This window comes from Flavobacterium sp. W22_SRS_FP1, from assembly GCF_052113685.1.
Classification (GTDB): Bacteria; Bacteroidota; Bacteroidia; order Flavobacteriales; family Flavobacteriaceae; genus Flavobacterium.
On record NZ_JBGQOE010000004.1, the window covers coordinates 57,672 to 173,014 of the forward strand.

Genomic DNA, 115,343 nt, shown 5'->3' on the forward strand with positions numbered 1-115,343 from the left:
GCTTTTGACCCTTCAAAAGAAGAGATTGATTTGTCCCAGTCCGACTTGGAAATAATTCCTTTTTTAAACAAAACCTTATTCCTTTCATAACTGGCTTTGGCTTCATTAAACTGTGCATCTGCCTGACTTAGCCCTGCTTTTGTACCTGCCAAGTTTGAAACAGAACGGTTGTATCCAGCGGTGTATAAATCTGGATTTATCTTAACCAACAAGTCTCCTTTCTTTACAACTTGTCCTTCTTTTACCGACAACAAAATAATTTCTCCTGACACTTCAGATGAAATTTTAACTTCTATTTCGGGTTGAATTTTTCCCGTAGCCGAAACCGTCTCCACAATTGTTGAAGCTGCAACAGTGGTAATCTCAACTTCCTTACCCTCATCTTTGTTTCCAATAACTCCAGTTTTTGAAAGGACTACTAATAATACGATTACTGCAACAGTTCCGCCTATTAACAGATAAATTGTTTTCTTTGACATGTTTAATTAATTTTTAATGATGGGGATTCCAAAATAGAATTCCAATATTTTAATTTTGAATATGTAATCATACTTCGATCTAAGGACTTCAGATTGCGCATTGGACAATAAAGTTTGCGATTGATTTAAATCAAAAGAATTCATCAAACCTACATCATACTTTTCTTTGGCATAATCATATGCCGCTTGTCTAGACTCGAGAGCTACCAATGAGGACTCATTAGCCTTCAATGCGCCTTTAGCATCCGTAAATGCCAAATAGACATTCCTTTCAAGGTCTAATTCTTGTTGCTCTAATGCTATTTTAGACTTCTCTAAGTTTACCTTAGAACGTTCTACATTATTTCTTGCAGAGAATCCGTTAAAAATTGGGATACTCAATTGCGCTCCAAAGGACTGTCCTTTATTATTGTTGAACTGGTCAAAGAATGGCGGTGCAGATTGCACTCCTACAATTGCTCCTTGATTATCTCTAAGTGCAATATCCGAATAGGAAATTCGACTATTGAAATTATAAAAACCTCGCAAAGTAGGTTGAAAACCTCCTTTTGCAATAGCCAGATTTTTTTCAGCCATTTCCAAATTGGTTTGAGCAATTTTAAGCTCAGTTCTATTTTCTTTGGCCATATCATAAATAGACAAAGGTGTTTGCGCCAATATATTGTTTTCGTCTTGTACTTGAGTACTATCCTCAATATCAAAACTCTCAAAATCTTTTAATTGTAACAATTGTGACAAACTTAATTTAGATATTAACAGCGCATTATCCGCAGCAATTAATTTTTGATTATCGTTTGCCACAGTCGCTTTTGCATCTAATAGATCGCCACTAGGGATTGACCCAGCATTAACTAATTCCTGCGAACGCAATAACTGCTTCTCATCAATCGCCAATTGATCTTTTTGTACTTTCAAATTTTCTTTATTGAAAAGCACTTGTAAAAAGGCATTGGCAACATTAAGAGCAATGTCTTCTTGCATTTTTTTCAATTGATATTGCGCTGCTATTACAGAAAGTCTAGCATTTCTCAGGGCATTTTGGTTTTGTAAACCTTTATAAATATCCACTCCTATACTTGCACCTGCTGATGTAAATTGAGTCGTCTGATTTTGTAAAAGTCCAGTAGTAATATCCTGATTTAAACCAACATTCCAAGAATGAGATCCTGAAGCATTAAGTGATGGCAAAAAATTACCTATTGCTCCTCTTTTATCAATTTGAGCAGTTTCAGTATCTAATGCCGTTTGTTTGATTGAAATATTATTATCCAATGCATATGTAACGCATTGCTCTAATGTCCATTTTTTCTCCTGTGCATTTGATGACAAATTAAAAGCGAAAAGTAAAACTAAGGGGATCCAACTATTTTTTTTCATGAGTTTTGAATGAAAGCGTAGCAAAGGTACCACACATATTTTATATTTTTTTTAAAACTTAAATTCTTTTTTAACACCATTCTATTACTTTGGTTCTTCTGTTTTCAAGCCTAGATTCCAAACTTTTATTTTATCCTTGGCATTAATTCCTTTTATTACTTCTACATAAATACCGTCACTAACGCCTAAGACAAGATTTTTCCTGACGAATTTCTGACTCGAGGTTTCCACTTCCAAATAAGGTTTTTGTGTCTTTTTATCAAATTGAATTAGCGATTCTTTTATTGCTAAAACTTTGTCTGCTCTTTCCAAAATAATAGCAGCATTTGCACTCAAACCAGCACGAATAAAAGTGTTTTCTTTATTTGGCAAAGAAGCTTTAATTTCAAATTGAATAGCTCCGTTTTCTTTCACTCCTTTTGGCGCTATATATTGTAAAACTGCTTCAAATTTTTTGTTTTCAATAGCACCAACTGTGATTTCAAGAGCCAACTTTTCTTTTATTTTACCAACTTCTGATTCGTCAATTTTACCCACAAAAATCATTCTTCCTACATCAGCAACACTGGCAATTGTGGTTCCTTCATTAAAATTATTACTTTCAATCACTTGATTCCCGACTTTTACAGGAACATCAAGCACCATTCCAGTAACGGTAGAACGAATTAAAGTATTGGCATAGTTTCCAAGACCTGAAGTTGTCCCCGTTTTAACGATATCAAAACTTTGTTTGGACGCTGCATAATTCTGATTCGCTTGTTTATAAGCTAATTGTGCTGCATCAAAATCATTGGCAGAAATAACGCCTTTATCAAAAAGAGTTTTTTGTCTTTTAAATAATTTCTCTTGATTATCTAAAGCGATTTTAGTTGTCTTAACCTGATTTTGGGAGCTATTTAAATTTGAAACATTGGCCACTACCTTGATCTTTGCAATTAAATCTCCTGCCTTAATATCATCACCAGCCTTAATGTAAACTGTTTCGATGATTCCAGAAATATTCGGTTTAATCAAGACTTCTTCATCCGGAACAATATTTCCAGTGGCAATCGTATTTTTAATAATTGTTTTTATTTCTGCCTTATCGGTTTTAAAAACTATTGGAGATTCTTGGTTTTTAGCATACAAATAATATAGCGCCCCAAAAAACACTACTGCTATAAAAATTAAAATTGATATCGTTGCTCCTTTTTTCATTTGATCTGTAATTTAATCGGTTATTATTTTCTGATTGATTGATAATTTATTCTGTTCTTAAAGCATCTACTGGCTTTACGTTTATCGCTGTTTGTGCAGGTATAAATCCCGCTAATAAGCCGGAACCTACTAATATTATTAACGCAAAGAATACTATTGACAAATCGACACTTGGATTTGCAAACATCATGTCTTCACTTGGCATAGAATCTAAAATCTTATTGACAACCCAAAGTACTCCTGTTGCTGCGGCGATTCCAAACATTCCAGCAATTATAGTTAAAAAAATGGCTTCGGATAATATTTGGGATCGTATTGCTCCGGGAGTTGCTCCCAAAGCTCTTCTAATGCCTATTTCTTTAGTACGTTCTTTCACAACGATAAGCATAATATTAGAAATTCCTATTACACCTGAAAGTAACACAAGGGTTCCTACAAAGAAAGCAATGAAGTTTAAAATAGAAAAAAGACCTTGTATTTTACTGAATTCTTCATACAAATCAAAATTTCCAATAGCCCTGTCATCTAATGGGTTGATCGAATGTCTGGCTTTCATAAATTCTAAAATTCCAGGCTTGAGTTGTGTAATTGATGTTTCATCACGAGCAGTTAGCGCCATCCAACCCACAGTATCACCATAATTAAAAGCTTGCTGAAAAGCAGTAAATGGAACAAAAATTTCTTTTTGAGCCGATTCAGCATTACCGTTATTTCTAGATTTTGAATTATAAACTCCTACAACCATAAAGTTGACACTGTTGACTTTGATATAAGTCCCTATAACTTCTTCTCCTTTTTCATACAATCCACTTATTACTCCTTGTCCAATAATAGCCACTTTCCGTTTCTCAACGATATCCTGATGATTCACAAATCGCCCTTTTATAATATCCATGGGTTGTTGTTTGATGAGTTCTGGATAATCTCCGTAAATAGTATATGCTGCTGTTTTTGTTCCTCTTACCACGTTATTCGCTCCTTCAAAACCACCTAATTGATTGCGCGGAGAAACATACAATAAATTAGGAAAACTTTCTTTTAAAGCAATTACATCAGCATTTTTAAAATCAAACCGCCTTATTGGCGGTAAACCTTTATAGGGTTTTGATGTAGATTGCGACCACATAAACATTGTGTTTGTTGCAATACCGTCAAATCCTTTTTTAACGCCATTTTCCAAACCCTTCCCAGCTCCAAGCAATATTACCAAAATAAATATTCCCCAAAAAACACCAAAAGCTGTTAGAATCGTTCTAAAGGTATTAGCCGTCAAGGCTTCTAAAATTTCATCCCAATTGTCTCTGTCAAACATAATTATTCGTCTCTAAGTGCTATAATTGGTTTTATTTGAGCGGCTCTATAAGCTGGAAAAAATCCAGCCAAAGCTCCTGCAAATACTAATATTACCAGTGTGGTCAATGCCACACCGAAATCAACTTCGGGGTTTAAAAAATAATCACTTTGTATTTGCGGCCCTACGAGTTCTAGAAGCGCCAAACTAGATATGAGTCCAACAAACCCTGAGATGGTTGTGATGAAAATTGATTCGTGCAAAATCATCCCAATAATCGAAAGAGGAGAAGCGCCAAGTGCTTTTCTTATTCCTATTTCTTTAGTGCGCTCTTTCACGATGATCAACATAATATTACTCACGCCCACAACACCAGCAATTATAGTACAAATTCCTACCCACCAAAAGAATAATCGGATGTACAAATTCAAATCATAGAACTGTTTGACATTTTTAATAGAACTATTAATATCAATCGCCCCATTATCACCGGGGGCCACAGTATTTTTACTTCTTAACAATTGTCCTAACTCTTCGGTAAATTGGTTTGACTGAGCCAAAGCCTCTTCATAAGTCTCTTTTTTGGAAAGAGTAAAATCCAAAACACTAATCTTATCTCCTACTCCAAAAGCTTGTTGCGTAGTCGTTAGAGGGATATAAACACGAGTTTCCTCTCGTTCTCCCGCAGGATCCGTGAAAACACCCACTACTTTAAAATTGATATTGTCGATGCTTAGTTGTTCTCCAATGGGACTTTTATCTTTAAACAAATCTAGTTTTACTTTCTGTCCAATAACCGTTACCTTTTCGCTATTGAGAACATCTCTTTCGTTGATAAATCTCCCCTCAATAACCGTTGCATTTTCTACCGCTAAATAATCGGGATAAACTCCTATATAACGATAATTCCCTGTCTCTTTTCCATAAACTAAAATACCACTCCAAAAAATATAGTTAGCCGATTTTATGTTTAATTGATTTTTAAATTTCTGAACTGACACATCATAATCACTATTCCTGAATTGAATTTGTCTTCCGGGATTTAATCCTTTGTACTCTTTTGTCGTAGTTCCTGACCACACGGAAATTAAACCATCGGCATCACGCTCAAATTGTTTTTGAATTCCGTTTTGAAGCCCTCGTCCTGCGCCTAAAAGAATCACCAAAATGAAAATTCCAGATGCCACGGAAATACCCGTAAGAAAAGTTCGCAGCTTATTCTTAGCAATAGCCTCAAAAATTTCCTGCCAGCGTTCTATATTAAACATATGCGGACGCTCTTACTTGTTCAACTAATTTATCATCTATGATTAAACCATCTTTCAAAACCACATTTCGTTTACACATAGCGGCGATATCAGGTTCGTGAGTAACAATCAAAATAGTTTTTCCTTCGTCATTAATTCCCTGAATGAGCTCCATGACTTCGTACGATGTTTTTGTGTCCAAAGCACCCGTCGGCTCATCAGCTAATAAAACTTTTGGATTAGAAGCTAATGCACGAGCTATAGCAACCCGCTGTTTTTGCCCGCCTGAAAGCTCGTTCGGTAAATGATGAGAATGCGAAGCCAAACCTACTTTTTCTAGAAAACTCATAGCAATTTCGCTACGTTCTTTTCTTTTGATACCCTGATAATACAACGGCATAGCCACATTATCCAGAGCGCTTTTATAATTAATCAAATTGAAAGATTGAAAAACAAAACCCAGAAATTGGTTTCGATATCGAGAAGCAATCGTTTCGTTAAGGTTTTTAATAGGAACTTTATCCAGAACATAATGACCAGCATCGGCTTCATCAAGAATACCAAGAATGTTGAGCAATGTTGATTTTCCAGAACCAGAAGATCCCATAATAGCAACCAATTCACCTTCCTTTATATTGAAATTTACCCCTTTAAGGACATGCAATTCCGAACCCCCAACTTTATACGATTTATGTAAGTCTTTAATCTCAATCATTATTTCCAACTTTAAATAAAAAATAAATTTACTAAAAAAGTCACAAAACTAACAACTGCTAGCCATTTAATACTTTTAAACAATAAGACCTGATTTAATATAAAATGTTACAGTTTTATGAGAAAATATATTTCTTTTAGTAATTTTACAATATCAAAATACGATAAAAATGCTAAAGTACATAGTGAATCTTGCCTTTCTTTGCTCTTTATTATTGAGCTGTAGTACTTCTCAAAAAATCAATACTTTACGACCAGAACCAGATGATGCTTCTCCGCTCATTTATGAAAACAGTCCTTCCTTTATCAATCTACCCATTAACATTAAACTGAAAGATATCGAGAACAAAACTAATTTGCTCTTGAATGGGCTGATTTACGACGACAATAACATCCAGGATGATGACATTGAAATTAAAATTTGGAAATTGGCACCGATAACAATCAAAAATGCCAATGCTACATCGAAAGAAAAAATAGAAACCGTTCTACCCTTGAAGGCAATAGTCAAATACAGAATCGGCACAAAAACTATGGGCGTTGAACTTTACGATACAAGAGAATTTAATTTAAGTGGCATAGTTACTCTGATCAGTGAGGTTTCCTTAACTAATTGGCAGTTAAAAACTAAGACCGAATTAAAATCATTAGAATGGAGTGACGCACCAACAATGTCCCTCATTGGAAAAAATGTTCCAATAACCTACCTTATAAACCCTGCAATAAAACTATTTAAGTCAAAAATAGAAAAAAAAATAGACGATGCAATTTCAAAATCTATGGACTTTAAACCTAATGTATTGGAAGCCTTAGAAGTAATTTGCAATCCTTTCCGAATGAATGACAATTACGAGAGTTGGCTTAGAATTATACCAATTGAAATATACTCCACCACCGCCAAATTAAAAAAAGACTCATTTGAATTACAAATGGGCATGAAATGCAATATGGAGACCTTAATAGGAGCGCGACCAGAATCCAAAATTGACATCAATAAGATAACCTTAAAGCCCGTAATAAAAGTTCAAAATCAAATAAAGGCAAATGTCGTTGCTGTTTCAAGTTATTACGATGCGTCTAGAATAATAACAAAAAACTTCAGAGGACAAGAATTTGGATCAGGAGGAAAAAAAATTACAGTTCAAAATGTCTCCATTTGGCACAAAGACGGTAAAATGGTAATTGCTTTGGAAGTATTAGGATCTGTGAACGGAGTACTCTATTTATCTGGTCTACCTAAATACGACGACGAAAAAAAAGAAATATATTTTGACGAACTAGAATATGTATTGGACACAAAAAACAAACTGATGCGAACAGCAAACTGGCTTGCACAAGCTATAATTTTAAGTAAAATTAAGCAAAACTGCCGTTACTCTATCCAGACAAATTTAAATGATGGCAAACGAACCATCATGAGCTTTCTGGATAATTACTCTCCACTACCAGGTATCTTTGTTAACGGGAAAATAGAAGAATTCAAATTTAAAAAAATTGAACTAACGAACAATGCCATTATTGCTTTAGTTACAGTAAACGGAGAAATCAATATTTCAATCAACGGGCTGAAATAGCTGCTCAAAAATTATTCTGCTTTCTTCTTTTTGTACAATCTATAAACGGCAAAACCAACACCGGCTACTAAAACATAAGGAATCATCATTAAATACACTATACCATCATTTACCGCTTGGGCTTGAATCTTATTGCCGTCACCACCCAAAGCAGCGCGACACATTGCACATTGTGCATTTGCCGAAATAGAAAGAGCAAATAAAGTTACGGCTACAAAACAAGTCTGTAATTTACTTTTACTAAACATAATATGGAGATATCATTAAAAATACGACAACACCAGTAACGGCAACATATAGCCAAATCGGAAAAGTAATTTTGGCAATTTTCTTATGTTTATCGAATACCTGAGCTAAAGCACGAACATATGTAACCAAAACTAAAGGAATAACAATTATAGACAAGATAATATGCGTAATAAGTATGAAGAAGTAAACATATTTAATGATTCCTCCACCTCCAAATTTAGTAGAGTCCGTGGTCATGTGATAGGCAATATACATCAGCAAGAAAGCAAGAGAAAGTGCAATTGCTGTCGTCATAAATCGCTGGTGGAGTTTGCGTTTTCCGTTTTTTATAGCTAGGACACCTGCAACTAAAACTACAGCCGTAAGCCCGTTTATTGCAGCGTAAATCGGAGGTAAAAAAGAAAGTGGTGTAACTTGTATACCAAAATCTTTTAATTTAACTGTAAAAAGCAGCGCAACCGCAATTGGGATCACAACCGAGACCACTATTATTAGACTATTGTACTTTTTTTCAAGAGAGTTGTTTTCCATTTTTATTCTTTTAATAATATTGCTATGTCTTGCTGTATATCCCTTACTCCTTTTTTCTCTAAACCATCATAATACAAGATCGGATTACCAAAGTCATCCTTCCTGCAACGAATATTTCCATTTTTGTCTACTAAAGCGAACAAGCCTGAATGCTCGAAACCTCCCTTTACATTACTATTCTCTCCTGCATAAAGGTTAAAGCCTTTGTTGGCCAAATTAAATATATACTCTCTATCGCCTGTTAGGAAATTCCAGTTAGAAGACTTGACACCTAACAACTCTGAATGCGCTTTCAAAACAGCTGGTGTATCGTGAGATGGGTCAATCGTGATCGAAACTATTCCGAAATTTGGATTGCCAAAAAACTTTTTCTCAATCAACAGCATACTTTGATTCATTTTTGGACAAATTGATGGACAAGTAGTAAAGAAAAATTCCAACACGTACACTTTTCCAAGGTAGGTCTCATTGCTGATTTTTATATTGTCCTGGTTAAGCAACTCAAATTTTGGTGCGGGCCCTATTTTTGTCAACATCTCGCCCTCTTTATTTCCTCCCGTCACTAGGTCCAAACGATCCCCTTGTACAATTTCATTATTTTGTATCCTTGAAATAATCTTGGGAACTGCATAAATTCCAAAAATGAGAATTATAAATGAAATACCGATGTAAGATTTATTTTTAAACATAAACTATAACTTTAAAGTTGCTTTGTGGCATTATTATTTTTCTTGAGTGCAGCACGGTATTCGTAAAGAATCACCTTAAAATCATCTAACATCTCATTACTCAATTCGGCGGGATGAAAAGTATCATAACCCTCTTTATAACCCTTCTTTTCTTTTCTACCTCTAAGATTTCGCTTTTTGTCAACAATATAGACATCAGAGGTGCCAGAGTTTTCATCCAATTTCCCAACTAGTTTTAACTGGCTGTAATATTCATTAATCTGTTCTGGGGTAGTAAAAACAAAATGCCATTGCGACACATCAGTAAATTCATCTAATGCATCCATAATACTCCTAATATCATTTTCTGTTCCTAAAGGGCAGACCATAACGAACTGCAAGTCCTTAAAAGTATGATACCGTTGATAAATTTTCTCGTTAAGATTGAATAAGTTCCCTCTATGTTTAACAACATCGGTGCCAGCAAAACCCAAAATGGTGATTTTATTGTCCAGACTAACCTTTTCATTATTCAAAGTTTCCCAATTCCCAAAATCAGGAATGCTTGGAGTGATAATGGGCAGTTTCGTAAAGCTATTAACACCGGATGCAAAAAAAAGATAAGCAACAATTGGCAATACAAAAAGAACAAAAAGAACAATATTTTTTTTCATTGTAGCGGTACTGAAATTTAAACTGCAAAAATAAAAAAAGGCACGCAATGCGTACCCTTTTTTTGAATTAATATTTTGTTAAAAATTCCATTTAATAGTGGAATTTTTAAAAACCCCATAAATATAATTACCCTCAGTTAGTAATATAAAAAGTAAATATAATATTAAAAATATAACAGGCAAAACAACTGCGGATCTAAGGCTACTTTTCTCGCCCTCCATATGCATAAAAGCGAATACAATATAGTACGCTTTATATATAGTTAGAGCATAAAATATCCAGTTTAGTAAATTCATTCCCATGAAATAATTTAAGTGTAATACTTCTGGTTTAAGAATTCCTAGAATAACCTCTATAATTGTAACAGCAGATAAAATTCCAAAAACCTTCCAAATTCTACTTGTATTTGATACATGTACGTGTGACATAATAATAATCTTTAAAAATTAAACTAGATAGAATACTGTAAAAACGAATACCCAAACTAAATCGACAAAGTGCCAGTACAAACCAACTTTCTCTACCATTTCATAACTCCCTCTTTTTTCGTAAGTCCCAATAAGTACATTAAAAAATATAATGATATTTATAATTACTCCTGAAAAAACGTGAAAACCGTGAAAACCAGTTATAAAGAAAAAGAAATCAGCAAATAATTTACTCCCATATTCGTTTCTTATCAGATTTGCACCTTCAACAACGTAGGTAGCCTGTCCTAACCTCAACAAGGATTCTTCTCTTGTCAGGATTGTTTTGTGCTTAATTTTAGTTAATTCATGATTGATTTTAGCATCTTTCATCGTTGCCTCATCTGCTTCATAAATAACCTCCGTTCTTATCAGTAGATCGGGATGCGCTTTAAAACCAGCCTGAACCTCTGCTACCGTGTAGGATGGTAAAGAAGGCTCACTCATAAACCACTTTCCTTTATTTCTTGTCAACTGCTCTCTTTCTGAATGAAAGTTCTCAGAAAAATCAGAAAGTGCTACACGATGTCCGTCTTTGTCAACAAACTGAAGTAAACTACCTCCTTTTGTCTCGATCGCACCGTATTCGCCTTTAATGAAATTATTCCATTCCCAAGCTTGTGAACCTACGAATATCATACCACCGATAATGGTCAAAAACATATAAATAACAACTTTGTCCTTTTTCATTTGATGACCTGCGTCAACGGCCAAAACCATCGTTACAGATGAAAAGATTAAAATAAAAGTCATTAACGCCACATAATACATTGGCGCAGAAACGCCGTGCATGAAGGGGAAGTGAGTAAACACTTCATCTGCCAAAGGCCACGTTTCGATAAATTTAAATCTAGAAAAACCATAGGCTGCTAAAAATCCAGAGAACGTTAAGGCATCCGATACGATAAAAAACCACATCATTAATTTACCATAACTCGCTCCCATTGGCTCATTGCCGCCTCCCCAAGTTTTTTCTTCACTATTTGCAGTAGTAACTGTCGATCCCATAAAAGTTATTCGTTAAAAAGTTCCCAAATTTACGTTTTTTTCTTATTTAAAGAAATATAAAAATACAAATAAATAAACCCACAAGAAATCAAGAAAGTGCCAGTACATCGCACCTAGTTCTATTCCAAGAGTTTGACTCGAATTGTATTTTTGTTTAAAATGATTATAAATTATAATTAGTAGTGAAATCAACCCACCTGCAAGGTGAATCAAGTGCACAACCGTCACGATGTATAGAAATGTAGTTGTAATTGAACTCTCAGCTCCTGTAAAATAATAGCCGTTCTCTACAATTTGGCCAAACCCTACAAACTGCAAAATTACAAATAATATTCCCATGGCTAAAGTAGCAAAAAGAAATGTAGTTGTCGCAGCTTTATTGTCTTTTTGAATGGCTTTTTTAGCCAAATGAAAAGTAACACTGCAACCTAAAATCACCAGAGTACTGTAATAGAATGCGGTAGGCAATTCAAAATCCTTTAACCAGTCCACCCTAGATTTGCTAACCACGAACGCACTTGTAAGTCCCGCAAACATCATAGTCATACTGACCATAGCAAACAACAATATCAATTTGTATGATCTCGCCGTCCTCGCCTTATGCTCGTCTTTTGTCATTGTAATATCCATAATTATCTCAAAAATTTATCAATTATATAAACGAATTGTAACAAAGTGATATACGAAACACTTACTAGCATCAAAGTCCTTGCTGCTTTTGCACTTCTCAATTTGTATAGTTGCACGGCATAGTAGAGCATCCAAAGACCCAGTAAAAAAACAACCGCCGCAGCAATAGGCGATATAAATAATTTACCCGTATAACCCAGAGACGGTAATAAGGAAGCTATAACTAGCCAAACGGTATATAAAATAACCTGTAACGCAGTACCTTTATCTTTTTTCCCTGTTGGAAGCATGAAAAAACCTGCTCTTTCATAATCTTCATATAAAAACCAACCGATAGCCCAAAAGTGGGGGAATTGCCAGAAAAACTGAATCAAAAATAAAGTCCCAGCCTCTATCCCAAAATCTCCAGTTGCAGCTACCCAGCCTAACATAAAAGGGATTGCCCCTGGAAAAGCACCAACAAAAACAGACAAAGATGTCACGGTCTTTAATGGGGTATAAACACTTGTATATAAAAATATAGAAACCGCACCAAACATTGCTGTTTTGGGATTAATCATATATAAAAGAGAAATTCCAATTATAGTCAACAGACTGGCTATCAGCAGCGCAGTAGTAGGAGACATTCTGCCGGCCGGAACGGGTCGGTTTTTAGTTCTGTTCATTAAAGCATCTAAGTCTTTCTCAATAACTTGATTAAAAGCATTAGAAGCCCCAACCATACAATAACCGCCGATGGCAAGCATTATCAAAACAGACCATTGAAAAGGGTGTTGATTGTTAAAGCCTAAAAAGTAACCCGCAATAGAAGAAAATAAAACACTGATCGCCAGTCCTGCCTTTGTGATTTCTTTAAAATCAAAAAAAACCGTTTTAAGGGAAGATGTATTTGACGTAGTATTCAATGCGGTTTTCATGAGGCTTTATAAAACTTCTGCAAAGGTACACATTACACGATGAAATTATATCGTAGAATTTAGATTTTTTTTTACTAATATCGGCTGATAAATACAGCATCGATAATGACAAAATCTAAGGTTAAATTTACATTTCTAAACCTTTGAATTTTAAACGAATATATTAATAATCAAAATACCAATTAAAAATATCAGTCCTCAATCCCACCGTAAACCAATTAGTACTTTTAATAAAAGTTGATGCAGTATTCATCGATGGGTCAAAACTTCTATAAATATAACTTCCGAAAATCTTTAGGTTTGTTGTGGGATTCACTAAATATCCGGCTTGGATATCTGCTATAAAAACAGCAGTTTTATTGCCTTGCCCTACTTTTACACCCGAATCAAAAGGCCTGCTTTCATCATAATCTTTATAGATATCTCCGCCGTAATTATAGTTGTCCTCTACAGTATCAAAATCAAGTCCACGGGTACCTACAGTTATTTTCGCATCGGCAAAATATCTTCCTTCGTGATAACGGGCAATTGCAATAAATTCTTTGAAATTTCCACCCCACTGATGCCCAATACTTTGGTTGTTATGGCCATAATTAGTGATCGGCACGCTGTGTGAATATACATATGGACGCACATGATTGTATTCAAACTGTACTAATAAGTTGTCAACATGAAAAGCATTATAACACTTAACGCCCAACTGATATCCATATTTGTTTTTCCAACTGTTATCGCCACTTTTTATATCTCCAAGAGAAAATTCATCCAGAAGGAACTGTCCGTAAAAATTGATCTGATTACTCCATTTATACTTATAGGATAAACCTAACAACGCATTTCCAGTTCTGGCTGACGAGGCAAACTCCACAGAACGATAAAAGATAATTGGGTTAACAAAACTCGCATCAAAACCCCTATCGTTAGTATTAGTCCAAATTACGGATTCGAACAAACCAATATTCAATTTATTTGACACATTCCAACTCAAATAATGGTTCGCCATAAACTTTGTAGCATAGGTTCTTTCAAGGGTAACCTCTGGACGCACATCCTTCAACCACATATAGGTATTCGTATATTTTATTTTCCAAAAATTGGTGTTTATTTTAAAATACGGGTAAGGACTAGCCCCATCACTTTCGAATAAAGAACGATACCCATCGCCTATAAAATTCCTCCCATAACCCAATTGCAAATCAATGTGCTTGCTTGGGGCAAAAGTTATATTGGCTTCTGCCAAAGGAAAATCATATGAATCAGTCTTGAAGTTTTTAGCGATACCGATACCAGGAATGATTGCCGGATTACCTCCTGCAGGTCTTATGGATTCAGCATACCGATTGAAGTAATCAGCAAAACGACCCTGACTTTCAAAAACCGTTGTTGTAAAATTAAGCTTGTCCCCTAATCCACCACGAAAATTAAGCGCACGCGTGTTCACATAAGTATAAGACGCATCACTATCCGACGCTTTACCTAATTGTAAATCCAAAATAGGGTTCAATGTTAACCAATACCCCTCTCCTTGAATTTCAACAGTATTTTCATTCCATAACTTTCTGGCCCACCAACCTGAGACGTTTTTCTTAAGTTTATCATTTACCGATTTAATGTCGTAATATTTTGCCACCTCCAGATATGTATATGGCTTTGAGGCTGTATGATTATTACTGCCTACTTTATTTAAAGCACCATCAAACTGTGCATAATAACTATGTGACAAAGGAATATTTAAATGACTTTCAAACTCAGGGTTGTTATATTTTTTATAGACAATACTATCAAGTTCGGTAAGCTTTTCTCTACTGTTTGGCAAAAGATCAGCACGCGCAAGTGTTTCTAAAGCCATTGTTTCTGAACTCTTCAACGGTATGGAAATTGTGATATTATATTTTGAATAAGTTGGCTTTCCGTTATAGGTGGGTGGAGTAATTTTGGCAAATTTACCAAAGACCCTTTTTGACTCCAGTATCAATTCCTCGTCGACAGCATTTACATAAATCACTTTAAAAACACCACTATTGTCCACCTCAAAAAGCACTTTTATGTTTCCCGAAAAATTATTTTTTATGAGACTTTCTGGCACTACAAAATTTTGAAAGACAAAGTCTTGCACTTCATTATAAAAGCAGTTTTCTAATGCCGTAGACTCTAAGTTTTCACATCTAGGAAAAACCGGGAATCTCTCGGGAGATAAATTAATGTTTCCACTTTGAGAATATGTAAAAAAAGAAGAAAATGATAAAAATAAAATTAACAAACCTTTTGCCATGTTGATTTTGATTGAAAGTTTAATATCCTGATTGCGTGCTTTCCCCGTGGGCAATTGCTTTTGCTCCAGATGTACCTATTCGTTTTACCCCTAATCGAACCATCTCAAAAGCCTCCTGATAAGTCCTTACACCACCAGCAGCTTTTACGGGAAGCGGCGATGCATTTTCTAGCATCAACATAATAGATAAAACTGTTGCTCCGTTAGGCAAGTTATTTTCAGTTTGATAAAACCCTGTTGAAGATTTTACAAAAACAGACACATAATCTTTCTCTTTAAAATTAGAAATTACCACGTTTTTCACTAAAGCAGAGAGCTGTATAATTTGTTTCTCATTTAACGCTGCAACTTCAATGATCCATTTAACTACTTTATTGTTTTCTAATCCTAATTGGGTACATTTTAGTATCTCCTCTTTTAACAAATCAACATTTCCTTCTTTGAACGCTTCATAGTTACAAACAAAATCCAAATCATCGGCACCGTGCTGAATCGCCTGAATCGCTTCATTAAGCTTGGCCTCCAGTCCTGACTTCCCTTCTGGAAAATCAATTACAGTTCCTATGTCGACGTTCGAATTAGCATCAGTAATCATCTTTCTAGCTATGGAGACCATATTAGGCCGAATCATAATAAGCTTGAAGTTTTCGTCAATGGCTTCTTGAATAAAATTTTTAGCAACAAGGATGTTTTGGCTTTCAGTAATTCCGGCCTGACTTGCTGTTTTTAAATAAGTCGAATCTAAATATTCTTTGATGTTCATTGTTTTATAAATTTCACGAAAATGATAATCAACGGTTCACAAAAATATATATTAAATGTGCATTAGTTTAATATGGATATTCCCTTTTAACCAATAAAAATTAGTAAAAAACCACAATTGTTAAAGGGCCAATTTAGTGATTAAATAAAACTAATCCAATCAGCCAATAAATTAAATATCAAATAAAAAAACACTTCATTGTTAAACCAAAAAATCCCGCCGAAGCGGGATTAAACTTTATTTTAATTATTATCTACACGTCTAATTCTATAATACATAACGATAGTGAAAATAGCTAAAGTTGCACCGAAAACATTTGCCGCAACGTCTAGAATATCTTCCCTTCTAGTTGTCGTATATAAACCTTGCAAAACTTCTATTGCGATTCCAAAAAAAACTGAGAGCGTGAATGCAATCATTAATGGCACAAAAATTCTTTTATTCTGCGAATGACTTATTAAAAATAAAAACCAGAGTGATGTAAAAACATAATGAAAAAAAGCATGAACATACTTATCAAGATTCACAATGTTGATTACCGGAAGACTATTGGACTGAACTAAACTTAGAGTAAAAACGATTCCTGTCCATAATAACGCCGCCCAAAAAAATAATTGTTTAAGCACCAATCAATTCTTTATACGCTTCACTTGAAAGTAACGAATCATAATCTGAAACATCTGAAACTTTAATTTTTATCATCCAACCAGCTCCATAAGGATCTGTATTTACCGCTTCTGGAGTGTTTTCTAAAGCATTATTAAATTCTATAATTTCTCCTGATAAAGGAAGAAACAAATCAGAAACCGTTTTTACAGCCTCAACCGTACCAAAAACCTCATCTTTTTCTAGCGTTTGGTCTAAAGTTTCCACTTCAACGTAAACAATATCTCCCAATTCTTTTTGAGCAAAATGAGTAATTCCTACTGTCGCGATTTCATCTTCTAATCTAACCCACTCGTGATCTTTAGTGTACTTTAAATTTGTTGGTATATTCATAATAAATACTAATTGATAATTGATAATTGAATTATTGTTCGGCAAATGTAACAATCTTCTATTCAAATATAGTTTGAATTCTGAAGTTTAATTCCCAAAATTATAACGAAGCGTAAATCCGGAGCGAATGTTAGTTAAAGGGAATGAAGTTGATATTACTGCTTTAGAAAATGAATGGTCATAATAAAATATAGCCGTAAGGTTTTTACTGAAAGAATAATCCGCTGTTATTTTCAAAGACCAAATATTTTGTCCTCCAGCCAACTGATTGTTGTCGTAATCTAAATACCGGACTACTGTCTGATTGTTACGATAGGAAAAATCGGCTTTCATGTTGATATCTCCTTTAATTATGCCTGTAGGATTGTCTGCCAATTTTGAAGAAAAGATGACATCCTTAAAGCGATATCCAAGTCCTACAACATATTCAATTCCTTTTACCTCTGTCAATAAATTATTATCAAAGCTCATGGATAACGCCCTGTCTTTTTTGATCTCAGTAAGCACTTTTAACGAACTTTTCAATTCAAAATCCATTCTGATTAGCGGACTAAATTGTTCCACCAAATTGACATTAGACATAATGGTTTTATTAAAAAAGTCCCCACTAGCGTCAACCCCATTAGGAGTTTTATCATAATCAAAATTAGATCGATATTGATTGACTGTGTAAGAAGCCCTATAGTTATGTTGTAAAGAGAACCTTTTGAAATTTCTTTTGAACAAATCATATCGCATTAATCCACTATACTTCACTGCCCAGTTAGGAATTGGCAAGCTTCTGAAAATCCCAAGTGAAACACCAGACACATCACTACCTGAATAAGCCGCCAAAAAGGCCGGCAATAGCACTGCCTGATTATTTTTGCTATATCCCAGTGGATAGCCATCTTCATCTAGGTTTGCGGGATTATTGACATCAATTCCACGTTCTGACGCCAATCTTGTAGCCACTAAAAGCCTATTAGACCTGAAGTCATCAAATGCTTGAGAAGCACTTTCGTCACTAGTTGAGAAAGCAGTCTTAATTAAAACAGTCGATATTGAAAATAGGCCATATGTATAAGGGGAACGCGAGTTATATTGACCATCAGAGACATCATACTGTTCCGAAAAATTCTTAGAATAGTTGCGATCTGCGGTCAAATCAATTTTCAAATCAGGGAATAAATCTATATTTGCAGTCCCTTTCAGCATCCTATTGGTCACTTGAGAGAAATTTTGGTTGAAGTCCTGGTAATTAGTCAACCAACCGTTTTTGGCCGCTTCATACCTCACATCATCTTGGCTTCCAAAAATAAACCCTAAAGAAGGCCTTGAAGACCCTAAAAACCCTATACTTGGAGTATATCCTGGTAAAACGGTACCACTATTCTCCGTATAGTTAATTTGAACATTTTTTACGCTGGTTAATACACCTAAAAACCCATCAACGAACTCATTATTTTTGTCCTTTGGCCTGGTAGCTGTATTTACTACTTTTTCACCGGGCTTTGGAGCTGCTGCCCTACGGTTAACAGGCGGCTTCTTCCCTTTTGGTGATATACCCAAATACTTGTATAACATATCCATGTTAAAACTTGAGTTCAAACTATTAGAACGTGCATTCTGAACAGTGTTTCCTAAGTTATAATCAATACCTTCAATCACTATTTGTGATAAAGCATTTGAAGCACGTTGCCAGCTATAATCACCTGTATAAGAGTAATTTGCTTTTATAAAACTGAATATTGGAATTTTGTTAATTGGAATATCATAATTCACAACCAATTGTTGCATGTGTTGGTTAGGGTCTCCGATATCCCAGTAGCTGTCCCATATCGTGAAACTATCAATCGGCTCGTTATCTTCATTCAAATAGTTCTTAACAATATTAGTGGACGAAGCTGTGTAACTCAGTTTTAACGACTTTGTTAGATTATAATTAAAACCATACTGATAATTAAATGAAAAATTTCTTCTGTATAAAGGATCAAGCCCAATTCCCTGAACATCGACCTGCCTAAATTGCTGACGGTTGTACTGCCGGTTGATATTCGTGTTGAAAGATATATTAGAAGGCAAATAATTAAAATTAAAATCACTTAATAGCTTCCAGTAATCACTTTTTTTCATGAATTCCATTTTCTTGAACGGCTCTACCGGTTTTGATTGAAAATTGAACGCATAATCTACAGATGAACTTGCTTGCTGATCTACATAGTCTTCAATCTCAAAATCATGTCGCTCCACTTTATTGTACGATTGAGAAAAAGTAAAGTTTTCTGGATCATAAACGTGTTGCTTTTGTTCGGGACTTCTCTGCTTTCTGACGCCGATGAAATTGATACTAGTACGTTTTGTATAATCAATAGCTCTATTGGTAATATTGTCTTTCCGATCAGAATCACTAGTATTGTCTAGCAACTGTTTTAATTTGATATCCTGATTAAAAGGATCATATTCAGGAGTTATCGTTTCTTCGCCAATAGCGTAATTAAAAGGCAAATTAATACCCCATTTCGCAGGTAACATTTTTCCTAGATTTAGATTGGTTACAATGCTATATTGTTGAATATCTTCACGACTTCTTTCGTTTGGGCCCTGCTCTAAAGCTCCGAAACCAATTGTGCTTTTCTTTCCTGTCGCTGAAATAGTAGCGAAATCAGCAAGATTCGAATCTACGTTCAAAACGGCTGCCATTCCACCTTGATTATCCATGTCGGCTAAACGAAGTTCATTAAACCAGACCTCACCTTTGATGTCCTGACGACTTTCGTTACTTTTTACACCAACCATCAATGTTCTAACCATTCCGAAATTAGGATTACCTTTGATTCCTAACCTTAATCTATTGGGCTTATTTGCCAATGCAGGGTTAAGTTCATCTTCATTTTGATAATAAATCCCGTCCAAAGGCAAAGTACTCAAATCGACACTCATGGCTTGAATTTTTAACTGAGTCAACAAGGCCAATGAAAGATCTATTTCGTTAGCTTCTGGCCACACTAATTCAGCACTCAAAGCAGAACAATTTGTCCCAGAACTGGATGATGGCATGGTTACTTTCAAAGGGATCTCAATTTGGTAAAAGTTTTGAGTAAAATCATTCCCAAAACGAATAAAACCGACCATTTGATCATCTCTAAGCTCAATTTCATTAGGCAAAGATTCTGCATGCAAAAACATTTTTAACTTCTTGAATTGGCGCATGTCAATACTTACATTCTTAAAAACGGCTCTTGAATCTTCTGGTTCGAGTCCATCCCCTGAAACTCTTAAAGATAAGGACTGTTCATTTTGATTAATAAGTGTATTGTTATTATACAATTGTTCCCGTTGTACCCCTGGCGGTATGATATAATTTACTGGGCATCTATCACCATTCTCCTGAACATTTACGGCCAAGACATCTAAATCTGTTTTGTCATCTGCCACATTTGTGTCGTTAAAATCGAGGCTATTAGTAAACCTTCTCCATTCTCCCCTCACTAAATCTAAAGAGCCAAAACGAACTGTCACTTCTTGGTTAAAACCAGTCATAAACATTCTCATAAAACGTATCGATCTAAAATCAGAGATGTTTCCAATGGTGTTTTCTGGTTGCGAAACGGGAATCTTAAACTGAAGCCATCTCGATTCAGTTACTTCTCCGTTAGCTAATGTTACTTGTGTATTTCTTATGTCTGTAATATAGTTTTGACCAACTGCCATGTTTGGCCGAACGTCTATACTATATTCATAATAGGCGTTGATCGTATTCATGGTATTATCCCTGTTGATGTCTTCAACATCAGGGACTGTTGACGACCCCCGATTGGGATTTGCAATGTCAACTGCCGAGTTTCCATCGACTCCATTATAGTCTTTATACCGCTCTAGAATACTACCGGAAGTGTTCAAATAATAGGTATAATCATCTCCCGCCGGATCTAAATCCGAGGCAAAATTATTATAAACCGATCCTTCATCATCGTTCGACAAACCATCTAAACCAATATCTTGATTAGTCCGATTATTCACATTAGCATCAAATGCATAAATTAAAGATTGCGAAGCAGGAACCTCACCCCATAAAGGTCTTGGATTTACAAGTATCTGATCTGGCCCGAGCCCGTTTTCATACTGTTTTCTTCCGTCTTTCAAAACATCTTCGGATATTTCCCCGAGGTTGAAATAGATTTTTCCTGTGTTGTTTTGAGGAATCTTACCTATCCCCTCGTACGGGTCTAGTACCCAAAACTGAATATACTCTACATTACTCTGCTCAAAATTTGTAGAGTTTAACGATCGTATAATACCCCCAAAGTTCTCTGCAGGGTTCACGCTAAAATTCGCATCATTATTGTAAGGCCCTCTTTCTGAGGGGTAGTAACTTAAGTCTAAAGTGTTTATTACTTGTGATTGCCCTTGCGCAATATCCGTTAAAGGGTATAGTTCTTCACTATATATTCGTCTGGTACTATTGAAGGATAAATCATTATTTGTAATTCCCGCAGGTTTTTGGGTGTAAAAAACAGGGTCAATAGAGTACCAGGCTAGTTTAGCCCTTTTAAAACCATAACTCAAATCATTGGCAACGGCATTAAAATCATAAGTGCTACGAACATTTCTTTCTGGTGTTGAAGAAAGACTCCAAGCAAAGGCTGAACGTAGATCAATCGTAGTTTGCGAGCCTTCGAAATCATCTACATATATAGTTGATTCTCCCTCAAACTGATCTGCTTTTGGCGAATCTGGTTTTAAAAATGCAATTTCTCCTCTTACAGACAGATTTGAAGGCACATCGGTATCTAAGTTCGGAAGTTTATTTACCAATCGAGTCAAAAAAGGAACTTCTGTAGAAAAATTAGTGTTGAATCCAAAAATAGTATTGTTAACCGATTCTTGACCAAAACTTGATTTCTGCGTGAATGGTCTTTCGTTCATTTTCAAAAATGTACCCCCAACTAAAAAATTATCTGAAATTTTGTGCTCCACGTTTACTCCCATAAACCGTCTGGTTTGCTGACCAAAAATAGAATTGTTTTCTAATGAAACATTAATAGGGGTATTAGAAGCTTGTAGTGAAGGATCTAGTATTTGGACCCTCCCCAATTGATAGTTCACGCTATAATCAACTCCTTCAACTAAGATTCTCCCTCCGGCTGTAACGACAACTGATCCTCTTGGCACATTAAAAGCCCCAATAGGGATGCCATCATCTCCCGATGATTTATACCGACCCCTTAATGAAAATTTATTTTTGTCACTATCCTGCAATGCCCCAGATTGTGTATTGCGGTACATATTTCTAAAAACATACTTCTGCTGATTTGGATTATAAGAACCTTGATCATCATAATTTTCACTGCTCCCAGTATTTGAGAGCTTCGAAAACAACAATTCACCGAACGGCTCCTTGGTAGTGAATATTACACGACCATTTTGAGAGTCAATAGTTATGCCTTGCATAAAGTCGAAAAAACCATCTCCTCCAGTTTGAGGGTCATTATTGTAATTCAGTTTGTCTAAATTAAATACCTTAAGCAGGGTCGTTTCTGCGACTCTATTTCCTAGAGTTGCGTTAGCTGGAAAAGGGCTTCCTGGAACTTCAGTAATATAATTTAAAGGAGAAGGATCTGAGTAAAGAATATTAAACCTAAAATCCTCTTGTTTCAATTGGTAAGCGCCAGGGATCTGATAAATGTTTTTCATCATCAAATTCCAAACTGGGTTTTTGACGTTCGTCAAATTGCTCTTCAACATTTTCAAAATTAAACTTTGGGTTATGATTGCTCGAGAAGCATCTGTTCCCGTTACGACTGTCGCATCTACCCCATCACTTCCAAACTCTCCAACTTGATACACTTGATCTCCAATTGTGTATTGATATGCTACCCCCAGAACCTCATCGTTAGCTAACCGCTGTTGCAATGAAATATATCCTAATTGAGCATTATATGTATATTCATTCTGGTTTAACTTTCTTGCGTTTTCTAATTTAGAATAATCTTGACCTTCGCTAACAGTAACATTAAAGCCTGAACTTGAAGTTACTATTTCACGAATTTCATTTTTAAGCAAACCGTCAATATTACCTATTAACGCAGGATCATATCTATTGTTTGAATTATCCGTTGGGGAGTTTATTGCAGTTCTAAAAAAATCATTAGGACGAGGATCTAAAACGACTATTCCACTAGTAATAATTTGTTCGCCATTCGAATCAGTTAATTGTCCTTCACCTAAATCTTGAAGTGCAATAATGTTTCTTAAATTATTAGAATTAGTATTAACACGGGTTTGCTTATTCGTAACCCAAATTTCCAATCTTGTAATTTGAACTCGACTGTCTATAAAAGGGTAGTTTTTTAGCGATACATCATATTTATTTCTAAAATATTGGGAAAGGAAAAAATGTCTGTCATTGTCATAATCTAAAGCGAACATTTCAAAATCTTCAATTTTTCCACCGCCTTGGGCAACTACACTTTTAGTTTGGGATTTTTGCTCTGAAAAAACTCCAGTAACTGTCGTCTTCCCAAATTGTAATTGGGTTTTTACGCCAAATAAACTTTGTGCACCTCTAATTAATGAGCTGTTCAAAGGCATGCTAACATTTCCCACTTCGATTTTCTGAATGATATCATCTTCCGAAGGTGTAAACTCTAGTTTCATTAAGTTTTGAAAAGCAAAAGTAGACTGCGTATCATAATTGGCATTTACATTCAGTCTTGTTCCTACTTTTCCCATTAAGCTCATGCTTATTCTTTGATTAAAATCAAAAGATAAGTTAGACCTATTTCTAGGAGAAAAAGAAGGGTTGTCTTGTTTTGTGTATCGAAGACCCAAGTCCATTTCCACAGAACCGGTAGGTTTAACATCTATGGTATTACTGCCGAAAATAGATTCAAAAAGACTAGAGTTTATATAGTATTTGGGCAGCAAATCTTTTTTTGCATCCTCACTTCCTTCTTTTTTTCCATCAATGGCATCCGTTTTCTTTTTGAAATAATCTCTCATGGATTCTTTCAAAACTAAACTTTCGTACTCTTTTGGGGTTAATATTATAGGGTAATTAATAGAAAACCCATCAACTGAATTCGTATAGATATACCTATCCGTAACGGGATCATAAGTGTAGGCCGAAATGATACTTTGAGGGTCTTTTATTTTGAGTTTTCCTATAGAAAAACCTGTTTTTAGTGTATCCTGAGCTTCTTCAGTCACCTGGGCATGCGACACAAAACCCCAAAATAAAACCAGCAAAAAAATACAAATTTTACGCATACAATTCGTGCTTTTGAGTTCTTTTATAAGTTTTTTAAAGCTTTCTTAATAATTGTTTCAACAGAGGCTTCTGGGTCCTCCTTTACGATCTTTTCGATAACCTTTTCTGAAGCTTTCCTAACAAAACCTAAAACCTCCAAAGCGGATAACGCTTCATCTCTATTTGTATTGCTTTGCGACATCGAAACTTCATCTAAATCGTACAGTTTAAGCACTTTTTCTTTCAAATCAAGGATTACTCTTTGTGCCGTTTTACTCCCAATTCCTTTTATGGATTGTATGGTGACTACATCCCCCGATGCAATCGCATTTGTAATTTGTTTCGGATCTAAAGACGACAACATTGTTCTAGCTATACTTGCTCCAATACCTGAAACTGACAATAACAATTTAAAAATCTCCCTTTCCGATTTCTCCATAAACCCAAACAGCGTGTGCGCATCTTCTTTTATTTGAAGATGGGTAAACAGCTTAATAAAATCAGCATTAGGAAGTAATGAATAGGTGTGTAAAGAGATATTTACTTGATACCCCACACCGCCACAATCAATAATAACTTGTGTTGGCGTTTTTTCAACTAGTTTCCCCTGTAAATGTTCTATCATATATTAATTGTATATATCTAGTTTTGTACAATTAAAAAAGTCCTTTGGGTACGCAAATAACTTTTTTATTAATACTATTTATTTATTTTTTTCTTTTGTTTTTCTTGTGCATCAATAACAGCGATAGTAGCCATATTTACCATTTCTTCTACACTTGCACCTAACTGGAATATATGAACAGGTTTTCCCATTCCCAACATAATTGGCCCAATCGAGTCTACCTTATTTAATTCCTTTAATAGCTTGTAGGTAATATTTGCTGAATCAAGATTCGGGAAAATTAAAGTATTCACTTTTTTACCTGCCAATTTAGAGAACGGAAACTTTTCCTTCAACATCTCTTGGTTTAAAGCAAAGTCAGCTTGAACCTCTCCGTCAATAATCATATCTGGATGATGTTCATGCAAATAAGAAACTGCTTCTCTCACTTTAGTGGCATTTTCATCCGTGGAAGACCCAAAATTAGAAAATGACACCATCGCTATCACTGGCTCCACACCAAACATCCTAGCTGTTTTGGCAGTCATAATAGCGATCTTAGCTAATTCAAGAGCTGTTGGGTTTATGTTTATGGCCGTATCAGATAAAAACATTGGTCCTCGTGCCGTCATCATCATATTTGTCGTTGCAATTATGGAAGCGCCTGGAGCTTTACTTATAAGCTGTAACATAGGCTTCACGACAGACGAATAACTTCTGGTATACCCCGTAACTAATCCATCGGCTTCTCCTTCATTAACCATCATTGCGGCAAAATAATTTCTTTCTCGCATTAATTTTTGCGCATCTAACAAAGATATTCCTCGTCTCTTTCTGGCCTCCCAATAGGTATTTGCAAATCGATTTCTTCTTGCATCCTCTTCATCGATTTTGGTGTCAATAATTGGAACTTCAGTCTCAAAGCCCAACTCTTTTTTCAATTCCAAAATAATTTCCATATTACCAAGTAAAATAGGCAAACAAATACCTTCTTCGAGCACAATTTGGGCTGCCTTAAGAACATCTAGATGATCCGCTTCTGCAAAAATGATTCTTTTCGGGTCTATTTTTGCTCTATTGGTAATCAGGCGAACCATCTTATTATCGTTACCTAATCGGTCATAAAGTTCTTCTTCATATTTATTCCAATCCGTAATGGGATTTAATGCCACCCCGGAATCCATTGCCGCTTTTGCTACTGCAGGCGCAACGACAGTGATTAATCTTGGATCGAATGGAGAAGGTATTATATAGTCGCGTCCGAAGATAAGTTTGGTAGCACCATAAGCAATATTTACTTGTTCAGGAACATGTTCCTTAGCTAGAGCAGCAAGCGCTCTAACTGCGGCCATTTTCATAGCTTCATTAATTTTAGTTGCACGAACGTCTAATGCGCCACGAAATATATATGGAAACCCCAGAACATTATTCACCTGGTTAGGATAATCTGATCTTCCCGTGGCCATAATAATATCTGTTCGAGTAGCTATAGCTAAGTGGTAATCAATTTCCGGAACTGGATTAGCCATCGCAAAAACAATAGGGTTGTCAGCCATTGTAAGTAGCATTTCAGCAGAAAGAACATTCCCAGCAGAAAGGCCTAAAAAAACATCAGCATTTTTTATGGCTTCAGCCAATGTGGTCTGTTTTTTTCCAAGAGCGTATTTTTGCTGTATTAGAGATAAGTCAGTTCTGTCTTCTGAAAGAACTCCATCTTTATCAAACATTGTTACGTTCGCTGGGGTAACTCCTAGTAAAGTATATAAATTGGCGCAGGCCATTGCGGCAGATCCGGCCCCTGAAATAATCACTTTAGCATTTTGAATTTCTTTTTCGGCTAATTCAAGAGCATTTAACAAAGCTGCTGACGAAATAATCGCGGTCCCATGTTGATCATCATGCATCACGGGTATGTCTAATTCCTCAACTAATCTTCTCTCAATTTCAAAAGATTCCGGAGCTTTGATATCCTCTAGGTTAATCCCTCCAAATGTTGGAGCGATAGCTTTTACCGTATCTATAAATTTGTCTATATCTTTGAGATCTATTTCTATATCAAAAACATCAATATCTGCGAATATTTTAAACAACAGCGCTTTTCCTTCCATAACTGGTTTTGAAGCTTCCGGACCTATATCTCCTAGACCCAAAACTGCTGTACCATTCGTTATAACAGCTACTAAATTCCCTTTGGCAGTATATTTATAAACATTATTAACATCTTTTGCAATTTCCAAACAAGGCTCAGCTACACCTGGAGTGTATGCTAATGACAAGTCTCTTTGTGTCGCATACTTTTTAGTCGGAACAACTTGTATTTTTCCTGGAGTTGGTTTTGCGTGATACAATAACGCTTCTCTTCTCTTGCTACTCTTATTCATTTATTTAGTTTTTGTCTAGCTCACAAAGATATAAGACTTGGTTTATAAAGTATACTTTTATACTATTCTTTTATAAAAAACTCGTTTTACGGAAAAAAAATAGCTGCACTAATTGGCAGCTATTTATACTTATAAATTTATTTTTTAATTATGCATTGCTCCCGCTAATGTATGATTCTAAATGTTTTATGGTATCTTTTTGAATCTCAATAATAGCTATAACAACATCTCCTATCGAAATAATACCCATAACTATATTATTTTCCACAACCGGTAAATGCCTGACCCTTTTAGTTGTCATTAATTCCATGCAATACTCTAACTTATCAGTCGGTTTGACCGTGATAATGTTAGTAGTCATAATTTCATGCACTAAGGTTTTTTTGGAAGACTTGTCTTTTAAAACAATTTTTCTTGCATAATCTCTCTCAGACAAAACCCCTTTTAACACTGAATCTTCAATTACCAAGACTGCACCAATGTTTTTTTCACCCATTACTTTTATGGCATCATATACTGTAATAGTTGAAACTATTGAATACACTTCATTCCCTTTTGAGCTTAATATTTGATTTACAGTCATCTTTAAAAAATTAAGTTGAGGCTAAAGTTAAAAAAAATCTAATACAAATCTCGAATTTCACTTAAAAAATAATGGTTAAAACAAATCTCCCGGGACAGTCAACTTATTTAGCTCTAGCTTTAAATTATCATTCAAAATCTGTAATCCATATTGGTAGGATGCATTTACCCAACCAAACCCCTCTTTGGAAATGTAGTCAAATTCAGTCCCAACATTCCCGTACTCAGCAAAAACTTTATGCGAGCTTGTTTCCAAATCAAATTTTTCAGGTATCGTTCCATTGTACTCAAAGGCATTTTTTGTAATCAACCAAAGCCATCTATAGACCATTTCTTGTGCTTTTTCAAAAAACCCATAATTATTTAAGCCTTCCCAAAGTAGAATTTGATGCGGAGCCCACCCAAAAGGATAATCCCACTGTCTTTGCGGTGCATCCTCAGGAAAATTATCATTGCTCGCCTTTGTACTTCCCGTAATTCCACCTGTTTTAATAAATTGAGGCAGCGCTACTTCCATTAGTTTTTTTGCTTGATGCTCGCTGCACATTCCAGCCCATAAAGGAAAGAATGTAGTCGCAGCTTCAAATGGAAATTGTTTCTTATTTACAAAATCGTAATCAAAATACATACTTGACTCTTCATTCCAACATAATTCATTCATCTTTTCCCTTCTGAAATTTGCTTTCTGAATCCACTCTTCCGAGGTGTGCAGCAAATCATCCATCTGAAAAGCGTTATTAAAATATTCCTTAATTAAATAAGCAATGTCCTTTTCATATTTATACAGAAAGCTATTTATATCTACGGAATTCAAATTTGCGCAGGTATTTATCAATCTGTTTGTTGTATCATGTCCGCTTTCGCGTAAACTCCTGTCATGAACAAAGTATTCATCAAGTTCTGCGTCAACTAAAGTTCTATTCAGATATCGCTTTTCGAATTCTCTTATAGGTAGATTATATTTTAATGCGTATGGCTCTAAAACATCATCAAAATGTCCTGGCTCTACCTCAAATGGCATTCCAACACCATCCGACTTGTAGCGGTTTAGACCCGTAACAGTTAATCGTTTTCCTTGTACCATCCAAACCGTATTGTATTCCACAATAACCGTTTCCACGTGACTTTTCAACCATTTTAAGTCGGGAACTTCCTGTTTTACAATTTCGATTAATAACGAGGAATACAGTGGCGGTTGCGTTCGAGTCAAATAATAGCTTCGATTGGCATTTAATATTTTTCCGTAATGAACGATTTGATATTTAAAGTTTTCAGCTATGGCCTTTGCTTTGTCTAACTGTTTATCGATGATCAGACCAATACCAATAAAATAACTATCCCAACCATACATTTCGTTAAACCTTCCTCCTGGAACTACAAAAGGAACACCTTGTAAACTGTATAGTTTTTGCTCCAGCGCTAAAGCTAAAATACCCGGTTTGGCATTCAAAGTTTCTATATATTCGTCAGATAAGTCTTCCGGTAAAACGCCCACTTTAAAGTTTTTTAATTCATTTTCCAAATCTTGAAAATATTTCACGCCCTGCTTATCTTTTGCAGAAACGTAAAGCGTTGGAATCTCATTTGAAGTTTTTTCATCTTCAAGAATTTGTAATAAGCCTTTCTTATCTATAGTTCTAGTGAGCTCATTCCAATAATCTTCTCTAATTTTTCTTGAAATTCGCTCAACTGGCTCTTCTTGAATGCGATTCAAATCAATCTCACAAAACTCCTTTTTATCATCCTTTAACAACGCTAACTCCTGAAGCAAATTGGCCAAGTGATAGGTTCCCTCGATTACACTCTCGGCTTTAGTTTTTTCATCAACCAAAATAAATCTTTTAGGTCCGAGATCATCCTTTGTGATTTTCTTGTCTTGATCTGTATCTTCTTGAAATAAAAGTTCGTGAAACACTTTATTTATATTTACTAAAATTTTCATGATTTAGAGGTGAGTTTTTTTAATATAAAGAAAGAAACAAGTAGTAAGGACATCGGTATTAAAGTATAATAAAACGCGTTTTCTGGCCCTTCATTTTTAAACAGGTATCCGATAACTCTGGAGCCCACTGTACCACCTAGAGCAGAAAAAACAACAATAAGACCCGTCATCGAGCTATGTAATTTTTGAGGCAAGGCACTTAAGACAACTGAATTTAAAAGAGGATATATTGGAGCTATAAACAATCCAACTAACGGAAACGCAAATCCTATTAAAGGAATATCACTAAGCGAATTAATTTCCTTAACCTCTAAACCTACCGTTTTGGGCAGTACAAAAATAACAAGTAACATTGCCATAACGATACAAAAGCTGAGAACCCAAATCCAGTTTATTGTTCTAGTGATTACACCGGCAACAAGCCTTCCGACAGCTAATGAAACTGCCAAAATACTAGCCATCATGATGCTAATGTTCTCTGGCAAGTGCAGCACCTTATCATTAAATGTGGGCAACCAAGTCATAATTCCTTGTTCTATCATAACAAATAGAAAAGCGCTGATCACAAAAACAATGGTCAGCAGTTTTGCAAATAGCTTGAACATTTGTTTGAAATCATCAGCTAAATCTACTCCAGGAATTTCGGTTTGATTTTCAAACTTGGTAAAAAATAAAAAACCAAATGACAATAACGAAATTCCAGCCAAAAGCCAATATACATTTAACCATGCATCAGGATCTGTATCCGAATTAAAGGCTGGAAATAAAAAGTAAGCCAGAGCGATACCGATCATAAATACACCTTCGATACTACTCATCAAACTGTTATGTTCTTTTTGGTTTTCTGTTACGGTTCCAATCAGAGAATAAACCGAAACTTTTATCAATGCAAACGATACTCCAACAGTAGCAAAAAGTAATTTCGCCGTATCAAATGAATTTCCAAAATACATACTGATACAAGCAAGTGACACTAAGGCCAATCCAATAAGCATCGCCCGTTTATAGCCTATTCTTGGCAAAAACGAAGCGATCAGAAAAGAGACAATCGCGATTGGCAAATCCTTGAATGCTTCCAAAACACTAGCTTGTAATTCATCAACCCCGTAATTCTTTTGAGCTTTTAGTATTACAATCCCAACGCTATTGAGTAGGATTGCAAAAACAAAATAATTCAGATACATTGCTAATTTGACCGTGTTTTTCTTCATTACTTGCATGTATTTAGTTTTAATAATTTATTAATCAATATTCAAATATTCTTGAATATTAATACCCTCGGGTAATCTACCTACGTTTTGAAGTTTTAACACCGCTAATTTTTGGGCAATTGTAATTGTTTCTTCTAAGTTTTTATTTAACAGTTGGGCATATAAAAAACCAGTCCAAAATGCATCTCCTGCACCAGTCGTATCTTTTATTTCATCAACAAGCATAGCTTTCTGATGAAACATTCCGTGTTCTAAACTTGACAAAACAACACCGTCTTTACCCTTTGTTAGACATATTGTTGATGCCCCTAGACCATGAAAATATTCAAAAATAAAATCTTCAGTTTTTGCCTCCGCAAAAAGTCTGTAACAGTCGTCTTCACTAAGCTTAACAAATGGATCCGTCGATAAGTATTCTTTTAGCACCGCTTTAGCCTCTTCTCTATCAGGCCAAATCCTTTCAGAAAAATTAATATCTATACTTGTTTGTAACCCTAGGGCCTTTGCTTTTTTAGCGCTCGCCAATATAGTAGTTCTAGCCGGATTTTTGCTCAAGGCAAAACAGGTGGTATGAAAAATTTTAGCATTCTCTAGCAACTCTTGCGGAATTTGACTTTGCTCAATTTGACAATCCGCTTCTCTATAGGCTATAAAATCAGGCGTACTTGTTGATTTCGAGACTAATATTATAGAAGTGGGTTCGTTTTCTGATTTCCGCACATAAGAAGTTATGACATCGTTAGCATTCAATTTTCGCACTATGTAGTCTCCCAAACCGTCCTGACCACAAGTGGCAACCAATAACGATTTCAATCCTAATCGTGCCGCATTTACAGCTACATTTGTAGGCGAGCCGCCCAGAAAACGGTGGTAATCTTTTGTTCTGGTTATCGAAGTATTTACTTCATGCCCTATAAAATCAATTAGCACTTCTCCTGCGCAAATAATATCTATTGTTTTCCCCACTTTATACTAAAAATTTAAAGTTAATATTAATACTTTGATGCAACATTATCGCAGCTGCCGCGCTCCAAGTGCAAAAAGCTACACCATTTGGCTGCTTCGTTTGGCTGTTGAAGTTTTCATAGAAACTATAATTCTCTATTGCATTTGCAGCATTTATTGCTTCCAAAACTTCAGACGCCTCTTGTTTTTTTTCTTTAGACAACAATCCCAATCCATAAAACCCGTTAACCATAGACCAACTGCCTCCGTTATGAAATTCATTCGGATAATTACGGAATTCGTATTTGCAATTGTTTTTAAGCAAGTTCCAGTCAATGTCAGATTTTTCTATTGGCGGCCAAAATGCCGGTAATAAATGTAATGCCATTTTGTTTTTAAGTACAATTGAATATTCTAAAATGCTTTTTTGAAATTCCTCTGAACCAATGTTCAAATACAAAGCTAATGAATTGGCAAAAGCATCGAACTGAGTTTTATAGCCTGCTGGTGAAAAAGAGCAAGGCATAAAATCCTTGATCTTTATTTCATTATAAGCTCTTTCATGGTACTTTTCACCAACAGCGTTCGGAGTAAAATTAATTTCAATTTGCTTACTAATTTCTGAGATTTTACTTGAAATAGTCAAGTCATCCGCAAAATGATTGTAGCTTTTCAATGCCCAAATCCGAAGTAGTTGATCATATAAAACATAACCATCTGTAACGTACTCATCAGCCCAGTTTCCTGATAGTGGCACATACAAAAGACCTTTGTTGTTAAATTCCCAAGCTTCCAAAAGCAGTAGACATTTCTTAACATTCTCCTCATACTTTTTCACAAAAGAGGAATCCTTCTTATAAAAAGCATATTGACAAATACCTATAATAAACCAAGTAACGGAATCTACTCTGCCCGCCAATCCTCCATAACTAACTTCATCAATATCTCCGTTAGTCATTACATTAGACGGGATAGTTCCGTTGTGATGTTGATTAACTGCTAATGTGTCCAGCGTTTTATGGAAAGTTTCAATCAGCTCTGCATCACCAGACGCTAAAGCAGCCAATCCGCAGATGATCCCATCACGAGCCCACACCCTTTTATAATTTGATACATCTTGAGCACTGGCCAAAAAACCCTCAGTCGAGGATGCCTTTTGTAGTAATTCAATCGCCTTCTTATAATTCAAATCATTCACTTACTTGTTCTTTCTTGGTATTAATAAGTAAGGTACATCCTGCACTAATAAGCAATAATACCCCAGCAAAACTAATCGCTAATCTAGGGTCATTGTTCAAAAAGTTTTTGAGTATATAACCAAATGTGATGGTTTGAATAAACATAGGAATAACAATCATCATATTGATTATACCCATATAAACCCCATAACGTTCTTTTGGAATGTTATTGATAACCATTAAATAAGGAATACCCATCATACTTGCCCATCCAATTCCAAAACCAGTTATAGCCGGAAATAACAAATATTTATTTTCAATATGTGGGAAGACTAAAAAACCGACCGCTGCTAAGATTAAACAAGTAAAGTGCACCATCTTTGGCGAATATTTTCTCGCAAAATAAACCAATCCGAAAGCACATAAAAAAGTTACTATATTATACCAGCCGTTAACTAAACCTGTCCAACTAACGGCTTCACCATATAGTTTCATATCCTTTTGAGGTGTCGTATTCCAGACTGATAGCGCAATACTTTTTGATGAGTTCTGCCAATAACAAAACAAGGCATACCACTGAAATAAATAAACCAATGATAGTTGCCACATCACTTTTGGCATCTCTTTAATTGCGGAAAATATATCAGTAAATGGCGTAAAGACTCCTAGTGGCTCCTCTTTTATTTTTCGTAATTCTTCTTCAGTAGGAGGTATTTCTTTGGTAGTATGGGAACTCCACCAAACAGATCCTATAGAACAAACAGCCCCGAGGAAAAAGGACGCAAAAACCCAAGTTGGTAATTTACCAGTTGTACCAACAAAAACTAACGGAAAAAGAAATAGTGAAATATTAGCCAAAGTTTGCCCAAAACCAGTAAAAAAACTTTGAGCCTGAAACCCTGTCGCTTGTTGAGCCGGTTCTAATGTATCCGCAATGAACGCTCTATAAGGCTCCATCGCGGTATTATTTCCCGCATCTAATACCCAAAGTAGGCCTGCGGCCATCCATAGCGAACTACTGAAAGGGAAAAGGAACAAAGCGATACTACATAAAATTGCTCCAATAAAAAAATAAGGTTTTCGTCGGCCACCAAATTTTGGCAACCACGTTTTATCACTCATTGCACCAATAATGGGCTGTATCAATAATCCAGTTAATGGCCCGGCAAGATTAAGTATGGGCAACTGGTCAGGACTAGCACCTAGAAAATCATAAATCGGATTAACCGCACTTTGTTGTAAACCAAAACTATACTGAATACCAAAAAAACCAACATTCATATTGATAATTTGCCAAAAACTTAACTTTAATTTCATCGAATTTCTTTATATTTTTTAAATATAATTGTAAAATCGTAAAGTAATTAAGTTATAAAAACAAAAACGTTTTCGGAAGGACCGAAAACGTTTTCGAAATAAATAATTTAATTCGTAATTTTTTATTTATTTATTTGCGTAAGGTATAATTATTTCTGTTTTCCACTCTAATTCATTACCACCAAGAAAGGGATTATCTAAAAAATGCTCTAAAGGTTTAGTATCCAATTTTACATCATTTTTTTTAGCATAATCGAGTAATGTAAACCAAGCTCTGTCAGATGTTCTAAAATTACCAAAATAAGTCGCCTGTATTCCCTTCATTGCAGGTATGGTTTTGAACTTAACATTAGCATCGGGCACATATTTGGTGTTCTTAGCTATCGGGAAACAATAATTAAAACTAACCATCTCTTTATCCTGATCCCAATTAGTAACCTCTAAATAAGGGCGGAACCCTATTATCTTTATCTTATTTTTATCTAAATAACCAACAATTATTGGGTCATACGTAATCATAGACTGCGCTTTCTCTTGCATAACACTTTTTATAGAAACATAGGCTACATATATTTCTTCAGTAGATGCTTCTCCATCTATCCTAATTTTAAACTCGTTAACATGATCTTCCAGTCCAGATTTAAAAGATTTTATTTTTTCTATTTGATCTGTTTTAAATTTAGAAGGGAAAAAGGGTAAAGCCGTTATCTTATTGTAAAATGAATTATTTAAATCTTTTATCCCTACGGTTATATTTGTCATTGAATCGTTTAATGCATTCATCTCCCAAATGTATTCCATTTTTACATTTCCTTTTTTCATTTGATGCTTGATGAAATCATAATTTCTTTTTTCTAAAACAGTATAAATTTCATTTTGGTCTTTGGATTGACTCGCTGTCCATTCTGCTATTCCTTGAGAAATAGTTCCCGAAGCTGCATTAGCCTTAAAACTAATGCTATAATCTGATTGTTTTAATAAAAAATACCAGCCCAGAAAAGAAACAAAAATGACAACTAACAACCACTTTAACTTATTATTCATTTTATAATTTTATTTGTTTTTAAAAAATTTAATTTTACCATTAATATGTGTCCCTATCTCTGCTCCTTGAACAATTCCGTTTTCTATTGCAGCTCTATAATGGATTCCGCCATAAAATCGACTCATTGCTGCTTCTTTTGCAGCCTCTTTAAAGGATTTAAAACTTCTATTTGGTAATCCAAAAGGCAATTCTGAATTATCAACGAATGCGAAATTATCCCCAAAAACAGAGGTTAATACTGAAGCGGCCACGGTTGAAACCACAGAATGCCCACTTGTGTATTCAGGAAACGGAGGTGTCTGTAAAGTTGGCTTCCAGTTTTCATCTATATGTTGATTGATTACCGTTTCAGGTCTAATAACATTACTTCTGTATTTTTCATCCCAACAACTAATGAACGCATCAAACATACCAATTGATGCTTTGGTATAAGCAAATACTGTCTTACTAAAATCGGCTTTAGACTTAACGCATGCGATTTTCGTTATTCCCATCCAATGCGCTCCTGGAGTAATTTTCTTTTTAGCAAACATCATATGACCTTGATTAACAGAAACATAAGGGTTACAATCCCAAAATTGCGCCATTTTTATCTCGTTACAACCATCACCAAGTTTTTCGATCTTGCGGCCAATGTTATATACTTCCATAACTTGCTTAAAGAAATTTGAATTTTTATCCAGAGAAAACTCAAAAGCAGGAATTGGTTTAAATTGAGAAGCTGAATCTAAAACTAGAGTTCTAATTTCACTCCAATGCGGCTCAATGGCATCCATATAAGCAGGAGGTGTTGGCTGCCATCTTCCTGGCTGATCAGCAAAAACAGAAAACTTAGACATTGTACGGGTTTGCTTGTAATTATCTTTATCTATCCATTTGCCAATTCTTTCCGCCACTTTAAGTCCATATTCTTTAGATACTTCAAATTCTTCTTCGTTCTCATTACTCCATTTATCATATAAACTATCCCTAAATTTCTCTACTAATTCTTCGGAAAAAACAAGTTTTTTACTCACTTCCATATGTGCAATCAAAGCAGCCAAAGGCTGATTTACAACACTTTTAGGATCTAAAGAAGGAATAGAGTCTAAACCGTTTAATTGATGTTGTAAACTGATATACGTTTTGCTGTTTTGAGCCATTATTTCATAAGCAGCAATATTTGGATATACAAAAATTCTACTCGCAACGGGTGGTGAAAAAATATCATGAATCATTATTTCAGTTACATTTTCGATAGAAGCATGATACTCCTCAGTCGTCACCACAATATGCCCTTCTTTTTTACAAGATACAACTAGCATTAATATTGTAGCTAAAAGATAAATTCTAAATTTCATTTTTATTGATTTAATTTTTAATGGTCACTTTGATTTAATTTTTTGCCATTGGCAGTTCATAAACTTCTGCTTTTTTATTATTTACAGTTACTAATAAATATTTTTTACTATTGAAAGTTATTATGTCAAGATGCCGCACCGCTTTTTGACTTAAGTCAATTCCAACTTGATTTCCAAGATAAATTGTTTTTTCATCTTTTATCAATGCCCCAGAAAACCCATCAAATCTACTATGATATGGAGTAACGCCAAAGTAATTCCCTGCAGCAAAAACAGATTCATTGGTCCCATCAAATTTCGATTTAACGAAACAGTTAATCGGACTAACTTGCAATTTATTAGAAAATGGTACAAAGACGAATTTTCCATTGTCATTTCTAAGATAACCAGACTTTAAATTATGCACCTCATATAATTTAGCTTTTGCCAAGATTTTTGGGTCAAAAACTTCTTCCAATGTTTTTCCAGCAAACGACTCATAAGTATTAAATTTCTTTTTTAGCATACCACTAAATTCTTCTGATAATTCATCTAGACCCATTGTGGTGTAGTATTTTCCGCTTTTTTCAATAGCTACGATCGTTTCAAAAGACCAGTTGCTGTCAAAATCATCATAATACATTTTCATAGGAAACTCATTCGAAGCTTTAAATTTTGAGTTCATTCCCCAGTTTCCCACTAAATAATCCTCATCACCATCATGATCAATATCAAAAGATTGAATTGATTGCCACAGGCCATTTAGTTTAGCTGGCAAAACAACTGTAGTTACATCTTGAAATTTACCGTTTTTGTTAGCATAAAATGTAGGCTTCATCCATTCACCAACTAAAATTAAATCTGGTTTTCCATCTTTATTAAAATCAGTTACTACAGCATCTGTAACCATGCCTGTTTTTGCAAATACTTTATTTTCAACGATAGTGAATACCCCTTTATTATTGTTTAACAAATAGCAATCAGGACTAGATCCGAAAATATTATTTTTAGAATTATTTCCAATAAAAAGGTCTAAATCTCCATCATTATCATAATCAAAGGTTTTTACGATAGCAGCATTTTCAGTTAATAATGGAAAAGCAGCTTTAATTAATTGGTTGTTTTTGTTAAGATACAATCGAGAATCTAAATTAGCGGGGTTTTCGCCACTACCTGATGCAACAAATAAATCATTGGCTTTATCATTATTAAAATCTCCAATTACTGCTGATGCATCTTCATAAATAGAATCACTTTCAATTCCCGTTGCTAATTTTCTAGTAAATCCTGATGCGTTTTGAAGATAGATAGCAGCTTTTTTTCCTTTGGCACCTCCAAAAAATATATCTTCTTTACCATCTCCATTTAAATCACCTATCGCTGTTGCAGGACCGCGATCAGAGTGCTGGTAAGGAATTAGTTTTTGCGCTAAAAAATCAGCATAATCATTTTCTTGATGCGTAAAATTGATTCCTAAATTATCCTCAACCTTTTTAAAAACAGGCTTAAATGACGGGTGTAATTTTTTATAATCAAATACTTTTCTATTCGAATCAGGTTTGATTGTTAGCGTTTGATTTGTTATTACATTCTTTAATGTTTGCGCCGTTCTATCAGGCCAAATTACAACTAACGAGTCAATTTTACTTCTATTTCCGTAACCAAAATGAATTATTGGTTCTGGGGAAGATTGAAATCCTCGGGTAGTTTGCAATTCTTTAATTTGCATTTTGCCTTTTGTGTATGAAATTACTTTTGTACCAACTCCAAATACATTTTTTCCTCCAAATCGAAGTTTTAGTTTTAGATAATTAGATTTCTCATTGGTTTGATTGATGTAGATTGAAGCAGGGCTATTTAAATTATTTGTTACAACATCTAAATCGCCGTCATTATCTAAATCTCCATAAGCACTTCCATTAGAGATTATGGAATCATTTTCAATCCAATTTCCTGATTTATTATTAAAGATCAAGTCTTTCGATCCCTGAAAAACATAATTAGTCACCTTGCCATTTGGCATCTTTCGTAAAGCTTCTTTATCTAATAATTTCGTAGAATTGATTTTAGTTTTTACTTGATCATTCGAAAGGTATTTGACATAATCTAAATCATTTGGACGTTTTGGAATTCCGTTACACACAAATATATCTTGTTCTCCATCTTGATCAAAATCTGCGAACAATGCACTCCAACTCCAATCTGTTGCTGCAACTCCGCTCAACAAAGCCGTCTCGGTGAAATTGTTCCCGGCTTGATTTATTTGCAACATATTTCTCGTGTACTGATAATGATAGCCTAATTTTTCTGTCCTAACTTTCATCATTTGAACATTATCATCTCCCAGAGAAGATTTTAGGACTTTTTCACTTTCAGGAAGCATATCTAAAGACATAATATCCGGAAAACCATCATGATTTACATCAGCAACATCAATACCCATAGAGAATCTACCTGTGTGCCCAAAATAAGTTTTCAAACTCTCTGTAAAAGTACCATCGCCATTATTCAAATAGTAATAATCATCCTCATGAAAATCATTTCCTACATAAATATCAGGATAACCATCTAAGTTAAAATCCGATATTGCAAGACCTAAACCATATCCATTGGCTCCACCAAAAATTCCAGCACTTTCACTTACATCTACAAACTTTCCGTTATCATTTCGAAATAATTTATCCCCAGATTCATAACTTCTTTTATTTCTAGTATCAGCATTCCCATAAGATTGTTCAGAATGTACTGCATGATTTAACAAGTACATATCTAAATCCCCATCTAAATCATAATCAAAAAAAGCAGCCGAGGAACTATAATTATCCAAGTCTAATCCATATTGAGCGGCGCTTTCGGTAAACGTGCTGTTCTTATTATTGATATACAATTCATTGTGACCTTCAAAGCCATTGATTCCTACAACAGCACAAACGTAAATATCTAAATAGCCATCTCCATTGACATCGGCCATAATAGACCCTGTCTTCCAATCACTTTGACCTTCGACGCCAGCTTTTATAGTAATATCTTCAAATTTATTTTCCCCTTGATTAAGGTATAATTTATTTTCCCCTTGATTTGATGTGAAATATATATCAACTAAACCATCATTATTTATATCACCTAAAGCGACTCCACCACCATTATAATAATAGAGATAATCTAAAATGGATATTTTTTTTGAATCTAATAATTGATTTTTGAAGGTGATATTGCTTTTATTCTCATCCAATTTTTCAAACAACAAATCTTGTTTCTTTGAACAACTAGCAAATAGCAATATGATCAGTAAACTTCTATACAAATTATTCATTAATTTTAAATATTTTAGGTTTTGCATCATTAATTACTGCGATAATTGAAGTACCGTTTTTCTTGGTCTGTATTTTCTGAATGTGCATTACTTCTCCTTTAATAAAGAATCCTGATTTAGCATAAGAGGTCCAGGTGTAAGTACCGTTTTTACTACCTAACAATACACTTCCGTGATTTGAGTCTAATCTTCCAAATTGTGGTTTAAATTCATATTGATTTCCACCAAGTATAATATCTAAGATCCCGTCCTTATTTATGTCTAAGGTAGCAATCGAATTTACACTTGAAAATTGCACTTCTTTTGGCAATGCTTTTACTTCAAATTTTCCGTTACCTTTATTAATAGCAAGCACACTTTCTTGAATGTTTGCGGTCTTTTGAATCGAATTGTTGGTTATCTCTTTTGAAAATAATTCTTGAAAAGATTTTTTTGAATAATCTGCATAGCTCAAATTATTCTTTTTTATCATCGGAATTTGTTTCGCTAATTCGGATTTTAATTGAATTGGCATATCTTTTCCATTAATTGTTCGAGTTGTAATTTGTTCGATAGTGCCATTTCTATCAAAATCATTGACAAACATTTTCATAGGATTTGTAACAGTTGCTTTATAAGCAGTATTAGTTCCTTTGTTACCAAGAATCAAGTCCTTTTTCCCATCATTGTTCAAATCAACACAACTAACCGCATTCCAAAAACCAGAATAATTAGTTAAATTAGATTTAAATTCAGCAAGACGACGCCCAGTATTTTTGAATATACTTGGAGCCATCCAATCTCCTACAACAATTAAATCTTTTTTTCCATCATTATCTATATCTTCCCAAACTGCATCAGTAATCATTCCCACTTCATCTAGTTTGAATGCTTTTTTCTCTGTAATATTTGTAAAGTTTCCTTTGCCATCATTCTCCAATAACAATTGTTTTGGAATAATTCCATAAACCCCAGGAACACTTCTGCTTCCAATGAAAACGTCCATATCACCATCATTGTCAAAGTCAGATATTGCTATAACCGATACGTTATTATTGGTTGTTGGAATAACAGATTTACTTTTAATAAAGACTCCTTTTCCGTTATTTAAATATAGTCTGTTTTTATAATTTGCCTGATCCTCTTTTTCATTTCCACCAGAACCTACTAATAAATCAATATCTCCATCATTATCGGCATCAAAAAAGCTGGCTGCCGTATCTTCAAAATTAGCATCTGAATTTAAGTCCGACTGGCTTGTAACTATATAATCATCATTGCCCTTACTTAAATATATTTTTCCAGCAGCACCTTTAGCTCCCCCTATAAAAACATCCTCATTCCCATCTCCATTAATATCGGCAACGGCTAAGCATGGTCCTTCTTGCGAAAGCATCTTTGAAATCAGTCCTTCATAATCAAAATCAATATAGTCATTTTCCTTATGCGTTATAAAATTTGATGCTTTTTCAACCAATAGCGGCTTAGATTTATTAATCGTAGGTAAATAATCAAACTTCGCATCAACAATATTTAAAGTAAGTGTTGTATTATTCGCAATCTTCTTAATCGTTTGAAACTTTCCATTGGGCCAGATCACTTGCAAAGAATCTATTTTTTTAGTTCCAATTCCAAATGTCATCACATAATCTATAGAAGACTGAAAGCCTCTTGACGGAATTAATTCTTGGCGTATAATTTCATTACCAGAAAACAACTCCACCACGCTTCCTACACCAAATTTGTTTTGGCCTTCTCCTTTCAATTTCACTTTTATAAAATGGTTGTTTTTGTTTTTCTCTGAATTATTCCTGTAAATAAAGGACTTCATATTAACGTTATTCACTACTAAATCTAAATCACCATCATTATCTAAATCACCATAAGCAGCTCCATTAGAAAAACTTGGCGTATCTAAACCCCATTTTACAGCATTGTTGTTAAAACTAAGGTTCTGATTATTTTTAAAAGCATAATTAGAAATAGGAGTGCTCGGCATTTTTGCGATAATAGTTTCAATATCTTCTTTCTTTCCTGTCACTACCATTTTTTGCAAAAAATCATTGGCAAAAAAGTCCATAAAATCTTGATTTGTTAAATCATGATAAATACCATTAGAAACATAAATATCTTTATACCCATCATTATCCATATCAAACAGCAAGGCTCCCCAACTCCAGTCAGTTTTAGCAACTCCTGCAAAATTTGCTACTTCAACAAATTTATTATTACCATCGTTAATCTGTAAAGAATTAGCCATATATTGAGTAAAGAAATCTAGGTTCAATTTCCTTGTCAATAAATCATAATTATCAAAATTAGTTGTTGTTTTTAGGCGTTCATCGCCTTCTGGCAGCATATCAGTGGTAAAAACATCCGCTTTACCATCATTATTAATGTCTGCCATATCTGCTCCCATTGAAGATTGACTAATATGGGTAGCCCAATCCTGAATTTTCTCACTGAAAGTCCCATTTTTATTATTAATATATAAATAATCTCTTTCATAAAAATCATTTGAAATATAGATATCTGGATACAAATCACCATTAACATCTCCTACAGTTACGCCTAAACCAAAACCAATTAAACTACTAAAAACACCAGCAGATTGACTAACATCAACAAATTTCCCATTGTCATTTCGCATTAACCTATCTCCACCTCCTTTAAGGATTTCTGCAACATCCCAATCTTTATCTCTTAAATCTCTCTTATTAGAATAATTTAAGGTCCCAACTGGAATAAAGCTATTATTCAAAATATAACAGTCTAAATCCCCATCCTTGTCATAGTCAAAAAAAGCTGCATGAGTTGTAATTCCAGTATCAGCAAGATTATATTCAGCGGCTTTCTCTGTAAAAGTAGCATTACCATTATTGATATAGAGCTGACTTTTTCTTATGGCGTCAATATTACTTCCTGCATCACATACATAAATATCAAGCAAACCATCACCATTTATATCCACCATAACCACGCCAGTTGACCATGCTTTTGTACCTTCAATACCGGATTTCTTAGAAATATCTTCAAATTTAAAATCGCCCTTATTTAGGTATAATTTATTACTCCCTTGATTTGAAGTAAAAAAGACATCAGCCAAACCATCATTATTAATATCCCCAATAGCTACGCCTCCACCATTATAAAAGTTACGGTACTTAAAAATATTCATATTCTCTCCATTTTTTACTCCATTTTCGAAGTCAATACCGGTTTCAGTAGACTCTAATTTAGTAAACAAGGCTTCCGAATTTTCTTTAGAACAACTTGCTAAAATTACAAATAGAAATAAACAAACAATATGTTTCAACATCTTAAAAATGAATTAATTTGAATAAATATAAAGCGGCAATTTATGTTTTTTTAGGTTTATAAAAAAATATAAAAGCGCCTAAAACATTGCCAAATCGTTAAATAAAACAAAAAAAAGAGCTCCGTAAGAAGCTCTAAAATTCTAAAAAAGTAAAAGGGTGATAAATCACCCTTTTACAACTAACTCAAAACATAATTACCATTGAAATATTTTTAATTATACCCAGGATTTTGTTTTACATTAGGATTTAATAAAGCTGATGTTGGTACTGGTAACAATACTCTATATGCATCCGTATTTGTCATTGTAGCTCTAGCAGTAGTATAGGTTCCAAAACGAATCATGTCATTTCTTCTCCAGCCTTCTTCCCATAATTCTGTTGCTCTAGCGTGATCGATGTCACTGATCGTTGACAAATTAATCGGTGTAGTTATACCTTGACGGTCTTGTAACAAAGCAGCTATACTGGCAACATCCGTTGAACTCGACCCACCTCTCACGATTGCTTCAGCTTTCATCAATAAAGCATCTGCATAACGAAATAATACATAATCATTTTCTGGTCTATCCAAGTTAGCTGCATCTGGTATGTATTTCTGAGGACGAATTCCCCATCTTTCTAACCAGTTGCTAGATGTAATTAATCCGCTTGCCGGTAATCCTGCAGGATCGCTTTGAAAATCCAAAGGTAACGAACCATTTTGAGCTCTAGTAGTTAAAGCAACAACACCACCTTTATCATATTGTTGTCCGATACGCATACCCAATGGACTTCCAAAAGTATTTATTATAGCAGGATCGTCATTTAAAATACGTCTGTCTGTAGGGTCAAACTTATCATAATATTCTTGCAATACAGAAAATCCATTCCATCCGCTAGGGATCTGATTGTAATGGTTACCCATATACCATCTTGTATTTATTCCACCCATAGCAACACCAACAATGTTTTTTGCGGTAAAAATTAATTCAGCTGAAGTGTTATTGGCTGGTTTAAAGTTATCCCAATAATCAGGAGCTAAAGTAGTCGCTGCAGAAATAGCGTCAACATGCTCGATCACTTTATTCATATTACCTACATTATTGGCATTAAAACCAGTATGAGTCGGAGAATCAAATACTGCCTTATTTAAATAAATTTTAGCTAACAGAAAGTGAGCAGCATCTTTACTTGCAACTGACGGATCAGATGCCGTTTTAGCGGGTAAATTTGGCAATGCTTCTTCTAACAACATAATAATTTCAGCGGTAGCCGTAGGAGAATCCCAAACTTTAGGAAAATCGTCCGGAGAGCTACCTGCTTCTCTGTAAGGAACTTGTCCGTACAAATCAATTGCATTGTAGTAATAATACGCTTTCAAAAATTGCGCTGCTGCTTTTTTGTCCGCAGGAATCCCTTGGATAGCTAATGCTAAGTCACAATTATAAACACTTGATAGCATTTGCCTCCAAGCTGTATTTACTTCTCTACTGTTTGCATCCCATGTATGAAAGTGATCTTGCAACCAAGCTCCACCATCACCCCAGTCACCAGCACGTGTGGGTACAATTACGAAATCTGTAGTAACTTCCTGTACTGCAAATATACCGTCCTGTGGTTGAAATTGACGCAAACCATTGTAGGCTGATGTCAATACTGCATCTGGATCTGCATTTGAAATTGCAGTCGCATCGATAATTTGCTCATCTAAATTAGTACAACTAACACCTAGAGCCAATGCCCCTGCAAAGATGCCGTACTTTATAAAATTATTATTTTTCATTTTTTCTTTAATTAAAATGTTACGTTAAGACCTACTGAAAAAGCTCTCGATCTAGGATAAGATAAATAATCTACCCCTGCAGAAGGAATACCATTTAAAGTTTTGTTGGTATCAACTTCAGGATCAAATCCTGAATAATTTGTAAGAACAAATAAGTTAGCACCATTTACATACAAACGAGCTGATTTCATTTTGAAACGCTCTAAAACATCACCTCTAAAAGTGTAACCTAGTGTCAAATTACCCATTCTAATAAAATCTCCTTTTTCAAGATATTTTGTTGATGGTGTATTTGCATCCTGATCGCTTTGAGCAGAATTAATTACATCCGGCGTTGTATTTTTTCCACCTAATTGTTGTCTAAAGAATAGAGCATTGTTGGTGTTGTTGTACAAATAGTGACCAAAAGCTCCGTAAAATGAAGTAGAAAAATCAAAGTCCTTGTAATTCAAACTAGTAGAAAAACCTGCGTTAATCTTCGGTAATGGTTGTTTGTCCAACATCTTTGGAGCGGATGAATCTCCTTCGTATAGCGATTTCCCATCTGCATCATATCCCGTAAAAGTTGGAAGATAATACGCATACAATGGATATCCATCTTGAATTCTTTGTACAAATGAATCAGTTAAACCTGCTCCGTGAATTGCACCTGCATTGTAAATGTTAGCTTCACCAAGACCTTTTATTTCATTTGTCAAGAAGGCCATGTTTCCAGAAATCTCCCAAATTAAATCATTAGATTCAATCAATTTATAATTTAAAGAAAATTCAACACCCTCATTGATAAGATCAGCTGGCAAATTAGTGTATTTAATCCCTTGAGGAGATGGCTGCCCTGAAGCTGAAGGAATCCCAACAATTAAATCAGTAGTGCTTTTGTTGAAATAATCAAGAGACCCTGATAATTTGTTTTTTAGTAATGTAAAGTCAGCACCTACTCCATAAGAAGTTGAAGTTTCCCAAGTTAACTGTGAATTTGCATTGTTTACTATATTAAATTGGTCCGGTCCATTGTATTCAATAGTACCTACAGAAGAGTTTCTCGGAAATTCAGTATTACCAGTTTTACCAATATTTGTTCTTATTTTCAAGTCATTTACTAATCCTTCTTTTTGTTCTAATACTTTATAAGCTAAACCAAGTGAAGGGAAATTTCCGTATTTGTTTCCATCTGAAGACTTAGATGATCCATCACGTCTTACTGTTAAATCTACATTTAATTTGTCATACAATCCCAATGAGACTCTTGCAAAAACAGATTGCAACTCAACTAATCCTTTGTAAGAACCAGTTCTAGTTTCTGTAGGTATTCCACCTTCCATATTATCTAACAAATTAGATTGTGAAGCAGCAAAACCTTTAGCTGAAACAAAGTTACCATTAGATCTGTAATTATAGAAAGAGTATCCAGCTATAGCATTCAAATTAATATCTTTAGTAATATCTTTTGTGAATGTTAAATTATGCTCAATAGTTTTGTTAACTCTTTGATCATTAGAAACAGTAGCTTGACCTCTATAAATTTTTAAATCCGCAGGATTTGTAGCTGTTGCAAAATCTTGAATATTTAAATCTGGAGTAGCCTGTTGTTTTACTGAAGAATTTGAAGTCTCCATACCAACAACTAAATTATATTTTAAATTGTTCGTCAATTGTACAGTAGCTGTAATACTTCCTAATAATTTTGATAAATCACCATTGTTAGTAAATGAATTTAATAAATGAACGGGATTAAGGTAATCTCCACTTACTCTTGTAAAACCTCCTGGTTGAGTTGCATCGTAAGGAGAACGAGTTGGATTCCACCATAAACCTGCACTTAATAAGTTACCTATGTATCCAGTATCATTGGTAATCAAACCCCTTTTATCTTTGATATTAGAGTAAGCAAGACGCGTTTCTAATTTTACTTTACCGTCAAAGAAATCATTTGAGTTGTAAAAACTCGCAGTAACTTTATCTAAACCTGTATTTCTCACAATACCATCAGTATTAGACATACCTAAAGATACTCTAGTATTAGATTTGTCTGTACCACTAGCATAGGATAAATCATGATTCAAAGTATTTCCTGTTTGCAATACTGCTTTCTCCCAATCGAATGAGTCACCAAAGTCGTTTGCATCAAGATTTGGTGCAGATGCACGAAATTCGTCAGCAGATAAAACTTTAAATTTAGAAGCATAAGAAGAAGTGGTGTAAGAAGTAGAATAATTTAATTCCGGCTCTTTATTTTTCCCTTTCTTAGTTGTAATAATAATTACCCCATTAGCCCCTCTAGCACCATATATAGCAGTAGAAGAAGCATCCTTCAAAATAGTCATGCTTGCAATATCATTTTGATTGATAAAACTTAATGGATCTTTAGCAGTCATGGTACCTAAATTCATATTAGCTCCACCTGCAGAAACATCACCTCCGGCTAATGGTACACCATCAACAACAATAAGAGGACCGTTACCACCACGCAAAGTACCATTACCACGAATTCTAATTGAATTTGAAGCACCTGGCTCTCCACTTGAGGAAGTAATTTGAACACCTGCCACTTTACCTCTTAGAAGTTCAGCTGGGTTAACTGCGGCTACATTATCAAAATCTTTAGCTCCAATTTGATCAACTGCTCCAGTTGCATCTTTTTTCCTTACAGAACCGTAACCAATAACGACTACTTCTTTTAATTCAGCTGAGTCTTCTTTTAAGACAATTTTAACTGAAGTTTTTCCTGCTACATTTACTTCTTGAGTTTTAAGACCAATGTAACTAATAACTAAAACTGCATTAGCACCAGCGTTTCTGATGGTAAATTTTCCATCGAGATCAGTTTGGGTTGCATTTGTTGTTCCTTTAACTAATACTGAAGCCCCCGGAAGCGGACCACTGGAGTCAGATACTGTACCGGACACTTCTTGCGAATAGGCCATGCTTGTACAAAGTACCGTTAGAAACACCATCAAGCCCTTTAGTAGACTATTTTTCATACGTAATAAATAAGTTGGTTAATAATTTGTTTAAATGGTTTTGTTTAATGAATTTCAAACTTAAATAAAATTTGTGGAAATTTTGAGAAACATAACAACTATAACGTTTTCGAACCGCCGAAAACGTTTTCGATTCTAAAATTAATACTTCAAAAAATTAATATAAAAATTATATAAAGTATAATAAAAAAGCTTAAAATATTGGATATACTTACTTTATATCGTTATGCAGCGAAAAAACTTTGCGTTTTTGTCAAAAAATGATCTTCCTTAAGAAAATCGTTGAAGAATAATTATCATTTTCTTATTTTCTCTAACTATTCATCAATTCCAACACAAATCGTTTTTCTAAAATAAACTCTCGTTTGTAAAAATGAATCAAAAAACCCCTTCCTTAAATTTGATGGCTATCTTGAAAAAAATGAGCCTTCTAGATCCGGATCATATTTTTGATGATGCGGATCTAGAAGGCTACAAATAATAAGATACTCCTAAGCGTATACTATTCTATGCTAATTGTTTTATTATCTACTCCAAGACCAATTATTTTTAGTGATTTCCATTGCTTAGGCAAAAGGCCTTTATTATACTTCAATCCCATATCCGTTTGTTCCACTCCACCAAAACCATAGATGACAGCTTGAAGCATGGCTCCAGCTCCTGTAGCAAAATATGGATTATTACTGTTAGCTGACTCAGAAAAAACACCAAAAGGGGGACGGCTGTTAGGCATATACGATTTTACAAAATAACTATAGGCTTTCTCTTTATCACCTAAGCGGGCATATAGAACAGATAGTACTCCAGATGCCATAGCTGGTCCATCCTTCGGGTCAATCTTAGCTGCATAATACTCCAAATCTTTTTCGATCTGTTTTTTATCTGTTATTACATTCAAAGGATATGCTAATAAGTTCACATCCGCTTGTTTTATTATTTGGCCATTATATCCTTTATAATTTTGAGTTATTCCATTTTTAACATGTATGACTAAATTATCTGATACGACTGCCCACCGAGGATCAATTGGCTCTCCAAGAATTGTAGCCGCTTTAATTGTATTCTTTAAAGATTCAATAGCTGATGCATTTGTAAACGCATTATCATCTACATGCTGGGCATATTCATCTGCTCCAACAACATTTAAGATAGAATAACTATTGTCCTTATTTTTAACTACTCTACTCACCCAAAAATCCGCTGTCTCCTTCAAAACATTCCATTCTTTTTTTAACCACGCTTTATCTTGTGTGTAAGCATAGTAATTCCAAAAAGCGATAGAAACATCTGCAGTGATATGTTGCTCAAAAATTCCAGTTAAAGCCCAAGTAGGTGTCGCTTCTTCTCCAGTGTCGTCAGATTCCCAAGGAAACATAGCCCCTTTATAACCATAGACAGTTGCCTTTTGCTTGGCTTTCTGCAAACGATCAGAACGATAATCCAAACATGATTTTGCCATATCAGGTTGCAAAGCTAAAAGCGTTGGGTACATCCAAAGTTCAGAGTCCCAAAAAATATGTCCGTTGTATCCCTGAGATGACAAGCCCATAGGAGCAATGCTCTGTCTGGTTTCAGGACGTATAAAAGAATACAAATTATACAAAGCAAATCGTACGCGTTGCTGCGCATCTAAATCTCCCTCGATTTGAATATCTCCTGTTTTCCACAATTCGGCCCAAGCCTTTTTATGCTTGTCTAATAATTTATCTATTCCTTCCTGTAATGCATAAATAGGTTGTCTTTCGGATTCGTTTAACGGATCGGTGAAATCCTTAGTGGTACAAATACCGCCTGCGATGGCAAACCTATATTTTTTTCCCTTGAGTAGTTTTTTAGAAAAGCCAACTTCATTTCCCGTTTGCTTCAAAGTTTCGCTTTCCCCATCAAATAAAAATGTCGTTGAAGCAGCAACGGTATGTTTCCCAAATAATGTTTTTGCCGTAGTACCAAAAACTGGCATCAAATACTGATTATCTTTGAGCACTCTAAATTGACTTTTGACATCCTTTAATTCATCTGGAACGACCATATAATTATTCGCAATTATTTCAATATCTTTCTTAGGAGTAATTTCTACAATCGCCATGGCTGAATATGGAATAGCTCTATTAGCTAAAATGGTATAATCTACAGCAACCAAATCTTTAAACGTAAACGAGGTAGTACTTGTACCCTCCTTCATAGAAATCACTTGATTCCAGTTATCAATATTATCCGACTTTATTTCTTCATTGTTTATTGATAGATGAAGGTTCAAAAATTCAATTCCTCTGACGATTCTGCTAATTCCATTTTCAGGACTACCTTCATAAACTCCATTAAGGATTATCTCCTTAGTTTTTAACGGCGTATCATCCGTCACAATTCCTATTTGGCCATTTGCCATTGCAACTCCATAATAATTTTCTCTCGAGTTAGCAGATAAATGCCATTCATCTGATTTCGCTTGCCCAAAAATAACGGGACTAACTAAAATCATCAATAAAAAACTTTTTACATTTGAAATCATAGTATTTTGCTATTTAAATAAGTTTCAAACTTATGTAAAATATTACATAACGCCTCTTGTTTTAATCAAAATCAAAATCGATAACGTTTTCGTTTTTTCGAAAACGTTATCGATTTTTTCAAATACAATTAATTCAAAATGAATCTTAATTTTATCTGAAAAAAATTAAAACCTTAATTTAATGTATAAAAGATTATTTTTTGGCACTTTACTACTCGCATTAACACTGCACTCTTGTATTGATACATCAGAAAAAACAGCAATAGTGATCAATTCTAATCAAGAAATAGTAGTTGACTCCTCAAAAATTCACAGTGAGCCTTTTCGTCCCCAATTTCATTTTACACCAGAAAAAAAATGGATGAATGATCCAAATGGGATGGTTTATCATAAAGGAGTCTATCATTTATTTTACCAGTATTATCCAGATGATATCGTATGGGGACCTATGCATTGGGGACACGCCACTAGTACTGATTTGATTCATTGGAACTACAAAAAAATAGCATTATTCCCAGACGCAATTGGACTGATATTTTCAGGGAGTGCAGTTATTGATTTAAAAAATACTTCTGGTTTAGGCACAAAAGAGAATCCTCCTATGATAGCCATTTTTACCTACCATAATATGAAGGGAGAAAAATCTGGTAGAAAAGATTTTCAAACACAAGGACTCGCTTACAGTCTAGATGAAGGCAATACGTGGCTAAAGTACAATGGAAACCCAATAATAAAAAACAGCACACAAAAAGATTTCAGAGATCCAAAAGCATTCTGGAACCCAGAAACGAATCTATGGAATTTAGTTTTAGTAGCAGGTGACCATGCCGAATTTTTCACATCAAAAAATTTAATTAATTGGCAATTTGAAAGTGAATTTGGGGAAAAATCAGGAGCTCACGGAGGTGTTTGGGAATGTCCTGATATTTTCAAACTAAAAGTAGCCGACTCTAAAGAAGAAAAATGGGTATTGCTCATAAGCATTAACCCCGGCGCCACAAATGGAGGTTCGGGAACTCAATATTTTATTGGAGAATATAACGGTAAAAGTTTTAAAACAGATCAAAAAGACATCAAGTGGATTGATCATGGAACGGATAATTATGCAGGAGTGACCTATAACAATACCCCTGATGATAAGCGTGTTTTTATTGGTTGGATGAGCAACTGGAGTTATGCAAGAGATACTCCAACTAAAAATTGGCGCAGTGCTATGACTCTGCCAAGGGAGCTATCCCTTATAAAAACAAATAATGATTATGTCTTAAAAAGCACTCCTATTGAGCAATTAAAAAACCAATTAAAGCAGGAGTATTCGCATAAAACAATCAAATTACAAGCAGATGAAAAAGTAGAAATTAACTACCCCAACTTCAACCAATCTGAAATTAAATTTATAGCAGAAGCCAAGGATTTAAAGCTCGTTTTCTCAAATAACGCCAAAGATTCATTAGTGATAGAATACGACTCAAAACAAAAAATATTTTCTATAGACAGACGTCATTCTGGAATAGTAAATTTTGAAGAAAGTTTTGGCAAACAAATTCATAATACAGCTGTACCTAATGTAGGTTCGAGTACTATCGATTACCAAATCATCATGGATTGGTCTTCAATCGAAATCTTTTTAGATGGCGGAATATATAGTTTTACTGAGCAAATTTTTCCAAGCACACCATATACTAAACTGACTATCTCATCTACTGAAAATCAAGAAATCAACGCTTTTTCAATCAACTATATAAAAAGCATTTGGGATAAAAATTAAACTGAAAACCAAACCAATAAACCAAAGTCAATGAATAAAGTTAGAAACTGGTCTCTCACCGTAGCGGTGGCAGGATTTTTATTTGGGTTTGACACTGTTGTCATCTCCGGAGCAAACTTACCTATAAAAGAATTATGGAACACAACGCCCTTATTTCATGGCATCTTCATTATGTCTATGGCATTATGGGGAACTGTACTTGGTTCATTACTGGGAGGAATACCTTGTGACAAATGGGGCCGTCAAAAAACTTTATTCTGGATTGGAATATTATTTTTAGTATCGGCTATTGGTTCGGCATTGGCACCGAATCCCTACTTTTTTTCCTTTTTCAGATTTATAGGTGGTATTGGTGTAGGAGCGTCTTCAGTAGCCGCACCGATCTATATATCCGAAATTTCTACCCCAGAAAACAGAGGTAAACTGGGGACTTTATTTCAGTTTAATATCGTTTTCGGTATTTTAATTGCCTTCTTTTCTAATTATTTACTTGAAGGTTTTGGAGGGGCTAACGACTGGCGTTGGATGATCGGGATTGTTGCTTTACCTGCATTAGTTTACAGCATAATTATCACTCAAATACCAGATAGCCCTAGGTGGTTAATTCTAAACAAAAGAGACGATGTAACCGCAATGAAAGTGCTAGAAATGATTTACAGTAAAGATGATGCTTTGGACAATTTTTACGAAATAAAAAACGACCTTATTGAAGATTCTACTTTTAAAGAAACAGTATTCTCATACAGATATAAATTACCCCTAATTCTTGCTTTTTTAATTGCCTTTTTCAATCAGCTATCTGGTATTAATTTTATATTATATTATGCCCCTGAAATATTAGAAATGGCAGGATTAGGATCTAAAGAATCGCTAATGAATTCCATTTTAATTGGGGTTACAAATCTAATTTTTACTCTGGCTGGTATGAAGTTAATTGATGTTTTGGGAAGAAGGCAGCTGATGGTAATAGGGTCAATTGGTTATATTTTAAGTTTAGGGATGGTTGCCTTAGCCTTTCTTAATAATCTAGGACCAGACGTATTAATGGTCTCTATTCTTGTGTTTATTGCTTCTCATGCCATCGGTCAAGGAGCGGTTATTTGGGTTTTTATTTCCGAAATATTCCCAAATAACGTTAGAGCAAATGGACAATCATTTGGAACAGGAATACATTGGATCTTTGCAGCTTTGATAACTTTGGCAGGACCTGTGGTAATCGATTTATTCAAAGTAAATCCGTGGCCCATATTTGCCTTCCTTGCTTTTATGATGGTATTACAATTCATCTTTGTCTTATTTATGATGCCAGAAACCAAAGGCTTGTCCCTTGAAGAACTAGAACATAAAATGCTAAACAATGGAAAGTAATTCTCAAAAAGTAAACGTTGTCTGTTTTGGAGAAGTATTGTATGATGTATTTCCAACTCACAAGAAAATTGGGGGAGCACCATTAAATGTAGCTTTACGTCTTTCATCACTAGGCATTGACACCCAAATAATAAGTCGTATTGGAAATGATGAAATTGGTAAAGAGCTACTTTCTTTCATAAACAAAAATAAAGTAAGCACCGCTAATATTCAAGTCGACCCCACTCACAAAACCGGTGAAGTAGTTGTTCAACTTGACGATAAAGGATCGGCATCTTACACTATTAATTATCCAGTAGCTTGGGATAAAATAGAATGCAATCTAGAAATAGAAAATCTAGTAAAAAAAGCAGCTGCCTTTATTTACGGTAGTCTTGTTTGCAGAGACGAAACTTCCTTTAAAACTTTGGTGAAATTATTAGGCTGCGCAAAGTACAAAGTGTTTGATGCGAACCTTCGCTCTCCTTTTTACAAGAAAGAAGTGCTTACTAATTTGATGATGCAGTCAGATTTCATAAAATTTAATGACGAAGAATTATACGAAATAAGCAAATTTCTTAATTCACCTTATCATTCTTTAAAGCAAAACATCCTTTATATAGCCGAGTTAACAAATACAAACCGTATCTGCGTCACATTGGGGAGCCACGGTGCAGTTTTATATTATGACGGTACGTTTTATTATAATAGTGGTTACGAAGTCAAGGTAATAGACACTGTTGGATCTGGAGATTCTTTTTTGGCAGGTTTAATTAGTAAACTATTAACCCAAAATGACCCTCAAATAGCTATTGATTTCGCATGTGCTTTAGGAGCACTTGTGGCAGAAAAAGAGGGCGCAAACCCACAAATATTAAATGCTGATATTATTAGATTTATGAATCCGATATAGATTTTTTTGAATACCGCCCTATTTATATACTAACACAATTCTCTTTAAGCATGCCTATAAACACTCAAATCAATAAAAATTTAATAATCCCCGTTAAAGATTCAAAATGGTGGAAGGAAGCTGTTGTTTACCAAATATACCCAAGAAGTTTTAAGGATAGTAACGGCGACGGTGTGGGAGATCTTAAAGGTATTATATCCAAGCTCGATTATGTGCAAAATCTAGGGATAGATGCTGTATGGCTGAATCCCATTTACGCTTCTCCAAATGACGACAATGGATATGACATTAGTAATTATCGGGAAATAATGCCCGATTTTGGGACTATGGAAGATTTTGATCTTTTACTGCAGGAACTGCATAAACGAGGAATTAAATTAATTATGGACTTAGTAGTCAACCATAGTAGTGATGAACATGAATGGTTCCTACAATCCAAAAGCTCGAGAGACAACCCGTATCGGGATTATTACCATTGGTGGCCAGCCGAAAAAGGAAAACCGAACTACAGATGGAGCTGGTTTGACGTAAACAGTGATGCCTGGAAGTATGACCTAACGACAGACTCCTACTATTTACATTATTTTTCCGAAAAACAGCCAGATTTGAACTGGGAAAATCCAAGGCTAAGAAATGATGTTTATGAGATAATGAAGTTCTGGCTTGATAAAGGAATCGATGGATTTAGAATGGATGCTTTTCAATTTATTTCAAAAGACACTAGTTTTCCGGAATTGCCTAAAGAAATAGTAGACAAGCCTGCAGAAATCATAAAGTATTACGGCAATGGTCCTCGACTACATGAGTATATTCAAGAAATGAATAGGGAAGTTTTAAGTAAATACGATATGATGACTGTAGCTGAAGGAGCTGGGAGTTCCCCTATTGAGGCTATGAAATTTGTTGATCCAGACCGAAAAGAATTAGACATCGCTTATCATTTTGAAAGTGTAGAAATAGGAAGGCATCTCACTGACTTTGGTCTTGTAAAATACAAAGAAATATTTTCAAGCTATGACACTGAGTTTAAAGACAAGGGATGGCTGGCTATTTTTCTTGCTAATCATGATCAGCCCAGAATGGTAAGCAAGTTTGGGAATGATTCTAATGAATTTCGAGAAATTTCATCTAAAATGCTTTCCACTTTTGTATTGACTATGAGAGGGACGTCCTTTTATTATCAAGGGGATGAGTTAGGGATGGTAAATCCGAGATTTAACTCGATTGACGAATATCGAGATTTAGAAACTCGTAATAAATATATTAATCTAAAAAATAAAGGAGGAGATTTGGAATCCTTTTTGGAAGCCCAAAAGCAAACAGCAAGGGATAATAGCAGAACCCCCTTTCAATGGGATACAACTTCAAACTCCGGATTTACTTCAGGAAAACCATGGTTAAAAGCAAATCCGAACTTCGAAGTTATAAATGCTGAAGCGCAAGAAATTAACCCGAAATCAGTATTAAATTATTTTCGAAAACTAATTCAATTACGCAAACAAAATCCCGTTCTTGTTTATGGCAAGTATAGCTTGTTAGACAGAGAAAACCCAAACGTTTACAGCTATACTAGGGAATTAAACGGCAAGAAACTATTGATATTATTGAACTTTACAGATAAAATCGCTGACTATAATTTAAATCTCAATTTAGGAAACCTTGAAATAATATTGAATAATTATAACGACTACAAAAAACTTAAAAATAGTCTACTAAGACCATATGAAGCAATGATAATTGAGCTAAATTAATTTCCTGAGAAATACTTGAGGCCTATTTCATCATAATTGAAGATCGAATTTTAAACATAACTGTTTCTTTAGAATAATTACAATGAATAAAATTGTACGTTTGTTTTGAAGAATCAGTTTTTATATGTTCTAAATCCAGTGGTCCATAAATGAAAGAAGTAACGCTAAAACAAATTGCAAGCCAATTAGGAGTATCTATAACTACAGTTTCAAAGGCGCTAAAAAACTACCCTGATGTTAGCGAAAAAACTAAAAAAAAAATTATCGATTTAGCTAATAAACTAAATTACACCCCTAACAGCTTTGCTGTAAACCTAAGAACAAGGCAATCGAAAACTATTGGACTGATCATACCAACTGTGGACTATAATTTTTTTTCAAAAGTATTTGAGGGAGTACTGGCGGAGGCTCAAAAAAGGGATTTTCTTGTCATCCTTTTGCGCTCTAATGAAAAATTAGATGTTGAAAAAAAACAAATCGAACTTTTAATTAATAAAAGAGTAGATGGAATTCTCATGTCACTTTCAAACGAAACTGGAGAGTTTGAACACATTAAAAACATAATAAATAACAAAACACCGCTTGTTCTTTTTGACAAAATAGCGAAATTGATTAACTGTTCTAAAGTCGTAATCAATGACAGAAAAGCTGCTTATGACGCAGTACATTATCTTATAAAAAAAGGACACAAAAAGATTGCACACTTTCGAGGATCATTGATGCCTCAAAATTCTATTGACCGCTTTCTCGGGTATAAAAAAGCACTTGAAGATAATAATATTATGTATGATTCTTCTTTAGTATACTTCTGCGATAACAATACCGATTTCGAAGATGGGTACAAAAATGCGCAACAAGCTGTAGCTGAACATCCTGATTTAGATGCTATTTTTGCCATAACAGATTTAGTGGCTATTGGCATAGTCAAGTATTTAAATGATGTGAACATCGAAATCCCTAAAAAAATTGCCGTTTTTGGGTTTTGCAACTCGTTTATGTCTCAAGTAATTAGTCCTAAACTAACTACAATCGATCAACCTGGATACGAAATAGGAAAAAAAGCAGCTTCCATCTTATTTGATGAAATAGAACTTAAAAAGAACAACGAGCCCATTTGTTATCAGTCAATAGAATTAGAAACAAGTATAATAGAAAGAGGATCTGCTTAATAGCTGATAATTGGTAAATTAATATAATCTACATTTAAAAAATTAGGGATATTAAGTCTTTTATATTTTTAAGAATTAACTATCTTACTGTAACGCGAAAAAATCACAAAGTTTTAAGCTATCACGAATATATTTGTTTAATTTAAAGGAAATCTTGAATTAAAATCTATACCTTGGTACTAAATAAATTAGGTGATAAAGTAACATTTTTAGTGTAATCCAAAAGTAGACAAGGTTTCACACAATCGACTAATTAAATAAAGAGATACTTTATACCTTCAAACTATCAGAAATTTATTTCATGAAAGACATCACTCTTAAAGAAATTGCCGCCAAATTAGGCATTTCGATAACAACAGTTTCTAAAGCGTTAAAGAACTATCCCGATGTTAGCGAAAAAACCAAGAAAGCTGTTATTGAACTTGCACAAGAATTACATTATACCCCTAATAGTTTTGCAGTCAACCTAAGAACTAGGGAGTCAAAAACTATCGGCTTGATCGTGCCCGAAGTAGTCCACCACTTTTTTTCCAATGTTATCAATGCCATTATTGATGAAGCAGAAAAAAACGAGTATTTAGTTATTATTCTACAGTCTAACGAAACCTTAGCACTAGAGAAAAAACAAGTGGAACTACTTATAAATAAAAGAGTAGACGGAATACTGATGTCACTTTCGAACGAGTCAAATAACGACGATCACATAAGGGCAATAATTAACCGAAAAATACCCTTTGTAATGTTTGATAAAATATCAAAACTTTCTAGATGTTCTAAAGTAATTATTGATGATCAAAAAGCAGCTTTTAGCGCAGTTCAGCATTTAATTGATAATGGGTGCCGAAAAATAGCTCATATTAGAGGTCCATTAAATCCTCAGAATGCCATTGATCGTTTTATTGGATATAAAAAAGCATTAGAAAAGAACAATATACCTTTTGACTCAAAACTAGTGTACGCATGTGAAAGCGTTACTTTTCAGGAAGGAATCGATTTTGCAAAACAAATTTTAAGTGAGCATCCCGATGTGGACGGCGTATTTGCAATTACAGATTTAGTTGCTGCTGGCGTCCTCACCTATTTTAATGATAACAAAGTGAAAGTTCCTCAACAAGTGGCGGTAATAGGTTTTAGTAACTGGTTCATATCGCAAGTGCTTACTCCAAAATTAAGTACTGTTGACCAGCCAAGTCATTCAATGGGCATAGAAGCTTTTAATTTACTGTTAGAAGAAATGAATTGCCATAAAGTGGGTAAAGCATTTATCCCTAGAACTATTGAGTTAGAAACAACACTAATAACGAGAGAGTCATCTATAAAAATATAGTGGATAAATTTGTAAATAAAACATTTAAAATTCCTACTATCTCATTAACCTCTATTTTAAAAACTCAATGTTTCGTTTGAGTCCTTGAAACTTTGTTCTTTTTATAGGGGAGCTTTTAAATACTGCCTTAAAGGTTTCCTCAGTAATTTCATCCCAATCTCTTTTAGACATTGATAGTAAATCAGGATTCGTATTAAACAAAGGTTCATTATGTGCTTTTGAAAACTTATTCCACGGACATACGTCTTGACAGATATCACAACCAAATGCCCAATCCTCAAATTTACCTTTCATCTCTGAAGGTATATTCTCATTAAGCTCAATTGTAAAATAAGAAATGCACTTGCTTCCATCTACAACATAAGGGGCGACAATCGCATCTGTGGGACAGGCATCCAGACACGCTGTACAACTGCCGCAATGGTCAGTTGTTGCGTTATCATAATCCAAATCCAAATCTATTATCAGTTCAGCAATGAAATAAAATGAACCTACCTTCTGCGTAAGCAAATTACTGTTTTTACCAATCCAACCCAAACCACTTTTAGCAGCCCAAGCTTTATCTAAAACCGGAGCGGAATCAACAAAAGCTCGACCTGAAACCTCACCAATATTCGATTGGATAGAAAAAAGTAGTTCTTTTAACTTCTCCTTAATAACAGAATGGTAGTCTTGTCCATAGGCATACTTTGAAATTTTATAAGAATCCGGATTCTGAAATTGTTCCGGATAGTAATTTAACAAAAGAGAAACGACGGTTTTGGCGTCGTCGACAAGTAAAGTTGGGTCCAATCGCTTGTCAAAATTCTTCTCCATATAAGACATTTTGCCATGACTATTGTTATTTAGCCAATTCTCCAGTCTTGGCGCTTCCTTTTCTAAAAACCCAGCCTTAGCAATGCCACAGGATAGAAACCCGAGACGCATCGCCTCGGACTTTATAAATTGTGTATGATCGGTTTTAGTGATAATTCTGTTATTAAAGGTTTGACAATAATCCCTATCTATTGAGAGAAAATAAAATTGATAGGCACACTGTTGCTTACTTCAAAGCAGAATTTTTACTAACCTCGATTTCTCTAAAAGTTTGAAGTACCTAGCTAAAACAAACGCTAGGACTAAAATAAGCCACCTTGTACATTTGTTTTAATCCTACCAAGATGCTTATACGCCTTGTCTGTTACTTCTCTACCTCTTGGCGTTCTCATTATAAAACCCTCCTGAATTAAGAAAGGCTCATACACTTCTTCAACAGTTTCGCTGCTTTCAGAAACCGCAGTTGCCAAAGTAGATAATCCGACGGGACCGCCCTTAAATTTATCGATAATCGTGGTCAGTATTTTGTTATCCATTTCATCCAAACCATGTGCATCCACATTCAAAGCTTTCAAAGCATATCTTGCTATTTCAATATCAATAGTACCGTTTCCTTTTATTTGTGCAAAATCACGTACACGACGTAACAACGCATTACCGATACGGGGTGTTCCTCTACTTCTTCCCGCAATTTCGATAGCAGCTTCCATAGAAATTGGCATTTTTAAAATAGACGCACTTCGTTCCACTATTGTCGTCAATAGCTCAGCTGTGTAATATTGTAATCTAGACGAGATCCCAAAACGGGCTCTCATTGGAGCTGTTAGCAGACCTGAACGTGTTGTTGCTCCTATTAACGTAAATGGATTAAGATTGATCTGTACGGTGCGCGCATTAGGCCCAGATTCAATCATGATGTCGATCTTGAAATCTTCCATTGCTGAATAAAGGTACTCTTCAACAATCGGGCTTAAACGATGAATCTCATCTATAAATAAAACGTCTCTGTCCTCAAGATTGGTTAATAGACCCGCCAAATCGCCAGGCTTATCTAACACTGGTCCCGATGTAATTTTAATACCCACTTGCAACTCATTAGCCAATATATTGGCCAAAGTAGTTTTACCTAGACCTGGAGGGCCATGAAAAAGGGTATGATCTAAAGCTTCGTTCCTTTGGTTAGCCGCTTGAACAAAAACCTTCAGATTTTCTAAAATCTGATCTTGCCCCGCAAAATCATCAAATGATAAGGGTCTTAATTTTTTCTCAAGATCTAATTCTTCCGAATTATACCCGTTGGCTGTTGGATCTAAATTTTCATTCATGTAGCAAAGATATGACAAACTTATAAGTAAAAAAAAATGCCTTTCAAATTGAAAGGCATTTTAAATATTTCTAAATCTAGTGATGTAAAACCTCTTCACCAGGTTTCATTGGTACATTTTGAGGAACAAAATCTTCATCATGTCCAGGCTTACTATAATCGTAAGGCCACCTATGAACTTCTGGAAGTTCACCTGGCCAGTTACCATGCACGTGTTCTACAGGAGTTGTCCATTCAAGCGTATTAGACTTCCAAGGATTCTGTACTGATTTTTTACCGTAGAATATACTACTGAAAAAATTATATAAAAACACCAATTGAAAAGCTCCTCCAACTAAGGCAAACAACGTTATCAAAACGTTTACATTTTGTAAGTCGTCAAATAATGGAAAGTTAGTGTTCGTATAATAACGTCTTGGTAAACCTGCTAAACCAATAAAGTGCATTGGAAAAAACACTCCGTAAGCACAAACAGCAGTTACCCAAAAGTGAACATATCCCATATTCTTATTTAACATTCTACCAAACATTTTAGGGAACCAATGATATATACCAGCAAACATACCGTAAAGAGCAGAAATACCCATTACTAAGTGAAAGTGAGCAACAACGAAATAAGTGTCATGCACATTTATATCTAGCGTACTGTCTCCTAAAATAATACCTGTTAAACCTCCAGTAATAAAAGTTGAAACTAATCCTATAGAAAACAACATCGCTGGATTTAATTGTAAGTTACCTTTCCAGAGAGTAGTAATATAATTAAAGGCTTTTACAGCAGATGGAATTGCAATCAACAAAGTAGTAAAAGTAAACACTGAACCTAGGAATGGATTCATTCCTGAAACGAACATGTGATGTCCCCAAACTATAGTTGATAAGAAACCAATGGCTATAATAGACATGATCATAGCTCTATAACCAAAAATAGGTTTACGAGAGTTTGTAGCTATAACTTCAGAAGTAATTCCTAACGCAGGAAGTAATACTATATAGACCTCAGGATGTCCTAAAAACCAAAATAAATGTTCAAACAATACTGGAGAACCACCTTGATAATGTAAAACTTCACCTGCTAAATAAATGTCTGATAAGAAAAAGGAAGTGCCAAAACTTCTGTCAAAAATCAACAACAAAGCTGCTGATAAAAGAACAGGGAATGAAACAACACCAATAATAGCAGTTACGAAAAAAGCCCATACCGTAAGCGGCATTCTTGTCATTGACATTCCTTTAGTTCTTAAATTAATCACAGTAACGATATAATTCAACGAACCCATCAATGACGATGAAATAAATATAGCCATAGATATTAACCATAAAGTCATTCCCAAACCTGATCCACCAATCGCTTTGGGCAAAGCACTTAATGGCGGATATATAGTCCAACCTGAATTCGCAGGTCCCGCTTCAGCAAACAAAGATGCGATCATTATTACACTTGACAAAAAGAAAAGCCAATATGATATCATATTCATAAAACCAGAAGCCATATCTCTCGCACCTAGTTGAAGTGGTATCAACAAGTTACTAAAAGTACCACTTAAAGCAGCTGTTAAAACGAAGAACACCATGATTGTTCCGTGAATAGTAACCAAGGATAAGTAAATATCATTAGCCATTACGCCATTTGGAGCCCATTTATCACCCAATAAAACATTAAATATTTTGAAGGACTGCTCAGGCCATGCCAACTGCATTCTAAAAAGCATAGACATCCCTACACCAATAATTCCCATTATAATACCCGTAATTAGGTATTGTTTTGCAATCATCTTGTGGTCAAGACTAAAAATATATTTAGTGATGAATGTATCTTTATGATGATGTTCGTGTTCGTGTCCGTTATCGTGAACTTCTGCTGACATATATGTTTACTTTAAATTTTCTTAATAATTAATTCACAGCCATTTTCGAAACAGCCATAGTATCTTTTGATTTCAAAGAATCCGCACTATCTATTACTCCTTCAGCTTCAGGAGCATATGCTTCATTCACTTGTTGTGCTAGTTTCACTTGCTCTGAACACCATTTTTTGTAATCTTCAGGAGTATCTACTATAATTTTCATTTGCATATTATAATGAGAAGCACCGCATATTTTATTACAAAGAAGTAAAAAATCAAACGCATATGGATCAAGTCCAGCTTCACCCTTTGCAACTAAATCAAAACTTTTCTTAGAGCGTATCGCATTTATATTAGCTACTTTTTCAATCATATAAGGTAACTGTCTATATTCTGCAGTAGTATAAATTGGTTCGAAAGCAAATTCGGTCACCATACCTGGAACACAGTTCATTTGCGCTCTAAAATATGGCATGTACGCAGAGTGCAGAACATCTTGAGATCTCATTTTGAAATGAATCTTTTTACCTTTTGGAATATGTAACTCCTTAACAACAATGTCATCTTGAGCATAAGGATCAGCCATATCTACACCAACTGTATTAATACCTTGAATGTATCTTACGTTCGCCTTACCAAGAACATTATCTTCTCCAGCAACTCTAGCTGTCCAATAAAACTGCTGCGCATAAAGCTCAACAACGATTGTATCCTCATCATCATCAATAAACATAATGTTTGTCCATGCATACAAACCATATAGTATTAAACCTGCCAACACAACTGCAGGAATAAAACTCCAAATTGCCTCTAGCTTATTATTATCAGAGAAATACAATGCCTTTTGACCTTTTTTACCTCTATATTTAAAAGTAAAATAGTACAATAAAACTTGCGTAAATGCCTGAACTATAAAAATAAGCACCCAAGTAATATTCATCAAATTATCAACCTGCGCACCATGAGCTGAGGCCGGAGTATGGAGAACGAGAGGCCCCCATGTATATAAACCATAAATTGTAAAAATATAGATAAAGGCTAAAAAGCCAAACATTAAATATCCTTGTACATTATTATCTTTATCGGAAGCTACTTGAGAGCTATCCGGATCAGTCCCTACCTGAGTAAGATCAAATATTTTAGTCAATTGCCATAAAGCAACAGCTAATAAAACTAAAACTATAATTACCAACAAACTTGTCATCTGTTTACTTCTTTAAATATTAATAATGAAAATGTTTACTCTCCTCTATGAAAGGATTTCTTTTTGGCAAAAGAGGTACTTTAGATAAGGCTGTAAAAACAGTATATATAAATAATCCTAAAAAGAAAAGAACTGACGCAATTTCTGAAACCCCAATAAACCATCTGTCTCCTACTGTACCTGGCATAATCATATTAAAGAAATCAATATAATGTCCAGCTAATATTACTATACCTGCCATAACAAGTATCCACGAGATTCTTTTAAAATCTGTATTTATTAGTATCAATATTGGAAAAAGGAAATTCATAACAACAGCACCAAAAAACGGAAGATTATACAATTCAATTCTTGTAATAAAATAAGTAATCTCTTCTGGAATATTTGCATACCAAACTAACATAAACTGCGAGAACCAAAGGTACGTCCAGAAAACACTAAATCCGAACATAAATTTAGCTAAATCATGAATATGACTGGTGTTAACATGTTCTAAGTAGCCTTTTGATTTTAAGTACAAAGTCACCATACATATAGTAGTAATACCACTTACAAAAAAGCTCGCAAATACATACCAGCCAAATAGTGTGCTGAACCAGTGTGGATCAATCGACAGAATCCAGTCCCACGACATGATAGATTCAGTAACGATGAAGAAAACCAAGAAACCCGCTGAAATGTTGAAATTCTTTTTGTAAAAACTATCATCTTTAGATTCGTCTTGCGCCAAACAGTTCTTAGCTGAATAATACCTGTAAACGTTCCATCCAATTAAAAATATCCCAGCTCTAACAATCCAAAAAGGAAAGTTTAAATATCCAGCTTTGCCAGCAATAAGTTTATCATGAGCAACTACTTCAGGATCCAACCAAATAAAGATATGATTAAAATGCAACCCACAAAGTACCAATATGATGAAAAATATAACAGAACCCCATGGTAGATAAGCTGTAATTCCTTGCATTACTCTAAACAATACTGGGGACCAACCTGCTGATGCAACTTGCTGAATAGCATAAAAAGCTAACACTCCCATTGTAACAAGCATGAAGAAAATACAAGCAACGTACAAGGCAGCCCATGGCTTATTCTGTAGTTGATGTAGCACATGAGTTAAATGCTCATTGTGTTTCGAAGCATCTTTTACTTCACTATGATTTTCTGCAACTGCGTGACTTTCGCCAGCAGTGTCAGAAACCTCATGCTTTACTTCAGCATGGGTTCCATGGGTTTCTTCAGAAGCGAGTATGTTTTCAACTTCGTGAATATCTTTTGGTGCAGTCCAAAAACCATAACCTATACCTAATAGACCTATGGCCATTAAGATTACAGAGAAAGTTTTTAATTTACTTGAAAATGTATACATATCTTTAACGATCAATTTGTTGGACAATTATAATTGGCTTTTAAGTTTCATCACGTAGTCAGCAACTAACCAACGCTCATGTGCGTCTATCTGATTAGCATGAGATCCCATAGAGTTTAAACCATAAGTTACTACATGAAAGACATTACCCTCGGTTATTGGTCTGTCTTTATAACTAGGAACACCTAAAAACTTTTCTCTTTCAACTAAAACACCTTTACCGTTTCCAGCTGAACCATGACAACTAATGCAATAAATTTCATAAAGCTCTTTTCCTTTACCTGAATTTCTATCCAACGAATCTAAAGGCGACTTAAGATTTGCTTTAGCTAGCTCATAACCTTCCGTAGTATTTTCATACTCGTAAACCTCAAAGCCTCTTTTTATAGTTCCGGCGGCAGGAAGCTGACCTTCTTTACCATTTTTAAAAGCGTTAGACTCTGAATACGTTTCATAGCCTATTGACTTGTACATGTTAGGAAAGTACTGATAGTTCGGTGCTAAATTATTTTGACATGACGCTACTAAAATAGTTATGCCAAATAATAGTGTTATTTTATATACCCTTTTCATATCTAAATTAATGCTTTTCTATTACTTTAACTTCTACAGCTCCCGTAGTATTCAAAAAAGAAACTAATTCTTCTTCATTATCGTTAACGGATACCTCCATAAGGAAGTGATCATCTGTTGTTCTAACATCAGGATTCTCCGCTTGCTTAAACGGCCACAATTTACTTCTCATGTAAAAAGTTACCACCATTAAATGCGCCGCAAAAAATACAGTCAATTCAAACATAATTGGCACAAATGCCGGCATATTTTCAATATAGCTAAAACTTGGTTTACCACCAATATCTTGCGGCCAATCTTGAATCATGATAAAATTCATCATCCAAGTAGCTACTGATATGCCTACACAACCGTATAAAAATGCACAAATCGCAAGTCTAGTAGGCGCAAGACCCATCGCTTTATCCAAACCGTGTACAGGAAATGGTGAAAAAACTTCTTCAATATGATGATGAGCTGCTCTGGTTTTTTTAACCGCATCCATCAATATATCATCGTCATTATAAATGGCGTAAATTACTTTATTACTCATGATGTAAATCTTTATTAGCTGCTCTTTCTCTAATGTAATTATCTCCAGTTGCTTTTAATATTGTTTTAACCTCTGCTTGAGCTATCACCGGAAAAGTTCTAGCATACAATAAAAACAAAACAAAGAAGAATCCTATTGTTCCTATGAAAATTCCAATGTCAACAAATGTTGGCGAAAACATTGTCCATGAAGATGGCAAATAATCTCTATGTAATGAAGTTACAATAATTACGAATCTTTCAAACCACATCCCAATGTTTACAACAATGGACATTATGAAAGAAAACATAATACTTGTTCTTAATTTCTTAAACCACATAAACTGAGGTGAAAATACATTACAAGTCATCATTGACCAATATGCCCACCAGTAAGGACCTGTAGCTCTATTTAAAAAAGCGTATTGTTCATATTCAACTCCTGAATACCAAGCCATAAAAAGCTCTGTAATATAAGCAACACCAACTATAGATCCTGTAATCATGATTACAATATTCATCAATTCGATATGCTGTATAGTGATATAAGCTTCTAGATTAGATACTTTTCTCATTATAATAAGCAATGTGTTTACCATAGCAAATCCTGAAAAAACCGCACCTGCAACAAAGTATGGAGGAAATATGGTAGTATGCCATCCAGGTATTACTGACGTAGCAAAGTCCATCGATACAATAGTATGTACAGAAAGTACAAGTGGAGTAGCTAATCCTGCAAGTACCAAAGATACTTCTTCAAAACGTTGCCAGTCTTTTGCTCTACCGCTCCATCCAAAACTAAGTATAGAATAAACTCTCTTATTGAAAGGGGTTATCGCTCTATCTCTTAGCATTGCAAAATCAGGTAACAAACCAGTCCACCAGAATACTAATGATACTGACAAGTAAGTAGAAATTGCAAATACATCCCAAAGTAGAGGTGAGTTAAAATTCACCCATAAGGATCCAAATTGATTTGGTATCGGAAGTACCCAGTACGCTAACCATGGACGACCCATGTGTATGATTGGGAATAAACCAGCTTGGATAACTGAGAATATTGTCATTGCTTCTGCAGAACGGTTAATCGCCATTCTCCATCGTTGACGGAATAATAACAATACTGCCGAAATCAAAGTACCCGCATGACCAATACCAACCCACCAAACGAAGTTTGTGATATCCCATGCCCAACCAACTGTTTTATTTAATCCCCATGTTCCAATTCCTGTAGATACAGTGTATATTATACAGCTTACTCCCCATAGGAAGGCAGCTAGTGCGATTGAAAATACAATCCACCAATGTTTGTTTGCTTTACCTTCCACAGGCGCAGCTACATCTACTGTTACGTCGTGATAATTTTTATCACCTATAACTAAAGGTTTTCTAATGGGTGCTTCGTAGTGAGACGACATAATCCTTTATCTTGTTTCTTATTAATAATTTATTGTACTAGGTATTTCTAACTTTAACGTGATAAATCACATTTGGTTTTGTTCCAACATGTTCCAAAAGATGATACATTCTCTCATCCTCGGCTAGTTTAGTGATTTCAGATTCTTTATCGTTAACATCTCCAAATTTCATTGCACCGTTAGAACAAGCGTTTGAACATGCAGTTTGAAATTCTCCATCGACAACAACTCTTCCTTCTCTTTTTGCATTTAAAATTGTCGCTTGTGTCATTTGAATACACATAGAACATTTCTCCATAACTCCACGTGAACGAACATTAACATCTGGATTTAAAACCATACGTCCTAAATCATCATTCATATGATAATCGAATTCACTGTTTTCGTTATACAAGAACCAGTTAAAACGACGTACTTTATAAGGACAATTGTTTGCACAATAACGAGTACCAACGCATCTATTATAAGCCATATGATTTTGACCTTGACGACTATGAGAAGTAGCAGCAACTGGACAAACTGTCTCACATGGTGCGTGATTACAATGTTGACACATTACAGGTTGAAAAGAAACTTGAGGATTATCTCCTGCCTTTTCCATTTCACTAAAAGTAGACAACGAATCAGACAAACCAGCTATATTATCTTTTCTTTCATTATCCCCTTCAAACGTATCTTCGGAAGAATAATATCTATCTATACGCAACCAGTGCATATCACGACTTCTCCTGATTTCTGCTTTACCTACAACAGGAACATTGTTTTCAGCATGACAGGCAATTACACAAGCACCACAACCGGTACAAGCATTTAAATCAATAGAAAGATTGAAGTGATGTCCTATTGAACGATCAAATGAATCCCATAAATCTACTGAAGTAGCTTTTACTTCTTCATGGTTCAAAGATACCATTGGAACTTCATTCCAAACTTCAGCATCTTTAGTATTAAATATCTCCAAAGTAGTTTCTTTGATAATATCTCCTCTACCCATCAATGTTTTTTGACCTTGAACACAAGAAAACTCATGCTCTCCGTCTGCCTTAACGAATGTCACAGGCTGTACATTGTTAAAACCTTTATATAAAGGATAGGCGTTTAAACCTACCTGCATTTCTTCTTTTAAAGCAGCTTTACGACCGTAACCTAAAGCTAAACCAATTGTTCCAACAGCTTGACCCGGCTGAACAATAACTGGGACATTCTCTAATTTCAAACCATCAGCAGTCGTAATAGAAGCATAACTTCCATTCAAACCACCATTTGCAACGATCTCATTAGACAATCCTAATTGTTTAGCATCAGCATTCGAAACGGTAACATAGTTATCCCAAGACACTCTGGTAATAGGGTCTGGAAACTCTTGTAACCAAGGGTTATTAGCTTGTTGTCCGTCACCCATACCTGTTTTAGTATACAATACTAGTTCAAAACCATCAGCAGCTTTCGATTGCGCTAAGGCATTAGCAGCAGAACTATAATCAGCTGAAGCAGCAGATAGCGGTTGAGAAACTCCAACATTAACACCATCATGAACTATTTTATTCCAAGTCGCACCAGATATAAACGCTGATGAACTTGCTTTTAGATAATCGTAATAATCACCAGACATTCCATTCAATGACATTAAAACATCTTGAAGTTGTTTTGTATCGAATAAAGGACGTATCGTTGGTTGAGTTAAGCTATAAGTACCTTTAGTAAGGCTTAAATCACCCCAAGCTTCTAAATAATGAGGGACAGGAGCCGCAATGGTACTTACCAAAGCAGTTTCGTCTTCCTTTAAAGTTAAAGAAACAGAAGTTTTAACTTTCTTGAGCCCATCAACAAACAATGTTGAATCTGCCAAAGTATAAACTGGATTGACACCACTCATTATCAAAGTATGCACGCTTCCCGCATTCATATCTTTAATTAACTGAGATACTTTTTCATTTGAACCTTTTCTTATTTGCCTTGACCCAGAAGTAGTGAAAGATTTACTAGCTAAAAACTGGTTGATAGCCAAAACTAATAATTGAGCATTTTTATCTTGAATACCAGAAACTAAAAGTCCCTCTGATCCAGCGGCCTTCAATTGCTGTCCGGCTTTTGTTACTTCCGCTTTAAACTTAGCATCTAAATTTACGGAAACAGATGCGCCAGTTACAATATTGTATATGTGTACTAAAGCTTGCTTTTGATTTGCAGTTGACATAGCCAAACGCTTATCAGCAGCAGCACCAGAGAGAGTCATGTTCGCTTCTAATTGAATGTGACGTGACATTTTTCCGTTTTTAGGAACTCTACCTTGGGTATAACCTGAATCGTATCCACCACCTTGCCAATCTCCAAGAAAATCAGCACCGACAGAAACAATAAGAGAAGCTTTAGAAAAATCATAGTCTACTAAGGCTCTTTCACCGTATACAATCTCAAATGCATCTAATGCTTCAGATGAAGAAACCGCATCATAAACCACGTGCTTCGCACTTGGATTTAAGGCAATAAACTCGGCTATCAACTTTTCAGTTGACGGACTCGCTAACGTATTGGTTAATAAGACAACCTGACCTGCATCAGCTTTAGCATCGACAAGACTTGCTTTAATTTTTGCATCTACAGCAGACCATGTTGAAGTTTGACCCCCAACTTTCGGTTGTTTCAAACGCATATTATCATATAACGATAATATAGAAGCATGAACTCTGGCATTAGCAGCAAATTTAGCACCAGCGATAGTATTATTATCTATTTTAATAGGACGCCCTTCACGTGTCTTAACAAGTAAGTTTGCGAAATCAAAACCGTCAAATACGGAAGTCGCATAATAATCTGCTACTCCGGGGATGATTTGTTCTGGTTGCAATACGTATGGTATCGACTTGTTCACAGGACCTTCGCAAGCCGCAAGCGTAGCTGCTGCAGTACTGAATCCAACGTACTTTAAAAAATCACGACGTGATGTTGAAGAAGTTGACAGTGCGTCACTATTTCCTAAAAACTCTTCAGTAGGAATTGCTTCAACAAATTCGTTATTTCTAAGCGCCTCAACAACAGAACCATTTTCAAGTTCTTCAACACTTTTCCAGTATTTTTTGTTTGATGACATTGTATATAAATATTAAAATCTTAATGATTTGATTAATAGTGGCATTTTCCGCATTCCAAACCACCCATTTGAGCAGCAGTCAACTTGTCTACACCGTATTTTTTAGAAAGCTCATCATGAATTTTTGTATAATATTCATTCCCTTTCATTTTAACTTCAGTCTTTCTGTGACAATTAATACACCAACCCATTGTTAATGGAGCGAATTGTTTCTGAATTTCATAAGTCTCAACAGGACCATGACAAGTCTGACATTCTATTCCAGCAACAGTAACGTGCTGCGAGTGATTAAAATAAACAAAATCAGGCAAATTATGGATGCGAACCCACTTAACCGGCTCTGTTTTTCCAGTGTAAGACTGTGTAGTTTTATCCCAACCTACGGCAGTATACAGTTTTTGAATTTGCTCATCATAGAAGGCCTTACTGTATTCAGGGGTAGCTGTTGATTCAGCTACTTCCGCAATATTCTTATGACAGTTCATACAAACATTTAACGAAGGAATCCCCGAATGTTTACTTACTCTAGCTGAAGAGTGACAGTACTTACAATTGATCTCATTATCGCCAGCGTGGATTCTATGAGAATAATGAATTGGTTGAATCGGCTCGTAATTTTGATCTACGCCTATTTGCATTAAAAAGCCATAGACAAAATAAGCACCAGCTAACAATAAAAATATTGAAGTTACAAGAACTAAAAATTGATTTTTAGCAAACGCTTTCCAGATAGGTGTCGTAGGAGCCTGTGGAGCAACTTCTATTCCATTTACTTTAGCCACTTTTCTAAGAACACTATTCACTAAGAACAACATCACCACCAACACAGTCATAACAAGAGCAAGAGCACCCAAGATTATATTATTAGAAACACCTCCTTCTTGAGCAGCACCAGCAACAGCAGTGCCAGCTACAGGAACAGGAGCTTCCGCTTTTGGTTCTGAAGTGTAAGCAATAATATCATCAATATCTGTTTCTGACAACGCAGGAAAAGCGGTCATTACAGCTTTATTGTTTTCTTCATACACCTTTACCGCTGCAGCATCTCCAGACTTAATTAAAGCAGAACTATTATGAATCCACTTATAAAGCCAAGGCATATCATGCTTTGAAGCGATACCTCTTAACATAGGTCCTGTTGCCTTAGCATCTAGTTTGTGACACGCAGCACAATTTGAGTTAAAAAGCTCTTTACCCTTTATTGGGTCACCACCTTGCGTGGCTACTGGAACTTCAGCTGCTGCTGCTGCCGGAGTAGCAACTTGCGCAATTGAAGTTAAGGAAAACGTCAGCATTAAAGCTAAACTGAAAAGCATTTTCCTTGAGGTCGAATTATGGTTACCCACCTTTTTCATAACTAATAATGATTATCTACTAAAAATTGTCACAGCTCTTTCCATAAACGCTTATGTAAAAAACTGATCCGCTATTTTAAACTTCGACAAAAATACGACTTAAGAACTATTCACAAAACCCTAAAATAATCTTAATTTCAATTTATATTTGTTCTAAATAGTAATTAATTTTTCGATTCTCTCATTAAGTACTATTTTTGCCTAAAAACCATCACTTTATGAGAATTTCACCAACAAATATAGTCCTTTCCTACTCCTTTGCATTATGTATTATAAGCGCTAATTCTAGTGCTCAGGATCGAAATGTCAACATCACACAAGACCCAAAGTTTGAACAATTGTTGAACGAAAAAAGAAAAATTAACCCCTCAATAGCTGTAAATGAGCGCTATAAAATACAGGTGATTAGTGGAGACGCAGAGAAAGCAAAAAAGGAACTAATTGACTGCAAGGAACTTTTCGCAAACCTTGACGGAACAATCGTATTCAACACCCCAAATTACAAAGTATGGATTGGAAACTTCAAAAACCGCATCGAAGCGGAACGAAATCTGATTGAAATCAAGAAAATATATGAAAATGCTCTTTTAATAAAACCACAGAAATAATTTGCCATGAATTATTTTGTTAAAAAAGTTAAAGTAAAAAATCAGTCCGCATTAAAGTGCATTTTTTTACACTAACCGTGTAGCGGACCCTCCTATTTACTATGTAATTTAACTCACTCTTACTGCAAGCACGAAAATTGATAGCAAACTGGTAAGTTACTATCTAAAGTAGTACTCCCACACAGACACTGGGCAGTTACTTTTTTACTCGTAAACCTCTTGCTATGACAGCGCCGTAAGTTTTGACTAGAGATTGATATGAATAATAACTACCACCTTTTAATTTTTAATTCTGTCTGATTGTGAAAACATCTAATAACGTAATGCACAATATAAGTTCCTCCAAAAGACCAACCAAATAACAAGACCCATCACTTTTTTTACCTATTAAATTATAAGCATCTATATGACTATTTGAAGATTCTTTTCTACTATAGTAAACTCATCTAACTTGTCATATATTGAATCTGGGATTTTCAGCTTATGGGAGGGCTTGTTTTTGAGAATGAATCTTATTTTTCATCATAAAAGTATATCACGTGCTAAAGTAAAAGTTTTCCACTATTATTATTATTATTATTATTTTTCAGATCTTAACTTCTAAAAAAATCACTGTTATATCTTCAAACCTTAGCATCCTTTTGTAGATATTACTCATAACTGCTTCTACAATCTAAATTAATACTATAAATAAACCAAGCTCTTTTTTAAGCTCTTTCTTGTAATACTTATATTGGGGAAAATACTTAAAACAAAAAAAATCCCGACGAATCGGGATTTTTAATTAAACATATTGGAAATTCTATTTCAATTTCTTTTTTATTGCTACCTCGTGGTAAGCTTCAATAACATCTCTTTCTTCGATATCATTGTATCCTTTAATTTGGATACCACAATCATAGCCTTTAGCCACTTCTTTGACATCATCTTTGAAACGTTTCAGTGCGATAAGCTCACCTGAATGAACCACAACTCCTTCACGGATAATTCTGATTCTTGAATTTCTTGAGATCTTACCGTCCATAACCATACAACCCGCGATTGAACCTACTTTAGAGATTTTGAATATCTCTCTAATTTCAGCAGTACCCAGAATTTCTTCTTTCATCTCAGGCGCTAGCATTCCTTCCATTGCATCCTTCAAGTCATCGATAGCTGCATAGATAATAGAATAATAACGAATATCAATTTCTTCTTTGTCTGCTAACTGTCTTGCATTTCCAGCAGGACGAACATTAAATCCGATAATGATTGCATCAGAAGCTGAGGCCAACATAACGTCAGTTTCAGTAATTGCTCCAACACCTTTATGTATAATATTAATTTGAATCTCTTCAGTAGATAATTTAGAAAACGAGTCAGATAATGCTTCAACAGAACCATCAACATCTCCCTTAAGGATCACGTTCAACTCTTTAAATTGACCTAATGCTATTCTACGTCCAATTTCATCTAAAGTAATATGACGTTGTGTACGAACTGATTGTTCACGCATTAATTGAGAACGTTTCGATGCAATTTGTTTTGCTTCTTTTTCGTCTTCAAAAATATTGAACTTATCACCCGCTGTTGCAGCCCCGTCAAGACCTAAAACAGATACTGGAGTAGATGGTCCTGCTATCGTAACAACATTTCCTCTTTCATCATGCATCGCTTTGATCTTACCGTGATGCTTTCCTGCCAACATATAGTCACCTACTTTAAGTGTACCATGTTGTACTAATATGGTAGAGACATATCCTTTCCCTTTATCTAGGAAGGCTTCAACTACAGTTCCTTGAGCTGCTTTGTTTGGATTTGCTTTCAAATCTAAAACCTCCGCTTCTAATAGAACTTTTTCTAATAATTCTTTAACTCCTGTTCCCACTTTTGCTGAGATATCGTGGGATTGGTATTTTCCACCCCAATCTTCAACAAGCAAATTCATACCTGCCAATTTCTCCTTGATTTTCTCAGGATTAGCATTTGGCTTGTCCACTTTATTTATAGCAAATATAATTGGAACACCCGCTGCTTGAGCATGGCTAATTGCTTCTTTTGTTTGCGGCATGATATCATCATCTGCAGCAATCACAATAATGGCAATATCTGTAACTTGAGCTCCACGTGCACGCATTGCTGTAAACGCCTCGTGACCTGGTGTATCAAGGAACGCTATTTTTTGACCGTTATCCAGAGTTACTCCGTAGGCACCAATATGCTGTGTAATTCCTCCTGACTCACCTGCAATAACATTTTCTTTACGAACATAATCTAGTAAAGATGTTTTACCGTGATCGACGTGACCCATCACAGTTACGATAGGTGCTCTGAAGACCAAGTCTTCTTCCCTATCCTCAATAACTTCGACATTATCTTCGATATCAACAGTAATGAATTCAACTTCAAAACCAAATTCATCCGCCACAATTGTCAATGTTTCTGCATCAAGACGCTGGTTCATGGTAACCATGATTCCAAGAGACATACATGTTCCAATAACCTTGGTAATTGGCACGTCCATCATTATTGCAATTTCACTAACGGTAACAAATTCAGTAACTTTAATAGTTTTACTTCCTTCGTCTATCGCTCTTTGCTCATCATCAGATTTCTGACGGTGTGTATCTCTTTTGTCTCTTCTATATTTGGCCGCTTTAGATTTACCCCCTTTTTTACCTTGTAGTTTCTCTAAAGTCTCACGAATTTGGTTTTTAACTTCCTCTTCGGTAGGCTCTACTTTTGCAACGATCGCTGGTCTGTTTCCTTTTACGAATCCAGGTCTAGAACTTCTATTAGCATTATAACCGCCCCCACCAACATTCGGTGTAATTTTATTAGGGTTTGGCGCACCAGGAACTCCAGGAGGTCTAGGCGTACTAGGTTTTGGCGCAATTCTTTTACGTTTATTTTTATTAGCATTACTCGCGGCACTACCAGCAGCTCCCGGTTTGTTTGGAGTAATTTTAGGCTCTTCTTTTTTCTTTTTCGGTTTATTAAACTGAGACAAGTCAATAGTCTGTCCAGTTAACTTGGTTCCCGATAATTTTTGATATTGCGTAGTTAGTGCTTCCTCAACAGGGGTTTCCGTCGTTTTGGGAGCAGCCTTCGCTTCTGTAGCAGCAACCCTGGTGGATTCCCCAACAACCTCAGGTTTCTCTACTTTCTTAGCTATTTTAATTCCAGCAACAGGTTTTGTCTCTTTTTTGTCTGAATCAACTTTGCCCTCCACAGGTGCTTTAACTACTAGCTTTTCAGCTACAACTTCAGCTTTTGGAGTCTCTGCTTTAGGTTCCTCAACCTTAGGAGCTTCTGCTTTTTCAACAGCTTCCTTAGCCGGAGCCGCGGGCGCCTTCTTTTTATCAAGATCTATTTTCCCAACTTGAACAGGACCGGCTATAACAGCTCTCGCTTTTACGACTTCTTGCTGTTGTTTAAGGATTTCTTCTTCGTGCTTGCGCTTATCTTCGATTTCCTTTTCTCTTTCAACACGCAAAGCTTCTTTCTCTTTTCTCCTCTCTTCGCCTACTTCTTTTGAAGCCTCTTTTTTGCCTCTATCACCTGCAAACTGACCGCACAAGACATTGTATACATCATCGGAAATTTTTGTGTTTGGATTTGCTTCAATGGCAATTCCTTTATCTTTTAGATAATCCACAGCTCTTTCCAAAGAAATATTCAATTCCCTTAAAACTTTGTTTATTCTAATAATTCTCTCTTCAGACATAAAACCTTTTTATTATTACCTTTTTTGTTGTGTTGTTAGAAGCATAGACTTAACTGTCAAACTCTTCCTTCAATATGCGCATTACATCTAGAATTGTTTCCTCTTCTAGGTCGGTTCTTCTCACTAAATCTTCTACATCTTGCTTCAAAATACTTTTTGCGGTATCCAATCCAATTTTAGCAAATTCTTCAATAACCCAGTCTTCAATTTCATCTGAAAACTCAGTTAATTCCACATCATCATCGTCAGCAGCTGCGCCAGCAACATCCCCTTCGCGAATAACGTCTAACTCATAACCAGTAAGAAGTCCAGCCAATTTAATATTATGACCACCTCTACCAATCGCTTTAGAAACTTCTTCAAGTTTCAAAAACACTTCAGCTCTTTTAGTCTCTTCATTAATTTTAATAGAAGATATTTTTGCAGGGCTTAATGCTCTCGTTATGTACAATTGTATGTTATCAGTATAATTAATAACATCAATATTTTCATTTCCTAATTCACGTACAATTCCGTGTATACGAGACCCTTTCATTCCTACACAAGCTCCAACAGGATCAATTCTGTCATCATAAGAGTCTACGGCTACTTTCGCTTTTTCGCCTGGTATTCTTACAACCTTTTTAACCAATATCAATCCATCAAAAACTTCAGGAATTTCTTGTTCAAATAATTTTTCCAAAAATGTCTCAGAGGTTCTGGACATAACAATTTGTGGTTTATTCCCTTTTAGCTCAACGCTTTCTATAATCCCACGAATGTTATCTCCTTTACGGAAAAAATCAGATGGTATTTGTTTTTCTTTTGGCAAAATGATTTCGTTTCCTTCATCATCAACTAGAATAACCACTCTAGGTCTCACGTGATGCACTTCGGCAGTATATATTTCGCCTATTAAATCTTTAAATTGCTTATAAAGATTTGTATTATCGTGTTCGTGAATTTTAGAAATCAAATTTTGGCGCAAAGCCAAGATCGCTCTTCTTCCTAAATCAATCAACTTGACCTCTTCAGAAACATCTTCACCAATTTCAAAATCCGGCTCAATTTTTCTAGCTTCTGTCAAAGTAATTTCCTCGTTTTCAAAATCTAGATCTTCATCAGCAACGATTATTCTTCTTCTCCAAATTTCCATATCTCCTTTGTCAGGATTTATGATAATATCGAAATTATCGTCTGAACCGTATTTTTTTTTCAATGCATTTCTAAATACATCTTCTAAAATTGCCATAAGCGTTACACGATCAATGAGTTTGTCATCTTTAAACTCTGAGAAGGAATCGATTAATGCTAAGTTTTCCATGCGAATTCTTTAATTAAAATGTTACTGTAACAATTGCTTCTTTTATATCTCCATAAGGCACTTCGAGGGTCTTTTGTACCGTCTCTTTACCTTTTCCTATTTTTTTAGGTTCTCTTGCTTTCCAAGACAAAATTACAAAATCATCGTTAGCTTCCACTAATTCTGCCTCTATATTTTCTGTTTCAGTTTTCACAATTAATGTTCTACCTACGTTTTTCTTGTATTGTCTGATGTTTTTCAATGGCGATGAAACCCCAGCTGAAGCCACTTCTAAAGAAAAATCTTGCTCTTCTCTATCTAAATTATTCTCAATTACACGACTAACATCAATGCAATCTTGTATAACCACTCCATTGTCATCATCTAAAGTTATAATTACTTTAAAAGCATCCGTGATAGTCACATCTATCAAAAAAAGCGACGGCTTTTCTGCGAGAGCTTCTGTCAACAATAAATTTACTTTTTCTTTAAATACCATATTTTTATAAAAAGAGGGGACATTTAGTCCCCTCATTACTTAGTTTTTAATAAATAACCGTGCAAATATAGTGTTTTTTTTATAAATTGAAATAATAGAATGCTGTAAAAATATTTCTTATCTTTATTAAAGCCTTAAAATAAAGGTTTTTCGACAATTAAATCTTTCGTATCATGAAACGAATTCTTGTTCCAACCGATTTTTCAGCGCATGCGAACAACGCATTACAGGTGGCCGCTCAAATAGCAAAAAAAACTAAAGGGGAAATATTTTTAATACATATGTTGGAAATACCGACCCAAATTAATGATGCTATAACAGGGGCAGCCGGTATACCCGAGGTGATGCTGTTTATAAGAACGATAAACGAGACCCTCCAAAAAATCAAAGGAAAAGATTATTTAAAAGGGGTGAAGGTCACTGAATCCATCACGATTGGAAGAACTTTTGAAGGAATACTGTCTTTTAGCAAAAAAAATGAAATAGATTTAATTGTTATGGGTTCTCACGGAATTTCTGGCATCGAAGAAGTACTTATTGGTTCTAATACCGAAAAAATAGTCCGATTGTCAGATGTTCCAGTTCTAGTTATTAAAAAGAAAACCCCTGAATTTACACCTACTAACTTTGTTTTTGCGTCAGATTTTTCAAAAGAAATAAAAAAACCTTTTAAAAAGATGGTAGAATTCGCCTCGATTTTTGATGCCAAAATTAATTTAGTAATGATTTGCACTCCGAATAGCTTTAAAAGCACCGCCGTTTCAGAACAAATAATAAGCAATTTCATCTCTGGCTTTAAGCTTAAAAACTATAGCACCCAAATTTACAATGATCTAAATATAGAAAAAGGAATCTTAAACTTTTCTAATTCGATAGATGCAGATTTAATTGGATTATGCACCCACGGCCGGACAGGCTTAGCACACTTTTTTACAGGAAGCGTTAGTGAAGACTTAGTAAACCATTCCATAAAACCAGTAATCACTTTTAAAATTTAATCGACGTTTACTTGACAAAGCGATTGAGCAGGGAAAAATTTTAATTCAACCTAGTCATCTACTAAAAAGCATAAAAAAAGCCTCTCAAAAATTGAGAGGCATTAAGTTGGTCTACAAGGACTCGAACCTTGAACGACTGTACCAAAAACAGTTGTGTTACCATTACACCATAGACCATCAGCGCTGTTAAGCGAGTGCAAATTTATAATAAATTTTAGTTTGCACAAACTTTTTTCACACTTTTATCAAAAATAAATTCAATACAATTCTGCGCAACCAAACACCATTCCGAAAATTACTTAAAACCAATACGTTACCAAATTTAATTAGTTTGACAGAAAAATTACCGAATGCTCATGACCTTAACTAAAAAAACATTTTCTTTGTGACATATAATAAAACTAAAATTCAATACATGAATAAGGAGACATTCAACTTCAATAGATGGAATACGATTATTGGTTGGTTAGCATTCGGGATTGCATTAATAACCTACACCTTAACCGTTGAGCCAACAATGAGTTTTTGGGATTGTGGTGAATATATTGCCACTGCAGCAAAACTTGAAGTTGGACATCCACCCGGAGCCCCCTTGTTTCAAATGATTGGTGCTTTTTTTGCCATGTTTACCTCAGACTATGAACACATTGCCTTAATGGTAAATATGACCTCCGTTTTTTCAAGCGCATTTACCATTTTATTTTTATTTTGGTCCTCCTCGATGATTTTGAAAAAACTGATTTCCAGAATTTCAGATTCGAACGATAAAAATGATTCGACAAATCAAATTAATAAAAGTAATTCCATTGTGATTCTGGGAAGTTCCTTTGTTGGTGCTTTGGCCTATACCTATTCAGACAGTTTTTGGTTTAATGCAGTGGAAGCAGAAGTGTATGCTATGGCTACCCTACTTATATCTTTACTTTTTTGGCTTGGCTTGCGCTGGGAACAGGATATGGATTCCCCAAGAGGAAACAGATGGTTACTAGTAATTTCTTTAGTTATTGGATTATCATTTGGGGTTCACTTTATGGCGCTACTGACAATTCCTTCTATTGGACTTTTGTACTTTTTTAAACATTACAAAACCGTTACCATTAAGAACTTCATTATCGCAAATGTTGTCGTGATTTCTGTCTTACTGTTTATTTTTAAATTACTATTGCCATTAACAATGGCGTTCTTTGCTAAAAGCGAGATCTTTATGGTAAACAGCTTTGGGATGCCCTTTAATTCGGGAACTATTTTTGTAACACTACTCCTTATTGCTTTCTTTTATTTTGCATTAAAATACACCCAAAACAAAGGGATGGTTCAGTACAACACACTCCTTTTATGTGTTTTATTTATTTTAATCGGGTTTTCTACTTGGATGATGCTTCCCATCAGGGCAAACGTGAATACGGTGATTAATGAAAACAAACCGTCGGATGCTACAGAGGTTCTTGCCTATTATAATAGAGAACAATATGGCGTAAACCCTTTGTTTTACGGCCCCCAATATACAGAAACTTTTGCGGGACTGGACAGTGACAAGCCTTATCTTGACAAGGCCCCCAACTACGAAAGGGATTATAATATAGGTAAATATATTATCACAAATAATTTCAAAAATTCTGTTCAAAATAGTGACGATGCCCAAAAAACCTTTCTTCCTAGAATGTGGAGCACAGATCATATCGAGAATTACATGAACTTCACGAATGCTCCAGCTTTTAGATTAAATCCTGCATATCCATATGCAGAAGATTTAGCAAAATACGGAGTTGATGTAAATAAAATATCTGAAGAGGATTACAATAGAGCGATAGCGCAGCTCAAAAATGAGATCCAAAAAACTGTAGCTGAATTTAGAAGTGCCTATGCCCAAAAACAAATTGACAATGATGGCTACGTAAAATTCCTAAAAAGCTATGGCGAATATTTGATTATTGATAAACCAACAGCTGTAGATAATTTTAGCTTCATGTTCGAATACCAATTTGGCTATATGTATTGGAGGTATTTGATGTGGAATTTTGTTGGTAGACAAAATGATGTACAAGGAAGATATGATAATCAAGACGGAAATTGGCTTAGTGGAATAAAGTTTATTGACGAATTGCATGTAGGGTCTCAAGACAACTTACCCTCTGATGTGTTAAACAACAAGGGCCGTAATGTTTATTACTTTTTACCTTTCTTACTGGGAATCATTGGCTTACTATATCATGCCGAGAAAGATTTAAAAAGTTTTTATGTCTTAATGGTTCTATTTCTTTTTACTGGATTTGCCTTAAAGATATATTTGAACGAAAGGCCCTTTGAACCTAGAGAGAGGGACTATGCCTTAGTTGGTTCGTTTTATGTGTTTGCAATTTGGATCGGGTTTGGGGTTTATGCACTCTATGATAGCGCCCGAAAGTATTTAGCTCCTAAAATTATAGGACCTGTAATTATCTGTGCTAGTTTACTAGCCGCACCGGTTCTTATGGCATCACAAAACTGGGATGATCACGATCGCTCTGGAAAATATACCGCTTTAGCTATGGCCAAAGCCTATTTGACTTCCTGCGACCCCAATGCCATTTTATTCACCATAGGCGACAATGACACCTTCCCCTTATGGTATGCGCAAGAAATCGAAAAAATAAGAACCGACGTTAAGATCGTAAACACGAGTCTTTTCATGACCGATTGGTATATTGACCAAATGAAAACCAAAACCTATGAGTCAGAGCCATTGCCTATTTCATTCACACATGACCAATATGTGGGAGATAAACTGGATTACGTGGTTCATATTCCAAAAACAGAAAGCAGATGGGATCTAAAAGACTTCATTGATTTTATTAAAAACCCAAAGTCGACTGTTAGTATGCAGAATGGGCAAACGATCCATTTTTACCCAACAAATAAAATAAGAATTCCTATTGACAAGGAAAATATAATAAAAAACAAGGTAGTTGCGGCTAAATATAATGATTCCATAGTTCCTTATATCGACATCAACATTAAAGGAAATGCAATTTATAAAAACAGACTGATGATGCTTGATATTGTAGCCAATAACAACTGGGAAAGACCTATTTACTTTAGCGGCGGAGCTTTCGATAACGAAGACTACCTTTGGATGAAAGAATACCTTCAACTAGACGGTATGGTTTATAAATTAGTCCCTCTACAAACAAAGATTCCTAAGGACGGAAGCCCATTAGATATGGGGCAAATAGATTCTGATAAAATGTACACCAATATCATGAACTGGGAATGGGGAAATAGTGAGAGCGATAAAATATATCATGATCCAGAAACCAGAAGGGAAAGCATAACCTACAGAACGAATCTTGCCCGATTGATGGATAAATTGATTGAAGAACGACAAATCGGAAAGGCTAAAAAAGTCATTGACTTGGCCATGGCAAAAATGCCGCTTGATAAATTTGGCTATTACTCTTTGGTGGAACCGTTTACAAAAGGATACTACCAAGTTGGTGAAAAAGCGAAGGCACAAGATCTTTTGGAGAAATTGATGACTAAATACAAAGAGAATCTCAACTATTATACAACTTTACCACCTTCTCACCAGAGCAGCATTGCGATTGACATAATAACAGATATTGAGCGCTACAGAAGCTTATTACAGGTAATGAAAGAAAATGGGGACTTGGCTTTTTACAACAAGAACAAAAGCATTTTCAACACTTACGTCAATATGTTTGAGCGATTTGGCCGTGAAAAAGAGTGATATTTTAAATAAAACTAAGGCTTTAAAAAAGCGGCATAATCTTGAGATTATGCCGCTTTTTTTTTACTTTTAAACTAAAAAAGAAACATGGGGTTTTACTGGATAAAAACACATTCGATCATAAAGAAACTGTTTTCTAAATATGTATGGGATTTACCCAATAATGAGAATGAAATTTATCTTACGTTTGATGACGGACCTACACCTCAAATTACAGAATGGGTATTAGAACAGTTGCATCAGCACAATGCGAAAGCCACTTTCTTTTGTATAGGAAAAAACATAGAGGCATACCCGTTGATATTTACAAAAATAATCAAGATTGGCCATCACATAGGGAATCACACTTTTAATCATTTAAACGGATGGGAAACAACCACAGAGGAATATTCTGCTAACATTTCGCTTTGTGACGATTCGATTTCTAATCTGATATTAGAAGCTAATAACAAAAAGTCTAAAATATTCCGACCTCCTTATGGTAAAATTAAACCGAAACAGGCAAAAGAAGTACTTAAACAAGGATACAAAATTATAATGTGGGATGTGCTAAGTGCTGATTTTGATCAAACTATATCAAAAGAGAAATGTTTGAAGAATGTGATTTCAAAGATAAAACCGGGAAGTATAATAGTTTTTCACGACAGTGTAAAAGCATTCAAAAATCTTGAATACGCACTACCTAAGGTTTTGGATTATCTAGATGAAAACAACTTTAATTACGAAACGATTTAATGTAAGTATTGGCTTAGAAATTACAATTGCTCTTGCACAATACTAATAAGAGTATTGGCATCCAGCTCCCCTGATTGTCTCCAGATCATTTGCCCTGCCTTGTATATCATAAGTGTAGGTAATCCTTTAATACGTAAAGCATCCGCTAATTCTTGATTTTTGTCTACGTCAATTTTAATGACTTTGGCCTTGTCCCCAAGAGCAGCCGCAACATCTCTAATAACAGGATGCATGGAAACCGATGATTCATTCCAATCTGTATAAAAATCAATCAACACAGGTACGTTTGTGCTTATAAGTTCTCCAAATTTTGACATAATACCAAAAATTTAATATTTAAATTTATTTAAAATCCTAGACATTAATTTACAAATGTAGCGTTTTTAACGAATTATGCCACACTCTTGCCTTTTTTTAGTTCTATGACAGTAATCTCAGGCATAATCCCCACCCTTCCAGGGTAAGCATGAAATCCAAAACCCCGATTTACATAAACATACCTTCCCAAATTTTCATACAAACCAGCCCATTGCGCATAAACATATTGTGCTAAACTCCACTTGAAGTAGCCTGGAATCTCGATCCCAAACTGCATTCCGTGCGTATGTCCAGAAAGCGTTAAGTGAAAATTGCTTTCATGGTTTTTGATCTCATAATCCCAATGGCTCGGATCATGACTCATTAAAATTTTAAAATCTTTTTTGTCTATATGTTGAGTTGCTTTATCAATATCTCCAGCCTTTTTAAAATTATGACCCCAGTTCTCCACGCCAATTAAAGCGATTTTATCACTCCCCTTTTCAATATAAGTATGCTCATTCAACATCAGTTTAAATCCAATTTGTCCATAAAGATTTTTTATGGCTTGAAAATTATCTTCTTTATCTTTTTCAGTAGGCCAAGTAACATACTCCCCGTAATCATGGTTCCCCAATACAGAATATTTCCCAAACTCATGTTCCTTAATCCTGTTGAATGTCTCTATCCAAGGATGCATTTCTTTAGCATCTGTATTAACGATATCACCGGTAAACAAAATCATATCTGAGTTTTGCTCATTAACCAAATCAATAGCATAATTAATCTTCTCGGGGTTATCAAAACTGCCACTGTGCACATCTGATATTTGTGTTATCGTAAAACCGTCAAAAGCCTCAGGCAAATCGGGAAAAAATATGCGTTGTTTTATCACTTTATAATTATACTTTCCTATGGTTACCCCATAAATCAATGACATGAAAGGGATTGCCGCTAGACCTAATCCTATCTGACTCACAAATCTTCGTCTTGAACTAAGAAAGCTTACATTGTCATTTTCCAAAAAATAATTTACGGAACCAGCACCAATCCTGAAAATATCCTCACCGAGCAATAATAAAGTTAAAATCATCTTTGGGATGTACACCACCAAAAGCAACCCCATGGTAAACATGGTTTGTTGTGTCTGACCTACAGAACGGTCAAATTTCGTAAAGGAATAGACGATAAAAATTAAGATTACAACACTGATTATTTGGTAAGAAACCAAAACCCATCTTAACTTTACCAAAGTTTTTAAAGCCTGAAAAGCATAAAGCTCAATTATAAGAAGAACAAAACTTAGTAGAAATATACGCACAAACATTATAATTATATTTTTAGGCAAAATAACAAATTAAGAAACTACTATGACTTTATATTAATCAATATTTAACAAAAATCGTCCTAAATTTATATTGTCAGGCTAGCATTCTTTAAAATTCAATAAATCACACTCTGATTTAAGCCAATACCGAAACACAAAACAAAGAAATTCGAAAAACAAAACCCCAATCTGCCCAATATTATAAATATTAAAATCAGTCACTTCTTTATCTTTTAAGTTTTGTACTTTTGAAATCTTTTCAAAATAATAATTATGTCACAACAAAAACGCCTTTTTCTACTCGACGCTTATGCTTTAATCTTTCGCGGTTATTATGCTTTTATAAAAAATCCCCGAATCAATTCCAAAGGAATGGACACTTCAGCAATTATGGGATTTATGAATTCCTTGATGGATGTAATAAAAAGGGAAAAACCGGATCATTTAGCAGTTGCTTTTGATAATGGAGGAAGTGACTTAAGAAATGATATTTTTCCAGAGTATAAAGCGCATCGCGACGCAACCCCAGAAGCTATTAAAATAGCCGTTCCTTACATACAAGATTTATTGCGTGCCATGCACATACCCATCATAGAAGTAAAAGGTTATGAGGCCGATGACCTTATAGGAACCATTGCAAAACAAGCTGAAAAAGAAAATTACAAAGTCTTTATGGTTACCCCTGACAAGGATTTTGCTCAACTAGTGTCTGAAAATATTTTTATGTACAAGCCTGCTAGAATGGGCAATGGAATAGAAATTTGGGGCGTTCCTGAAGTTTTAAAAAAATTCGAGATAGAAAGACCCGACCAAGTAATTGATTTTCTGGGTATGATGGGAGATGCCGCCGATAATATTCCTGGACTTCCCGGCGTAGGTGAGGTTACGGCGAAGAAATTCCTAAAAGAATTTGGGACAATGGAAAATCTTTTAGCAAATACCGATAAGCTGAAAGGAAAAATGAAAGAGAATATTGAAGCAAACAAAGAAAAAGGGCTTTTATCTAAAACGTTAGCTACTATACTTCTTGATTGCCCCGTAGTTTTTAACGAAACTGATTATGAATTATCAACTCCTGATGTCGAGAAAACAGATGCTCTTTTTAATGAGTTGGAGTTTCGAAGAATGGCAGAACAATTTGATGCCATATTCAAAAAAGGCGGGACTGCAACAACTAACACAGCTGCCGAAGAAGCCAAACTATATAAAAACCAACAACCAAAAAAAGAGGAACAGTTTGATCTTTTCGCAAGTGCGATACCGAACGAAGCTTCAGATGCCACGCATCACCAATATTACAATACGTTAGAAAACACAGAGCATTCATATCAGATTATCCAAGGCGACTTGGGCGTGAAGTTGCTGTTGCAAAACTTACTAAAACAAGAGTCTGTTTGTTTTGACACGGAGACTACCGGACTGGACGCACTACATGCGGAACTTGTAGGTATTTCATTTTCATTCGAAAAAGGCAAAGGGTATTACGTTCCTTTTCCTGAAGACAAAGAAGAAGCTCAGGTTTTGATCGATAAATTTATTCCCTTTTTTGAAAATGAATCTATCGAGAAAATTGGTCAAAACTTAAAATATGATCTCAAAATCCTCTCTAATTATAACATTAATGTAGAAGGGAAATTATTTGATACGATGATCGCTCACTATCTGATCAATCCAGATATGAGGCATAATATGGACATCCTGTCCGAAACCTATTTGAAATACTCTCCAAAGTCCATCGAGACATTAATTGGAAAAAAAGGCAAGAACCAGAAGTCAATGCGTGAAGTTGAGCTGGAGGACATCAAAGAATATGCAGCAGAAGATGCCGATGTTACCTTTCAGTTAAAGCAACTGTTCTCTGTCGAACTGGAAAAAACGGAGACCAAAAAACTATTCGAAGAGATTGAAATTCCTTTGGTAAAAGTTTTGGCAGATATGGAAAAAGAAGGCATCAGATTAGACACTGATTTCCTTAAGTCGCTATCGCACGATTTGGACAATGACATTAAAAGGCATGAAGCTGCTATCTATGAAGTAGCAGGAGAAAATTTCAATTTAGCTTCACCCAAGCAACTTGGAGATGTTTTATTTGACAAGTTAAAAATTGGCGGAACCAAACAAAAGAAAACAAAAACAGGCCAATATGCCACGGGCGAAGAAGTCTTAAGCTACTTAGCTAACGAAAATCAAATTGTAAAAGACATTCTTGACTGGCGCCAATTAGTTAAGCTAAAAAATACTTACGTTGACGCTTTGCCAAATCAAGTCGATCCCGTCACCTTGAGAGTACACACTGATTATATGCAAACCGTAGCCGCTACGGGCCGTTTGAGCTCTAACAATCCTAACTTACAAAACATTCCTATCCGCACGGAACGAGGGAGACAAATAAGAAAAGCATTTGTGGCAAGAGACGAGAACTATACCCTGGTATCTGCCGATTACTCTCAAATAGAGTTACGTATCATTGCCGCACTGAGTGGAGAGGAAAACATGATAAAAGCCTTTTTGAATAACGAAGATATTCATAAATCAACTGCTTCTAAAGTGTTTGACGTTCCATTGGAAGAAGTCACCAGAGAACAACGTAGCCATGCAAAGACAGTAAACTTTGGAATAATATACGGTGTTTCTGCTTTTGGACTGAGTAATCAAACATCACTCTCCCGTTCAGAAAGTGCCGCCTTAATCGAAGCCTATTACAAAACCTATCCTCGATTAAAAACCTACATCCATGAGCAAATCGAATTTGCGAGAGAAAATGGATATGTACAGACCGTGCTGGGACGCCGTCGTTATTTAAAGGACATCAACTCCCAAAACGCTATTGTACGTGGTGGAGCAGAACGAAATGCCGTAAACGCACCGATACAAGGAAGTGCGGCCGACATTATTAAAATCGCGATGATTAACATCCATAAAAAACTGATTTCTAAAAACTATAAGAGTAAAATGTTGCTTCAAGTTCATGATGAACTTGTGTTTGATGTTCACAATTCAGAGTTGGAAGAAATGAAGGAAATGATCAAATACGAAATGGAACATGCTTTTAAACTAGAGGTTCCTTTAGATGTAGAATTGGGAGTTGGAAAAGATTGGCTGGAAGCACATTAACATTAAAAAAGAAGGGTCAGTTTAAATTAAACTCACCCTTCTTTTTTAACCTATAAACAACTATCAATCAAAACTATAATTTTCTGGTTGTCTCTCTTTCTTTTAATTTCGTTTTAATGACGACCGTCTCAAAAGGCTTGCTTTCTTCTTTGGACTCTAATCTGTCAATAAGTAATCTGGCCGCAACTTCACCAATTTCCACACCGTGTTGACTAACTGTCGTTAAACTCGGGGATAATCTTCTTGAAGCCAATATTCCATCGGCAAAGCCTATAATAGAAAGCTCTTCTGGAATTCTATTTCCTCTTTTTAGACCGTACTTTAACGCAGCAACAGAATCACTTTCTTCTAAAGCAAAAATTCCATCAATGATACAGCTTTCAGAAAGTTCTTGGATTCTATAATTTAAATCATCTTCTGAATCTGTACGAAGAATTATATTCTTATTAATAGCAATATTATTCTCTTTTAACGCTTGCAAATATCCATCTGTCCTCAATTTACCAACACTTAAATTATCAACCGAAGAAAACAAAGCAATATTCTTACAGCCTAAATCTATTAATTGTTGCGTGGCGTTTAACGCAGAATCAAAATCATCCACAACCACTTTGTCGCACTCTATTCCATCCGCAATTCTATCAAACATGACTATAGGAGTACCATCATTAATAATCGAGGCAAAATGGCTGTAATCATTAAGTTTTTGCGCTTCCTCAGAAACTGATAAAACAAATCCGTCAATAGTACCGTTGCTTAACATTTCAAGAGTATGCGCTTCCTTGTCTAAGGACTCATTAGAGATACACATAATAACATTATATCCCTTTTCATCAGCCACTTTTTCTATACCACTAAATACTTTAGCAAAAAAAGAATTTAGAATATTCGGAATTATAACGCCTATAGTTTTTGTCTTTCTGTTTTTAAGATTCAAACCGATTACGTTTGGTTTATAGTTTTTTAGCTTTGCATATTCCTTTATTCTTATTTTTGTTTGATCACTAATTTCAGGGCTATCATTAAGTGCTTTAGAAACTGTAGAAACAGAAACATTAAGTTCTTTTGCAATTTGTTTAAGAGTTGCTTTAACTTTCATAAGTAAGTATGTATTGACATTATTAGTAATTTAAGGGAACCACTGACTTTACCGCCAAAGCAAAAAGTGCACCTGGTGTCAAAAAAAGGAATTCCCACTTTACGCCTAGTACTATTGGCATGCAAGATAAAATATTATATTTGAAGACGAAAGTAATATAAAAATAAAAAGTAAGCTTAAGTTATAATTCTAAAAGAGGAGCAACACAGCTTATCCCAAATAGACAATTGATAATCAGCGACCCAACAACTCGAAATTATTCTTTTGCAGGTATTTGAATTTAAAATAAATAATTGTACTTTTGCATCCCCTTTAATGGGGATGGAATGTTTAATTAAAATAATATTATGGACGCATTAAGCTACAAGACACAATCAGCAAGCAAAGCCACCGTTACAAAGGAGTGGATTGTTGTAGATGCTGATGGGCATAACTTAGGTCGTCTTGCATCAAAGGTCGCAATGATCCTTAGAGGTAAGTACAAGCCAAGTTACACACCGCACGTTGACTGTGGGGATAACGTAATTGTTATCAACTCAGAAAAAATCAACCTTACAGGTAACAAAATGGACGAAAAAATCTACATGCGTCACACAGGTTACCCAGGAGGACAAAGAACTTTAACTGCTAAAGTATTGCAATCAAAAAACCCTGCATTATTAGTAGAAAAAGCAGTAAAAGGAATGCTACCAAAAAATAAAATTGGTGCTGAACTTTTCAGAAATTTAAATGTTGTTGTTGGTTCAGAGCACAAACAAGGTGCACAAAAACCAAGAACAGTTAACCTTAACGATCTTAAGTAATGGGAGTTATTCACAAAATCGGTAGAAGAAAAACCGCTGTTGCACGTGTTTATGTTTCGGAAGGAACAGGAGTAATCACTGTAAACAAAAAAGAATTCGCAACTTACTTCCCAACAGCTACTTTACAGTACAAAGTTATGCAACCTATGTCTATGACAGAGAACGCAACTAACTTTGACGTAAAAGTAAACGTTTTTGGAGGTGGTTCAACTGGACAAGCAGAAGCTGTAAGAATGGCATTAGCACGTGTTATGTGTGAAGTGAATCCTGAAAACAGATTAATCTTGAAACCAGAAGGTTTATTGACAAGAGATCCAAGAATGGTTGAACGTAAGAAATTCGGTCAGAAGAAAGCTCGTAAGAAATTTCAATTCTCGAAACGTTAATATTGCCTGTCTTGAATACATTTATTCAAGACTTATTGAGTTTATTATTGAATTTAAAACAATGTTGTTGTTGCCTACCGAGGTAGGAATTAGTTTAGCATCTAAATGTATTTAGCCGAGAAATCGCCATTCATACATTGCTAATCAACAGAACGTAAACTAGTACAAAAAATGTCAAACAAAGTAGAAGTAAAAGAATTACTAGAAGCAGGTGTTCACTTCGGACACATGACTAGAAAATGGGATCCAAACATGGCTCCTTACATTTATATGGAACGTAATGGTATACACATTATCAATCTATATAAAACTGCAGCAAAAATTGAAGAGGCTAATGAAGCTTTGAAAAAAATTGCAGCATCAGGTAGAAAAATATTATTTGTCGCTACCAAAAAACAAGCAAAAGACATCGTTGCTGAAAAAGCAAAAGCTGCAAACATGCCTTACATCACTGAAAGATGGCCTGGTGGAATGCTAACTAACTTCGTTACAATAAGAAAGGCAGTAAAAAAAATGTCTACTATTGATAAAATGAAGAAAGATGGTACTTTCATGACCCTTTCTAAGAAAGAGCGTTTACAAGTTGATCGTCTTCGTGCTAAATTAGAGAAAAATTTAGGTTCAATTTCTGATATGTCAAGATTACCAGCTGCATTATTTGTAGTAGATATCAAAGCTGAACACATCGCAATAAAAGAAGCTCAAAAATTAAACATTCCAGTTTTTGCAATGGTTGATACTAACTCTGATCCTCGTGAAGTAGAGTTCGTAATTCCATCAAATGATGATGCTTCTAAATCAATCGATAAAATTTTATCTTTAGTTACAGCTGCAATTGTTGAAGGACTTTCTAACAGAACTTCTGACAAAGATGCTGATGCAACTGAAAAAGCGGCTCCAGAAGCAGCTGAAAAAGTAGCAGTTCCAGTAATTGAAACAGTAGCTCCAGTAGCAGCTGAAACAACGGCTCCGGATACTGAAGCAGAAGCTCCAGCAACTGAAGAATAAAACAAATTTTTAGATTCCAAATTTTAAATTCCAAATTCCATAAAAAAATTAGAAACGAAATGTTGATAATTTGATAAAATTGGTGTTTGGGATTTAAGAATTGGAATTTTTACTTTTAACCTTAAAAAACAACACATATGGCAACTATAACTGCTGCAGACGTAAATAAATTAAGAACAATCACAGGTGCAGGAATGATGGACTGCAAAAAAGCACTTGTTGAAGCGGAAGGAGATTTCGATTTAGCTATCGAAAACCTACGTAAAAAAGGACAAAAAGTAGCCGCAAACCGTTCTGATAGAGAATCTACAGAAGGTGCTGCGATTGCTGTTGTAAATGCTGACAAAACTGCTGGTGTTGTTATCACATTAAACTGTGAGACTGACTTCGTGGGAATGAATGAAAGCTTCGTTAAAATGGCTACTGAAATGGCTAACTTAGCGTTGAACTACAATACTAAAGAAGAATTTCTTGCAGCTGATTTCAACGGAATCACCGTTGCTGACAAATTGATCGAACAAACAGGCGTTATAGGTGAAAAATTAGAAATCAGAACTTTCGAAAAATTGGAAGGTGCTTTCATCGGATCTTACATTCACTCTGGTAACAAAATCGCTACTTTAGTTTCACTTTCTGCAGCTGTTGAAGGTGCTGAAGAAGTGGCTAGAAACATTTCTATGCAAGCTGCTGCAATGTCTCCTATCGCGTTAAACGAGGAAGGTGTTGATGCTGCAACTATAGAAAAAGAAATTGAAATCGCTAAAGACTTACTTCGTCAAGAAGGCAAGCCAGAAGCTATGTTAGACAATATCGCTAAAGGTAAATTGGCTCGTTTCTTTAAAGATAACACATTGGTAAACCAAGATTATATTAAAGACAACAAATTAAGCGTTGCTAATTACGTGAAATCTTTAGATAAAGACCTTATCGTGACAGGATTCAAAAGAGCTGCTTTAGGTTAATCCTAATCCAACTCATTATATATAAAAAGAGCGATTTGAAATTCAAATCGCTCTTTTTTTTGTTGTGCCAAATGCCGTTCTATCATTTTTTATTGTCTGCTTTAAAGGAATTAAAGCCTCTAGCTCGCATCAAAGCATCACTCTTTGGATCACGTCCCCTGAAACTTCTGTAAGCATCTTCTTGGTCAGTTGTATTTCCTACGCTAAAAACGCTTTCATAAAGCCTTTTGGCCACTTCTTTGTCATACGGCCCATTTCCTTCAGTAAAAGCCTCATACGCATCCGTACTGATTACGTCAGCCCATAAATAGCTATAATAACCAGCAGCATAACCATCGCTTGAAAAAATATGGCCAAATTGCGGAATTCTATGTCGCATTACAATTTCTTCAGGCATATTAAGTTCATTTAAAGTTTCACTCTCAAATACGGCTGGATCAATTAAGGTGTTACCAGCCAAATGTAGTTTCATATCTATCAATGAACTTGCAATCGTTTCTACTGTTGAAAATCCCTCATTAAAAGTAGACGCTTTCTCTATACGTTCCACTAGTGCCATCGGAATTGGCTCGTTAGTTTTGTAATGTAATGCAAATCTATTTAACACTTCGGGCGTTTCGAGCCAATGCTCTAAAATTTGAGAAGGAAATTCCACATAATCTCTAGCAACGGCAGTACCAGAAAGAGTCGGATAAGTAACATTTGAACACAATCCATGAAGGGCGTGTCCAAACTCGTGAAACAATGTCGTAGCATCAGTCCACGAAATCAAAACAGGCGCATTGTCTGCTCCTTTAATAAAATTACTATTATTTGAGACGATAGTCAAAACGGCACCATCCATCTTTTGTTGGCTTCTGTAAGCGTTCATCCACGCGCCAGAACGTTTTCCTTTACGGGCATAAGGGTCAAAATACCAAAGACCGACTAATTTCCCCGTCGTTTTATTTGAAACTTCCCAAACCCTTACATCAGCATGGTATACGGGCACATTCGTAACCACTTTGAATTGCAAATCAAAAAGCTCACCGGCAACCCAAAACATACCTTCCCTGAGGTTTTCTAATTGCAGGTATTCCTTCACCACATTCTGGTCAAGATCATATTTTTCTTTCCGCACTTTTTCCGAATAATAACGATAATCCCAAGGCGAAATTTTAAAATTCCCTCCCTCGACATCTACAATTTTTTGCATAGCAGCAACGTCTTTATGAACTTGTGCAACCGCAGGCTCCCATACTGACATCATCAAATCCATCGTCCGCTCGGGTGTTTTAGCCATTTTATTGCTCAAATTCCAATGCGCAAAAGTAGGGAAACCGAGTAATTTTGCTTTTTTCGCCCTTAACTGCAATATCTGAACAAGGGTTGCTTTATTATCAAATTCATTTTCATTATCGCCCCTTTTGACATACATACTCCAAACTTTGGCCCTTAGTTCCCTATTATTACTGAAAGTAAGGAAAGGCTCCACGAATGAACGTGTATTGCCAATCACCCCAAGTACATTCAAATTTCTCTCTTTGGCCTGAGCCATCGCAGCTTTCTTCAAGCCTTCTGGCAAACCGTCAAAATCGCCTTGATTGTTTAAAGCCACATATTCATTGTTTTCCTCAGCCAATAAATTCTGACTGAACGTAGAAAAATAGCTTGCTAATTCGCTATTGATTTTAGCCACTTTCTCCTTTGCTTCAGGATCTAAATTTGCTCCTTCCTTGACAAAATTAGTGTAGTTCAACCAAATTAACCTTTGTTGCTCTTCGGTCAACTTCTCTTTATTGGGAGAATTGTACAAAGTTTCAATTCTATCGAATAATTTTTTGTTTTGATAAATCTTACTAGACAACGAGGCCAATATCGGACCCATTTCCCTTTCGATCGGTTCAAAATCAGGACTGTTCAGATTCGAAGAGTAAATCCCATACACAGTCATAACGCGCTTAAAATCCTTGCCGGCCCGTTCCATTTGAGCGATTGTGTTTTCAAAAGTAGGCGCCTGAGGATTATTGGCGATTGCATCAACTTCGTTTAAACGCTCCTTAATGGCAACGTCAAACGCTGGTTTGATTTGGGAAATATTGTATTCATTAAAAGCAGGAACACCACCATATGGTCCTGTCCATTTTTTAAGTAATGGATTATCGGGATTACCCTGGGCATTTATGCTTAACATTGTTGAACTGATCATTAGAACTGTAATTATTTTTTTCATGTTATTGTAGTCTTACACTTATGTATTTTTCAGTGCTAAATTTAATTAAAAAACTTGAGGAACAGCACTATTTGATGAAATACTAATTGATTTTAATATCTTTGAAAACACAAAACAATTTACAATGGACGCTCCAATTAGATGCGGCTGGTGCTTGTCCAGCGACTTATACAAAGAATACCATGACCAGGAATGGGGAACTCCCGTTTATGATGATGCCACTTTATTTGAATTCCTTATTCTGGAAACATTCCAAGCCGGGCTCAGCTGGATTACGATCCTTAACAAAAGGGAGAATTTCAGGAAAGCATTCGACAATTTCGACTATGAAAAAATCGCCCGATATTCAGAAGACAAGATCCAAGCCCTTTTATTGGACGCGGGAATTATTCGCAACAAATTGAAAGTGCGCTCTGCAGTTTCCAACGCGCAAGCTTTTATGATGATACAGGAAGAATTTGGCAGCTTCTCTAAATATATTTGGGCATTTACAAACGGAGCGCCAATAATCAACCATCCACAAACAATGAAAGAAGTACCAGCCACCACCCCACTTTCGAATGAAATCAGCAAAGACTTAAAAAAACGCGGCTTTAAATTTGTAGGATCCACTGTCATCTATGCGCATATGCAAGCGACGGGAGTAGTGAATGACCATGTTGCAGATTGTTGGAGAAAATAGAGCTATTCTAATTTTAAAATCTTCATAAAAGCCTCCCGTTCAATTTCTCTGCAACCCAGGCTTTCTAAATGGGGATTGTAAACCTGACAATCAAGGAGTTTATAATCGGCTGCTTTCAAATGATTAACTAAGGAGATAAATGCGACTTTTGACGCATTTGAAACTTTGGAAAACATGCTTTCTCCGCAGAAAACATGACCTAAATCAACTCCATACAAACCACCAACCAACTCGTCATTTTGCCAAACCTCAACGGATTTAGCTATTCCCAACTCATGAAGTCTACAATAGGCTTCAATCATGTCATTAGTAATCCAAGTTCCATTCTGACCGTCGCGCTTAATATTTTGACAATTTGAAATAACGTCTTTGAAATTTTGATTAAACGTAACCCTAAAGCTATTTCTGTTGAGAATGTTTCGCATGCTTTTGGACACAATCAATTCGTCTAGAAACAAAACCATCCGAGGATTAGGCGACCACCAAACAATAGGCTTCCCCTCTTCAAACCAAGGGAAAATTCCACTTCTATAGGCTAACAGCAAACGTTCTGGAGACAAATCGCCACCAATTGCCAGGATACCGTCATAGTTGGCTTCAGAAACTGGAGGGAAAAATATACTAGAGGTTAAATAAAACATGCCTTTGAACTAAAATATAAATTTATACTGTTAAATTTGGCGAACCTAAATTACTGCAACAGTCAATTAGCAAACCATTTAAAATGGCCTTAATGAAAAAGTTATCATTCTTAATCGCATTTACATTACTGTTTACGCAAATATATGGACAAAAGAACGATACTGTAACGTCAAACAAAAAACTCTCTTACAAACATTTCATCATCCCCGCGGCATTGATCGCCAGCGGAAGCTTACTCTTGGGTTCACGACTCAATACTGATTTGCAAGAAAGGTCACGAGTGATCGTTGGCGACAATTTCCACTCGGCTGCGGACGATGTTTTCCCCCTAGTTCCGATAGTACATATTTATGCCGGGAAATACTTGGGCTTCCAACCAGAAAATACTATACTGCATCAGACGATTGACATTGCTGTGGCCAATACCCTTACCTTAGCCATCGTCACCACAACGAAACATATTGTAAAAGAAGAAAGACCGGACCAATCAGACAATCTAAGTTTTCCTTCTGGTCATACCGCGATAGCTTTTACAAATGCGGCCCTACTGTTCCACGAATATCGAGAATCTAATTTTTGGTACGCAAGTAGCGGTTTTTTGTTCGCAACTGCCACCGGAATTTTTAGAGTTGCAAATAACAGACACTATGCGTCCGATGTTTTAGCTGGGGCCGGAATAGGATTGGCTTCGGGGATTCTGGTCTCCTCTTACAACCCTTTTCAATCCATACGGTTTGGCAAAAACAAGAAAACTACCGCTTTTATATACCCTCAAATCGGAAACCAAATTGGAATTGGATTACTCGTCAGGTCAAAATAATGCTGTTTAAAACTGCAAATTGAGGCGACAATAAACCAAAAAAAAAGGCCTTGAAAATTTCAAGGCCTTTAATAAAATAGATGCTTTTAATTAAAAAGGTAAATCATCCGGCTCTTCTTCATTTAAGTTCGTAGCGGGAGCAAATGCCTGAGCAGATGGCATAGGAGCAGAAGGAGCTTGAGCTTCAGCAGCCAGCTTTTCGATTCTCCATCCTTGAATGCTGTTAAAATATTTTGTTTCCCCTTGTGGGCTCACCCATTCTCTACCTCTTAAATTGATTGAGACTTTTACGTCCTCACCAACATTATAATTGTTCAACAAATCACATTTGTCTTGTGTAAACTCGACCATAATATGTTGAGGATATTGTTCATCTGTCGTAACAACCAATTCTCTTTTTTTAAATGAGGCGCTAATTTGTTGTTCTGGATTGACAACTTTAATTTTTCCTGTAACTTCCATCTTCGTTGTTTTAATTGTTATTTAAGATTATTTTTTTGCCAGAAGCACCTTCCATGCAGAAAGGACATCATTATCATTCAAGTATTTTTTAGCTTCCAGATGGACTTTTTCTTGGTCATCAGAGCTTAAAACTGCTTTTATAGAAAAATTCTGTTTTACAAATATACTAACTTCTTCTGTCGTAGGCAAGACTTCTATGTTCCCTAGTTTACCTAAATCATTTCCGTCAAATACAACACTTTCCTTTACATAGTTTGGGATTGCGTCGACACCGATTCCCAGGGTCGCTAGCGGTTTAGGAACTTCAAACAAACCTTGATTTGATCTAGAATACCAACTTCCACCTAATCTTGACACTAAATCTATTTTATACTGATCAATTGATCCCTTTTCATCCAATACAGCTTCATCTATATGAATTCGCACTACCTCACAAAGTATTAAATTCCCCGCGCCGCCTTCGCTTCCCAACGGAATAATCTGATTGACTTTACATTCAAATTGAACTGGCGATTCTTTAACTCTGAATGGTTTTACCAAATCTGAAGGAACTGCCGTTAATCCAGACTTCTCAAATTCATTCACACCGTCGGCGTATTCTGTGCTTGCAAGCGAGCTTTGTTGTACCAAATCAAAATTGACCACATTAATCACCACTTCCCTCGTCGCTTCGCAATTGATCAAAGTGTGTTTAATGGAATTATCTCGCACGCGTCTTGCTGGCGAAAAAACAAGAATGGGAGGATTTGCACTAAAAACATTAAAAAAACTAAAAGGGGATAAATTTGGATTTCCATTTTCATCAACTGTACTTGCAAACGCTATCGGCCTCGGCCCAACAGAACCTTGTAAATAACCCTGTAATTTAGCCGTTTCTATACTTTTTGGATCAATGCTAATCATACGTGTTTTGTTGTTAATTGTTTTCATACCTCGATTTACAAAAGTAAGGAAATGGTTTTATTATAAAGAAAGAGAGGAGTCATTTAACGCTAAAAACATTTTCATCCCACAAAAAATCTCCTTTTATTATCAACTAAAATAATGCTATTAATATTTCGTTATATTTATACCTCAAAATCTCATTTATGCAGTTTTCCGAAAGAAAAAACACAACTCGTTGGATCATTATTTTCGCTTCATTTTTGATAATCTCTTTAATTCTTTGGAACACCTATACTTTTTTTCAAATTTTCAAAAATGAAGAACGTTTAAAAATGAACCTTTGGGCAAACGCACAAAAAACACTTATTAACGCTGGCGAGAATACTGATGTTGAACTTCCACTACAAATTTTCAGCAACAACACTTCAATACCTATAGTCTTGACTGAGAATGATAGTATTATAAATACCGTTAATATAGACGAGGCAATCGTAGAAAACAAGGATAAGGCCACCGCTTTTCTATTTAATTTAAAAAACGAAAACGAGGCTATTGTTATTGAATATGTCCCCGGAAAATTTCAAAAATTGTATTACGGCAATTCGGCATTACTCAATAAACTTAAATATTACCCTGTAGCATTACTGCTCATTATCGTATTGTTTGCAGCCGTAGTTTATTATTTTTACCGAAGCACTAAAATAGCTACCCAGAATAAGCTCTGGGCTGGAATGGCTAAGGAAACAGCGCATCAAATTGGCACGCCACTTTCCTCGCTAATTGGCTGGGTCGAAATCCTCAAGGCTGACAACGTTGAAGAATCTACCACTTATGAAATCGAAAAAGACATTGAAAGGTTACAAACCATTACGGACAGATTCTCAAAAATAGGATCAGAGCCCGTATTAGAAAAAAAAGATATCGTAGAAGAAACACTACAATCCTATAACTACCTCCAATCCCGTTTTTCTAAACAAATTGAATTTACTTTCGACAGTCCGTCGTCTCCTGTTTTTGTTCTGCTCAATCCGACCTTACACAGTTGGACTATTGAAAACCTTGTGAAAAATGCCATCGATGCAATGAAAGGAAGAGGAAAGCTTTCCTTGCATATAGAACAAGACGGCGAATCTGTGAAAATAAACGTGTCCGACAGTGGAAACGGGATTCTCAAAAACAACTTTAAATCTGTCTTTGAACCTGGTTTTACCACTAAAAAACGCGGTTGGGGATTAGGGCTTTCATTGACAAAAAGAATCGTGGAAGAATACCACAAAGGAAAAGTCAAGGTCTTGAGCTCTGAAATGGGCAAGGGAACCACAATGCAGTTGGTTTACAAAAAATTAATTTAGTTTAACGGAACCCCGTACCAAGATACTTTCGAGAACATCGTTTTCCTGATTATCTTAGATTTACTTAAATAATTTTTTACAAATTGATTATGCTCTTCGGCCTGCGCCAAAGCTGCACCAATTGTTTTTTTTATCGAGGCTAAATTTGATGCGTTTTCGCTTCCAACCGTTCCAACATCGTAAATATCGTTTTGACATTTGGCCAATTTCTGTGTTGGTATCTGAATCATATTATGAATCACTTCATCTGAAAAAGCAGGTTTGAATTTCCGGTTCCTGTAATGTATAAAATCATTTAATAAAACAACAGCTTCATTCATTTCAATCACAATAGAATTCAATTTCTCAATGTTTTTATTTTGTCTCAAATAGACTATCTGTTCCTTGTTGCTCTCGTATCGCGCTATAATCATTGCGTTTTTCAATCCGTTTTTCTCTATTCTTGCAGCTGTTTCAAATAGCTGATCAATCTCTGACGAGGCATTGTATCTGATAATTTCTTTCTCGAAGTCAAAGTATTTCTTGAGTTTATTGAGTTGGGTTTTACCTTCATAAAACTCCCCATTAGTAATAGGATAATTTAAAAATTGCCACAAGTAATCAAATGGAATGTGAGAAGCAATTATTTTAGTAGGAGCCACTTTAAAATAAGCATTATTTATTTTTTTATAAAACTTACCTTTATTAACGTATCCGGCGCCCCAGGTCGGATCGAATATATACCAAGAACCATCAATTTTTGCAGCTGTCCAAGCATGAGCTAAGTTGTCGACTTTTCCGCTTTGCTTCGTATATCCTGATATTATATAAGACTGTATCCCCAATTCTCTACAAAGAGCATTAAAAACGCTAGCGTAATGACTACAAACTCCTTTTTTAGTCTGTAATGTTTTTGCAATTTTAGCCAGTTCCGTCTCATCACTACTTACTGTAAACATATTGGCTACATCATAGCTTATATTAGAAGCCGTCCAATAAAACGCCGCACGTATTTTGTCTTTATCCGTTTTGAAATTGGTATTGATATAAGTCCCAATTGTTGCAATAGAAGCACTCGAATCATCAGAGACAGCAGCCATCTTCGCATCGATCGGAGCATATTCACTATTAATTTGTCCAAAACTCAAAAGAGAAAAAAAGAGAAAAAATACTAAGGAAATATTTTTCATACCATACTTTTTACGCTCCCTAAACTAAAAAGAGAATAGGTTCTCACCTACTCCCTTTTTAACGAAAACCGTACCAATTTATTTTATATTTAAAATATTAGAGGTTAGTTTTAATACTTTCTGCTAAAACCTCAAATTCTTCTTTTGTCAAAGACACCTTTTTTTGAAAACGCATTTCATCCATTTCGTTAAGCGGAATCAGGTGAACGTGGGCGTGTGGAACTTCAAGTCCTACAACTGCCATACCGACTCTTTTGCAAGGAACCGCTTTTTCCAAGGCGATGGCTACTTTTCTTGAAAAATGCATCAGCCCCAAATAGTGGGCTTCGTCCATATCGAAAATCTTATCTACTTCAAATTTTGGAATGCATAACGTATGTCCTTTTGCATTAGGGTTCACATCTAGGAAAGCTAAATAATTATCGTCTTCGGCAATTTTGTAACATGGAATTTCACCTTTTACGATTTTCATGAAAATTGAGCTCATATGCTAAGTATTAAATTGTATTTTCAAACTGTATTATAATGAGGTTTCCTGAAAAACGGAAACTAAAGGCTTTGGTCACGGGTAATTTCTATAATCTCGAATTTCAATACTCCACTTGGAACTGTAATTTCTGCAACATCCCCAACCGATTTTCCAAGCAAGCCTTTCCCAATTGGCGAGGTTACTGATATTTTTCCAGTTTTCAAGTCCGCTTCACTTTCGGCAACTAACCTATATTTCATTTCCATGCCAGTGGCCTGGTTTTTAATTTTCACATTCGACAAAACCAAAACTTTAGACACATCAAGATGCGTTTCATCAATCAGTCTGGCATTAGAATGCACCTCTTCTAACTTCGCAATTCTCATTTCGAGCATTCCTTGTGCTTCTTTTGCGGCATCGTACTCCGCATTTTCAGACAAATCCCCTTTATCTCTTGCCTCACCTATGTCTGCAGACGCTTTTGGACGCATCACGTTTTTCAAATAGTCCAATTCTTCTCTTAATTTTTTTAAGCCTTCTGCCGTGTAATAAGATATTGCGCTCATAGTTTAATCATTTATGTAAATAGAAAAAATCCCATCAGGACGGGATTTCTTTCCACAAGAATATTTTTGTTATATTTTAGTGTAAAATTATATGTTAATCATATTTAATTCAAAGTTAAATAAATTAAATTTGTTTAGCTAATACTTTTAATTTATTTTAAATAATGAAAAAACACCTACTTCTATTCCTTCTACTGCCCCTGTTTATTGGCTGCAGTGACAGCAATTTTAATAATACAAACCCTTATATTCCTAATTATACTTTCACAATAGACATCAATATGAACCTACCCGCATATTCCAACTTGCGGTACCCTAGTAATGCTATCTACTACTCTAGTGTTGGTGCAAAAGGTATTTATATATTCAATACGGGAAGTGGTTATAATGCTTTTGATGCAGCTTGTCCTAATCAAGCAATTGGCAGCTGCTCGACTATGACTCTAAAAGGAATTAATATAGTCTGTCCTTGTGACAGTAATGAATACAGCTTATTTACAGGCCAAGGCGGCTTAGAATATCCACTAAAACAATATCGTGTTGAAGTGAATGGAAGTGTATTGCGAGTTTATAATTAACACAAAAGCCCGAAAGAAAAACTTTCGGGCTTTTTAAATATAAACAATTCGTTTTTTCTTAAAAATTCAATGTCAAACCAACTAAGAAATTGATTCCCGCTTGAGGATAATAACCTGCTCCTTCAATTGTTGTTATGTGATTTGGATCACTATAGTTGTCATCGTAAGTATAGAAATAACCGTTTGAAACATACCTGTAATCAAAAACATTATTGACTAATCCCGTTAATAGTATGGATTTGAAAACCGTCTTAGGTTTAAACTCGTAAGAAACATTGACATCGTTCACAAAATAGGATTTCAATTTAGAGCCTTCTGAATCTATGTTTCCCATGTATTGTTCCCCCACAATTTTTGACAAAAACGAAACTTGAAAATTGCTAACCGGTAAAAATGTCACTATGTTACCCGCTATAAATTCAGGTGAATAGGCGATATTGGTGTTCCCCAGAGCGGTTAATACGCCGTCTCTTTCAAAACGAAAATCTTTGTTTTTGTTAGTACTTATGGTAACATTTGGGCGTATAATTAAATTGTCTAAAACTGCAATTGTCGCATCAAGCTCTAAACCTAAACGATAACTATCTCCACTGTTCTTACGAACTGGAGCACCTACATCATCTAAGGCTCCAGTCAAAATCAATTGATCTTTGTAGGCCATATAATACACATTTGCATTCAACTTCACTTTTGCTGTGTTATGACGCAATCCAAATTCAAAATCATTTAGTTTTTCAGGTTTTGGACTTCCATTTTCATAATCAGTTCTGTTAGGTTCGCGGTTTGCTCTTGCATACGAAGCATACAACTGATTGTTATCATTAATTTCAAAATTTAATCCCGCTTTTGGGTTAAAGAAATTAAAGTTGTCATTGATTAGTCCTGTTTCTGGGCTATTGGCTTTGTAATGCACATTTCTCACTTGCAAATCTCCGTATAGACTCAATTTATCCAATATCTGATAATTAGCTTTTGCAAAAACATTACCATCAGTTTTAGTCGCTACATCATCATAGTAACGATCGCCCAATTCACTTTGGGAAGCAAAACGTGCCCAAATGACTTTACCAAAATGGCTCCCTTCGTACTTATTATATCCTCCACCTAGAATTACATCCAACTTTTCGCTTTTGTAATTAGCAGAGAATGTGGTTCCATAGAAATCATTATCCAACCACTTTTGACGCACAAGATCTGTAGTCGTTATCGAACCAACGGGAAGCAACCCATAATCCGCCATCTCCGCATCTTCCTTATAATTTTCATAATAACCTTTGCCTTTAGTGTAATGGAAAGCGAGATTTGTATTCCATTTTTCAGAAATTCTTTCATTCCAATGCAGTTGAGAATGATCTTGTTGGTAATTATCGGTTTCATTATTATAAAATCGAGTGTTTCCAGATTCATCCGTAAAAATTCCCGCTGAGTTAAACGTTCTATCATTGGCTACTGTTTCTGCATCGATACCGTTCCAAGATTGATAGGTTTTTTCATTCCCTCCAAAGACTAAAGCTTTTATCAAAGTCGTTTTGCCCACATAGGTCCCTTGCAAAAAATACGATTTCAAATCAGAACTGGCACGGTCAATATATCCGTCAGATTTCAACGCGGACAATCGTCCCGCTAATTCAAAATGATCATCCATCAAACCCGTGCTGAATTTCACTGTATGTTTTCGAGTATTGAAACTTCCGAAAGAATTCGAAATTTCACCGTTGCTTTCTTTAGCATAACTGTCCGTGAGCATGTTCAAGCTTGCGCCAAAAGCACCAGATCCATTAGTAGAAGTACCCACACCACGCTGCAACTGCACACTTTCTAGGGAGGAAGCAAAATCTGGCATATTGACCCAATAGGTACCGTGACTTTCTGAATCGTTGTAAGGAATCCCGTTAATGGTAACATTCACACGGGTAGCATCACTACCACGCACCCGAATTCCAGTGTATCCCACTCCGTTTCCAGCATCTGATGTTGTCACTACAGATGGCAGGTAATTCATCAGAATAGGAATATCCTGACCTAAATTTCGAAATTTAATTTCCTTTTTGTCCAAATTACTAAAGCTGACAGGCGTGTCTGCTGTAACTCGTACTGCCGAAACGAGTACCTCATCCAGTTTATTAACTTGTGTAGTGTCTTTAACTTGTGAAAAAGCGAAAAAAGAAAAAAGAGAGAAAATAATTGACGTTGAGATTGTCAATTTTTGTTTTTGTACAACTTTGCAGCTTGGCAACTTTGTAACTTTGTGACTGATAATTGTATTCATCCGTAAATAAGATTACGAATAAAAGGGGGAATTATTCCTTTTGTTAAATTAATAAATGATTGTTTCCTACGACAAATAGATAGTGTGCACGCTATTTTTTTGTCGTTTTTTCCCTTAGCGACATTACTCGCCCAGGTTCGTTGGGTATGATCTCAGCTCGTTATTTAGAGCACCCCTTTGAGACGGTGCAAATGTAACAAAAATCAAAGAAGAAATAGTAATTTAATTGCAAATAACAAAAGAACGCTAACAAGTTAAAAATGCTGCAAAAACTATATTTACAATCTGATTAGTCTAATTCCGGTCTCCGGCGATTTTGCTTTAATTGGGAGGTGTTTTTTTTGTTCTTTATTCGTTTCCTAATTGCTGACTTTGGAACTCTAGTCTCTTTTCTGGCTTTTTGCACAATTAACCCTTTCTTGACAACATCCAAAAATCGTTTAGTAACTATATCCTTGTTTCTTAATTGACTTCGATCTTCATCGCAATTCAGTATTAATATCGCATCTGAAGTTAATCGTGAGGACAGGTTTTTTTCCAATAAAATTTTTTCCACTTCCGTTAATCCCTGTGAGTTTTTCAAATCAAAGGACAACACCACTTTCGAAGAAACTTTGTTTACATTCTGGCCCCCGGCGCCGCTACTGCGAACCGCTTTATAATTTAATTCTGCTATTAGTTTTTGAATTTCCATTTATGCTGAACTTGTTTCAGAAAATTATTTTGGTTGATGTGCGACCTTCAGTAAGTCATTAACTGTTTTAACCGGATTAAAGGTAATTAATGGCACCTGAACAAAAACAGTAAGCCATTTCGCCATGGCACCATTCCATAAACCGGGCAACTCATAAGTTCTAATTCGTTTTCCCGCGCTAATCCTTTCTACAATAAAACCACTATTTTTATCGATAAACTGAGTCAGATTAAATTTTTCGTTCTTATAACTTTTAATGCCACAAACTAAATCCACGGGATTAAAATGTGTAGATGCGGTCATGATCGCTACTTGGTTTTCGTTGTTTAGATCAACTTGAGATGACTCTACTATCTGTAATGAAATGGTATCGTTTTCGCTCCTTACCCAAAAAGGTCCGCCTCCGGGTTCTCCTTCATTTTTTACCATTCCGCATACGCGAATTGGTCGGTTTAGCTTCTCCTTAAAAGCATTTAATTTGTTTTCGAAAGATAATGCATCGAAGCCACTTTCCTTTGCTATATTAAGCTTTCCTTCTAAGAAATTGCTGATCTCCTCAATTTTTCCTTCTTGTATTGAGTTAGCATCAATAAGTCTCAAGTAACTAAAAACCTGCTGCTGCAATTCAACTAAAATTCCCGCCAAAGCTTTTTTATACAAAGCAATAGTTTCATTATTATGAAGAATTACATTGTCTATATTTTTTATGAAAACTATATCCGCATCCAAATTGTTTAAGTTTTCAATTAAGGCTCCATGTCCACCGGGTCTGAATAACAATCCTCCATTTTTATCTTTAAATGGACTGTTTGAAGCGTCAACAGCGATCGTATCCGTGCTTTTATTTTGATAAGAGTAACTTACATTTATTATCGTTTCCGTTTCTTTCTCAACTTTACTTTTTATTGAACGGACTATGTTTTCAAATTGCTCTTGGTGTACCTCAGAAACTGTAAAATGTAAACTCGAATTACCATTCGAACTCGAGTAGTAACCACATTCATACAAATGCTCTTCAGTGGGAGTAGCTATATTTGATAGGTATTTATGAAAAGGCAAAGTTGCTTTTGGTTTATTGGAAAAATCAAAATAGTCCGGAGACATAAGGAATTTTATGAAATAATAGTTTTTAGAATCGCGGTCAAGTAAGTCAAAATCAGGAAGCTCTTCTTTCAACTTATTATAAATTATTTCAAAAAACGGAAACTTATCCATCCCAACAATAAAAATAGCGAGCTCATTGTCTTTTTTTCTATTAATATAAGCGTTAATACTTTCGTTTAAGACATCGTATTCGTCTAGGAAATCATTTAGGAATTTGAACATTCGACTAGCGGCGCCAGAAGCAGGAACAAATTTCGTTAATTTCAAATCATATTTGTGAAAGTCAAGAAAACTTGCTTTTTGTTGAAAATCAACATCCGACAATTTTAAAATCCCATTAAACAAAGTGGCCGGTTTAACCAAGACCATTTTTGAAATTCCGTTTTTAAATATTTCCAATTGTTCTTTAAAATTGCCTAGCGAAATCCCATGTTCATAGATTTGAACAAAATCACGAGAAGACAATCCCATTTTTTTTGCTTCTGTCAAATTCTCTATAATTGCTTTTGCTTTTTCTAGACGCAAACTCTTGTCTCCCGACAGGGTTATAAATGGCTTTTTATTATCTATTAATGATTTTTTAAAAACCTCAAAAACTAATTTCCTACCTTCGGGTTTATCTCTGAGATCATCCTTTTCCCAAGGAACATCAATATCGGTAAGGAAAAACAAATCGTATCCGTGCTCTTGAGCAGCTTCATCCAGTTCCGGCTCGCAATATCCATAATACACTTCCGAAAATACTTTTGTGACCATCAGGTTCGTATCGCAAAACAGATACTTGTTAGCCACTGCTAGCTTTTCGTTTTCTAATTTAGTCTGGCCAGAGGCAATTGGCAGCATATCGTTACTATCGCAAATAAGCTGCTTTTTATCCCATTTCTCCTGTAAATAATCCCTTGCAAATTCGGGAACCCAGACCGTTTTGTAGTATTCGGCCAATTGAATTGCCAAGGTTGTTTTGCCAGTGCTTTCTGGACCAAACATTGCGATTTTTATAATTGCAGATTGCTCTTGCGTAAGATTTTCCTCCATTCTAAATATGCGTATATAGCTAAAATTGTAAAAATTAAATATTGCAACGATAACATCCCCAATCCGCGATAGGCGTACAATGGAGTAACAATAAGATCACCAATAATCCAGAGCGTCCAGTTTTCTATTTTTTTGTTGGCCATGTACCACATGGCTGTAAAAAATATTCCCGACGCAAATATATCAACGTAGTTGTCTATGTTTATAGTATAATCAAAGAACTTATATATTCCGAAAACTACAAAAATCGTGACTAAAAACAGTAGAACGCCAATGATTTTTTCTTTGGTATTCGTTCTTGTGATTGATAGGTTATCTACCTCTTTTACTTTTCTCGTCCATTTGTACCATCCATAAAAACTCATGATTGTAAAATATCCGTTGATCATCATATCACCCAGATAACCTGCGATAAAAAGCAGATAAACTGAAATTACCGTCGCTATTAATCCCGTGGGATAAACCCAGATATTCTCTTTTTTAGCAAACAAAACGCTCAAAATTCCGAAAACAAAAACGATAAACTCCAGTACTATATGAGTGGTGGATACATCTTTGTAAGCATTTAGAAAAAATTCTATCATTGGATTGTATTAGACCTTAACCGGTTTATTTAATAAAAAAATCTAAGTCATTTTCAAAAGCAGTTCCTATGACCACTAAGTCGGCTCCTGCGTCATGTGCTTTTTTAATTTCGTGTAAATCTACGATTCCGCCCCCAACAATTAAGGGTATTTCAAGATTTTGAGCAATTAATTCAATCATTTCAGTTGGGACCGCAAGTTTAGCTCCGCTTCCCGCTTCCAGATAAATTAATTTGCTTCCCAGCATTTCTCCTGCTTGAGCTGTCGCTAATGCCAATTCGAGATTATTTCTGCTCAAAGGTTTTGTTTTACTGACACGTTCTACGGCAGTTTCTGTTCCGCTTTCGATGAGCATATATCCTGTAGAAATCACTTCGAGTTGGGTTGCCTTTAAGATCCCTGCTGCTTTTACCTGATGGTCAATTAAATAATCTGGATTTCTCCCGGAAATAAGCGAAAGAAATAGAATAGCATCGGCTTCATTTGAAATCTGAGATGGGTTTCCTGGGAAAAGTACCAGTGGTAATTTGACTTTTTGCTTCAAGCGAGAAATTAGTTCGTCAATTCTGTTTGTTTTAACCTGGCTACCGCCAATGAATATGTGTGTTGCGGGAGATTGATTGATTTTTACAACCAACAATTCAAAATCTTCCCAAATTACTTTATCAGGATCTAGAAGAATCGCAAGAAGCTTTTTTGCCTTGTTTTTTGACTGTATTATTTCTTTGTATATGTTTTTCATTTTTAAGTCGTAGACAATGCTGTTTTAAATGATTTTTATTCTAAAACTGAATACCGATTATTCTTTCTCGTAAGCATAAACCAAAGTAAAATCTTCTATTTCTTCAAAACAAACATTAAAATCTTTAACAATGTTGTCAAAATGTAGTTCGGCTACAGTCACGGCGTCCTCTATTTCAAAAGCAAGTACTTTTATATGCTCTTTGAAGCTGATACCACGTTCGTTTCTGATTTTGAAAATGGACTCCTTTGCTCCCCAAATAACAGTAAGTTTCCTAATATAATCTTCCTTTTTATCCTCATTTAAAAAATCACAATCCTCATCGTTAAATTTACGTGCGATTTTGATGATTTTCTCCCGTTGCAATTCGACATCAATTCCTACTGTTTGATCACTAATTATTATTGCAGAAAAATGATAGGAATGGGTAATAGAAATGTGTTTACCGTCCTTTAGATCCGGCTTACCAAATTCATCATAATACAAATCAAAATCATTGTAACCCGCTTCCTGCAATAACTTGCGTACACTCAGAAATCCTCGTTGGTGCAATTGAGACTTCATACCGCCGAGTCGCTTAAAACTGCTGTCATTAAGCAAAACATGATCAAACAATTCCGCGTACGTTTCGGTAATTTTCCATACGAGAATTTGAGTTGAGGAATTAAGATTTATAGTTTTATGTAAAGGCATGTTGTTCGTTTCGTGATTTTTAGCCCCGATAGCAACGGCATCCTTTTTATACTGAACTTGTTTCAGGACTCTGAAGCAAGTTCAGTATAAAAAGATATAGTGTACAGCGGGAAAAAGCTCCTATTCAGACTAAGTCGAGAAAAATTAAAATTATTAGGTTAATATTCAAAAGATTAACCCCTTAAACATTTCATAAACTTCCTAGAAATTAGTGTAATTCTAAAGTTATTACGTAATTTTGCAAAAAATTTATAATTACAAATATACTATAAATGAGTACATCGACTATGCCTTTTGTGGCTTTCAAAGTAAAAGATATCTCTCTAGCAGCCTGGGGAAGAAAAGAAATTGAACTAGCTGAAGCTGAAATGCCAGGTTTAATGGCACTTCGTTCAGAATACAAAGACGAACAACCACTTGCTGGTTCTCGTATTGCAGGATGTTTACACATGACAATCCAAACTGCAGTTTTAATTGAGACTTTAATCGCTCTTGGTGCTGAAGTGACTTGGTCATCTTGTAACATTTTCTCTACACAAGATCAAGCTGCTGCTGCTATGGCTGCTGCTGGAATTCAAGTTTACGCTTGGAAAGGATTGAACGAAGAGGACTTTGACTGGTGTATCGAGCAAACACTTTTCTTTGGTGAAGACAGAAAACCATTGAACATGATTCTTGATGACGGTGGAGATTTAACTAACATGGTTATTGACCGTTACCCAGAATTAGTTGCTGGAATCAAAGGATTGTCTGAAGAAACTACAACTGGAGTTCACAGATTGTACGAAAGAGTAAAAGCTGGAACATTGCCAATGCCTGCAATAAATGTTAATGACTCGGTTACTAAATCGAAATTTGACAACAAATACGGTTGTAAAGAATCTGCAGTTGATGCAGTTCGTCGTGCAACTGATATCATGCTTGCTGGTAAAAGAGTTGTTGTATGTGGATACGGTGATGTAGGTAAAGGTACTGCCGCTTCTTTTAGAGGCGCTGGATCTATCGTTACGGTTACTGAAATTGACCCAATTTGTGCTTTACAAGCAGCAATGGATGGTTATGAAGTAAAAAAACTAAATACAGTTGTTGGAAATGCTGATATTATCATCACTACAACAGGAAATAAAGATATCGTTCTTGGTTCTCACTTTGAGCAAATGAAAGACAAAACTATCGTTTGTAACATAGGACATTTTGATAACGAAATTGCTGTTTCTTGGTTAAACACGAATCACGGAGCTTCAAAAGTAGAAATCAAGCCTCAGGTTGACAAATACACGATTGACGGTAAAGATATCATCCTATTAGCTGAAGGTCGTTTAGTAAACCTTGGTTGCGCTACAGGTCACCCAAGTTTTGTAATGAGTAACTCATTTACAAACCAAACTTTGGCTCAAATCGAATTGTGGAAAAACAGTGCAGCATATAACAATGATGTGTACATGTTACCAAAACATTTAGATGAGAAAGTTGCAATGCTTCACTTGGCTAAATTAGGAGTTGAATTGGAAACTTTACGTGACGATCAAGCTGCTTATATTGGAGTTGCAGTTGACGGACCATTCAAACCAGAATATTACAGATACTAGTCTAAAACTAGATTTTTAGATTATCAATTTTTTAAAACCCTTGCAGTAATGTAAGGGTTTTTTGTTTTTACGGTAGCAGCTGCAAATTGCTTCGTATTCCTGGTAATTAACATAAAGCTTTAGTTAGATCATTGGAAAGTTAAATATCCGACATCCATTATTCCCTAATAAGTCAACACTAAAACCACTATTACTATAAGTTTATGGTATCTTTGGGTACTTTAAATACTTTAAAGAGATTATAATTTACTGACAAGCTCTATTTGTAAAAATTAAGAAAAAAAACTTTAAAAATAAAATCATGAATACTTACACTATCATTGGCCAACTTGTAATCGCGATATCTGTCGGTTTCGTTTGGATTTTTAGATTTGACAACATCGTAAAAGAATTCAAACAATATGACCTGTCAGATTTGACGAGGAATATAGTAGGCGCCTCAAAAATAGCATTATCAACATTATTAATAACCGGTATATGGTTTCCAGTATTAGTATTTATACCGGCACTCTTAATGGCTTTTTTAATGGTGTGCGCACAATTTTTTCATTTCAAAGTAAAAAACCCATGGATTAAACACCTACCTTCTTTATTACTTTTAGCATTATCTCTCTTTGTAGCTCTATCAGCTTCATAATAATAAAAACATGGATTTCTTAAATGCACTTATTTTCTTTTCGGCGACCTCTTTTCTTATCTACGGGATAGCTTATTTTGTCTCCTCGAATATGAAAAACGAATTTAAACGCTTTGGCCTTGAAAAATTTGGTCCGTTAACCGCTCTTTTAGAATTGGCCGGAGCCATAGGTTTATTTATAGGACTGCAGAATTATACAATTTTAGTTATGTCTTCAGGGGGCTTGGCCTTATTGATGCTTCTAGGCACGGGAGTAAGAATAAAGATGAAAGATTCATTACTGGTTTCTACACCTGCCTTTTTTTACTTTTTATTAAATGCCTTTATTTTATATGAAACAGTAACATAAACCTATCTGAAACTTCTTATTTTCTTCAATAGTAATTTAAATAAGTTAACCACCCATTTTTATCAGACATTAAAACAAAAAAAGCCCGTTTCTTTCGAAACGGGCTTTCAAATGATTAAGAAAATCAATTATGCTTCAACCTCGAATGGAAGTATAGAAACGTATGATTTGTTATCTCTTTTCTTTTGGAAGTGTACAACTCCATCTACTCTTGCGTGTAGGGTGTGATCTTTACTGATGTAAACATTTGCACCTGGATTGTGTTTTGAACCTCTTTGTCTTATTATGATGTTCCCTGCAATAGCAGCTTGTCCTCCATAAATCTTAACACCTAAACGTTTTGATTCTGATTCTCTACCATTCTTGGAACTACCGACACCTTTCTTGTGAGCCATGATGTATTAGTTTAATATTATTATTATTCTTTAGTATCTTCTTTTTTAGCTTTTGGAGCTTTTTTTACTTTAGGAGCTGCTGCTTCTTCCGTAGTTGCTTCAACTGCCGCTTTCTTCGGAGCTGCTTTTTTAGGAGCTGCTGATGATGAAATACCTTCAATTACAATTTGAGTAAGATATTGTCTATGACCGTTTCTCTTTTTGTATCCTTTTCTTCTTTTCTTTTTGAAAACGATAACTTTATCTCCTTTTAAGTGTTGTAACACTTTAGCTTCTACTGAAGCACCTTCTATAGCCGGGGCGCCTAAAGTGATAGATCCATTGTCATCTAATAAAAGAACTTTGTCAAAAGAAACTTTTGAACCTTCTTCATTAGTCAAACGATGAACATAAACCTTTAAGTCTTTGCTTACTTTAAATTGTTGCCCTGCTATCTCTACGATTGCATACATACCGAATTGATTTATTGATTTTTAAGGTTGCAAATATACAATTTAATTTTTACTATCCAATTACTTCAAAAACAAAAAATAAATATTTACTTATTCCCTTGTCTTCAAGCTCTTATCAACAGACAATTACATCAATTTTACTAATAACATCCCTATTTTGAGTACTCATCAATTAAAAAAAGGTATTTTTGAAGTAACAATAATTTCCGTTTTTATACCTATTGTAATCACATTTTTATTAATCCTTATGAAAAAATCAATAATGGCAATAAGTACTGCGCTTTTACTTGGAGGAGTGGCCACAGCCCAAAAAATAGCTTTCGAAGAATACAATCTGGATAACGGCATGCACGTCATTTTGCATCATGATCCCAGTGCCCCGGTTGTCATAACTTCAGTGATGTACCATGTGGGCTCAAAAGATGAAAATCCAGAAAAAACGGGATTCGCTCATTTTTTTGAACACTTATTGTTTGAGGGAACAGCACACATCAAACGTGGGGAATGGTTCAAAATAGTAACTTCAAATGGAGGAACGAACAATGCCAACACTTCTGATGACCGAACGTATTATTATGAAGTATTTCCATCAAATAACCTGGAATTGGCACTTTGGATGGAATCCGAAAGACTTATGCATCCTGTTATTAACCAAATTGGAGTTGATACCCAAAACGGAGTGATAAAAGAAGAAAAGAGCTCTCGCTATGATAATCGCCCTTACGGCAAAGTAATAAACGTCGTAAAAGAAAACATGTTCAAAAACCATCCTTATCGATGGTCCACTATTGGTTCCATGGAACATCTGGACACTGCCAATTTGGAAGATTTTAAGGTCTTTCACAAAAAATTCTATATCCCAAATAATGCAGTCTTAGTGGTAGCGGGTGATTTTGAAAAAGTCATTACCAAAGAATGGATTGAAAAATACTTTGGTCCAATCCAAAAAGGGGAAAAAATCAAGAAACAAACTTTTATCGAAAAGCCGATTACGGAAACTTTGAAAGCGACTTACCATGATCCGAACATTCAGATCCCAATGCTGGTGGCGTCATACAGAACACCATCGATGAAAACGAGGGACGCTCGCGTTCTGGACTTTATCTCATCCTATTTAAGCGATGGCAAGAGCTCAAAATTATACAAGAAAGTGGTAGACGAGAAAAAAATAGCGCTGCAAATTGGCGCGGTCGGTTTTAGTCAAGAAGATTACGGCATGTACATACTGTACGGCTTGCCAATGGGCACGCACACTTCGGAAGATTTGTTAAAAGCAATAGATGAGGAGATCGTAAAAATCCAAACGGATTTGATTTCCGAGAAAGATTATCAGAAATTACTCAACCAGTTTGAAACACAATACGTGAACAACAACTCAAATGTTGAAGGAATTGCTGAAAATTTAGCGAAGTACTATTTGCTTTATGGAAACGTCAATTTAATAAACACAGAAATTGATCTTTACCATTCCATTACGAGAGAAGAAATTCGAGAAGTCGCAAAAAAGTACTTAAATCCGAGCCAACGATTATTATTGGATTACGTTCCTGTTAAAGAAACTGCCCTGAACTAAGATAATGATGAAAAAAACAAGAATTATACTAATCCTATTATTCATAACAGGAATTATGCAAGCACAAGATCGCACACAGCCAAAAGCTGGAAAACCACCAGTTGTTAATCTAAAAAAACCTCAAACCTTCTTTTTAGCAAATGGACTAAAGGTAATGATTGTTGAAGATCACAAATTACCAAGAGTAACCTACAATCTAACTTTAGACAACCCACCTTTTGCGGAAGGAAACAAAAAAGGAGTTGATGAACTAGGAAGCAATCTAATAGGAAGCGGAAACACCAAAATCGCCAAAGATGATTTTAATGAAGAAGTAGACTTCTTAGGTGCCAATATGGCTTTTAGCTCAAGTGGCACCTACGCCAGTTCCCTTTCTAAATATT

The 115,343-nt window shown here is 35.2% G+C and carries 90 protein-coding genes and 1 tRNA gene (2 of these 91 cut by a window edge); 25 read left to right on the plus strand and 66 right to left on the minus strand.

Going from position 1 to position 115,343, the window contains the following annotated elements:
- From ACEN2H_RS03775 to ACEN2H_RS03800, 6 genes are all read right to left on the minus strand, one after another.
- Positions 1 to 479: the 5' portion of an efflux RND transporter periplasmic adaptor subunit gene (locus tag ACEN2H_RS03775; protein ID WP_441730549.1), read on the minus strand. The gene continues 811 nt to the left of window position 1, outside the view; the window shows 479 of its 1,290 coding nt (coding positions 1–479); its start codon is at positions 477 to 479; its stop codon lies off the left edge, out of view.
- 6 nt (positions 480 to 485) lie between these two features.
- Positions 486 to 1,856 (minus strand): TolC family protein, encoded by a 1,371-nt coding sequence (locus tag ACEN2H_RS03780; protein WP_441730550.1) that lies wholly within the window; start codon positions 1,854 to 1,856, stop codon positions 486 to 488.
- Positions 1,857 to 1,940: 84 nt separating this feature from the next.
- Positions 1,941 to 3,053, minus strand: a complete 1,113-nt coding sequence (locus tag ACEN2H_RS03785) for an efflux RND transporter periplasmic adaptor subunit (RefSeq protein WP_441730551.1) — start codon at positions 3,051 to 3,053, stop codon at positions 1,941 to 1,943.
- Positions 3,054 to 3,099: 46 nt separating this feature from the next.
- Positions 3,100 to 4,365 carry an ABC transporter permease gene (locus ACEN2H_RS03790; RefSeq protein ID WP_441730552.1) on the minus strand — a complete coding sequence of 422 codons (1,266 nt, stop codon included), beginning with the start codon at positions 4,363 to 4,365 and terminating at the stop codon, positions 3,100 to 3,102.
- 2 nt (positions 4,366 to 4,367) lie between these two features.
- On the minus strand, positions 4,368 to 5,612 hold the full coding sequence (locus tag ACEN2H_RS03795; RefSeq protein WP_441730554.1) for an ABC transporter permease: 1,245 nt from the start codon (positions 5,610 to 5,612) through the stop codon (positions 4,368 to 4,370).
- Positions 5,605 to 6,306 carry an ABC transporter ATP-binding protein gene (locus ACEN2H_RS03800; RefSeq protein WP_441730556.1) on the minus strand — a complete coding sequence of 234 codons (702 nt, stop codon included), beginning with the start codon at positions 6,304 to 6,306 and terminating at the stop codon, positions 5,605 to 5,607. The genes ACEN2H_RS03795 and ACEN2H_RS03800 overlap by 8 nt, the downstream gene beginning before the upstream one ends.
- A 169-nt stretch (positions 6,307 to 6,475) precedes the next feature.
- Between ACEN2H_RS03800 and ACEN2H_RS03805 the strand changes: the two genes are divergently transcribed.
- The gene (locus ACEN2H_RS03805; RefSeq protein WP_441730558.1) at positions 6,476 to 7,879 is read left to right on the plus strand and encodes a DUF4403 family protein; all 1,404 of its coding nucleotides are present in this window, start codon (positions 6,476 to 6,478) and stop codon (positions 7,877 to 7,879) included.
- A gap of 11 nt (positions 7,880 to 7,890) precedes the next feature.
- Here the strand turns inward: ACEN2H_RS03805 and ACEN2H_RS03810 are convergent, their stop codons facing one another.
- The 28 genes from ACEN2H_RS03810 to ACEN2H_RS03945 all read right to left on the minus strand — a co-directional run bounded on the left by ACEN2H_RS03810 (position 7,891) and on the right by ACEN2H_RS03945 (position 50,677).
- On the minus strand, positions 7,891 to 8,127 hold the full coding sequence (locus ACEN2H_RS03810) for a hypothetical protein (protein ID WP_441730559.1): 237 nt from the start codon (positions 8,125 to 8,127) through the stop codon (positions 7,891 to 7,893).
- On the minus strand, positions 8,120 to 8,659 hold the full coding sequence (locus ACEN2H_RS03815) for a DUF420 domain-containing protein (RefSeq protein WP_441730561.1): 540 nt from the start codon (positions 8,657 to 8,659) through the stop codon (positions 8,120 to 8,122). The genes ACEN2H_RS03810 and ACEN2H_RS03815 overlap by 8 nt, the downstream gene beginning before the upstream one ends.
- Before the next feature lie 2 nt (positions 8,660 to 8,661).
- The gene (locus ACEN2H_RS03820) at positions 8,662 to 9,348 is read right to left on the minus strand and encodes an SCO family protein (protein WP_441730563.1); all 687 of its coding nucleotides are present in this window, start codon (positions 9,346 to 9,348) and stop codon (positions 8,662 to 8,664) included.
- Between the two features lie 11 nt (positions 9,349 to 9,359).
- Positions 9,360 to 10,001: a hypothetical protein gene (locus tag ACEN2H_RS03825; RefSeq protein WP_441730565.1), complete on the minus strand. Its 642-nt coding sequence runs from the start codon at positions 9,999 to 10,001 to the stop codon at positions 9,360 to 9,362.
- 78 nt (positions 10,002 to 10,079) lie between these two features.
- Positions 10,080 to 10,430: a cytochrome C oxidase subunit IV family protein gene (locus ACEN2H_RS03830; protein ID WP_441730567.1), complete on the minus strand. Its 351-nt coding sequence runs from the start codon at positions 10,428 to 10,430 to the stop codon at positions 10,080 to 10,082.
- Between the two features lie 18 nt (positions 10,431 to 10,448).
- Positions 10,449 to 11,477, minus strand: coding sequence for a cytochrome c oxidase subunit 3 (locus ACEN2H_RS03835; RefSeq protein ID WP_441730569.1), 1,029 nt, complete (start codon positions 11,475 to 11,477; stop codon positions 10,449 to 10,451).
- Positions 11,478 to 11,519: 42 nt separating this feature from the next.
- A complete protein-coding gene (locus ACEN2H_RS03840) occupies positions 11,520 to 12,107 on the minus strand; it encodes a cytochrome c oxidase subunit 3 (RefSeq protein WP_441730570.1) in 588 nt (195 codons plus the stop codon).
- Positions 12,108 to 12,109: 2 nt separating this feature from the next.
- Positions 12,110 to 13,012 carry a heme o synthase gene (gene cyoE / locus ACEN2H_RS03845; RefSeq protein WP_441730735.1) on the minus strand — a complete coding sequence of 301 codons (903 nt, stop codon included), beginning with the start codon at positions 13,010 to 13,012 and terminating at the stop codon, positions 12,110 to 12,112.
- Positions 13,013 to 13,187: 175 nt separating this feature from the next.
- Positions 13,188 to 15,296: a capsule assembly Wzi family protein gene (locus tag ACEN2H_RS03850; protein ID WP_441730572.1), complete on the minus strand. Its 2,109-nt coding sequence runs from the start codon at positions 15,294 to 15,296 to the stop codon at positions 13,188 to 13,190.
- A gap of 19 nt (positions 15,297 to 15,315) precedes the next feature.
- Complete coding sequence (deoC, locus tag ACEN2H_RS03855; protein WP_441730574.1) at positions 15,316 to 16,059, minus strand: deoxyribose-phosphate aldolase; 744 nt, start codon at positions 16,057 to 16,059, stop codon at positions 15,316 to 15,318.
- A 242-nt stretch (positions 16,060 to 16,301) separates the two neighbouring features.
- Positions 16,302 to 16,685, minus strand: a complete 384-nt coding sequence (locus ACEN2H_RS03860; RefSeq protein ID WP_441730576.1) for a VanZ family protein — start codon at positions 16,683 to 16,685, stop codon at positions 16,302 to 16,304.
- Positions 16,678 to 17,058, minus strand: a complete 381-nt coding sequence (gene gcvH, locus ACEN2H_RS03865; protein ID WP_441730578.1) for a glycine cleavage system protein GcvH — start codon at positions 17,056 to 17,058, stop codon at positions 16,678 to 16,680. Before gcvH ends, ACEN2H_RS03860 begins: the two co-directional genes overlap by 8 nt.
- Before the next feature lie 87 nt (positions 17,059 to 17,145).
- A complete protein-coding gene (gene sprA, locus ACEN2H_RS03870) occupies positions 17,146 to 24,309 on the minus strand; it encodes a cell surface protein SprA (protein ID WP_441730580.1) in 7,164 nt (2,387 codons plus the stop codon).
- A gap of 23 nt (positions 24,310 to 24,332) precedes the next feature.
- Positions 24,333 to 24,914, minus strand: coding sequence for a Holliday junction branch migration protein RuvA (gene ruvA / locus ACEN2H_RS03875; protein ID WP_441730582.1), 582 nt, complete (start codon positions 24,912 to 24,914; stop codon positions 24,333 to 24,335).
- 74 nt (positions 24,915 to 24,988) lie between these two features.
- On the minus strand, positions 24,989 to 27,274 hold the full coding sequence (locus ACEN2H_RS03880) for an NADP-dependent malic enzyme (RefSeq protein WP_441730584.1): 2,286 nt from the start codon (positions 27,272 to 27,274) through the stop codon (positions 24,989 to 24,991).
- 148 nt (positions 27,275 to 27,422) lie between these two features.
- Positions 27,423 to 27,857: a CBS domain-containing protein gene (locus ACEN2H_RS03885; RefSeq protein ID WP_441730586.1), complete on the minus strand. Its 435-nt coding sequence runs from the start codon at positions 27,855 to 27,857 to the stop codon at positions 27,423 to 27,425.
- 75 nt (positions 27,858 to 27,932) lie between these two features.
- Positions 27,933 to 29,798: a trehalase family glycosidase gene (locus ACEN2H_RS03890; protein WP_441730588.1), complete on the minus strand. Its 1,866-nt coding sequence runs from the start codon at positions 29,796 to 29,798 to the stop codon at positions 27,933 to 27,935.
- Positions 29,795 to 31,009: an MFS transporter gene (locus tag ACEN2H_RS03895; protein ID WP_441730590.1), complete on the minus strand. Its 1,215-nt coding sequence runs from the start codon at positions 31,007 to 31,009 to the stop codon at positions 29,795 to 29,797. Before ACEN2H_RS03895 ends, ACEN2H_RS03890 begins: the two co-directional genes overlap by 4 nt.
- Before the next feature lie 30 nt (positions 31,010 to 31,039).
- Entirely contained in the window at positions 31,040 to 31,975 is a 936-nt protein-coding gene (locus ACEN2H_RS03900) for a carbohydrate kinase family protein (RefSeq protein WP_441730592.1), read from the minus strand.
- Between the two features lies 1 nt (position 31,976).
- On the minus strand, positions 31,977 to 33,152 hold the full coding sequence (locus ACEN2H_RS03905; RefSeq protein ID WP_441730594.1) for a fructofuranosidase/invertase: 1,176 nt from the start codon (positions 33,150 to 33,152) through the stop codon (positions 31,977 to 31,979).
- Entirely contained in the window at positions 33,145 to 34,449 is a 1,305-nt protein-coding gene (locus tag ACEN2H_RS03910; protein ID WP_441730595.1) for an MFS transporter, read from the minus strand. The genes ACEN2H_RS03905 and ACEN2H_RS03910 overlap by 8 nt, the downstream gene beginning before the upstream one ends.
- Before the next feature lie 126 nt (positions 34,450 to 34,575).
- A complete protein-coding gene (locus ACEN2H_RS03915; RefSeq protein ID WP_441730597.1) occupies positions 34,576 to 35,493 on the minus strand; it encodes a GyrI-like domain-containing protein in 918 nt (305 codons plus the stop codon).
- A 9-nt stretch (positions 35,494 to 35,502) separates the two neighbouring features.
- The gene (locus ACEN2H_RS03920) at positions 35,503 to 36,834 is read right to left on the minus strand and encodes a vanadium-dependent haloperoxidase (RefSeq protein WP_441730599.1); all 1,332 of its coding nucleotides are present in this window, start codon (positions 36,832 to 36,834) and stop codon (positions 35,503 to 35,505) included.
- 34 nt (positions 36,835 to 36,868) lie between these two features.
- Positions 36,869 to 40,126, minus strand: a complete 3,258-nt coding sequence (locus ACEN2H_RS03925; RefSeq protein ID WP_441730601.1) for a VCBS repeat-containing protein — start codon at positions 40,124 to 40,126, stop codon at positions 36,869 to 36,871.
- Positions 40,119 to 43,424: a VCBS repeat-containing protein gene (locus ACEN2H_RS03930; RefSeq protein ID WP_441730603.1), complete on the minus strand. Its 3,306-nt coding sequence runs from the start codon at positions 43,422 to 43,424 to the stop codon at positions 40,119 to 40,121. The genes ACEN2H_RS03925 and ACEN2H_RS03930 overlap by 8 nt, the downstream gene beginning before the upstream one ends.
- A 212-nt stretch (positions 43,425 to 43,636) precedes the next feature.
- The gene (locus tag ACEN2H_RS03935) at positions 43,637 to 45,187 is read right to left on the minus strand and encodes a RagB/SusD family nutrient uptake outer membrane protein (protein ID WP_441730605.1); all 1,551 of its coding nucleotides are present in this window, start codon (positions 45,185 to 45,187) and stop codon (positions 43,637 to 43,639) included.
- A gap of 11 nt (positions 45,188 to 45,198) precedes the next feature.
- Complete coding sequence (locus ACEN2H_RS03940) at positions 45,199 to 48,168, minus strand: SusC/RagA family TonB-linked outer membrane protein (protein WP_441730607.1); 2,970 nt, start codon at positions 48,166 to 48,168, stop codon at positions 45,199 to 45,201.
- Between the two features lie 502 nt (positions 48,169 to 48,670).
- A complete protein-coding gene (locus ACEN2H_RS03945) occupies positions 48,671 to 50,677 on the minus strand; it encodes a glycosyl hydrolase family 95 catalytic domain-containing protein (protein ID WP_441730609.1) in 2,007 nt (668 codons plus the stop codon).
- A 181-nt stretch (positions 50,678 to 50,858) separates the two neighbouring features.
- Here ACEN2H_RS03945 and ACEN2H_RS03950 point away from each other — a divergent pair, with 181 nt between their 5' ends.
- From ACEN2H_RS03950 to ACEN2H_RS03975, 6 genes are all read left to right on the plus strand, one after another.
- Positions 50,859 to 52,445, plus strand: a complete 1,587-nt coding sequence (locus tag ACEN2H_RS03950; RefSeq protein ID WP_441730611.1) for a glycoside hydrolase family 32 protein — start codon at positions 50,859 to 50,861, stop codon at positions 52,443 to 52,445.
- 30 nt (positions 52,446 to 52,475) lie between these two features.
- On the plus strand, positions 52,476 to 53,813 hold the full coding sequence (locus ACEN2H_RS03955) for a sugar porter family MFS transporter (protein WP_441730613.1): 1,338 nt from the start codon (positions 52,476 to 52,478) through the stop codon (positions 53,811 to 53,813).
- Positions 53,803 to 54,705: a carbohydrate kinase family protein gene (locus tag ACEN2H_RS03960; RefSeq protein WP_441730615.1), complete on the plus strand. Its 903-nt coding sequence runs from the start codon at positions 53,803 to 53,805 to the stop codon at positions 54,703 to 54,705. Before ACEN2H_RS03955 ends, ACEN2H_RS03960 begins: the two co-directional genes overlap by 11 nt.
- Before the next feature lie 50 nt (positions 54,706 to 54,755).
- Entirely contained in the window at positions 54,756 to 56,456 is a 1,701-nt protein-coding gene (locus ACEN2H_RS03965) for a glycoside hydrolase family 13 protein (RefSeq protein ID WP_441730617.1), read from the plus strand.
- Positions 56,457 to 56,605: 149 nt separating this feature from the next.
- The gene (locus ACEN2H_RS03970) at positions 56,606 to 57,625 is read left to right on the plus strand and encodes a LacI family DNA-binding transcriptional regulator (protein ID WP_441730619.1); all 1,020 of its coding nucleotides are present in this window, start codon (positions 56,606 to 56,608) and stop codon (positions 57,623 to 57,625) included.
- A 301-nt stretch (positions 57,626 to 57,926) separates the two neighbouring features.
- A complete protein-coding gene (locus ACEN2H_RS03975; protein WP_441730621.1) occupies positions 57,927 to 58,952 on the plus strand; it encodes a LacI family DNA-binding transcriptional regulator in 1,026 nt (341 codons plus the stop codon).
- Between the two features lie 51 nt (positions 58,953 to 59,003).
- Here ACEN2H_RS03975 and queG read toward each other — a convergent pair whose 3' ends face one another.
- The 10 genes from queG to ACEN2H_RS04025 all read right to left on the minus strand — a co-directional run bounded on the left by queG (position 59,004) and on the right by ACEN2H_RS04025 (position 72,456).
- Positions 59,004 to 59,924, minus strand: a complete 921-nt coding sequence (gene queG, locus ACEN2H_RS03980; RefSeq protein ID WP_441730737.1) for a tRNA epoxyqueuosine(34) reductase QueG — start codon at positions 59,922 to 59,924, stop codon at positions 59,004 to 59,006.
- A 146-nt stretch (positions 59,925 to 60,070) separates the two neighbouring features.
- Entirely contained in the window at positions 60,071 to 61,093 is a 1,023-nt protein-coding gene (gene ruvB / locus ACEN2H_RS03985) for a Holliday junction branch migration DNA helicase RuvB (protein ID WP_441730622.1), read from the minus strand.
- Between the two features lie 76 nt (positions 61,094 to 61,169).
- Positions 61,170 to 62,960, minus strand: a complete 1,791-nt coding sequence (locus ACEN2H_RS03990) for a cytochrome c oxidase subunit I (RefSeq protein WP_441730624.1) — start codon at positions 62,958 to 62,960, stop codon at positions 61,170 to 61,172.
- Positions 62,961 to 62,988: 28 nt separating this feature from the next.
- Complete coding sequence (locus ACEN2H_RS03995; RefSeq protein WP_441730626.1) at positions 62,989 to 64,143, minus strand: cytochrome c oxidase subunit II; 1,155 nt, start codon at positions 64,141 to 64,143, stop codon at positions 62,989 to 62,991.
- 19 nt (positions 64,144 to 64,162) lie between these two features.
- Complete coding sequence (locus ACEN2H_RS04000) at positions 64,163 to 65,509, minus strand: quinol:cytochrome C oxidoreductase (protein WP_441730628.1); 1,347 nt, start codon at positions 65,507 to 65,509, stop codon at positions 64,163 to 64,165.
- A 27-nt stretch (positions 65,510 to 65,536) separates the two neighbouring features.
- Positions 65,537 to 66,082, minus strand: a complete 546-nt coding sequence (locus ACEN2H_RS04005; protein ID WP_441730629.1) for a c-type cytochrome — start codon at positions 66,080 to 66,082, stop codon at positions 65,537 to 65,539.
- A 7-nt stretch (positions 66,083 to 66,089) separates the two neighbouring features.
- Positions 66,090 to 66,614 (minus strand): DUF3341 domain-containing protein, encoded by a 525-nt coding sequence (locus tag ACEN2H_RS04010; RefSeq protein ID WP_441730631.1) that lies wholly within the window; start codon positions 66,612 to 66,614, stop codon positions 66,090 to 66,092.
- Entirely contained in the window at positions 66,607 to 68,010 is a 1,404-nt protein-coding gene (gene nrfD / locus ACEN2H_RS04015; RefSeq protein WP_441730632.1) for an NrfD/PsrC family molybdoenzyme membrane anchor subunit, read from the minus strand. Before nrfD ends, ACEN2H_RS04010 begins: the two co-directional genes overlap by 8 nt.
- 37 nt (positions 68,011 to 68,047) lie before the next feature.
- Positions 68,048 to 71,101 carry a TAT-variant-translocated molybdopterin oxidoreductase gene (locus ACEN2H_RS04020; protein ID WP_441730634.1) on the minus strand — a complete coding sequence of 1,018 codons (3,054 nt, stop codon included), beginning with the start codon at positions 71,099 to 71,101 and terminating at the stop codon, positions 68,048 to 68,050.
- Positions 71,102 to 71,133: 32 nt separating this feature from the next.
- The gene (locus tag ACEN2H_RS04025) at positions 71,134 to 72,456 is read right to left on the minus strand and encodes a c-type cytochrome (protein WP_441730636.1); all 1,323 of its coding nucleotides are present in this window, start codon (positions 72,454 to 72,456) and stop codon (positions 71,134 to 71,136) included.
- Positions 72,457 to 72,674: 218 nt separating this feature from the next.
- Between ACEN2H_RS04025 and ACEN2H_RS04030 the strand changes: the two genes are divergently transcribed.
- Complete coding sequence (locus ACEN2H_RS04030) at positions 72,675 to 73,064, plus strand: SPOR domain-containing protein (RefSeq protein ID WP_441730638.1); 390 nt, start codon at positions 72,675 to 72,677, stop codon at positions 73,062 to 73,064.
- Between the two features lie 802 nt (positions 73,065 to 73,866).
- Here the strand turns inward: ACEN2H_RS04030 and infB are convergent.
- Genes infB through rimP form a run of 3 tightly spaced genes read right to left on the minus strand, consistent with a single transcriptional unit; the run spans position 73,867 to position 78,551 of the window.
- Positions 73,867 to 76,770 carry a translation initiation factor IF-2 gene (gene infB / locus ACEN2H_RS04035; RefSeq protein WP_441730639.1) on the minus strand — a complete coding sequence of 968 codons (2,904 nt, stop codon included), beginning with the start codon at positions 76,768 to 76,770 and terminating at the stop codon, positions 73,867 to 73,869.
- 49 nt (positions 76,771 to 76,819) lie between these two features.
- A complete protein-coding gene (gene nusA / locus ACEN2H_RS04040; RefSeq protein ID WP_441730641.1) occupies positions 76,820 to 78,073 on the minus strand; it encodes a transcription termination factor NusA in 1,254 nt (417 codons plus the stop codon).
- Positions 78,074 to 78,086: 13 nt separating this feature from the next.
- Complete coding sequence (gene rimP, locus ACEN2H_RS04045) at positions 78,087 to 78,551, minus strand: ribosome assembly cofactor RimP (RefSeq protein WP_441730643.1); 465 nt, start codon at positions 78,549 to 78,551, stop codon at positions 78,087 to 78,089.
- A 173-nt stretch (positions 78,552 to 78,724) separates the two neighbouring features.
- Here rimP and ACEN2H_RS04050 point away from each other — a divergent pair, with 173 nt between their 5' ends.
- Positions 78,725 to 79,549: a universal stress protein gene (locus ACEN2H_RS04050; protein ID WP_441730645.1), complete on the plus strand. Its 825-nt coding sequence runs from the start codon at positions 78,725 to 78,727 to the stop codon at positions 79,547 to 79,549.
- A gap of 106 nt (positions 79,550 to 79,655) precedes the next feature.
- On the opposite strand, the gene ACEN2H_RS04055 is transcribed toward ACEN2H_RS04050, so the two are convergent.
- A tRNA-Gln gene (locus ACEN2H_RS04055) sits at positions 79,656 to 79,726 on the minus strand.
- A gap of 238 nt (positions 79,727 to 79,964) precedes the next feature.
- On the opposite strand from ACEN2H_RS04055, the gene ACEN2H_RS04060 reads away from it, so the two are divergent.
- Both ACEN2H_RS04060 and ACEN2H_RS04065 read left to right on the plus strand, forming a co-directional pair.
- Positions 79,965 to 83,276 carry a protein O-mannosyl-transferase family gene (locus tag ACEN2H_RS04060; protein WP_441730647.1) on the plus strand — a complete coding sequence of 1,104 codons (3,312 nt, stop codon included), beginning with the start codon at positions 79,965 to 79,967 and terminating at the stop codon, positions 83,274 to 83,276.
- A gap of 87 nt (positions 83,277 to 83,363) precedes the next feature.
- A complete protein-coding gene (locus ACEN2H_RS04065) occupies positions 83,364 to 84,011 on the plus strand; it encodes a polysaccharide deacetylase family protein (RefSeq protein WP_441730648.1) in 648 nt (215 codons plus the stop codon).
- A 20-nt stretch (positions 84,012 to 84,031) separates the two neighbouring features.
- Here ACEN2H_RS04065 and ACEN2H_RS04070 read toward each other — a convergent pair whose 3' ends face one another.
- Together ACEN2H_RS04070 and ACEN2H_RS04075 are read right to left on the minus strand one after the other, a co-directional pair.
- On the minus strand, positions 84,032 to 84,328 hold the full coding sequence (locus ACEN2H_RS04070; RefSeq protein WP_441730650.1) for a thioredoxin family protein: 297 nt from the start codon (positions 84,326 to 84,328) through the stop codon (positions 84,032 to 84,034).
- 74 nt (positions 84,329 to 84,402) lie between these two features.
- Positions 84,403 to 85,635 (minus strand): metallophosphoesterase, encoded by a 1,233-nt coding sequence (locus ACEN2H_RS04075; protein ID WP_441730652.1) that lies wholly within the window; start codon positions 85,633 to 85,635, stop codon positions 84,403 to 84,405.
- A 273-nt stretch (positions 85,636 to 85,908) separates the two neighbouring features.
- Between ACEN2H_RS04075 and polA the strand changes: the two genes are divergently transcribed.
- Positions 85,909 to 88,749 (plus strand): DNA polymerase I, encoded by a 2,841-nt coding sequence (gene polA, locus ACEN2H_RS04080; protein WP_441730654.1) that lies wholly within the window; start codon positions 85,909 to 85,911, stop codon positions 88,747 to 88,749.
- A 73-nt stretch (positions 88,750 to 88,822) separates the two neighbouring features.
- Here polA and ACEN2H_RS04085 read toward each other — a convergent pair whose 3' ends face one another.
- On the minus strand, positions 88,823 to 89,848 hold the full coding sequence (locus ACEN2H_RS04085) for a LacI family DNA-binding transcriptional regulator (protein ID WP_441730656.1): 1,026 nt from the start codon (positions 89,846 to 89,848) through the stop codon (positions 88,823 to 88,825).
- Positions 89,849 to 90,195: 347 nt separating this feature from the next.
- On the opposite strand from ACEN2H_RS04085, the gene rplM reads away from it, so the two are divergent.
- The 4 genes from rplM (at position 90,196) to tsf (ending at position 93,007) form a co-directional block, all read left to right on the plus strand.
- Positions 90,196 to 90,651: a 50S ribosomal protein L13 gene (gene rplM, locus ACEN2H_RS04090; RefSeq protein ID WP_007137451.1), complete on the plus strand. Its 456-nt coding sequence runs from the start codon at positions 90,196 to 90,198 to the stop codon at positions 90,649 to 90,651.
- Positions 90,651 to 91,037 carry a 30S ribosomal protein S9 gene (gene rpsI, locus ACEN2H_RS04095; RefSeq protein WP_441730657.1) on the plus strand — a complete coding sequence of 129 codons (387 nt, stop codon included), beginning with the start codon at positions 90,651 to 90,653 and terminating at the stop codon, positions 91,035 to 91,037. The genes rplM and rpsI overlap by 1 nt, the downstream gene beginning before the upstream one ends.
- A gap of 171 nt (positions 91,038 to 91,208) precedes the next feature.
- Positions 91,209 to 92,045, plus strand: coding sequence for a 30S ribosomal protein S2 (rpsB, locus tag ACEN2H_RS04100; RefSeq protein ID WP_441730659.1), 837 nt, complete (start codon positions 91,209 to 91,211; stop codon positions 92,043 to 92,045).
- A gap of 137 nt (positions 92,046 to 92,182) precedes the next feature.
- On the plus strand, positions 92,183 to 93,007 hold the full coding sequence (tsf, locus tag ACEN2H_RS04105; RefSeq protein ID WP_441730661.1) for a translation elongation factor Ts: 825 nt from the start codon (positions 92,183 to 92,185) through the stop codon (positions 93,005 to 93,007).
- A gap of 82 nt (positions 93,008 to 93,089) precedes the next feature.
- On the opposite strand, the gene ACEN2H_RS04110 is transcribed toward tsf, so the two are convergent.
- Positions 93,090 to 95,219, minus strand: a complete 2,130-nt coding sequence (locus ACEN2H_RS04110) for a M3 family metallopeptidase (protein WP_441730663.1) — start codon at positions 95,217 to 95,219, stop codon at positions 93,090 to 93,092.
- Positions 95,220 to 95,343: 124 nt separating this feature from the next.
- Here ACEN2H_RS04110 and ACEN2H_RS04115 point away from each other — a divergent pair, with 124 nt between their 5' ends.
- The gene (locus tag ACEN2H_RS04115) at positions 95,344 to 95,901 is read left to right on the plus strand and encodes a DNA-3-methyladenine glycosylase I (RefSeq protein WP_441730664.1); all 558 of its coding nucleotides are present in this window, start codon (positions 95,344 to 95,346) and stop codon (positions 95,899 to 95,901) included.
- A 2-nt stretch (positions 95,902 to 95,903) separates the two neighbouring features.
- Here the strand turns inward: ACEN2H_RS04115 and aat are convergent, their stop codons facing one another.
- Entirely contained in the window at positions 95,904 to 96,542 is a 639-nt protein-coding gene (aat, locus tag ACEN2H_RS04120; protein WP_441730666.1) for a leucyl/phenylalanyl-tRNA--protein transferase, read from the minus strand.
- A gap of 92 nt (positions 96,543 to 96,634) precedes the next feature.
- Between aat and ACEN2H_RS04125 the strand changes: the two genes are divergently transcribed.
- Positions 96,635 to 97,363: a phosphatase PAP2 family protein gene (locus ACEN2H_RS04125; protein WP_441730668.1), complete on the plus strand. Its 729-nt coding sequence runs from the start codon at positions 96,635 to 96,637 to the stop codon at positions 97,361 to 97,363.
- Between the two features lie 90 nt (positions 97,364 to 97,453).
- Here the strand turns inward: ACEN2H_RS04125 and ACEN2H_RS04130 are convergent, their stop codons facing one another.
- Together ACEN2H_RS04130 and ACEN2H_RS04135 are read right to left on the minus strand one after the other, a co-directional pair.
- Positions 97,454 to 97,825 carry a DUF3127 domain-containing protein gene (locus tag ACEN2H_RS04130; protein WP_441730670.1) on the minus strand — a complete coding sequence of 124 codons (372 nt, stop codon included), beginning with the start codon at positions 97,823 to 97,825 and terminating at the stop codon, positions 97,454 to 97,456.
- A gap of 27 nt (positions 97,826 to 97,852) precedes the next feature.
- Complete coding sequence (locus tag ACEN2H_RS04135; protein WP_441730739.1) at positions 97,853 to 98,728, minus strand: flavin reductase family protein; 876 nt, start codon at positions 98,726 to 98,728, stop codon at positions 97,853 to 97,855.
- A 185-nt stretch (positions 98,729 to 98,913) separates the two neighbouring features.
- Here ACEN2H_RS04135 and ACEN2H_RS04140 point away from each other — a divergent pair, with 185 nt between their 5' ends.
- Entirely contained in the window at positions 98,914 to 100,062 is a 1,149-nt protein-coding gene (locus tag ACEN2H_RS04140; protein WP_441730672.1) for a sensor histidine kinase, read from the plus strand.
- Here the strand turns inward: ACEN2H_RS04140 and ACEN2H_RS04145 are convergent.
- From ACEN2H_RS04145 to greA, 3 genes are all read right to left on the minus strand, one after another.
- Positions 100,059 to 101,231 (minus strand): transglutaminase domain-containing protein, encoded by a 1,173-nt coding sequence (locus tag ACEN2H_RS04145; protein ID WP_441730674.1) that lies wholly within the window; start codon positions 101,229 to 101,231, stop codon positions 100,059 to 100,061. The genes ACEN2H_RS04140 and ACEN2H_RS04145 overlap by 4 nt on opposite strands.
- A 97-nt stretch (positions 101,232 to 101,328) precedes the next feature.
- Positions 101,329 to 101,718: an HIT family protein gene (locus tag ACEN2H_RS04150; protein WP_441730676.1), complete on the minus strand. Its 390-nt coding sequence runs from the start codon at positions 101,716 to 101,718 to the stop codon at positions 101,329 to 101,331.
- Between the two features lie 62 nt (positions 101,719 to 101,780).
- Positions 101,781 to 102,266, minus strand: coding sequence for a transcription elongation factor GreA (greA, locus tag ACEN2H_RS04155; protein ID WP_441730678.1), 486 nt, complete (start codon positions 102,264 to 102,266; stop codon positions 101,781 to 101,783).
- Positions 102,267 to 102,430: 164 nt separating this feature from the next.
- Here greA and ACEN2H_RS04160 point away from each other — a divergent pair, with 164 nt between their 5' ends.
- Complete coding sequence (locus ACEN2H_RS04160; protein ID WP_441730680.1) at positions 102,431 to 102,844, plus strand: Rieske (2Fe-2S) protein; 414 nt, start codon at positions 102,431 to 102,433, stop codon at positions 102,842 to 102,844.
- Between the two features lie 58 nt (positions 102,845 to 102,902).
- On the opposite strand, the gene ACEN2H_RS04165 is transcribed toward ACEN2H_RS04160, so the two are convergent.
- The 6 genes from ACEN2H_RS04165 to ACEN2H_RS04190 all read right to left on the minus strand — a co-directional run bounded on the left by ACEN2H_RS04165 (position 102,903) and on the right by ACEN2H_RS04190 (position 109,965).
- Complete coding sequence (locus ACEN2H_RS04165; protein WP_441730682.1) at positions 102,903 to 105,113, minus strand: TonB-dependent receptor; 2,211 nt, start codon at positions 105,111 to 105,113, stop codon at positions 102,903 to 102,905.
- Positions 105,114 to 105,402: 289 nt separating this feature from the next.
- The gene (gene arfB, locus ACEN2H_RS04170) at positions 105,403 to 105,807 is read right to left on the minus strand and encodes an alternative ribosome rescue aminoacyl-tRNA hydrolase ArfB (protein WP_441730683.1); all 405 of its coding nucleotides are present in this window, start codon (positions 105,805 to 105,807) and stop codon (positions 105,403 to 105,405) included.
- A gap of 24 nt (positions 105,808 to 105,831) precedes the next feature.
- Positions 105,832 to 107,946 carry a DUF4301 family protein gene (locus ACEN2H_RS04175; protein ID WP_441730685.1) on the minus strand — a complete coding sequence of 705 codons (2,115 nt, stop codon included), beginning with the start codon at positions 107,944 to 107,946 and terminating at the stop codon, positions 105,832 to 105,834.
- A complete protein-coding gene (gene pnuC, locus ACEN2H_RS04180) occupies positions 107,907 to 108,530 on the minus strand; it encodes a nicotinamide riboside transporter PnuC (RefSeq protein ID WP_441730687.1) in 624 nt (207 codons plus the stop codon). The genes ACEN2H_RS04175 and pnuC overlap by 40 nt, the downstream gene beginning before the upstream one ends.
- 25 nt (positions 108,531 to 108,555) lie before the next feature.
- On the minus strand, positions 108,556 to 109,272 hold the full coding sequence (locus ACEN2H_RS04185) for a geranylgeranylglyceryl/heptaprenylglyceryl phosphate synthase (RefSeq protein WP_441730689.1): 717 nt from the start codon (positions 109,270 to 109,272) through the stop codon (positions 108,556 to 108,558).
- A 57-nt stretch (positions 109,273 to 109,329) separates the two neighbouring features.
- On the minus strand, positions 109,330 to 109,965 hold the full coding sequence (locus ACEN2H_RS04190; protein WP_441730691.1) for a 4'-phosphopantetheinyl transferase family protein: 636 nt from the start codon (positions 109,963 to 109,965) through the stop codon (positions 109,330 to 109,332).
- Positions 109,966 to 110,237: 272 nt separating this feature from the next.
- On the opposite strand from ACEN2H_RS04190, the gene ahcY reads away from it, so the two are divergent.
- The 3 genes from ahcY (at position 110,238) to ACEN2H_RS04205 (ending at position 112,540) form a co-directional block, all read left to right on the plus strand.
- A complete protein-coding gene (gene ahcY / locus ACEN2H_RS04195; protein ID WP_441730693.1) occupies positions 110,238 to 111,554 on the plus strand; it encodes an adenosylhomocysteinase in 1,317 nt (438 codons plus the stop codon).
- Positions 111,555 to 111,855: 301 nt separating this feature from the next.
- On the plus strand, positions 111,856 to 112,191 hold the full coding sequence (locus ACEN2H_RS04200; RefSeq protein WP_441730694.1) for a DoxX family protein: 336 nt from the start codon (positions 111,856 to 111,858) through the stop codon (positions 112,189 to 112,191).
- Positions 112,192 to 112,201: 10 nt separating this feature from the next.
- Positions 112,202 to 112,540 carry a DoxX family protein gene (locus ACEN2H_RS04205; RefSeq protein WP_441730696.1) on the plus strand — a complete coding sequence of 113 codons (339 nt, stop codon included), beginning with the start codon at positions 112,202 to 112,204 and terminating at the stop codon, positions 112,538 to 112,540.
- A gap of 128 nt (positions 112,541 to 112,668) precedes the next feature.
- Here ACEN2H_RS04205 and rpmA read toward each other — a convergent pair whose 3' ends face one another.
- Positions 112,669 to 112,935, minus strand: a complete 267-nt coding sequence (gene rpmA, locus ACEN2H_RS04210) for a 50S ribosomal protein L27 (RefSeq protein WP_441730698.1) — start codon at positions 112,933 to 112,935, stop codon at positions 112,669 to 112,671.
- 23 nt (positions 112,936 to 112,958) lie between these two features.
- A complete protein-coding gene (gene rplU / locus ACEN2H_RS04215; RefSeq protein ID WP_441730700.1) occupies positions 112,959 to 113,387 on the minus strand; it encodes a 50S ribosomal protein L21 in 429 nt (142 codons plus the stop codon).
- Between the two features lie 247 nt (positions 113,388 to 113,634).
- Here rplU and ACEN2H_RS04220 point away from each other — a divergent pair, with 247 nt between their 5' ends.
- Complete coding sequence (locus tag ACEN2H_RS04220) at positions 113,635 to 114,960, plus strand: M16 family metallopeptidase (protein WP_441730702.1); 1,326 nt, start codon at positions 113,635 to 113,637, stop codon at positions 114,958 to 114,960.
- 4 nt (positions 114,961 to 114,964) lie between these two features.
- On the plus strand, positions 114,965 to 115,343 hold the start of the coding sequence (locus ACEN2H_RS04225) for a M16 family metallopeptidase (RefSeq protein WP_441730704.1). 1,040 nt of this gene lie beyond the right edge of the window; only the first 379 of its 1,419 coding nucleotides appear in the window; its start codon is at positions 114,965 to 114,967; its stop codon lies off the right edge, out of view.

What these genes read in the sequence shown, in the direction of transcription:
- ACEN2H_RS03780 (WP_441730550.1), bottom strand. Translation starts at nt 1,856, where the DNA reads ATGAAAAAAAATAGTTGGATCCCCTTAGTTTTACTTTTCGCTTTTAAT.
- ACEN2H_RS03785 (WP_441730551.1), bottom strand. Translation starts at nt 3,053, where the DNA reads ATGAAAAAAGGAGCAACGATATCAATTTTAATTTTTATAGCAGTAGTG.
- ACEN2H_RS03790 (WP_441730552.1), bottom strand. Translation starts at nt 4,365, where the DNA reads ATGTTTGACAGAGACAATTGGGATGAAATTTTAGAAGCCTTGACGGCT.
- ACEN2H_RS03795 (WP_441730554.1), bottom strand. Translation starts at nt 5,612, where the DNA reads ATGTTTAATATAGAACGCTGGCAGGAAATTTTTGAGGCTATTGCTAAG.
- ACEN2H_RS03800 (WP_441730556.1), bottom strand. Translation starts at nt 6,306, where the DNA reads ATGATTGAGATTAAAGACTTACATAAATCGTATAAAGTTGGGGGTTCG.
- ACEN2H_RS03805 (WP_441730558.1), top strand. Translation starts at nt 6,476, where the DNA reads ATGCTAAAGTACATAGTGAATCTTGCCTTTCTTTGCTCTTTATTATTG.
- ACEN2H_RS03810 (WP_441730559.1), bottom strand. Translation starts at nt 8,127, where the DNA reads ATGTTTAGTAAAAGTAAATTACAGACTTGTTTTGTAGCCGTAACTTTA.
- ACEN2H_RS03815 (WP_441730561.1), bottom strand. Translation starts at nt 8,659, where the DNA reads ATGGAAAACAACTCTCTTGAAAAAAAGTACAATAGTCTAATAATAGTG.
- ACEN2H_RS03820 (WP_441730563.1), bottom strand. Translation starts at nt 9,348, where the DNA reads ATGTTTAAAAATAAATCTTACATCGGTATTTCATTTATAATTCTCATT.
- ACEN2H_RS03825 (WP_441730565.1), bottom strand. Translation starts at nt 10,001, where the DNA reads ATGAAAAAAAATATTGTTCTTTTTGTTCTTTTTGTATTGCCAATTGTT.
- ACEN2H_RS03830 (WP_441730567.1), bottom strand. Translation starts at nt 10,430, where the DNA reads ATGTCACACGTACATGTATCAAATACAAGTAGAATTTGGAAGGTTTTT.
- ACEN2H_RS03835 (WP_441730569.1), bottom strand. Translation starts at nt 11,477, where the DNA reads ATGGGATCGACAGTTACTACTGCAAATAGTGAAGAAAAAACTTGGGGA.
- ACEN2H_RS03840 (WP_441730570.1), bottom strand. Translation starts at nt 12,107, where the DNA reads ATGGATATTACAATGACAAAAGACGAGCATAAGGCGAGGACGGCGAGA.
- ACEN2H_RS03850 (WP_441730572.1), bottom strand. Translation starts at nt 15,296, where the DNA reads ATGGCAAAAGGTTTGTTAATTTTATTTTTATCATTTTCTTCTTTTTTT.
- deoC (WP_441730574.1), bottom strand. Translation starts at nt 16,059, where the DNA reads ATGAACATCAAAGAATATTTAGATTCGACTTATTTAAAAACAGCAAGT.
- gcvH (WP_441730578.1), bottom strand. Translation starts at nt 17,058, where the DNA reads ATGAATATACCAACAAATTTAAAGTACACTAAAGATCACGAGTGGGTT.
- sprA (WP_441730580.1), bottom strand. Translation starts at nt 24,309, where the DNA reads ATGCGTAAAATTTGTATTTTTTTGCTGGTTTTATTTTGGGGTTTTGTG.
- ruvA (WP_441730582.1), bottom strand. Translation starts at nt 24,914, where the DNA reads ATGATAGAACATTTACAGGGGAAACTAGTTGAAAAAACGCCAACACAA.
- ACEN2H_RS03880 (WP_441730584.1), bottom strand. Translation starts at nt 27,274, where the DNA reads ATGAATAAGAGTAGCAAGAGAAGAGAAGCGTTATTGTATCACGCAAAA.
- ACEN2H_RS03885 (WP_441730586.1), bottom strand. Translation starts at nt 27,857, where the DNA reads ATGACTGTAAATCAAATATTAAGCTCAAAAGGGAATGAAGTGTATTCA.
- ACEN2H_RS03890 (WP_441730588.1), bottom strand. Translation starts at nt 29,798, where the DNA reads ATGAAAATTTTAGTAAATATAAATAAAGTGTTTCACGAACTTTTATTT.
- ACEN2H_RS03895 (WP_441730590.1), bottom strand. Translation starts at nt 31,009, where the DNA reads ATGAAGAAAAACACGGTCAAATTAGCAATGTATCTGAATTATTTTGTT.
- ACEN2H_RS03910 (WP_441730595.1), bottom strand. Translation starts at nt 34,449, where the DNA reads ATGAAATTAAAGTTAAGTTTTTGGCAAATTATCAATATGAATGTTGGT.
- ACEN2H_RS03915 (WP_441730597.1), bottom strand. Translation starts at nt 35,493, where the DNA reads ATGAATAATAAGTTAAAGTGGTTGTTAGTTGTCATTTTTGTTTCTTTT.
- ACEN2H_RS03920 (WP_441730599.1), bottom strand. Translation starts at nt 36,834, where the DNA reads ATGAAATTTAGAATTTATCTTTTAGCTACAATATTAATGCTAGTTGTA.
- ACEN2H_RS03925 (WP_441730601.1), bottom strand. Translation starts at nt 40,126, where the DNA reads ATGAATAATTTGTATAGAAGTTTACTGATCATATTGCTATTTGCTAGT.
- ACEN2H_RS03930 (WP_441730603.1), bottom strand. Translation starts at nt 43,424, where the DNA reads ATGTTGAAACATATTGTTTGTTTATTTCTATTTGTAATTTTAGCAAGT.
- ACEN2H_RS03935 (WP_441730605.1), bottom strand. Translation starts at nt 45,187, where the DNA reads ATGAAAAATAATAATTTTATAAAGTACGGCATCTTTGCAGGGGCATTG.
- ACEN2H_RS03940 (WP_441730607.1), bottom strand. Translation starts at nt 48,168, where the DNA reads ATGAAAAATAGTCTACTAAAGGGCTTGATGGTGTTTCTAACGGTACTT.
- ACEN2H_RS03945 (WP_441730609.1), bottom strand. Translation starts at nt 50,677, where the DNA reads ATGATTTCAAATGTAAAAAGTTTTTTATTGATGATTTTAGTTAGTCCC.
- ACEN2H_RS03950 (WP_441730611.1), top strand. Translation starts at nt 50,859, where the DNA reads ATGTATAAAAGATTATTTTTTGGCACTTTACTACTCGCATTAACACTG.
- ACEN2H_RS03955 (WP_441730613.1), top strand. Translation starts at nt 52,476, where the DNA reads ATGAATAAAGTTAGAAACTGGTCTCTCACCGTAGCGGTGGCAGGATTT.
- ACEN2H_RS03960 (WP_441730615.1), top strand. Translation starts at nt 53,803, where the DNA reads ATGGAAAGTAATTCTCAAAAAGTAAACGTTGTCTGTTTTGGAGAAGTA.
- ACEN2H_RS03965 (WP_441730617.1), top strand. Translation starts at nt 54,756, where the DNA reads ATGCCTATAAACACTCAAATCAATAAAAATTTAATAATCCCCGTTAAA.
- ACEN2H_RS03970 (WP_441730619.1), top strand. Translation starts at nt 56,606, where the DNA reads ATGAAAGAAGTAACGCTAAAACAAATTGCAAGCCAATTAGGAGTATCT.
- ACEN2H_RS03975 (WP_441730621.1), top strand. Translation starts at nt 57,927, where the DNA reads ATGAAAGACATCACTCTTAAAGAAATTGCCGCCAAATTAGGCATTTCG.
- ruvB (WP_441730622.1), bottom strand. Translation starts at nt 61,093, where the DNA reads ATGAATGAAAATTTAGATCCAACAGCCAACGGGTATAATTCGGAAGAA.
- ACEN2H_RS03990 (WP_441730624.1), bottom strand. Translation starts at nt 62,960, where the DNA reads ATGTCAGCAGAAGTTCACGATAACGGACACGAACACGAACATCATCAT.
- ACEN2H_RS03995 (WP_441730626.1), bottom strand. Translation starts at nt 64,143, where the DNA reads ATGACAAGTTTGTTGGTAATTATAGTTTTAGTTTTATTAGCTGTTGCT.
- ACEN2H_RS04000 (WP_441730628.1), bottom strand. Translation starts at nt 65,509, where the DNA reads ATGTATACATTTTCAAGTAAATTAAAAACTTTCTCTGTAATCTTAATG.
- ACEN2H_RS04005 (WP_441730629.1), bottom strand. Translation starts at nt 66,082, where the DNA reads ATGAAAAGGGTATATAAAATAACACTATTATTTGGCATAACTATTTTA.
- ACEN2H_RS04010 (WP_441730631.1), bottom strand. Translation starts at nt 66,614, where the DNA reads ATGAGTAATAAAGTAATTTACGCCATTTATAATGACGATGATATATTG.
- nrfD (WP_441730632.1), bottom strand. Translation starts at nt 68,010, where the DNA reads ATGTCGTCTCACTACGAAGCACCCATTAGAAAACCTTTAGTTATAGGT.
- ACEN2H_RS04020 (WP_441730634.1), bottom strand. Translation starts at nt 71,101, where the DNA reads ATGTCATCAAACAAAAAATACTGGAAAAGTGTTGAAGAACTTGAAAAT.
- ACEN2H_RS04025 (WP_441730636.1), bottom strand. Translation starts at nt 72,456, where the DNA reads ATGAAAAAGGTGGGTAACCATAATTCGACCTCAAGGAAAATGCTTTTC.
- ACEN2H_RS04030 (WP_441730638.1), top strand. Translation starts at nt 72,675, where the DNA reads ATGAGAATTTCACCAACAAATATAGTCCTTTCCTACTCCTTTGCATTA.
- infB (WP_441730639.1), bottom strand. Translation starts at nt 76,770, where the DNA reads ATGTCTGAAGAGAGAATTATTAGAATAAACAAAGTTTTAAGGGAATTG.
- nusA (WP_441730641.1), bottom strand. Translation starts at nt 78,073, where the DNA reads ATGGAAAACTTAGCATTAATCGATTCCTTCTCAGAGTTTAAAGATGAC.
- rimP (WP_441730643.1), bottom strand. Translation starts at nt 78,551, where the DNA reads ATGGTATTTAAAGAAAAAGTAAATTTATTGTTGACAGAAGCTCTCGCA.
- ACEN2H_RS04050 (WP_441730645.1), top strand. Translation starts at nt 78,725, where the DNA reads ATGAAACGAATTCTTGTTCCAACCGATTTTTCAGCGCATGCGAACAAC.
- ACEN2H_RS04060 (WP_441730647.1), top strand. Translation starts at nt 79,965, where the DNA reads ATGAATAAGGAGACATTCAACTTCAATAGATGGAATACGATTATTGGT.
- ACEN2H_RS04065 (WP_441730648.1), top strand. Translation starts at nt 83,364, where the DNA reads ATGGGGTTTTACTGGATAAAAACACATTCGATCATAAAGAAACTGTTT.
- ACEN2H_RS04070 (WP_441730650.1), bottom strand. Translation starts at nt 84,328, where the DNA reads ATGTCAAAATTTGGAGAACTTATAAGCACAAACGTACCTGTGTTGATT.
- ACEN2H_RS04075 (WP_441730652.1), bottom strand. Translation starts at nt 85,635, where the DNA reads ATGTTTGTGCGTATATTTCTACTAAGTTTTGTTCTTCTTATAATTGAG.
- polA (WP_441730654.1), top strand. Translation starts at nt 85,909, where the DNA reads ATGTCACAACAAAAACGCCTTTTTCTACTCGACGCTTATGCTTTAATC.
- ACEN2H_RS04085 (WP_441730656.1), bottom strand. Translation starts at nt 89,848, where the DNA reads ATGAAAGTTAAAGCAACTCTTAAACAAATTGCAAAAGAACTTAATGTT.
- rplM (WP_007137451.1), top strand. Translation starts at nt 90,196, where the DNA reads ATGGACGCATTAAGCTACAAGACACAATCAGCAAGCAAAGCCACCGTT.
- rpsI (WP_441730657.1), top strand. Translation starts at nt 90,651, where the DNA reads ATGGGAGTTATTCACAAAATCGGTAGAAGAAAAACCGCTGTTGCACGT.
- rpsB (WP_441730659.1), top strand. Translation starts at nt 91,209, where the DNA reads ATGTCAAACAAAGTAGAAGTAAAAGAATTACTAGAAGCAGGTGTTCAC.
- tsf (WP_441730661.1), top strand. Translation starts at nt 92,183, where the DNA reads ATGGCAACTATAACTGCTGCAGACGTAAATAAATTAAGAACAATCACA.
- ACEN2H_RS04110 (WP_441730663.1), bottom strand. Translation starts at nt 95,219, where the DNA reads ATGAAAAAAATAATTACAGTTCTAATGATCAGTTCAACAATGTTAAGC.
- ACEN2H_RS04115 (WP_441730664.1), top strand. Translation starts at nt 95,344, where the DNA reads ATGGACGCTCCAATTAGATGCGGCTGGTGCTTGTCCAGCGACTTATAC.
- aat (WP_441730666.1), bottom strand. Translation starts at nt 96,542, where the DNA reads ATGTTTTATTTAACCTCTAGTATATTTTTCCCTCCAGTTTCTGAAGCC.
- ACEN2H_RS04125 (WP_441730668.1), top strand. Translation starts at nt 96,635, where the DNA reads ATGAAAAAGTTATCATTCTTAATCGCATTTACATTACTGTTTACGCAA.
- ACEN2H_RS04130 (WP_441730670.1), bottom strand. Translation starts at nt 97,825, where the DNA reads ATGGAAGTTACAGGAAAAATTAAAGTTGTCAATCCAGAACAACAAATT.
- ACEN2H_RS04135 (WP_441730739.1), bottom strand. Translation starts at nt 98,728, where the DNA reads ATGATTAGCATTGATCCAAAAAGTATAGAAACGGCTAAATTACAGGGT.
- ACEN2H_RS04140 (WP_441730672.1), top strand. Translation starts at nt 98,914, where the DNA reads ATGCAGTTTTCCGAAAGAAAAAACACAACTCGTTGGATCATTATTTTC.
- ACEN2H_RS04145 (WP_441730674.1), bottom strand. Translation starts at nt 101,231, where the DNA reads ATGAAAAATATTTCCTTAGTATTTTTTCTCTTTTTTTCTCTTTTGAGT.
- ACEN2H_RS04150 (WP_441730676.1), bottom strand. Translation starts at nt 101,718, where the DNA reads ATGAGCTCAATTTTCATGAAAATCGTAAAAGGTGAAATTCCATGTTAC.
- greA (WP_441730678.1), bottom strand. Translation starts at nt 102,266, where the DNA reads ATGAGCGCAATATCTTATTACACGGCAGAAGGCTTAAAAAAATTAAGA.
- ACEN2H_RS04160 (WP_441730680.1), top strand. Translation starts at nt 102,431, where the DNA reads ATGAAAAAACACCTACTTCTATTCCTTCTACTGCCCCTGTTTATTGGC.
- ACEN2H_RS04165 (WP_441730682.1), bottom strand. Translation starts at nt 105,113, where the DNA reads ATGAATACAATTATCAGTCACAAAGTTACAAAGTTGCCAAGCTGCAAA.
- arfB (WP_441730683.1), bottom strand. Translation starts at nt 105,807, where the DNA reads ATGGAAATTCAAAAACTAATAGCAGAATTAAATTATAAAGCGGTTCGC.
- ACEN2H_RS04175 (WP_441730685.1), bottom strand. Translation starts at nt 107,946, where the DNA reads ATGGAGGAAAATCTTACGCAAGAGCAATCTGCAATTATAAAAATCGCA.
- pnuC (WP_441730687.1), bottom strand. Translation starts at nt 108,530, where the DNA reads ATGATAGAATTTTTTCTAAATGCTTACAAAGATGTATCCACCACTCAT.
- ACEN2H_RS04185 (WP_441730689.1), bottom strand. Translation starts at nt 109,272, where the DNA reads ATGAAAAACATATACAAAGAAATAATACAGTCAAAAAACAAGGCAAAA.
- ACEN2H_RS04190 (WP_441730691.1), bottom strand. Translation starts at nt 109,965, where the DNA reads ATGCCTTTACATAAAACTATAAATCTTAATTCCTCAACTCAAATTCTC.
- ahcY (WP_441730693.1), top strand. Translation starts at nt 110,238, where the DNA reads ATGAGTACATCGACTATGCCTTTTGTGGCTTTCAAAGTAAAAGATATC.
- ACEN2H_RS04200 (WP_441730694.1), top strand. Translation starts at nt 111,856, where the DNA reads ATGAATACTTACACTATCATTGGCCAACTTGTAATCGCGATATCTGTC.
- ACEN2H_RS04205 (WP_441730696.1), top strand. Translation starts at nt 112,202, where the DNA reads ATGGATTTCTTAAATGCACTTATTTTCTTTTCGGCGACCTCTTTTCTT.
- rpmA (WP_441730698.1), bottom strand. Translation starts at nt 112,935, where the DNA reads ATGGCTCACAAGAAAGGTGTCGGTAGTTCCAAGAATGGTAGAGAATCA.
- rplU (WP_441730700.1), bottom strand. Translation starts at nt 113,387, where the DNA reads ATGTATGCAATCGTAGAGATAGCAGGGCAACAATTTAAAGTAAGCAAA.
- ACEN2H_RS04220 (WP_441730702.1), top strand. Translation starts at nt 113,635, where the DNA reads ATGAAAAAATCAATAATGGCAATAAGTACTGCGCTTTTACTTGGAGGA.